Below are 90383 nucleotides of genomic sequence, written 5' to 3'. Positions count from 1 at the left end.
GGTCGTCACCGGTCGGATGGGGGCGCGGCCCCCCTCGTGGGGGGTGTGGATCACGGCGCTCGCACTGCTCGTCTCCGGGACTTCGGCGCCGCACCCGGCGCCCGGGCGGCGGCCCGCGCTCGCCGTGTCCGCCCAGACCGTGGCCGTGATCGGTCCGACGCTGGGCGGGGTGCTGATCGGCGCCGGCGGCTGGCACCTGGTGTTCACCGTCAACGTGCCGCTCTCCGCGGCCTGTCTGGTCCTCGGCGTGAAGTGGCTGCCGAGGACCGGCACCCCGGGGCGGCGCCAGGGCATGGACCTGCCCGGCATGGCGCTGTTCGCCGTCCTGCTGGTCTCGCTGATGCTGTTCCTGATGAGCCCGCGGCCCGGCCTGTGGTACCTGCCGGCGCTGACCGTGGCCGCCGCCGCGGCCTTCGCGGCCCGGGAGCTGCGGGCCCCCGCTCCGTTCGTCGACCTGCGGGTCCTCGGCGGCAACGTCCCGCTCGTCGTCACCTACGTGCGCCAGTTGCTCGCGTACACGACCGCGTACGCCTTCCTGTACGGCTACACGCAGTGGCTGGAGCAGGGCCGCGGCCTCAGCGCCTCCACGGCCGGGCTCGCGCTGCTCCCGCTGTCGGCGGCCGCACTCGTCACCGCCACGCTCACCGGCCGCCGGGAGGCGGTCCGCTCCAAGCTGGTGACCGGCTCCGTGCTCCAGATCGCCGGCTGCGCGGCCCTGCTGCTGGTCTCGGCCGGCAGTCCGGTCTGGCTGCTGCTCGCGGTCGGCGCGCTGCTCGGTGTACCGCAGGGCCTGCTCGGACTCGCCGCGCAGACGGCGCTGTACCGGCAGGCCGACCCGGAGCGGATCGGCTCGGCCGCCGGGCTGCTGCGCACCTTCATGTACCTCGGCGCGCTGGGTGCCTCCGCGGCCACCGCGGCGTTCTACCCGCACCGCGCCGACACGGGCGGGCTGCACGGCCTGGCCCTGTTCATGCTCGCCGGCTCCGTACTGCTGCTGGCGATCACCCTGCCGGACCGTTCGCTGGCCCGGCTCACCCCCCGACTCCCCCAAGCCCCCCGAAAGGCCTGATCCACCCCATGTCTTTGACCACGCTCGACCCGCGTACCGCCCTTGTCGTCATCGACCTGCAGCAGGGCATCGTGGCCATGCCCACCCAGCCGTACTCCGGTGCCGAGGTGGTGGCCCGCAGCGTCGAGCTCGCCGACGCCTTCCGCGCCCGGAACCTGCCCGTGGTCCTGGTCCGGGTGTCCTTCGCCGCCGACGGCGCCGACGCAGTCCCCGGCCGCACCGAGCGCCAGCCGCGCGGTCTCGCCTTCCCGCAGGGCTGGGACGTCGTCGTCGACGAGCTCTCGGGCCACGACGGCGACATCCGGGTCACCAAGCACAACTGGAGCGCCTTCCACGGCACCGCCCTGGACGACCAGCTGCGCCGCCGGGGCGTCACCCAGATCGTCCTGACCGGCGTCGCCACCAGCATCGGCGTGGAGTCCACCGCCCGTGACGCCTACGCGCACGGCTACCACGTGACCCTGGCCACCGACGCCATGGCCGACGCCGACCCCGAGGCGCACCGCGGCAGCGTGGAGCGGATCTTCCCGCGGCTGGGTGAATCCGGCAGCACGGCCGAGGTCCTGGAGCTGCTGGCCAAGACCCACGGCTGAGCGGGTCCTTTGACACCCTGCTGACCCTTCACGACCCGGTCTTGACCCAGGAGTGAGAAACCCCGTGGCCAAGACCGGGTTAGCATTCGGCCACACGTACGTGCCGTCCAGGAGAACGGACGGCCTATCCAGGGGGCTAGGAAGCCGGATGCCGGTCAAGGTCAGTGTTGTCGTCCCTGTTTACAACCCGGGGCCCTATATCGAGGACTGCATCGCCTCGGTGCTGCGGCAGTCGCTGCCGCGTGACGAGTACGAAGTGATCTTCGTGGACGACGGTTCCAGCGACGGCACACCGGCCCGGCTCGACGAGGTGGCCGCCGAGCACCCGCACATCCACGTCATCCACCAGGAGGCCTCCGGCTGGTCCGGCAAGCCGCGCAACGTCGGCATCGAGGCGTCCAAGGGCGAGTTCGTGATGTTCGTCGACAACGACGACTTCCTCGGCGACGAGGCCCTGGAGCGGATGTACGACTACGGCGTCGCGAACGAGGCCGACCTGATCATCGGCAAGATGGCCGGCAAGGGCCGTCCCGTTCCGGTGGAGCTGTTCCGCCGCAACCACCCGCGGGCCACCGTCGAGAACGCCCCGCTGATGGACAGCCTGACCCCGCACAAGATGCTGCGCAGGTCCTTCCTGGACCGCATCGGGCTGCGCTTCCCCGAGGGCCGCCGGCGCCTGGAGGACCATGTCTTCGTCGCCGAGGCGTACCTGCGCGCGTCGAACATCTCCGTGCTCAGCGACTACGTCTGCTACTACCACCTCAAGCGCGACGACGCCTCCAACGCCGGCTTCCAGCGCTTCGACCCGGTCGGCTACTTCGCCAACCTGCGGGAGGCGCTCGACGTCGTCGAGCGCTACACCGAGCCCGGCCCCAAGCGGGACAAGATGTTCCGCCGCTGGCTGCGCAGCGAGATGGGCGAGCGGCTGCGCGGCAACCGCTTCCTCAAGCTGCCGGACGACTACCGCCGGGAGCTCTTCGACGAGATCCACAAGGTGATCGCCGAGCGCATGGGCCCCTCCGTGTTCGCGCTGCTGGAGCCGGCCCACCGGGTGGTCACCGAGCTGGCCGGCGCCGGCCGCTACGAGGACGTGCTCGCGCTCGCCGAGTGGGAGGCGTCCATCGGCCCCTCGACGGCCCTGGAGAGCATCGCCTGGGAGGGCGGCGCGCTGAAGGTCGACTTCACGGCCGAGTACAGCGCGGACGGCGCGCCCAAGACCTATCCGGCGGACACCGCCGTGGTCCCGCTGGACGGCCCGCCCGAGACGGTGGCCGACGCCGTCGCGTGGCTGGAGGGCAGCACCGCCGCCCGTTTCGGGAAGGCCAACGTCGACCTGATGATGCGGGAGCGCGAGACCCACGCGCAGTTCTTCCAGCCGGTCGAGATCACCCGTGAGACGGTGCCCGTCGAGGGCGAACCCGGCCGGGTCCGGCTGGTGGTCAGGGCCACGGCCACCGTGGACCCGGCCACCGCCGCCAGCGGCACTCCGCTGCCGGCCGGCCTGTGGGACGCGTTCGTCCGGCTGACCATAGGCGGCTGGACCCGGGAGTACCGGCTCTTCCCGGCGTCCCGGGAGCCGTTCCCGGCGATGCCGTCGCCGGGCGTGGTCGGCGGCCTGCGGGTTCTGCCGTACTGGACGGTCAAGGACAACTTCGCGCTCGACGTCGACATGGCGGGCAAGCGGCTGGGCTTCGACGCGTTCACGCCCGAGGACTTCACCGTGGCGGGCGACCGGCTGCGCGGGGCACTGCCCTTCCACGTCGCCGGTGACGTCAAGGCGTCGGTACGGCTGACGGGACCGAAGCCCGCCGCCGAGGTGCTGGAGGTGCCGGCCACGCTCTCGCCCGCCGGGAGCGGCGGCGCGGTGCTCGACGCCCCGCTGCCGGTGCGCTCGCTCCAGGAAGGCGGCTGGCGGCTCGCGCTGTGCCTGGTCGCGGACGCGCCCGAGCCGCGCTTCTTCACGCTGCCGCTCGTCGTGCGCAACTCCCCCGAGGGCCTGAAGGTGGCCAAGCCGGCTCCGAAGAAGCCCGCGGCGGCGGCGCCCAAGCCCGCCGCCAAACCGAAGCCCAGGCCGAGCGCGGCGCGCCGCCTCGCCCGCAAGCTCCCGTTGCCGGTGCGCCGCGCACTGGTCAGGGCCCTGGGCAAGGGCAAGCCCGCACGACAGGAAGGCAAGTAGGAACCGTGCGACCGCTGGACATCGAAGGCGCCTGGGTCCAGGAGCCGAAGGTCTTTCCCGACGACCGGGGCAGCTTCCACGAGTGGTTCAGGGCCGGGGAGTTCCGTGAGGCTCTCGGCTACGACCTCGACCTGGCGCAGGCCAACTGCTCGGTCTCACGGCGGGGTGTGCTGCGCGGCATCCACTTCGCCGACGTGCCGCCGAGCCAGTCCAAGTACGTCAAGTGCGTGCGCGGGGCGGTGCTGGACGTCGTCGTGGACATCCGGGTGGGCTCCCCCACGTTCGGCCGCTGGGAGGCGGTCCGGCTGGACGAGGACAACCGGCACGCCGTGTTCCTCTCGGAGGGCCTCGGGCACGCGTTCATGGCGCTGACCGACGACGCCACCGTGGTGTACCTGTGCTCGGCCGGATACGCGCCGGGACGCGAGCACGGCATCGACCCGCTCGACCCGGAGCTGGGCATCGAGTGGCCCGAGGACGTCGAGCCGGTGCTGTCGGAGAAGGACGCCGAGGCGCCGTCCCTCGCCGAGGCCGCGGCGTCGGGGCTGCTGCCGTCGTACGCGGACTGCCTGGCGTACTACGAGCGGTTGCGGGCCTGAGCACGCCGAGGGGGGCCGAGCCGCGGCTCGGCCCCCCTCGGGCGGGCGGTGTCAGGACTTGGCGTACCGCTGTTTCAGCGCGCTGCGCTTGTTGCTGCCCTCGGCATTCCTGCCTTTTTCGATGATCACCAGGTTGTGGTAGAAGTGCATGCCGACGATATTGAGGTCGGTGTACGTGGGCTGATAGTTCTCGGTCACGAATTCTTCGTAATTCAGCCCGTCCGTCAGCCGCTTCAGCATCCCCATACTGGTGTGCGCCGCCTCGAGATCCTCGCTGCCCTGCCATTCGGGCCAGTACGACGACTGCGTGTCCTCGACGATGTAGATGCCACCGTCCTTGAGCCGGGGGAAGAGCGTGGCAAACGTCGTGAGCACATGCGGACTGCGGTGACTGCCGTCATCGATGATGACGTCCAGTTCACCGATCTTGTCGACGACGGCGTTCAGGGACGACGGATCGGACTGGTCTCCGATGAACGTCGTGATGCGGTCCTCGTCGACAAATGACTTGTCCTGGATGTCCATTCCGAAAATCTGCGCCTTCGGGAAGAACTGCTTCCACATGCGCAGTGAAGCACCACCCTGACCTGGCCTGTTGTACCCGCCGATGCCGATTTCCAGCAGATTGAACGAATCGTTCCTCAGGTGCCCGAGGTGGCGCTGGTAGTGCTGTGTGTAGCGGTGTATCCCCCACTTGTCCGTCTTGAAGTGCTGGGCGAGTTTGTTGAGATCCCCGGAGATCGCGTCGAGCCCGGTCGGCTTTGCCGGCCCGGCCGGCCGGGCGGACAGGCGCCGCTTCAGTCGTCGCAGGGCCCGCACATTCTTCTCACCCAGTACGGACTTCACGGTCGCTCGCATCGACATCGCGGGACAAATCCTTTCCCTATCCGACCCACAAGACATTCAAAGCATCATCGTAGTGATGAAGTCGGATCCACAAGTGGTGAACGCCACAGAGTACGGAAAGTCTGTCCGGCAGGCCCGGCATTGACGACTGTGGGGCACCCGAGGGTGCCCCACAGCTTTTACAGCGAGAGCTCCTTGCGCAGGAGCGGCAGCGCCTCGCGCAGCGCCGCCCGCCAGTCACGCGGCGGTTCCAGGCCCACCTCGGCCCACCGGTCGTGACCGAGGACGCTGTACGCGGGGCGGGGGGCCGGCCGGACGAACGCCGCACTCGTGGTGGGACGCACCCGCTCCGGGTCGGCGCCGAGCAGCCGGAACACCTCGCGGGCCAGCTCGCACCAGGTGGCCGCACCGGAGCCGGTGCCGTGGAAGACGCCGTGCGCGCGGGCGTCCCGCCCGAGGCGCGGGCCGAGGTCGGCGATCAGGGCGGCCAGGTCGGCACTCCAGGTGGGCTGGCCGCGCTGGTCGTCGACGACGTCGAGGGTGTCCCGGCGGGACTCGAGTTCGATCATCGTGCGCACGAAGTTCTTTCCGTGCGTTCCGTACAGCCAGGCCGTACGGACCACCGCGCTCGCACCCGGGAGCTCCGCGAGGACGGCTCGCTCGCCGACGAGCTTGGTGCGGCCGTAGGCGGTGCGCGGACCGGTGCGGTGGTCCTCCGGGTACGGCGTGGTGCGGGCCTCGCCGTCGAAGACGTAGTCCGTGGAGACGTGCACCAGGCGGGCGCCGTGCCGGGCGGCGGCGCGGGCCAGCAGGCGCGGGCCCTCGCCGTTGATCAGCAGGGCCCGCTCCTCGTCGGTCTCGGCGTCGTCGACGGCCGTGTACGCGGCGCAGTTCACCACCAGGTCGGGCCGGTGCCCGGCGAGTGCCGACTCCACCGAGTCGGCACTGGTGACATCGAGGTCGGCGCGGCCGAGGGCCACCACCTCGGCGTCCCGGCGGGTGAGTTCCTCGACCATGTCGTGGCCGAGCATTCCGCCCGCGCCGGCGACGAGCCACTTCATCGGTGCTTCTCCTGCTCCTTGCGGGATTCCAGGGCGGCGCGTTCCTTCAGCGGCTCCCACCAGTCCCGGTTGTCGCGGTACCAGGCGACGGTGGCGGCGAGGCCGGAGGTGAAGTCGTGCCCGGGGGTGTAGCCCAGCTCGTCGTGGATCTTGCTCCAGTCGACGGAGTAACGCTGGTCGTGGCCCTTGCGGTCGGCGACGCGGTCGACCCGGTCCCAGCCGGCCCCGCAGGCGTCCAGGAGCAGTCCGGTGAGTTCCTTGTTGCTCAGCTCGGTGCCGCCGCCGATGTTGTAGACCTCGCCGGCCCGGCCGCCGGTGCGGACCAGGTCGATGCCCTGGCAGTGGTCCTCGACGTGCAGCCAGTCACGGACGTTGCTGCCGTCGCCGTACAGGGGCACGTTCCTGCCGTCGAGGAGGTTGCTCACGAAGAGCGGGATGACCTTCTCGGGGAACTGGTGCGGCCCGTAGTTGTTGGAGCAGCGGGTGACGCGGACGTCCAGGCCGTGGGTGCGGTGGAAGGCCAGCGCGAGCAGGTCCGAGGAGGCCTTGGAGGCGGAGTACGGCGAGTTCGGCTGGAGCGGGTGGGTCTCGGGCCAGGAGCCGGTCTCGATGGAGCCGTAGACCTCGTCGGTGGAGACGTGCACGAACGGGCCGACGCCGTGGCGCAGGGCCGCGTCCAGCAGGGTCTGGGTGCCGACCACGTTGGTGCGGACGAACGCGCCGGCCCCGTCGATGGAGCGGTCCACGTGCGACTCGGCGGCGAAGTGCACCACCTGGTCGGCCTCGGCCATGAGCTTGTCGACCAGCTCGGCGTCGCAGATGTCGCCCTGCACGAAGGTCAGGCGCGGGTGCGCCTCGGGCAGGTTGGTGAGGGTGCCCGCGTAGGTGAGCTTGTCGAGCACGGTGATGTGCGGCGCGTCGGGGGCGCCTTCGGCGAGCAGGCCGCGGACGTACGTGGAGCCGATGAAGCCGGCGGCGCCGGTGACGAGGAGATTCATGAACGGATCTGCACCTTGCTGTGGTCTCCGAGGACGAGGCGGTGGGCGCTGGGGGTGCCGGCGGCGGGGGTCACCTCGACGTGCCGGCCGATCAGCGAGGACTCGATCCTGCCCACCCCGTCGATGGAGGAGTCCCGCAGCACTATGGAGAACTCCAGCTCGCTCTGGGTGATCCGGCAGTTCTCGGCGATCGACGTGAAGGGGCCCACGTAGGAGTCGCCGACGACGGTCCCGGCGCCGATCACGGCCGGACCGACGATCCGGGAGTTGGTGACGCTGGCGCCCGCCTCGACGACCACCCGGCCGACGATCTGGCTGGCCTCGTCGACCTCGCCGTCGATGCGCGGCTCCTGCGCCTCCAGGACGGTCCGGTTGACCTCCAGCATGTCGACGACGTTGCCGGTGTCCTTCCAGTAGCCCTTGATCACCGTGGAGCGCACGTCGGCGCGCTGGTCGATGAGGTGCTGGATGGCGTGGGTGATCTCCAGCTCGCCGCGCCAGGACGGCTTGATGGCGCGCACGGCGTCGTGGATGGCCGGCGTGAACAGGTAGACGCCGACCAGCGCGAGATCGCTCTTGGGCTCCTGCGGCTTCTCCTCCAGACCGACCACCTGGCCGTCGGCGTCGAGTTCGGCGACACCGAAGGCCCGCGGGTTGGGCACGTGGGTGAGGAGGATCTGCGCGTCGGGCCGGGTCTCGCGGAACTCGCCGACCAGGCCGCTGATGCCGCCGACGATGAAGTTGTCGCCGAGGTACATGACGAAGTCGTCGTCACCGAGGAAGTCCCGCGCGATCAGCACCGCGTGGGCCAGGCCCAGCGGACGCTCCTGGGGGATGTAGGTGACGTCGAGGCCGAACTTCGACCCGTCGCCGACCGCCTCCTCGATCTCGGCGGCGGTGTCGCCGACGATCATCCCGACCTGGGTGACGCCCGCCGCGGCGAGGGATTCGAGCCCGTAGAACAGCACGGGTTTGTTCGCCACCGGCACGAGCTGTTTCGCCGATGTGTGGGTGATCGGCCGAAGCCGTGTGCCGGCACCGCCGGAGAGCACCAAAGCCTTCATTCACTACACCTTATAGGTGAACATCTGGTTGAGACGTTCTTCTGTTTTCCTGCTGGGTTACGACAGTATGGCCTCGGTGCGGACGTCATGTGGCCACGAGACGCTCCGAAGTGGCATCTCGTCCGTTTTGTACCATGATTTCGGCGCACGTTCCGGAGCGGCTCAGGCGTCCTCCGGCCAGGCCGCCGCCCGCTCCACCTCCGCCTCGACCTCGGACCGCGGCCGGCCCTCGTCGCGGGCGAACTCGCTCACCGCGGTCAGTTCGTCACGGGCCAGGTCGCGCCAGGCGCGCAGGGCGGTCTCGTAGGTCTCGGACTGGGCGCCGCCGCCCGGATGCTGCAGGGCCGGCGGGCCGTAGGTGTCCCGCAGTTCCAGAACCTTGTCGTGGGCCGCGTCGGCCGCGCGGTGCTTCGCCACGAGTTCGTCGAAGGTGTGTGCCACATCAAGGACATTAGGGATGGTCGTCGCGCCCCGCCTCCCGAGACGGCCCGGTACCCGCCCAGGTGCCCTCAGTCCCCCGGCCGGTCCGGCGGGACGAGATCCGCCCACACCAGTTTGCCGCCGCTGACCGGCACGGTTCCCCAGGCCTCCGACACGGCCTCCACCAGCAGGATGCCGCGTCCGCCGGTGGCCTCCCAGCCGATGCTCGCGGGCTTGACCGGGCTGCGCGGCGAGGCGTCGGCGACGGCGATCCGCAGCCGGTGGTCGACCAGGGTCAGATCGAGCCGGACCGGGCCGTCGGTGTGGATCAGGGCGTTGGTGACGAGTTCGGAGACGACCAACAGGCACGTGTCCATGGCGTCGTCGGTGACGCCCCAGGAGCGCAGGGTGCGGCGGCTGAAGCGGCGGGCGTGCCGGGCCGCCTCCGGGACCCGCCACACCGTCCAGCTCTCCCGCAGCGGGCGCACGGCCATGCCGTCGTAACGCATCAGCAGCAGGGCGACGTCGTCGGTGCGGTTGGCGTTGCCGAGCAGGGCGTCCGCCACCACGCCGAGGTGGGAGGGGTCCGAGGCGCCGAGGTCGTGGGCGAAGCGCCGCATGCCGTCGTCGATGTCCGCGTCGGGGGACTCGACCAGGCCGTCGGTGGTGAGCGCCAGCAGGGTGCCGGGGCGCAGGCTGAGCTGGGTCATGGGGAAGTCGGCCCGGTCGAGCACGCCGAGCGGCGGACCTCCCTCGGTCCGGCAGACCTCGGTGGTGCCGTCCGGGTGACGCAGCACCGGCGGCAGATGTCCGGCACGCACGCACCAGGCGATGCCCGCCTCCATGTCGACGTCGACGTAGCAGCAGGTGGCGAAGAGGTCGCTCTCCATGTCCATGAGGAGCCGGTTGGCGTGCGAGACGACCACGTCGGGGGTGTGCCCCTCGGTCGCGTAGGCGCGCAGCGCGGTGCGCATCTGCCCCATCAGGGTGGCGGCCGCGGCGCTGTGGCCCTGGACGTCTCCGATGACGAGGGCGACATGGTTGTCGATCAGCGGAATCACGTCGTACCAGTCGCCGCCCACCTCCAGCCCCTGGGTGGTGGGCAGATAGCGGGCGACGGCGACCGCGCCGGGCAGCCGGGGCAGCCGGCGGGGCAGCAGGGCGCGCTGGAGCATACCGACGAGCTCGTGTTCGGCGTCGAAGGCGTGCGCGCGCATCAGCGCCTCGCCGGCGAGGCCGGCGGAGGCGGTGAGCAGGGCACGTTCGTCGGGACCGAAGTCGTGCGGACTGTCCCAGCCGATCAGGCAGGCGCCGGCCATCCGGCCGCCCGCGGGCAGCGGGAGGACGGCGAGTCCGCCGGGGCCGACCTCGGCGAGAGCCGGTTCCAGGGTGGTCGGGGCGGGCCAGATCCGGGGGCGGCCCTCCCGCAGGACGGCGGCAAGGGTGGGCATGGCGCGCACCGGCGCGTCGGGCCACTCGGTGCGCCACTCGCTGCGCCACAGCTCGGGCCAGGACTCCGCTTCGGGCGGGTCCAGGACGGTGACGACGAGGCGGTCGTTCTCCAGTTCGGCCAGGGCTATGCGGTCGGCCTTGAGGGGGCCGCGCAGGGCGGTGACGACGGCCTGACCGACGTCCTTGACCGTGCCGGCGGTGGCCAGCGCGGCGGCGAGCCGCTGCACCCGGGCCACGTCGGTGACCTCGGAGCGCAGCGTGGAGGCGTCGGCGACGGTGCCGGCCAGCCGGGCCGGACGCCCCTCGGCCGACGGCACCATGCGGCCGCGCAACCGCAGCCACTTGGGCGAGCCGGAGGGTTCGAGGATCCGGAACTCCAGCTCGCGGTCGCCGATGGACATGTGGTCGGCCTCGACGACGGACATCAGGGCGGGCACGTCCTCGGGCACGGTACGGCCCAGCAGTGTCTCGACCTTGCCGTCGAAGTCGTCCCGGCTCATGCCGAAGAGGCCGAGGATGGCGTCGCCGACCTCGATCCGGCCGGTGTCCATGGCGAGGCTGAACGCGTCGGCGGGCAGTTCGCCGGTGTCGGAGACGACGGGGACCGTGGCGGGCAGGGCGATCGCGGCGGCGACCAGTTCCAGGCAGGCGCGGTCCTCGAGGTCGAACCCGCCGTCGCGTTCGCCGACCACGACCAGGAGTCCGGCGCGGCCGGGCACCGGCAGGACCCCCAGCGAGAACTCCTGGGACGGGGTGCGCCGCGCGTCCGGGCAGTCGGCCAGTTCCTCGGGCCCGAGCCAGCGGGTGCGTCCGGTGCCGTGGGCCTCGGCGGCCGGGGACTGCCCCACCGCCGGGTAGGCGTCGCGCAGTCCGAAGAAGGTGCGGGGCAGTCCGGCGGACTCGGCGAGCCGCAGCACGGAGCCGTCGTCGCCCGGTGTGTACACCCCGGCGAACGCGGCGCCGGCGAGCACCAGCGCCAGTTCGAGGACGCGCCGGAGCCGGTCGGGTGCGCCGGGATCGCCCGTGAGCGTTTCGAGGGCGATTTCGGCGCGCTCCGTTCCGATTCCGCGAACCGCAGCGCCCTCACTGACCACGCCGCCATTACAGCGCTTATGGGGCGTCCGCGCAGCCCCTGTGACCGTTCCGTGGAGGCCGGGAGCCGGTTGCGCTCGAAAGGCACCGAACATGACTTGACCCGTGCGTTCCGCACGGCGACCTCGTGACAGACATGACTGTCCGCGACCGTGCGCCGCCTGCGAGTGTCGGGGCCGGGCCACGGAGGAGGCGGCGGATGGACAGGCGGTACGAGGTGTACGCGCTCGCCGACGGGCATTTCTACGAAACACCCGACCGGCTCGCAACCGGCGGGCCGCAGACGGAACCGCTGTTCACGACGGCGCGCCGCACGGTGCCGGAAGGCTGGCACGCGGCGCGTTCCGGGGACTGGCTGACCATGACGCCGGTGGGCCCTGACGGTGCGCCGCTGCCGTCGCCGGCCCAGGGCTGGAAGATCCACTCCTCGGCCACCCGGACGAACGCGGAGCGGATCGCCGCGATCGTGTGGGACTACTGCGTGCCGCGCCGCATCCCGTTCAAGTTCGTTCCCGGACCGCATCTGCTGCATCTGCGCAACGCCAAGTACGCGGGCCGCGACACCAGCGGCAAGTTCGTGACGGTCTACCCGGCCGACGAGGACCGGCTGGAGGAGGTGCTGCGCGAACTGGGCGCGCTCCTGGAGGGTTTCGAAGGGCCCTACATCCTGACCGACCTGCGCTGGCACGAGGGGCCGCTGTACGTCCGCTACGGCGCGTTCGCCCGCACGTACGTCGTCGACGAGCGCGGCGCGCTGGTGACGGCGGTGCGGGACGGCGGGGGCAGGCTGGTGCCGGACCGGCGGGCGCCCTCCTTCCAGGTGCCTGGGTGGGTGACGCTGCCAAAGTTCCTGCGCCCGCAGCTGGCGGCCCGGGACGCCACCACCGTGGGGGAGCTGCCCTACCGGATCGAGAAGGCGCTGCACTTCTCCAACGGCGGCGGGGTCTACACCGGGACCGACACCCGCAGCGGGCGGCGGGTGGTGCTCAAGGAGGGGCGGCCGCACGCGGGGCTCGCGGCCGACGGCGCCGACGCGGTGGCCCGGCTGGGCAGGGAGAAGGCCGCCCTGGAGGCGGCGGCCGGCACCGGGGTGGTGCCCGAGGTGCGGGACTGGTTCACGCTCGGCGGCCACCGGTTCCTGGTGATGGAGTTCCTGGAGGGCCGCCCGCTCAACGCCTTCTTCGCCGAACGGCATCCGCTGCTCACCCCGGACCCCGACCCGGAGGCGGTGCGCGCCTACACGCGGTGGGCGCTGCGCATCCACCGGAAGGTGACGGCGGCCGTCGAGGCGGTGCACGCGCGCGGGATCGTCTTCAACGACCTGCACGTCTTCAACATCATGGTGGGGCCCGACGAGGAATCGGTGTTCCTCATCGACTTCGAGGCCGCCGCGCCCGTCGCGGAGAACGGCCGTCAGACCGTGGCCCACCCGGGCTTCTTCGCCCCGCCGGACCGGAGGGGGGCCGAGGTCGACCGGTACGCACTCGCCTGTCTGCGGATCGCCCTGTTCCTGCCGGTCACCACCCTGTTCGTCGTCGACCGGGGCAAGGCGGCCCATCTCGCGGACGTGATCGCCGGACAGTTCCCGGACGTGCCGCGGGCCTTCCTTGACGAGGCGGTCGCCGAGATCACCCGGGGCGCCCCGGCCGCGCGGCCCGTCGTACCGGCGGACTGGCCGCACAGCAGGGACTCGATGGTCAAGGCGATCCTCGCGGCCGCCACCCCCGAGCGCGACGACCGGCTCTTCCCCGGTGACATCGCCCAGTTCGGCGACGGCGGCGGACTCGGCCTCGCGCACGGCGCGGCCGGCGTGCTGTACGCCCTGGACCGGGCCGGCGCCGAACGCTACGACGAGGGCGAGCGCTGGCTGCTCGACCACACGGCAGCGCCGCCGCCCGGCACCCCGCTCGGCCTGTACGACGGTCTCGCGGGCGTCGCCCACGTCCTGGACGGGCTCGGCCACCAACAGCGCGCCCTGGACCTCGTGGCCGGGATCCTCCGGGAGAACTGGCGCAACCTCTCCTCCGACCTGCACGGTGGCCTGGCCGGTCTCGGCCTGGTGCTCGACGCGCTCGCCGACTCGGCCGACGAGCCGGAACTGCGCGAGCGGGCCGCGGAGGCCGCCGAGATCCTCCTGCGACGGCTCGCCGAACCGCTCCCGGAGTCGCCCGGGCGGCGCGCCGGGCTGCTGCGCGGCGCGACCGGGCCCGCGCTGTTCCTGCTGCGGCGGTACGAACGGACCGGCGAGCCGGGCCTGTTGGCGGCGGCCGGCGAGGCGCTGCGCCGGGACCTGGACCGCTGCGTGGTGCACAAGGGCGGCGGTCTCGAGGTCGACGAGGGCTGGCGCACGCTCCCCTACCTCGGCGACGGCAGCGCGGGGATCGGGCTGGTCCTCGACGACTGGCTCGCCCACGGTACCGACCCGACCGGGGTCTTCGAGCGGGCCCGCGCTGCCGTGCGGACCGCCGCCACCGCACGCTTCTACGCCCAGCCGGGCCTCTTCCAGGGCCGCGCCGGGATGATCCTGTACCTCGCCCGCACCGGTGCCGACCCGGCGCGGCTCGCCGCCCAGGTCGACGGGCTCGGCTGGTTCGCGATGGCCTACCAGGGCCAACTCGCCTTCCCCGGGCACCAGATGATGCGGCTCTCCATGGACCTCGGTACCGGAACCGCCGGGTGCCTGCTGGCGCTGACCGCCGCCCTCGACGGCGACCGCGCCGCCCACCTGCCGTTCCTCCCGCCGCCACCGGCGGCCCCCGCACGCGGCTGCGCACACTGACGCAGCCGTGGCACAACCCCGTCCCCGACAACACCGCGAGGGACCGCTCGGTCCCCGGAAAGGACACCCGATGGCCCTTCTCGACCTGCAGACCCTGGAGTCCGAAGAGCGTCACGACGGCGGCGGCGCCAGCACCGTGAGCCTCCTGTCGTGCGTGTCGGCGGCGAGCGTCCTGCTCTGTCTCTGACCAGCACCACGAACCGGCTCCGGGCGGCCCTCTCCCGCGGGAGGGGGCCCGTCCGGGGCCTTCGTCCGAAGCCGTCACCCGAGGCGAGGCACCCGGCCTATGACAGCAGACGTCCAGGACGTTCCGTCCCCGCGAGACCTTTCCCGCGCCGCCCTGCGCCGGACCGGGGGGCCCGGTGCCGTCCTGTGCCTGGTGGGTACGGCCGGCACGGCGGCGGAGCTGCTGCTGCCCGCCGTACTGGGCCGGACCCTGGACCTGCTGCTGGCGGGTGACGCGGCGGCCGCCTGGATCGGCCGGTCCGCCGCCCTGGTGCTGCTGCTCGCCCTGCTGGACGCCGCCGCGAGCGTGCTCGCCGGAACCGTCGACGCACGGGCCACGGCCGGGCTGCGCCACGAGGTGACCGCGCATGTACTGGCCCTCGGGCCGCGCGCGCTGACCCGGTTCGGCGCCGGGGACCTGGTCGCCCGGCTGGTCGGGAACGCCGCACAGGCCGGCACCGGTCCCGCCGCACTCGCCGCGCTGCTGGCCGCGTTCGCCGGTCCGGTCGGGGGCGTGGTCGCGCTCGGCGTCGTCGACCCCTGGCTGGCGGCCGTCTTCCTGGCCGGGGCACCCGTACTCGCCCTGCTGCTGCGGGCGTTCACCCGGGACACCTCCGCGTGCGTGGCCGACTACCAGCGGGAGCAGGGCCGGATCGCGAGCGCGCTGGCGGAGGCGGTCGACGGCCGCCGGACCATCGCGGCGGCCGGCCTCCAGGACCGGGAGACGGCCCGGGTCCTGCGCCCGCTGCCCGGACTCGGGCGGGCCGGGCAGCGGATGTGGCGGGTGCAGGGCCGGGCCGCCGCACAGGCGGTCACCGTGGGCCCGCTGCTCCAGCTCGCCGTCGTCGCGGCGGCGGCCTCGCTGCTCCTGCGGCACCGGATCTCCGTCGGCGAGGTCCTCGCCGCGTCCCGCTACGCGGTCCTGGCGACCGGTGTCGGCGTCCTGGTCGGCCGGCTCGCCGCGCTCGGCCGGGCCCGCGCGTCCGCCCGGCGCCTCGCCGAGGTGACCGCGTGCCCCGCGCCCCCGCACGGCACCCGCCCGCTGCCACCGGGCCCCGGCCGCCTCGATCTGCGCGGGGTCGCGGCCCACCGGGGCGGCCGTCCCGTCCTCGACGGCGTCGACCTGACCGTTCCCGGGGGGAGCGTCCTCGCCGTCGTCGGCCGCTCGGGCACCGGCAAGTCGCTGCTGGCCGGGCTCGCGGGCCGCCTCACCGACCCGGACGCCGGAGAGGTCCTCCTCGACGGCGTTCCGCTGCCCGCACTCGCCCACGCCGAGCTGCGCCGGGCCGTCACCTACGCGTTCGCCCGCCCGGCCCTCCTCGGCACGACCGTGGGGGACACCATCGCCCTCGGCCTCACCGCCCCCTCCCCCGCCGAGGTCGCCTCCGCCGTCCGCCGGGCCCGGGCCGACGTCTATCTCCGCCGGCTGCCCGACGGCTGCGCGACCCGGCTCTCCGACGCCCCCCTCTCCGGCGGCGAGGCCCAGCGCCTGGGTCTGGCCCGGGCCTTCGCCCATCCCGGGCGGCTGCTGATCCTCGACGACGCCCTCTCCAGCCTGGACACGGTCACCGAACACCACATCACCGAGTCCCTGCTGGCCCCGGGCCACGGACCGACCCGGCTGATCGTGGCCCACCGGGCGGCGACGGCGGCCCGCGCGGACTCGGTGGCCTGGCTGGACGGTGGGCGGGTGCGGGCGGTGGGGAGACACGCGGAACTGTGGCGGGACCCCGAGTACCGGGCCGTGTTCGCGGCGCCCGTGACCGAGGGGGTGGCGCGGTGACCGGCCGGCTGCTCCAGGTGCGGCGGCCGGTCCTGGCGCGCCTCGTGTTCTGGTCGGTCCTGGAAGCCGGGCAGACCTTTCTCCTCGGGTACGCCCTGGCCCGCGCGCTGGATGCCGGGTTCCTGGCCGGGGACGCCCGGACCGGGCTGCGGTGGCTCGTGGCGGCCACGCTCGGTGTGGGGGTCGGGGCGCTCGGGACGCGCCGGGTGTACGGGGTGGTCGCCGACCTGGTGGAACCGGTGCGGGACCGGCTGGTGGCCGGGGTGGTGGCGCGCGGGGTGCGGGAGGGGGACCGCGGGGCGCTGTCGGGGCTGACCCAGCAGGTGGAGCTCGCCCGGGACACCCTCGCGGGGCTGGTGATGGTGTCCCGTTCGTTCGTGTTCACGGTCGTCGGCGCCCTCGCCGGGCTGTGTGCCCTCGCGCCGCCGCTGCTGCTGGTCGTCATCCCCCCGCTCGTCGCGGGCCTGGGCCTGTTCGCGGCGACGCTGCGCCCGCTGGCCCGGCGGCAGGAAGCCTTCCTGGTCGCCGACGAGGCCCTCGCGGGTGAGCTCGGCGAGGTGTGTCCGGGGCTGCGGGACGTCACGGCGGCGGGCGCCGAGGAGTACGTGGCCGGGCGCGTCGCGGAGCTGGTCGACGGCGAGTTCCGGGCCGCCCGGGCGCTGGCCCGGTGGAGCGTCGTCCGGGTGGCGGCCCTGGCGGTCGGCGGCCGGCTGCCGCTGGTGCTGCTGCTCGCCACCGCCCCCTGGCTGCTCACCCACGGTGTGACAGCGGGTGCCCTGGTCGGCGCGCTCGCCTATGTCACCCAGTCGCTGCTGCCCGCCCTGCAGAACCTCGTGCACGGCCTGGGCACCGGCGGAGCCCGCCTCACAGTGGTCCTGCGCAGACTCCGCCCGCCCACGGACTGCGAAGCCACCGGCCCCGAGAACTCCGGCCCACTCCGCCGACCCGCCGGTCCCACGAACTCCCGCACGCCCTCCGAGGTCCCCGACACCCGGAAGGCCGATGCACCGAACCCACCCGCCGGCACACCCCGCGACACCTCGAACACCGGCACACCCACCGAAACCCCCGGCACCCCGGAAGCCGATGCACCCGCCCCGTCCGCCGGTGCCCCCCGCGACACCGGCGCACCCGCCGGGACCCCCGACGGCCCGGAGCCCGGTGCGGCCGGCGGGGTCCGGCGCGGACCCGTGAGCGGTGCAGCAGCCGCTGTTTCCGGCGGACCCCGCCGGGACGTGCGCGGCCCCGTCCGCACGTCCCCGTCCGCCGGTCCCCCGGCACTGCGCTTCGAGGCGGTCACCTTCGCCTACGGTCCGGCGAGCACCCCCGTCCTCGACGGGCTCGACCTGTGCGTCGCGCGTGGCGGTCACCTCGCCGTGGTGGGGCCGAGCGGGATCGGCAAGTCGACGCTGACCTCGGTGGCCGCCGGCCTGCTGACCCCGTCCCGCGGCGAGATCCGGCTGTACGGCCACCCCGTGCCCGGGGTCCGGGCGGCAGCACTGCGGTCGCTGATCCCGCAGGAGGCCTACGTCCACACGGGCACGCTCGCCGAGAACCTCGGGCTGCTGCGCCCTGATCCCGTCCCCGAGCCGGAGCTGCTGACCGCCGCCGAGGCGGTCGGGCTCACCCCGCTCCTGGAGCGGTGCGGCGGCCCGGACTCCCCGGTGCGCCCGGCGGACCTGTCCGCGGGCGAGCGGCAGCTGATCGCGCTCACCCGTGCCTACCTGTCCCCCGCGCCGCTCGCCCTTCTCGACGAGGCCACCTGTCATCTGGACCCGGCGGCCGAGGCCCGTGCGGAGCGGGCCTTCGCCGCCCGGCCCGGCTCCGCCCTGGTGGTGGTCGCGCACCGGATCTCCTCCGCCGCGCGAGCCGAGCGGGTCCTCGTGATGGACGGCCCGCGCACCGCGTACGGCACCCACCAGGAGCTGCTGCGCACCTGTGCCCTCTACCAGGACCTGGTGGCGCCGGCACGGCCGCCGGCTCCCCGCTGAGCAGGGCTCAGAGCCACCCCTCGCCCTGGGAGATCCGGATCGCGTCGACGCGGTTGCGGGCGCCGGTCTTGCGGGTGATCGCCGCCATGTAGTTGCGGACCGTCCCGTGGGACAGGTGCAGGCTCCCCGCTATCTCCGCGATGGACGCCCCGCCCGCCGCCAGCTCCAGCACGCTCAGCTCCCGTCGGGTGAGCGGGATCTCGGCGGCCCTGAGGAAACCGAAGCCCAGCGAGTCGTCGATGAAACGTTCCCCCTCGGCGGCACGCCGGATCGCGCGCACCAGGCGTTCGGGCGCGCCCTCCTTGTCGACGTAACCCAGCGCCCCCGCTTCGACGGCCCGTTTCAGCAATCCGGGTCTGTTCGCACCGGCAAGCACGACCAGCCGCGGCAGTGTCGCGCCGGTACCCGCCGGACGCAGGTCGGCCAGCGGGGGCACCCCGTTGGTGCCGGAGCTTTCGAGGTCCGCCGCGCACACGTCGGGGCGGACCGCCCGGACCCGCCCCCGCGCGCTGTGCCACGGCGTGTCGTCCACGCGGAGCCCCGGTTCCCGGCGTAACCACTCCGCCAGGACCGACCTCACCAGACACGCGTCGTGCACCAGAAGTACCCGGATCACCGCCGCCCCCCTCAGCCGAACCTCGGCTCTTCGGTTCATGGTGTTGAACGCGTGCCCCATTCTTGGCGTCCACGACGGCTCGTGGGCGCGAAGTTCCGGCCATCCAGGCGCGCGGGGGCGCACGCCCGGCGCCCGGGTGCCGCCGCACGCTTCGGCTGCGGGGGAATGTGCCGGGGCGAACGGGGTAGGCCGAGGCGGCCCGCGACGGTGGGCCGGTGCCGCTCTCGCCGTGCGCCCGCCGCCGCCACGAGGGAGTCTTGACCCCGAGGACGCGACGCGCGGCCGGACGAGGAGGTGGTCGGGCGTGTCCGACAGAATGGGGGCCCCTCCCGCGCCGTCGACGCCCGGCCCGGAGGAGAGAGCGGCCGACGCGACCCGGTCCGGCCGGCCGCCGCTGCTGTCGTTCGCGTTGGCCTCGTTGCTGGAGGAGGTCCGGGCGCACTCCGGTGCGATCTATCTCCTCGCCGCCGATGAACCGGTCCTGGAGATGGCGGTGACGGCGGGTCTGCCCCGGGCCTTCGTGGCGCCCTGGGAGCGGGTCGGGCTGAGCACGCCGATCCCGGTGGCGGAGGCGGTGCGCGAGCGGCGCCTGGTGTGGGTGGGCGGCGAGGAGGACATGGCGCGCCGGTATCCGCGGATCGCGGTGGTGCTGCCCTATCCGTTCGCGCTGGCCGCGGTGCCCGTGGCGACGGCCGACACCGTGTACGGGGCGTTGTACGTGACCTGGCCGGGTTCGCATCCGACGGTGCTCTCCGACCGGGAACGGGCCGAACTGACCACGGCGGCCGACCGGCTGGCCAAGCGGCTGGCACGGATCTCCCGCCGACAGCGTCCGCTGCGGGCCGAGCCGGATCTGCTGGCGGCACCGCCGTCCGGGGTGGCCGGCACGCTGGGCACGGTGGAGGCGACCCGGATGGTGGCGCGGCTGCCGTACGGACTGGCCTCGCTCGATCTGCACGGGCGGGTCGCCTTCGCCAACGCGGCGGCGGCCGAGCTGCTCGGCGTCCAGGTCGGCGATCTCCTCGGCACCCAGCCGTGGGTGTCGGTGCCCTGGCTGAACGACCCGATGTACGAGGACCGTTACCGGGCGGCGCTGATCAGCCAGCACGTGACGTCGTTCGTGGCGTTGAAGCCGCCGGGCGACTGGCTGTCGTTCCGGATGTATCCGAGCACCACCGGGCTGACCACCCGGATCAGCCGGGCCCGGGCGGTCGCCGAGATGGTGGGCGCGCTGCCGCGCGCCGACGTGTCGCCCGGTTCCCGGCTCGTGACCATCTCCCAGGTGCTGAGCCTGGCCGGGGCGCTGACGGAGGCCGTGGGCGTCCAGGACGTGGTGCAGCTGGTGGCCGACGAGGTGGCCCCGGCCGTCGGCAGCCAGGCGCTGGTGATCCTCGGGTCCCGGGGCGGACGGCTGCACGTCCTCGGGCAGCGCGGGTACGACGACCCGCGGACCGTGGAGCGCTTCGACGGCCTGCCGCTGGCCGAACGGACGCCCGGCACCCATGTCCTGAACACCGGTGTGCCCGCCTTCTTCGAGTCGAAGGAGCAGTTGGAGCGGTTGTATCCGGGGCGGTACGAGACCCTGGACGGGTTCGCCGCCTGGGCGTATCTGCCGCTGATCGCGTCGGGCCGGCCGGTGGGCACCTGTGTCCTCGCCTACGCCGAGCCGCATGTCTTCCCGGCGGACGAGCGCGCCGTGCTGACCAGTCTCGGCGGGCTCATCGCGCAGGCGCTGGAGCGGGCGCTGCTCTACGACGCGAAGAACCAGCTGGCGCACGGGCTGCAGGCGGCTCTGCTGCCGCACTCGCTGGCTCCGCCGGCCGGTATCGAGGCTGCCGCGCGCTATCTGCCGGCCATGCACGGCATGGAGATCGGCGGCGACTTCTACGACCTGGTGCCGACCCGGCCGCTGGCGGCGGCGGTGATCGGGGACGTGCAGGGGCACAACGTGACGGCGGCCGGGCTGATGGGCCAGATCCGTACCGGTGTCCGGGCCTTCACGACCGTCGGCCAGGCACCGGAGGACGTGATGCGGAGCACCAACCGGCTGCTCATCGACTTCGGGGCTGATCTGTTCGCGAGCTGTCTGTATCTGCGGCTGGACCCGGAACGGGGTCGGGCGGTGATGGCCCGGGCCGGGCATCCGCCGCCGCTGCTGAGACGCCCGGACGGGCGGGTACGGGTGCTCGACCTGGCCGGCGGCCCGCTGCTCGGCATCGACGCGGAGGCGACGTACCCGACCACCGAGGTGTCGCTGGCGCCGGGCTCGGTGCTCGCCCTCTACACCGACGGGCTGGTCGAGTCGCCCGGGGTGGACATCGAGGACGCGCTGGTCGATCTGGGTGAGCTGCTCGCGGAGAACGGCGACCAGCCGCTGGACAGGCTCGCCGACACGCTCGTGCGACACAGTGCGGCGGCGCAGGAGCGTGTCGACGATGTCGCGGTGCTCTTGCTCAGAGCATGTCCCGACGGCTGACGTGTCCGGGGTGCGCCGCGGTCCGGCCCTCCCGCCGGAGGGCCGGACCGTCCGCCACCGGCCGAGGACGGTGCCAGGGCAGGCGGCGGGTCAGTGGGAGGACGAACCGTCGTCGGCCGACGAGCCGACGCCGGTGCCGGACTGGTCCCCGGTGCCGGTCCCGTCGCCGGCCGTCGCGGACGGGTCGGCGGCGCCGCCGATCTGGTCGCCGCCGGCCTGGTCGCCGGCCCCGGTCCCGTCGCCGGCCGTGGCGGACGGGTCGGCCGTGGCACCGGCGTCACCGGCGCCCGCGCCCGCGTCGCCGAGGGTCGCGCCGGTCGCCTGGAGGGCGGTGGTCACCGGCTGGAAGAAGGTCTCGCCGCCGGAGGTGCAGTCACCGCTGCCGCCGGAGGTCATGCCGACCGCGCCGCCGTCCTGGGTGAACAGCGAGCCGCCGCTGTCGCCGGCCTCGGCGCAGACGTCGGTCTGGATGAGACCGGTGACGGTGTCGACTCCGCCCGGGTCGGTCTCGCTCTGGAAGTTCACGGTGGCGTCGAGGCCGGTGACCTGACCGTCGTGCAGACCGGTGGTGGAGCCCATCCGGAACACGGTCTCGCCGACGGTGGCGTCGACGGCCTGATTGATGGCGACGGTCTGGCCGTTGCCTGTGTTGACCTCGCTCGGCGCGGCAGTGGCCGGGTCGTTGTACTTGACGAGCGAGAAGTCGCCCTCGCCGGGGAAGGTGGCCTGGTCCACGGTGGCGATCGGCGCACCGGTCTCGGAGTCGGACCAGTCCTTGGCCGCGACCCCGCAGTGACCGGCCGTCAGGAAGGCGGGGCTGCCGTCCGAGGCGGTCACGTTGAAGCCGAGGGAGCAGCGGACGGTGCCCTCGGCGACCTGGGAGAAGATCGCGTCGCCGCCGGAGACGAGGGGCTTGAAGGTGCCCGACGACTTCTTGAGGGTCGCCATGTCCGAGCCGAGGCCCTGCACGGTCGACTCCAGGGTGTCCCACTTGGTGCCGGTGACGGTGGAGTCGGCGGTGACCACGACCTTGTTGGTCTTCGGGTCGACGGCCCAGGCGGTGCCCGGGATGGTCGCCTTGGCCTTCAGGGTGCCGGCCACAGCGGCCAGTTCGGAGTTGCTGTTCTGCACCTGGCGGACGACCGCGCCGGCCTTCTCGGCCTGGACGACTACGTTGCTGTCGCCGTTGATGACGTTGACGACGAGTTGCTGCTTGCCGCCGTCGTAGTAGGAACCGGCGAAGGCCTGGCCGAGCACGTTCTGGAGCTGCGCGGCAAGATCCGAGGCGTCGCTCGCCGACTTGAGCGTCCTGGGAGCGGTGGCCGTGGCGCCGGAGGCGTTGTCCTGGGACGCGTTGGCCATCGGCAGCAGGAAGGCCGCGGCTCCGAGCGCCGCGACACCGCCCACCGCGATTGCGGCCTTGCGCTTCGGAATTCGCTTGTGACTCAAACTTCTCGACCTCCAAGGGACGGAGTGCCTGCCGTGTTCGGGCAGTCGTTCATGAGCGGCGCCTGGATGGCCATAGGTACGGGCGGGTCACACGGTGCGTTCAACTCCGGTTCCCGGCTTCCCTTGACCGACGGCGAATCGGCCACGCCGCGCGGGAGTCGGTGCGGTTGCGCGTGCGACGCCGCGGGCCCGGGAACAATCCCCCATATGACGATGACCGCCGCCGAAGCCGACAAGATCCTCTCCGCCGATTTCGCCCCCTGGGTGCTCGATCTCGGGTTGTCCGTCGAGGAGGTGGGCGACGACCGGGCCGTCCTGCGTCTGCCCTGGTCGGACCGGTTGTCCCGGGAGGGCGGGGGCCTGTCGGGCCAGGCGCTGATGGCGGCGGCGGACACCGCCACGGTGATCGCGGTCTCGGCGGCCCGGGGCGGTTTCGTGCCGATGACGACGGTGCAGCAGTCGACGTCGTTCCAGCGCGCGGTGACCGGTTCGGATGTCCTGATCGAGGCGGTGCTCACCAAACTCGGCCGCCGCATGGCCTTCGCCGACATCACGATGCGCGACGAGCGGTCGGGCTCGATCGCGGCCCGGGCGAGCACCGTCTACGCGCTCCTGGGGTGAGAACCCACGCCGCGGGCCGGCACGATCGGCAGTCGATCACTCACGTTCAGTAGTAATCACGTACCCGAGCCCTTGCTTCAGGGAATCTGCACATCCAATACCCAAGCGGGTCACGGGGAGCGGCGGATCTGCACAACCGCGCGCCCCCTGCCGCGCCTTTGGAGCGGAGTGCCGGATTCGCCGCCGGCAGGGCAAGCCGTAGGGCTGGGTCGAAGTCGTGCGGTCTGTGAAGGAGTCGCCGACAAGCCGTGCCCACGCCTGCACGGATAGAGCCCTGCGCGGCTCAAGTGCCCAGGTGAGGCGCGTGATTGATTGGAAGCGCGGACTGCGGCCGTGCTTTGATCCATGGCACCGCAAGGTCGCCTGGGTCTCCCGGAGACGGGCGCCCGGCGCCTGCGGTCGCGGCCATCCGTACCGTCCCCTCAGGGCCGTTGGGGGGCCGCTCTCCCCCTTGTGAATATCCATATGAAGGGAAGTTCCATCATGAACTCCACCCCCCAGGTTGAGACCGTCGAGATCTCCGACGCCGAGCTCGACAACGTCTCCGGCGGTCTGTCCGTGAACGCCCTCGGCACCGTCACCGGCCTGGTGGACGGCGTTGCCCCGGTTTCCGGCCTGCTCAACACCGCGGTCGGCACCGTCGAGGGTGTCACCGGCCTGAACACCCAGCCGGTCACCAACCTGGTCGCCGGTATCTGAGCGCACCACGTTGCCGCTGAGTCCCGGAGCCGTACCGCGGCCCCGGGGCTCTCGGGCGTTTCGGGACCCCCGAGACACCCCTTTCACCAGCATCTCTCCCACAGGTGAGGGAAAGTTCCGTGCAGTTCCGCCAACAGGCCCTCGCCAAGCTCCAGTCACCGGAGGAGCTCGATCTTCCGGTGCGTTTCGCCCGCCCGCAGGGCTGGCTCGCGCTGTCCGTCTCGGTCGTCGTGATGGCCGCCGCCTCGGTGTGGGCGGTGACCGGGTCGGTCTCCTCCACGGTGACCGCCGAGGCCATCCTCACCCACGGACAGGGCAGTTACATCCTGCAGAGCCCGGTCGCCGGGCAGGTCACGGCCGTCCTCGCCCGGCAGGGTGAACGGCTGCCGGCCGGCGCGCCCGTCCTCAAAGTACGCACCGACCAGGGTGACTCGGTGGTGCGCACGGTCGCCGCGGGCCGGATCAGCGCGCTCGCCGCCACCATCGGGCAGATCATCCAGACCGGGGCGGACGTCGCCGCCGTGGAGAAGATCGCGCACGCCTCGGACCCGCTCTACGCGACGGTCTACGTCCCCGCCGAGAACGCCTCGGCCATCCCCGCGAACGCCCCGGTCGACCTGACGGTGTCGTCGGTGTCGACCCAGGAGTACGGCGTGCTGCGCGGCCATGTGAAGTCGGTGGACCGCGCCGCCCAGTCGGCCCAGTCGATCTCCGCGTTCCTCGGCGACACCCAGCTCGGTGAGCAGTTCACCAGGAAGGGCCGCCCGGTGGCGGTCCTGGTCCGGCTGGACCCCTCGCGGAGGACGAAGAGCGGCTACAAGTGGTCCTCGGCGGACGGACCGCCGTTCGCACTCGACTCCATGACCCCGGCCTCGGGCGCGATCCGGCTGGCCGACCAGCACCCCGTCGATTGGCTGCTCCCGTGACCACCGCCCAGGAGACCCAGGAGACCCGCGGCCGCAGACGCGCCGCCCCGCCCAAGCGGCCGGTGCCCAAGGGCCGCGGCCGCACGGTCCGCACCCCGAGCGTGCTCCAGATGGAGGCCGTCGAGTGCGGTGCCGCCTCACTCGCCATGGTCCTCGGCCACTACGGCCGCCATGTCCCGCTGGAGGAGCTGCGGATCGCCTGCGGTGTCTCCCGCGACGGCTCGCGCGCCAGCAACCTGCTGAAGGCGGCGCGCGGTTACGGCCTCACGGCCAAGGGCATGCAGATGGACCTGGCCGCCCTCGCCGACGTGCAGGGGCCGGCCATCCTGTTCTGGGAGTTCAACCACTACGTCGTCTACGACGGCATGGGCCGCCGGTTCGGCCGCCGGGGCATCTACATCAACGACCCCGCCAAGGGGCGCCGTTTCGTGCCCATGGAGGAGTTCGACGGCAGCTTCACCGGGGTCGTACTGATCCTGGAGCCGGGCGACGGCTTCGAGCGGGGCGGCCGCAGGCCCGGTGTCCTCGGCGCGATGCCGGCCCGGCTGCGCGGCACCGCGGGCACCATGCCTGCGGCGGTGCTGGCCAGCCTGCTGCTGGTGGCCGTGGGCGCGGCGGTGCCCGCGCTCAGCCGCCAGTACATCGACATGTTCCTCATCGGCGGCCAGACCTCGCTGCTGGGCGTGCTGTTCGCCGCGATGGGCACCTGTGTGCTGCTCACCCTGGCGCTGACCTGGCTGCAGCAGGCGAACCTGCTGCACGGCCGGATCGTCTCCTCAACCCTGTCCAGCGCCCGCTTCCTGCGCCATCTGCTGCGGCTGCCGGTGACCTTCTTCTCCCAGCGCAGCCCGGCCGACCTGGTCCAGCGCCTGCAGTCCAACGACCAGGTCGCCGAGACCCTGGCCCGCGACCTCGCCGCGGCTGGTGTGGACGCGGTGGTCGTGGTCCTCTACGCGGTGCTCCTGTACACCTACGACGCGCAGCTCACCTTCCTCGGCATCGGCGTGGCCCTGCTGAACATCGTGGCGATGCGGTTCGTCGTACGGCTGCGCGCGACCCGGACGGCCAAGCTGCGCGCGGACAGCGCCCGGCTCACCAACACCTCGTACACCGGGCTCCAGTTGATCGAGACGATGAAGGCGACCGGCGGCGAGGACGGCTACTTCCGCAAGTGGGCCGGGCAGCACGCGAGCACGCTGGAGGAACAGCAGCGGCTCGGGGTGCCGAGCGCCTGGCTCGGGATGGTGGCGCCGACGCTCGCGACCCTCAACAGCGCACTGATCCTGTGGATCGGCGGGATGCGGGCGGTCGAGGGCGGTATCTCGGTCGGCCTCCTGGTCGCCTTCCAGTCCCTGGTCACCCGCTTCACCGCCCCGCTCACCCGCCTCAACGGCGTCGCGGGCCGGATCCAGGACTTCGCGGCCGACGTGGCCCGCCTGAAGGACGTGGAGAACTTCCAGGCCGATCCGGTCTACGCACGCCGCGGCGCCGGCGACTCCACCCGGCGGCTGCACGGCCATGTCGAGCTGGAGAACATCAGCTTCGGCTACAGCCCGCTCGACAAGCCCCTGCTCACCGGCTTCGACCTGACCGTCGGCCCCGGCCGGCAGGTGGCCCTGGTGGGCGGCTCGGGCAGCGGCAAGTCGACGGTCTCCCGGCTGATATCGGGCCTGTACACCCCCTGGGAGGGTGTGATCCGCATCGACGGGCAGCGCCTGGAGGACATCCCGCGCGGCGCCCTCGCGGCCTCCGTCTCCTTCGTCGACCAGGACGTCTTCCTCTTCGAGGGCTCGGTGCGCGACAACGTGGCGCTGTGGGACCCGTCGATCCCGGACGAGGCGGTGGTGGAGGCGCTGCGGGACGCGGCCCTGTACGACGTCGTGGCGCGCCGGCCCGGCGGTATCCACAGCAGGGTCGAGCAGGACGGCCGCAACTTCTCCGGCGGTCAGCGCCAGCGCCTGGAGATCGCGCGGGCGCTGGTGCGCGGACCGAGCATCCTCGTGCTCGACGAGGTGACCAGCGCGCTGGACGCCGAGACCGAGCTGACCGTCATGGACAACCTGCGCCGGCGCGGCTGCGCCTGTGTGGTGATCGCGCACCGGCTGAGCACGGTCCGCGACAGCGACGAGATCGTGGTCCTCCAGCACGGCACGATCGTGGAACGCGGGCGGCACGAGGCGTTGGTGGCACACGGCGGGGCGTACGCCGCGCTGGTCAGGGAGCGATGAGATGACGACCGCAGACGACGGTGACCTCGTTCTCGGGGCGCTCGGCGCGCTGGGCGCCCGGATCGACTGCACCGGCCTCAACCGGCTGGACCTCGAAGGGCCGCAGGTGCTGTGGCTGGTGGTCTCCGGCGCGCTGGACCTGTTCGCGGTGGACGCCGAACAGCAGGGCCAGTGGCACCATCTGGGCCGGCTGGAGGCAGGTGCCCTGCTGCTCGGTCCGGTCGCCGGTCCGCAGCACACCCTGGTGGCCCGCCCGTTGCGCGACTGCGTGGTCCACCGGATCGGCCTGCGCGAGCTCTACCAGCCCGCCTCCACCCAGACCTGGTCCTACGACGAGTACGGCACCCCCCAGTACGTGCCGCCGACCACCAGCCCCCTGGAGTACGCGCTGGCACTCGGCGTCGGCCGCGGCCTGTCCATCCTCTTCCAGGCCCCGATGGCCACCGGTGAACGGGCGGCGGCCCCCACCGACGACGACGTCTTCTGGATGCAGGTGCCGCCGGGCAGTGTGCAGTACGGCTCGCTGTACGGCGCGGAGGCCGCGGCCGACCTGCTGATGGACCCCGCCCTGTGGCAGAGCTTGGTCGACCAGCAGTACCGCCTGCTCACCACCCTGGACCGGTGGATCGAGCAGCTGGAGCACACCCACGAGACCCGCACCGCGGCCGGCATCAAGGCCGGTGAGGCGGTCCGCGCCCAGGCCGACCGGACGCTGCTGGCCTCCATAGGGAAGGGGGCCAAGGGGACGACCGCCGCCGACGCCGACGCGTCCTACGCGGCCTGCAGGCTCGTCGCGGAGGCGGCCGGCATCACCCTGGCCGAGCCCGCGCAGGGTGGGACCGAGAGCGACCGCATCGACCCGGTCGAACGGGTGGCCCTCGCCTCCCGGGTGCGCGTCCGGGCGGTCCGCCTGGACGGCCGCTGGTGGCGGGAGAACGTGGGACCGCTCGTCGGTCACCGTGCCCTGTCCGGTGCTCCGGTCGCGCTGCTGTGGCGGCGCGGCGGATATGTCGCCGTCCATCCGGCGACCGGCCGGGAGACGCCGATCGAGAAGGCGAACGCGGCGGAGTTCGAGCCGCGCGCGGTGATGTTCTACCGCCCGCTGCCCGACAGGGCGCTCACTCCCTTCGGTCTGCTCCGGTTCAGTCTGCGCGGCACCCGCGGGGACCTCGGCAGTCTGCTCCTCGCCGGGCTGGTGACGGTGGCGATCGGCTCCCTGGTGCCGATCGCCACCGGCAAGGTGCTGGGTGAGTACGTGCCGAAGGCGCAGACGAACCTGATCGTGCAGGTCTGTCTGGCGGTGATGATCAGCGCGGTGGTGGCGGCCGCCTTCACACTCCTGGAGAACCTGACCATCCTCCGCCTGGAGGGCCGGATCGAGGCCACCCTGCAGCCGGCCGTCTGGGACCGGCTGCTGCGGCTGCCGACGAAGTTCTTCACCCAGCGTTCGACCGGTGAGCTGGCCAGTGCGGCCATGGGCATCAGCGCGATCCGCCGGCTGCTGGCGGGCGTCGGCCCGGTGGTCGCCCAGTCGGTGACGGTCGGGGCGATGAACCTGGGCCTGCTGTTCTGGTACAGCGTCCCGATGGCGCTGGCGGCCCTTGCCATGCTGGTCGTCATCGCCTCGCTGTTCCTGGGGCTCGGGCTGTGGCAGGTGCGCTGGCAACGGCGGCTGGTGGTGCTCGGCAACAAGCTGAACAACCAGGCCTTCCAGACCCTGCGGGGGCTGCCCAAGCTGCGGGTCGCGGCGGCCGAGAACTACGCGTACGCGGCCTGGGCGGGCGAGTTCGCGCGCAGCCGTGAACTCCAGCAGAAGGTGGGCCGGATCAAGAACCTCACCACCGTGCTGGGTTCGGTGTACCTCCCGGTCTGCACCCTGCTGATGTTCATGCTGCTCGCGGGTCCGGCGAGGGGCGCCATGGACGCGGCGGCCTTCCTCACCTTCAACACGTCGGTGACGATGCTGCTCACCTCGGTCACCCAGCTGACCGGCTCCTTCGTGTCGGCGGTGGCCGCGCTGCCGCTGTTCGAGGAGATCAAGCCGGTCCTGGAGGCCGCGCCGGAGGTGCGGACCGCCAGCACCCGTCCCGGCCCGCTGTCCGGCGGCATCGAGGCCCGCCGGCTGTCCTTCCGGTACTCCGACGACGGTCCGCTCGTCCTCGACGACGTCTCCTTCGAGGTGCGGCCGGGCGAGTTCGTGGCGATCGTCGGGCCCAGCGGCTGCGGCAAGTCGACGCTGCTGCGGCTGCTGATCGGCTTCGACAAGCCGGTCTCCGGGAGCGTGCTGTACGACGGCCAGGACCTGGGCGCGCTCGACCGGTCCGCGGTGCGCCGGCAGTGCGGGGTGGTGCTCCAGCACGCGCAGCCCTTCACCGGCTCGATCCTGGACGTCATCTGCGGGACCGAGCCGTACACCCCCGAGGAGGCGATGGCGGCGGCCGAGATGGCGGGCCTCGCCGAGGACATCAAGCGGATGCCGATGGGGCTGCACACGATCGTCGCCGGGAGCGGCGCGGTCTCGGGCGGCCAGCGGCAGCGGCTGATGATCGCCCAGGCACTGATCCGGCGGCCCCGCATCCTCTTCTTCGACGAGGCCACCAGCGCCTTGGACAACGACACCCAGCGCACGGTCATCGAGTCGACCCGCAAGCTGAACGCCACCCGGATCGTGATCGCCCACCGGCTGTCGACGGTCATGGACGCGGACCGGGTGATCGTGATGGAGGACGGCAAGGTCGCCCAGCAGGGCCCGCCGGACCGGCTGCTCGCCGACACCGGAGGGCGGCTGCACGAGCTGGTGCGGCGGCAGCTGACGTGACCGGTCAGGCGTCGGGGCCGGGGATGGGGGCGCCGGAGGGGACCCCCGCGTCCAGATAGGCGTCGTAGAACTCCCGCCAGTCGGCGGCGTCCTCGGAGTGCGGACCGGCATGGCCCTCGCCGCGGGCCAGGGCGTCGAGGGCGAGCAGGCACACCTCCCAGCCGGCGCCGTTGCGGGCGGCCGCGTTCTGCTCGGCCAGCACCTGGGTCAGCGTGAACCGGGTGCGCTTCGCGTCCAGCGCCGCCAGGTCGAAGCGCACTTCGTCGCCGCCCCAGGTGAAGGAGAGGTGCCGCGGTTCGTCGAAGGCGAGCACCGTGCCGGTGGCGTTCGCCTGTCGGGGGTCGCCGCTGAACCGGACGGTGCCGCCGTCGCGGGGCTCGATGTCGAGACGCGAGGGGAACCAGCGGGCGGACTCGTCCGGGTCGTTCACGAACAGCCAGACGCGTTCGGCGGGGTGGTCGTAGGTACGGGTGAACCGGACGGCGAAGCGGCCGTCGTCGAGGGTGAGGCAGGTGCCGGTGAGTTCGGCGGCCATCGGGATCAGCCCTTCGAGGAGTGTGCGGTCGATTCCGTGTTCCCGCTGTGACCTGCGGGTAACGTCCTCGGCCAGGATCCCTGTCTTGCCCGTGCCGCGTGCCCGGCGCACTCTGGTGCCATGGGAGCTCAGGACGGCCCCACCCTCATCGCGTCCGTCCAGCGGGCCCTGCGCCTGCTGGAGGCGGTGAGCGCGCACGAGAACGGCGCGCCGGCGAAACAGCTGGCACGCCAGACCGAGCTGCCCCTGGCCACCGCCTACCATCTGCTGCGCACCCTGGTGCACGACGGGTACGTGCGGAAACTGGACGACGGCGGCTTCGTCCTGGGCGACAAGGTGGAGTCCCTGTATTCGACGGGGCACGCGCAGACGCTGCTCAGCCGTGTCCGTCCGGCGCTCGCCGCCCTGCGGGACGAGCTGGCCGCCGCCACCTACCTCACGTTCTACGAGGACGGTGAGATCCGGGTCGCCGAGATCGTGGACGGCCCGCGTACGCCTCGGGTCGACCTGTGGGTGGGGTTCGAGGACGCCGGACATGCCACCGCGCTGGGCAAGTCCGTGCTGCGCGAGCTGGACGCGGACGCCCGCCGGGACTACCTGTCCAGGCACCACCTCCCCGATCTGACACCGCGCACGATCACGAGTGTTCCGGAGCTGCTGCGCAGGATCGAGTCGTCCCCCTCGGCCCCGGCCGTCACGGACCTCGAGGAGTACGCGCTCGGCACGGTGTGCATCGCCGTCCCCGTCTACTGCGGGGAGACAGTCGGCTCGCTCGGGGTCTCCCTGCCGGTGGAACGGCAGGCCCAGTTGCACGGGATCCCGGCCAGCCTGCTCCCGGTCGCGAACCGGGTGAGCAGAAGCCTCTCGCTCACTATCTGAAATTCCGCTCCTTGTGGCAGCCCACGCCCAGCCCGTTTCCTAGATGAAACGGACATTCCGGGAATACATCTCCGAACAGGCGAGGACTGCGGACGAAACATGAGCCAGGCCCCCCATCACGACGGCGACCACGCGTCGACACGGCTGTTCGGGAACCGCACGGGACTCTCCCTGCTGCCGGTCCTGGTCGTCGCCGTCATCGGCCTCGTCGGCAACACCGGTGGAGAGGGGATGATCTGGCTGCCCCTGCTGGCGGTGGGACCCGCGCTGGCGGCCGCCACCAACCGACCGCGTGGTGTGATCTGCGTCGGGTTCCTCGCCGTCGCACTGAGCGTGACGCTCGGCACCGACCAGGACGTTCCGGCGGATGAGCTGGTCGCCGTCGTGTCCGCCCTGCTTGCCGTCACCGCGGCCAGCACCCTGGCCAGCGTGCTGCGCCGCCGACGGGAGCGCGTACTCGCCGACGTCCGCTCGGTCGCCGAAGCCGCCCAGCACGCGCTGCTCCAGCCCATTCCGCAGACCGTCGGTCCGTTCCAGGTGGCCGTGCGCTACAGCGCCGCGGCGGCGGAGGCCCGGATCGGCGGGGATCTCTACGCGCTGGTACCCACCCCGCACGGCATCAGGCTGATCGTCGGCGACGTGCGCGGCAAGGGACTGCCCGCCGTGGGGACCGCCGCTCTCGTCCTTGGGCTGTTCCGCGAGGCCGCCTACGACGAGCCCGACCTCCTGGCCGTGGTCAGCAGGATCGAACGCAGCCTCGCCCGCAATCTCGGACCGGACGACTTCGTCACCGCCGTCGTCGCCGGATGCCCCCGGTCGGGCCACCTGGAGGTCGTCAACTGCGGACACGCTCCGCCGCTGCTGATATCCGCCTCGGGCGAGGTCACGCCGGTGGACCCCGCTCATCCCGCGCCGCCGCTCGGGCTGCGGGCCTTTTCGGGCCAGGTGCCCGGCCTGCAGCGGCTGCCCTTCTCGGTGGGAGACCAGTTGCTGCTCTACACCGACGGGGTCACCGAGGCCCGCGATCACGCCCGCGAGTTCTATCCGCTCGCCGAGGGGGTGGCCCGCCACGTGTCCGACGACCCGGCGCACACGCTCACCGCGCTCCACGACGAGCTGCTGACCCATGTGGGCGGCCGGCTGCACGACGACGCCGCACTGCTCCTGCTCCGCAGGCAGCCCGCGCAGGGGCAGCCGGCCGTGGCGTCCGCGTCGGCGGTCGCGCTGTAGCGCCCGCCGCAGACCTGGTCTAGAGCCGTGCCCCGGGGACGATGTCGGCCCACCGGGTGATCCCGCCGGGGTGGACATGTATCCCGTGACGTGTCGCGAGGGCGTGGACGATCGTCTCGCCGCGGCCGTGTTCGTCCGGGTCGATCCCGGCGGGGCACCACCCCGAAGGGAGCGCGGGCCCCGCGTCGGACACCTCGATACGCAGGGCGCGAACACCGTCACCGGGTACCCAGGACAGCCGCAGCACGGCCGGGGGGCATGCGTGGATGATCGCGTTGGTCACCAGTTCGGACACCACGAGCAACGCGTCCTCGACGATCTCGGCGGACACGTTCCAGTCGGCGAGTGCGGCCGCCGCCCGTCGCCGCACGGTCGAGACGGCCCCGGCGACGGGCGGTACCGGACACACGTGTTCGTATACCGGCCGAAGGGGCGCCTTGAGTTGTACCGCCATGCTCTCTCCCGGTGGACTGCCTACCGGTACGGCGTGACATGTCTACGCATTCCGGTCTCATTGCAAGCTAGGGACTCAATCCAGGGCGGTCAATGAACAGCGGTCGCCATTACCGAACGCGGATCTTCCCGGCACGCCGGTGGCGGCCTCCCACACGTGAAGCGAAGCGTCCGTGACGGTAATAGGCTCGCCTCATGGCCGGCCCAGTCCAGTCGATCGAACGGGCGGCGGCGATTCTGCGCCTGCTCGCCGGTGGTCCCCGCCGACTGGGGCTCGGCGAGGTGGCGGCCTCGCTCGGGCTCGCCAAGGGTACGGCGCACGGCATCCTGCGTACGCTCCAGCACGTCGACTTCGTCGAGCAGGACGCGGCGACCGGGAAATACCAGCTCGGTGCCGCGCTGCTGCACCTCGGCACCAGTTATCTGGACGTCAACGAGCTGCGCTCCCGCTCCCTCAACTGGGCCGACGCCCTCGCCGCCCGCAGCGGGGAATCGGTGCGCCTGGGAACACCCCTGGAAGGCAGCGTGCTCGTCGTCCACCACGTGTTCCGGCCGGACGACACGTTCCAGACCCTGGACGTGGGCTCGCTGCTGCCCCTGCACGCCTCCTCGCTCGGCAAGGTACTGCTGGCCTACGGGACCGCGAGTGCCGAGCCCGGCCGGCAGCCGGAGCTGGAGGCGTACACCCGGCACACCCTGACCGACCGCGAGCGGCTGGCCCGCGCTCTCGTCGAGGCCCGGGAACTCGGCTGGGCCGCCGAGATCCAGGAGATGACCATGGGTGAGGCCGGACTCGCCGCGCCGATCCGCGGGCACGGCGGCCTCGTCGTCGGTGCCATCGGGCTGTCCGGGCCGGTCGAACGGATCTGCGATGGCCAGGGCCGGCCACGGCAGAGTCTGGTCACCCTGACCCGTGAGGCCGCACGGGCGATCTCCAGAGATCTGGGAGCCGCTCGCTGGTAGGCCCGGCCCACCGCCCCACCGACCCGTCGGAAGGCAGACCCGATCATGGCTGAACGGTACGTAATGTCCATCGATCAGGGCACCAACTCGACCCGATGTATCCTGTTCGACCACCGCGGACGGCTGGTCTCGGTCGCACAGAGGGAGCATCAGCAGCACTTCCCCAGGCCAGGCTGGGTCGAGCACGACGCGGTCGAGATCTGGCAGAACCTACGCCGTGTGGGGCCCGAGGCGCTGAACGGCGCGGGTGTCGACACGGGACAGATCGCCGCCATCGGCGTGGCCAACCAGCGCGAGACGACCGTGCTCTGGAACCGGCGGACCGGGGCCCCGCTCGGCCGGGCGATCGTCTGGCAGGACACCCGTACGGCGCCACTGGTGGAGGAGCTGACGCAGCGCCCCGGCGAGGAGTTCTTCCTGGAACGGTGCGGCCTGCCGCCGTCGACCTACTTCTCCGCGCTGCGTATCCGCTGGCTGTTCGACCACGTCAAGGGTCTGCGGCAGCGCGCCGCGGACGGCGAGGTGCTGTTCGGGACGATGGAGAGCTGGCTGATCTGGAACCTCACCGGAGGGGCGGACGGTGGCCTGCACCTCACCGACGTCACCAACGCCAGTCGCACGATGCTGATGAACATCCGCACGCTCACCTGGGACGACGAACTGCTCGCCTTCTTCGGGGTGCCCCGCGCGATGCTGCCCGAGATCAGGTCCTCCGCCGAGACCTACGGCGAGGCCCGCGCGCTCTTCCCGGGTGTCGCCGTCACCGCCACGCTCGGCGACCAGCAGGCCGCGCTCTTCGGTCAGACCTGCTTCTCCCCGGGCGAGGCGAAGTGCACGTACGGCACGGGCAGCTTCCTGCTGCTCAACACGGGCGCCGACATCGTGCGGTCCCATCACGGACTTCTCACCACCGTCGCCTACAAGATCGACGACCAGCCCCCGGCCTATGCCCTGGAAGGGTCGATCGCCGTCACGGGGGCACTCGTCCAGTGGTTCCGCGACCGCCTCGGCCTGATCAGCAGCGCTCCGGAGATCGAGACCCTGGCGCGGACGGTCGAGGACAACGGCGGCTGCTACATCGTCCCCGCCTTCTCCGGTCTGTTCGCACCGCACTGGCGCAGCGACGCACGCGGGGTCATCGTCGGACTCACCTCGTACATCACCAAGGGCCACCTGGCGCGCGCCGTCCTGGAGGCCACCGGCTGGCAGACACGTGAGGTCGTCGACGCCATGAACGCCGATTTCCCGGTCCCCCTGCAGCAGCTCAAGGTCGACGGGGGCATGACCGCGGACAACCTGCTCATGCAGTTCGTGGCGGACGTGCTCGACGTGCCCGTGGTGAGGCCCATGGTCGCCGAGACGGTCTCCCTCGGCGCGGCCTACGCGGCCGGGCTCGCCGCGGGCTACTGGCCGGACCTGGAGGTGCTGCGCCGCAACTGGCACCGGGCCGCGCAGTGGCTGCCCGACATGGATCCCGCACGGCGGGAGGCGGAGTACGCGGACTGGCTGCGGGCCGTGGAACGCTCCCTGGACTGGGTCCGACCGCGGTGAACCGTGGTGCTCAGTCGGTGCCGGGCTCCTCGTAGGGGATGCGGTTCAGGTGCAGGACCTCGCCCAGCGTGCCCCATTCGTCGCCGCCGAGTTTGGTGAGCGGACGCAGCAGCTCGCTGCTGGGACGGCCGTCGGCGAGGTAGCCCTCGTCCACCGCGGCATGGAGCACCCGGCCGAAGACCAGGGTGCAGTTCCCCATGCGCAGGGTGGTGTGCGACCGGCACTCCAGCACCACGTGGGCGGCCGCCACCCTGGGCGGGCGCACACACCTGCTGGTCTCGCGTTGGATGCCCGCGGTGTCGAACTCGCTGACCGAGCGGGGAAAGTCGACGGCGGTGGCGTTGATCAGCGACAGGAGCGGTTCGGACGAGAAGTTGACCACGAACTCCCCGGTGTCCTCGACGTTGCGCAGGGAGTCCTTCCTGCCGATCGAGGTGAACTGGACGATCGGGGGATCGGTGCTGGCGATGCTGAAGAAGGAGTGCGGGGCCAGGTTCTCGGTGCGGCCGTCCGGTGTCACCGTGGAGATCCAGGCGATCGGCCGCGGAATGACGACCGAGGTGAGGAACCGGTAGAAGTCCGCACTGCTCATCGCCTCAGGGGCGCACTCCACACGCATGCACCGAGTATCGAACCGGCAGGCGGGCGCGGGCCGCAGCCGGCCCGCGCGTGTCGCGCCGGAGGCGCCCCGTGCCTGCGGTTGCCATGATCGACTTGCGGTTCCAGCGAAACGTTGCCGTTTCGCTGGAAGTGGTCTACCCTCCATGTGTACGAAACCGTTTCGTTCGCAGACGGCCGGCGCCGTCGTACCGGACCGGTTTCCCGGAAATCCCGAACGACTTCCCTGGAGTGGTTCCCCCATGTCTGAGAAGACCCTGACCGACGACGTCCGCGTCGGTGCCACGGAGGCGCCGCCGGCCGACGCCTCCTCCAAGCGGTGGTGGATCCTCGCGGTCATCGCCGTCGCCCAGCTGATGGTGGTGCTCGACGCCACCATCGTGAACATAGCCCTGCCGTCCGCCCAGGCCGACCTCGGGTTCTCGGACGGCAACCGGCAGTGGATCGTCACCGCGTACGCCCTGAGCTTCGCCTCCCTGCTGCTGCTCGGCGGACGGATCGCCGACCTGTTCGGCCGCAAGACCGCCTTCCTGATCGGCGTCGTCGGCTTCGCCGCGGTGTCGGCGCTGGGCGGTGCCGCCAACGGCTTCGGGATGCTGGTCACCGCGCGCGCCCTGCAGGGTGCCTTCGGCGCGCTGCTCGCCCCGACCGCCCTCTCGCTGCTCAACACCACGTTCACGGACGCCCGTGAGCGGGCCCGCGCGTTCAGCGTCTACGGCGCCATCGCCGGTGCCGGCGGTGCGGTGGGCCTGCTGCTCGGCGGTGTCCTGACCGACACCTTCGACTGGCGCTCGACCCTCTACGTGAACGTCGTGATCGCCGTCGTCGCCTTCGCGGGCGGCATGGCGCTGCTGCACAACCACCGCGACGCCGGCAACTCCAAGCTGGACGTGCCGGGCACGGTCCTGGTCGCGGCCGGTCTGTTCTCGCTGGTCTACGGCTTCTCCAACGCCGAGACGCATGACTGGGGTTCGCCGCTGACCTGGGGCTTCCTGCTCGCCGGCGTCGTGCTGCTGGCGGCCTTCGCCTGGTGGCAGACCAAGGCCAGGTACCCGCTGCTGCCGCTGGGCATCCTGCTGGAGCGCAACCGGGCGGCCTCGTTCCTGGCCGTGCTGATCTCCGCGGGCGGCATGTTCGGCGTGTTCCTCTTCCTCACCTACTACCTGCAGCTGAACCTCGGCTTCAGCCCGACGAAGACCGGTCTGGCGTTCCTGCCGATGATCGGCGCCCTGATGGTGACCGCGCAGGTCGGCACCCAGGTCCTCGTACCGCGGATCGGCCCGAAGGCGGTCGTGCCGCTGGGCTTCGCGGTCTCCGCGGCCGGCATGGCCTGGCTGACCGGCATCGGCGTCGGCTCCAGCTACGTCAGCGCGGTGCTCCCGCAGCTGATCATCACCGGCCTCGGCCTCGGCCTGGTCATGCCGGCGTCCATGCAGCTGGCCACGGGCGGGGTGACGGCCGACGAGGCGGGTGTCGCCTCCGCGACGGTCAACGCCATGCAGCAGGTGGGCGGTTCGATCGGGACGGCACTGCTCAACACGCTCGCGGCGAGCGCGGCGACGGACTACCTGGCCGGGCGCGACGTCACCGACAAGCTGGTGCAGGCCCAGGCCACGATCGAGAGCTACACGACCGCGTTCTGGTGGTCGGCCGGCATGTTCGCGGCGGGCGCGGTGATCGCCTTCCTGCTGTTCCGCAGGGGTGCGCCGCAGCAGGACGCGGACGCGGCACCGGTCGTTCACATGTGAGGTGAGCGTCGCAGAGCCGCCGAAGACCGAGGGGTCGCCGTCAGCAGGGAGACGGCGGCCCTTCGCCGTTCCTCCAGCACTGCCAGTCAAGCGACTTGAGGGAAATTCACCGGGTCGGGTGAACTTGATCTTGCGTCGCCCGCATCAGGGGTGGCAGCCGCCTCCGGCGGGTACCAACCGGTCCCGTACGCGCCCTGCACCAGGGGGAGCAGAGATGACGCCGGAAGCGGACGAACCAGGCCTGCCCGCCGCCAACTCCTGTGCGCGGAGCCGCCGGTGCGGAAGGTATCTCGTCGTCGAGGTCTTCGGCGAGGTGGACATCGCCACCGCGGAGCTGCTCGCCGAGCATCTGCTCGCGGCCACCGCCGGGGCCGAGCCGGATGTGCTCGTCGATCTGCGGCGGCTGGAGTTTCTCGACTGCTCGGGACTGCGGGTGCTGTGCCGGGCCGAGGCGCGGGCCGCGGAGCGGGGCGGCCGGCTGCGGCTGGTGTGCGCGGGGCCCCGCGTTCCGCGGCTGCTCAGGGCCTCGGGCCTGCTGGGGCGGTTCCCGCCGCTCCCCGGGCTTCCCCGGGACGGGAGCTCCGGGGAGCGGCGGTGATGCCGGGGGTCGGCGGGCAGCCCCACACTGCCCGCCGACCCCCGGTGCGAGATCGCAGGTTCCCCGTCCCAGGGGCCGCACTCCCCAGTTGCGGACCTGTTCCGGCAGTCACGAGGACCGTGCGATCCCGGGCTCAGAAGGAGAAGACGCTGACGCCGTAGGCGTCCCTCATGCACTGGTTGCCGAAAGTGCGTTCATAGGAGACGCGCTTGCCCTGCCAGACACCCTCGACCGTGACCACGACGGGGTCGTAGAGCTTGGTACACCACACGTCGGTTCTGGGCGCCAGGGCGTCGAAGTCGCCGCCGGCGCGGGTCAGTTCGGCGCAGGCCTGGGCGGCCGCCGGGTGGGTGCCGGACGCCGCGGGGGCGCAGTTGAGGGTGACGGCGCGTTCGGGCGTGGCGGTGGCCGCCTCCGTGCCGTGGCCGGTGGTGAGCACCAGGGCCGAGGGCGCGTACAGCGAGCTCGGGGCGGCGACGGCGGCTCCGGTCAGGGGTCCGCAGACGGCGGCGGCCGTGAGGCCGAGAGTCGCTGCCCAGCGCGCGGTGGTTCGCATTGTGTGCATCCTTCCGCTCGATTCGACGGGTGCCGTCCACGGCCCGGTGGGTGCCGGGGCGGCGGGCGCCACTCTGCCGAGTCCTCCGTCGAAACACACATCGAACCCATGGGTTTCAGTAACATTGCGTATTGAATCAGTGGCGTGAAGTCACGGAGTTCCTGCGCGTCGACCGCCCAACGGTGCGGTTCTTGATCGCTCGAAACGGCCGTATGGCCTGTTCTCACCGCCTCGTTAATCGTCCTGAAACATTCCGCTTCCGCCGTCGGCGGACTTCTCCGCGAGCCCTTGCCTTCGCGGCATGACGGAGTAATCGTCATTACATGATTACTCAGGAGCAACGCGAGAAGGTGCGCGGCTGGTTCGCCGGCCGGCTGCCCGACGGCCTGTTCGAGGAACTGGTCGAGGTGACGGTCGACCGCGAGGAGGTCACCGTCGTCGGGCGCATCCCCGGGCCCAGGACGGCCGAGGGCGTCTCGGACGCCGAGCGGGAGGCCGCCGTGGAAGGCCGGATCCAGGAGTTCCGGGAGCGCACGCGGGAGACCCGGATCGAGGTGGCCCGGGAGGCCGAGCACCAGTTCCGCCGCAAGGTGTCCTGGGGCGTGGAGTGCTCCGGACAGCGCGCCCTGTTCACGCATGTGGCCGCGCCGGTGATGACCCGGTTGCGCCAGCCCGAACGCCAGGTGCTGGACACGCTGATCGCCGGGGGCGTGGCCCGCAGCCGCAGCGAGGCCCTGGCCTGGTGCGTGCGACTGGTCCAGAGGCACACCAACGACTGGCTGACCGGACTCCGCGACTCGCTGGAGCATGTCGAACGGGTCCGGGCCCAGGGGCCCGACACCGATCAGCCCCGAGACCGCCCGGCACCGCAGTGACCGCCGGACCGGCCCGGCACCTCGGGTGAAGCACCCAGGCCGTGTCCGCAAAGTCCTGTCGTCCGCTCGTGATCAATACACCTAGCTAGTTGCCGGAGAGTTCCGCCGGCTGGGCCGAAGGCCCTCCGGTTCCGGCGATGGAGAAGGAGCCCGAGCTCTGCGTCGGGGCCGACGGGTCCGTCAGCCAGTGCTGGGCGCTGGAGCGGTCACGGACCTTCACGACGACGTCGGCGCCCTGGTCGGCGCCGGCCGTGGCGAGGGCGAGGGTCCGGTCCCAGCGGGGCAGCAACTCACCCTGGGCGGTGAGGTCGTAGCGCACGTCCGCACCGCGTTCGGTACCGGCGTCCGCGCAGGTGCCGAGGATGACCACCCCGCCGTCCGCGTGCGAGTCCAGGCACAGTCCGCGGTCCGCCACGCTGCGCAGCTCGCCGTCGCTCTCGTACGCCCACTCCTGGGTCGAGGACGAGGAGCACACCGCCAGGACGACGCCCGCACCGGCCTTCGGCGCGCCGTTGATGTCCAGGCACAGCTGGGCGGCGACGTTGCGCAGCCGGGTCTCGTGGGCGGCGGCGGGCAGCCCGGCGGCCGTACCGGTGGTGGGCGTCGCGTCGGGGTCCGAGTCGCCCGGCACCAGGCCGGCGGAGGCCACGGCGTCGCTGCCGTCACCGCCGCCCGACAGCGCGCTGACGGCGAGGACGGAGGCCAGCAGGCCCGCCCCGGCGACGCCGACACTGGTCAGCAGTGTCTTCGACGACCAGGACCCCGGCGGACGGCGCACCGGCACGGTGATGCGGGCCAGGATCCGGTTCCGTGCCGTCACCCGGCGGCGCCCCCCTCCGGAGCGCCGGGAGCCCGACCGGGTACGGGGCTCGCCCTCGCCGCTCCTGCGTCCCGGCCGCGAGTCGAGGTAGCGGCGGGCCCCCCAGCCGAGCACCGCTTCGACGAGCAGCGCCCCCAGGCCGCCCTCGACCTGGCCGAGTTGTTCGGCGGCGGCCCGGCAGTACGGGCACTCCGCGAGATGCGCCTGGACATCCGGCAGCAGTGCGCCGCCCCGGCGCAGCGGAACGTCCAGCAGCCGGTTGTAGTAGCGGCACTCCTGGGACGGCGCGAGTTCGCGGTGGGCGCGGACACAGCCCTCCCGGAATTTCTCCCGGGCGTCTTCGAGCGCGGCCTCCGCGGTTGCCGTGTCCATGCCCAACAGACCGGCCGGTACGGATATCGGTTCCGCCTCGACCTCGACGTGCCACAACAGACTCTGGGCGAGCAGGGGAAGGCCCAGGAATGAACGCTCCGCGAGGGTACGGTTTTCCGGTGTCATGGACTTCGTGGCGCGCATACCACGCCCACCGGCCGGTTTCCCGAGGTCCGGAAGAACCTCTGATATTCGGTCCTCGGCGGACCAGTTGGCGACCGTGTCACGGACGGAGACCAGCAGCCGGGGCCGGAGCGCGTCGGCGGTCTCCCCCAGCGCCACCCGGTCCAGCACCTGGTGGAACGCGGCGGCCGCGACCATGTGGGCGACGGGCCCGGAGACTGCCAGACAGATGACCGCGTATTCCTGCACCGGACGCCAGTGCCGGGCCATGAGCAGCGCGGCGGACCGGGAGGCCTCGATGTCGGATCCGGCGCGCAGCGGGGCGGCGAGGGACTCGTCGGACTCCCCGGCACCACCTCCCGGCGGCGGATAAGGGGGGCGAGGCGGGTGGGGGGTGGGCACTGAGCGGATTCCTTTGGTGCGGTGGTGCGTACCTCTTCGGTGCGCGTACGGCGAGCGGGAATTGACCGGTATGGCGTCGGTCGCGTTCCCCAACTGCGGAATAGTTCCTGGCCATTACCCCCCGCGGGGATGTTTCACCCTCGCACAAGTCTCACACAAGCAACAAGGCGCCTGTACGACATCGACGGCATTGACAGAATGTCAGAAAGGCGGCCGTGGCCATTGTCCTGTCACGGCCGTATTCACTTTTACGCACACCCCGTGTGAACGGTGCGTCCACTCCGGCCCCTCGCACACGCTCCCGGCCCACCCGTGCGGGTGGTCCACTGGTCGCCGGCCTCCTCGTACGGCCCCGCACGGAACGGCGGCTCTTCCGTGCGAAACAGGTCGCCGGCCCCGTTCCTTCCGCCCGCGGCCGGCGACCCCCGAGGCGCCGGAGGCGGCCCGACCCGCAGGTCCGGGTGGGTCAGAACTGCCAGGAACGGAGCCGGTCCGCCGCCGCGTAGACGTCGGCCTTGCCGTCGGTCAGGTCGCGGGCGAGATCGACGAGGGCCCCATAGGGCGGGTCGATGCCGACGCCGCTGACGAACATGTAGGCCACGGCGGTCGCGCAGGCGAACCGGGCGTTGGCCGAGGGCAGCGGCTTGAGCAGGGCGAGGGTGTGCAGCAGGGCGGCGGCCCGCCAGGCCGGGTCGGAGTCGACCCCGAGCCGGGGCGGGTCGACGCGGTGCCGGGCGACGGCGGCGACCAGTGCGGAGAAGTCGTCGACGGTGGGCTGGTCCGGCAGCACCTCCTCATGGCGCTGCAGGAGCCAGGGCACGTCGATGTGGATGACCGGCGGCATGGCTCAGGCGGCCTCGCCCCTCGCGGGCGGCTCGTCATCGGGGAACGCGGCCGCGAACTCGGCGGCGTGCGCGGCGAAGAACCGGCGGAACTCCTCCGCCCCCTCCTGCAGCGCCCGGTGCCGGGCGATGTCGGCGGCGGCCGCCTCACGGACGAGGGCCTTCATGGACGTCCCGCGCTCCTTGGCGATCTGCCGCAGATCCTCTAGCTCGCGGTCGCTGAACTCCACGTTGAGAGCTGGCATGTCCTTCACGGTACCGCGCGGGTACTCACTCGTAAATATCCGCAGGTCGGGGCGGAATCCCGCGGTACCTACGGGCGCGGCTCGCCGGTCAGGCGTACGAGCCGCGCCCGGCGGCGTCAGATGTCGAGCCTGCTGATCCGCAGCGCCCCCGCGGACTGTCCCGGGTGGGCGCTGGTCAGGGTCAGCCGGAGCCGGGAGCCGGCGGTGCGGGAGAAGGTGATCACGGTCGGGGTGTCCGACGAGGTGGCCCAGTCCACCGCCGTACCCTCCACCGCGCGGTAGGCCCTGCCGTCCCAGACCGCCACCTCGACCGAGGCGGGCAGCGCATGGGTCGCGTCCACGGTGAAGGAGACCTCCGCCCGGTCGAAGGTGCGGTTGCGTCCGAAGTCGACCGACACCCAGTCCTCGGTGCGGGCACCGCTGAACGCGGGCAGCAGGGCGGTGGCCGACTTGGCGAAGGCGTTGGACCAGCCGGTGGCCGGGTCGCCGTCGAGCATGGCGGCCGGGAGGGTGTCCGGCCGGCCCGAGTAGCTGGCGTCCGGGTGCGGATGGACCGGCGGCGCCGGACGGTCCGGGCCGAAGTCGGGGGCCGGGGTGCGGACCGCGACGCGGGCGCGCGTGGTGCGGACGGTGGCGGTGTCCCCGCGCAGGCCGTCCGCCCGTGCGCTCACCTTGAGCGCACCCGGCTCCGTACCCGCGCGGACGACGGCGAGCGCCTTGCCGTGGAAGGCGGTCCGGGTGCTGGCCTGGTAGCGCTCGGCGCTCTCCTCGCGGCCGTTGTCGAGCCCGGCGAGCGAGCCGCCGGAGACGGCGAAGGAGAGGAGGTGCGCGGCGTCGGGCACCACCACGCCGTGCGCGTCGACGATCTCGGCGGTCACGAAGACCAGTGACCGACCGTCGGCGGCGAGGGACCCGCGGTCGGCGGTGAGGCGCACGGCGTGCGGGGTGCCGGCGGTGCGCAGGACGTCGGTCGCCACCACCTTGCCGTCGCGCCGGGCCACCGCCTTCAACTCCCCCGGCCGGTAGGGCACGTCCCAGGTCAGGTGGAGTCTGCCCGCGCTGCCGTTCGGGCTGGTGTAACTGCCGGGGTAGGGGCCGGTGGTGAAGGTCTTGTCGTCACCGGTGGCCTCGGTGGTCTCCAGGTAGGTACGGCCGTCCGTCGTCGTCTTGGTGTCGAACCTCCGCACCCCCAGCGACTTCCCGTTCAGGAACAGCTCGACGTCGGCCACGTTGGCGTACGCCCACACCTCGACCGTGTCCCCCGGCTCGTGGTTCCAGGTCATCGGCAGCAGGTGCACCATGGGCTCGCGCACCCACTGGCTGCGGAAGAGGTGGTACATGTCCTTCGGGAAGCCGGCCGTGTCGACCGCCCCGAAGAAGGACGCCTTGACCGGGAACACGTTGTACGGGGTCGGCTCGCCGATGTAGTCGATGCCCGACCAGAGGAACTGGCCGGCGAACCACTTCCGGTCCCGGTCCTTCTTGTGGCCGTACTCGCCGCTCATCGTCCAGGAGGCCAGGTTGTTGTCGTACGACGAGGTCGCGCGGCGGCCGGGGGTGTGGTTCTCACCCGTGTTGAGGTGCTCCGGCTCCTGGTACGCGCCGCGGGTGGAGGTCTCCGAGGAGGACTCGGACTCGAACAGGAACAGGTGCGGGTAGGCCGCGTGCAGCGCGTCCACGGACTTGGCGGTGTTGTAGTTGAGGCCGAGTCCGTCGAGCTTGGCGAGCATCAGGTCGGCGGCGGAGCCCGGCTTCGGCACGCTGCGGTACTTGTCGGAGCCGATGACCAGCGGGCGGGTGTCGTCGGCGGCCCTGACGGCGGCGATGATCCGGTCGGCCATGGCGAGGCCCGCGGTGGAGGTGGAGTCGGGGATCTCGTTGCCGATGGACCACAGCACGACGGCGGGCGAGTTACGGGCCGCGAGGACCATCTCGGTGGCGTCGCTCTCGCACCACTCGTCGAAGAACCGGCCGTAGTCGTAGGTGGTCTTGCCGGTCCGCCAGCAGTCGAAGGCCTCCACCATCATCACGATGCCGAGTTCCTCGCAGACCTCGATCATCTGCGGCGAGGGCGGGTTGTGGGAGGTGCGGAAGGCGTTGACGCCCATCGACTTCATGATGGTCATCTGCCGGCGCACCGCGTCGGCGCTGATCGCGGCGCCGAGGGCACCCTGGTCGTGGTGGAGGTCGACACCCTTGATCTTGACGGGCACGCCGTTGAGGGAGAAGCCCTCGTCCGGGTCGAAGCGGCAGTCGCGGATGCCGAAGACCGTGCGGTAGCTGTCGGTGGTGGTGCCGCCGACCCGGAGTTCGGTGTGCAGGGTGTAGCGGTGCGGAGCCTCGAAGGACCACAGTCTCGGCGCCGCGACAGCCAGTTCATGGGTCTCGGTGGCCTCACCGGTGACGGTGGCCGTGGAGGACGTACGGGCGGCCGTACGGCCGTCGGGGCCGACGATCCGGGAGACCACCGTGACGTCCGCGCCCGTCCCGGACTCGTCGACGACGGTGGTCCGCACCCGCACCACGGCCCGCTCCGCGGTGATGTCCGGTGTGGTGACGTACGTCCCCCAGCGCGCCACGTGCACGGGGTCGGTCACCACCAGCCGGGCCTCGCGGTAGATGCCGCTGCCCGAGTACCAGCGGCTGCTGGGCAGCTGGTTCTGCACCTTGACCGCGAGCACGTTCTCCGTGGCGCCGTCGGTGTGCAGCAGTCCGGTGAGGTCGAGGGCGAAGCCGGTGTAGCCGTACGGGTGCCGGCCGACCTGGGTGCCGTTGCAGTAGACGTACGAGTCCATGTAGACGCCGTCGAACTCCACCGAGATCCGCTTGCCCGCCCAGCCGGGCGGCAGGGTGAAGGCCAGCCGGTACCAGCCGAGGCCGCCCGGGAAGAAGCCGGTGCCGCTGGTGGTGCCGTGCTCGGTGGTGGGGGTCTGCTCGATGCTCCAGTCGTGCGGTACCGCGACCCGGCGCCAGGCCGAGTCGTCGTACCCGGGGTCGGCGGCGTCGGCGTAGGCGCCGGTCGGGTCGGTGATCCCGCCCGGGTCGACCAGCGCGAACCGCCAGCCGTCCCGCAGGGCGAGCGTGCGGCGGCCGGTGACCTGCGTGGCCGTATCCGCCGCCGGGACCGCCCAGGCTCCCGGGGCGCCCAGCAGGGCGCCGGCCGTCGGGGCTGCCGTGGCGGCTGCCAGAAGCGATCTGCGTGTGACTGTCATGGTGCGGCTCTCCCTCATCAGGGCCCAGAACTACTCACAACTGATCGTGGCCAAACAGAATCTGACGCCGTGCCACGTGCGGCGGTCAAGGGTCCGGAAGCGGTCGGCCCCGGATTTCGTCCCGTCGACCGGCCCTTGTCCGGCTCCCCGGACGGATCCGGTCCCGGCCGACCGGCCGCCGGCGCCTGCCGGTCACGGGTGGGTCCGACGCACTAGGCTGAACACCTGTGGTGCACCTGTTGACGGAGAGTGTGCGCTTGGGAGTGGCGAGATGAGCCGGGTCTATCCCTTCGACGATGCGGCGACGGCCCGGGCCGTCATCGACGAGGACGGCACACTGGCCGAGTGGAACGAGGGCGCGCGACGGCTCCTCGGCCACCCGGCCGACGAGGTCGTGGGCCGGCCCGCGGCGCTGCTGCTGGCCGGGGTCCCCCCGCCGGTGCCCGTCGGCGACCGCTGGGACGGCACTCTCGAACTCCGGCACCGGGACGGCCGTACCGTCCCGGTCTGGCTGGTCGCCCACCACCGCACGGCACACGACGAGCGTGCCGGGCGCTGGCTGGTCTTCTCCCCGGTGCCGGGCGACGTTCCGGCCGCCCTGGACGATCCGCTGGCCACGGCCGCGCTGATCCAGTCGCCGTGCGCGATCGCGGTCTACGACGAGCGGCTGCGGCTGCGCCGGGTGAACGACGCGATGGCCGAGGTCATCGGGCTGCCCGAGGAGCGGATCAAGGGGCTCAGGATCACCGAGATCAGCGGCAAACCGCAGAGCGAGGAGCTGGAGCAGGACATGCTCCAGGTGCTGGCCACGGGCCGCCCGCTGGACGTACAGAGCTACCTGCGTACCGGCGGCGAGAAACGGACACACGCCTGGCTGGCCCGGATGGCGCCGGTCACCGACGCCGCGGGGCGGGTGCAGGGGGTGAGCCTGGCCGCACACGACATCACCGAGAACTACCTGGCCAGGAAACGGCTCCAGCTGGTCAACGAGGCGAGCGTGCGCATCGGCACCACCCTGGACGTCAGCCGTACGGCCCAGGAGCTGGCGGACGTCTGTGTACCGGCCCTGGCCGATTTCGTCACCGTCGACCTGCTCGACCCGCCGGAGAACGGCGCCGACCTCCCGACCCGGCTGAACGCTCCGGTCACCCTCCGCCGTATCGCGCACCAGTCCGTGCTGCCCGACGTCCCCGAGGCGGTGCTCAAACCCGGTCACAACGAGTCCTACCCGGCCTCCTCCCCGCAGGCGGACTCGCTGACCGCCGGGCACACCATCGTGGCCCAGGTGGCGTCCGGTGAGATGACGCAGTGGCTGACCTGGCACGGGCCGCGCGCGGAGCGGGTGCGCGAGTTCGGCATCCACTCCTCGATGGCGGTGCCGATCCAGGCGCGCGGCACGACGCTGGGGGTCGCCGTGCTGACCCGGCACCGGCGGCCCGACCCGTTCGGCCCGGACGACGTGCTGCTGGCCGAGGAGATCACGGCCCGGGCGGCCGTCTGCATCGACAACGCCCGCCGCTACTCCCGCGAGCGCGAGACCGCGTTGGCCCTGCAGCGCAGCCTGCTGCCGCGGACACTGCCGCACACCGCCGCCCTGCAGGCCGCCTCCCGCTACCTGCCGGCCGCCCGGGCCGGGGTGGGCGGCGACTGGTTCGACGTGATCCCGCTGTCCGGGCTGCGGGTCGCCATGGTCGTCGGGGACGTCGTGGGCCACGGTGTGCAGGCCTCGGCGACCATGGGCCGGCTGCGCACCGCGGTACGCACCCTGGCCGACATCGACCTGGCCCCGGACGAGCTGCTCACCCACCTGGACGACCTGGTGGTCCGGCTGTCGGAGGAGCTGGGCGGCGAGGGCAGCCCGGGCGAGCTCGGCGCGACCTGCCTGTACGCCGTCTACGACCCGGTGTCCCGGCACTGCGCCATGGCCCGCGCCGGTCATCCGCCGCCCGTCGTGCTGCGCCCCGGTCACCGCCTGCACGAGGTGGACCTGCCCGCCGGTCCCCCGCTGGGCCTGGGCGGGCTGCCGTTCGAGTCCACCGAGATCGAGCTGCCCGAGGGCACCGTGCTGGCCATGTTCACGGACGGCCTGCTCACCTCCCAGCAGCGTGACCCGGACGCCGGACGCCGGCTCCTCCACGAGGCGCTGGCGGCCTACAGCGACTCGCTGGACGAGACCTGCGACCGGATCCTGCACGCTCTGCTGCCGTCGGGCGGCGCGGCCGACGACGTGGCCCTGCTGCTGGCCCGTACCCAGGGCCTGCCGCCGTCCCGGGTGGCGACCTGGGACGTGCCCGCCGACCCCGCCCTGGTCGCGCCGATCCGCAAGCAGGTGGTGGAGCAGCTGGAGGTGTGGGACCTGACCATGGCCGCCTTCACGGCGGAGCTGGTGGTCAGTGAACTGGTCACCAACGCCATCCGCTACGGCGCCCGCCCCATCCGGCTCCGCCTGATCCACGACACGACCAGGCTGATCTGCGAGGTCTCCGACACCAGCCACACCGCGCCGCACCTGCGCCGGGCCAAGACCTGGGACGAGGGCGGCCGGGGCCTGCTGCTGGTGGCGCAGCTGACCGAGCGCTGGGGCACCCGGCACAACGGTGAGGGCAAGACGATCTGGGCCGAGCTGTCGCTGTTCCCGCAGGAGGTCGCCTAGCGGCGGTCGCGGGCCTGGTCAGTCATGGCGTTGTGCTTCCTTTCGCACCGGCTGGGTGGGGATCATCGTCGTGAGCGGGGCGGCCGGGCGGGCGGTGTCGCCCGGCGCTCCCTCGAAGCGGCTCGCGAACGGGTACTTCCGGTCCAGGAAGGCGTGGATCGCGGCCTGTGCGGCCCCTCTGGTCTCCGGGGGCGTCTCCACGTCGTTGAGGCAGAAGAAGTCGACGTCCTCGCCGGCCGTCAGACGGGCCAGGCGGCGGCGCATGTCCGGGGTGCCCAGCTGGACGTAGCGGAAGCGGTAGTCGGCGGGGACGGCCCGGCCGGTGGCCATCGCCCAGTGGTGGTGGAGCGTGGACGCGGGTGCCACGTCGGAGGTGGCACGGAAGCGCGAGTAGGTGGTCCGTTCGAGTTCCTCGATCCCGAGGCTCTCCATCTCCCGCATGACCGAGAGCAGTTGGGGGTGCGGGGTGTGCAGCGACTTGTGCGTGATCTGTCTGCCGTGGAAGCGCCTGATCACCTCACGGGCGTTCTTGCCGGCGGAGTTCGGGGCCGGTTCGAGCGGGTGCGGGTCACCGACTCCGAGTTTCAGGGGGGAGAGCGGGATCCGGGCGATGCCGTTGCCGTGGAAGAAGTGGCCGGGTCCTACCGGGCGGTTGATGAAGACGTCGTCGTTGAAGTAGAGGTAGTGCTCCGACAGCCCGGGGATGTGGTGCAGACGGCTTTCTATCGCATGGGAGTTGAAGACGGGGAGCGCGTCGGCCGGGAGGATGTCCCGGTGGTCGATCACCGTCAGACCCTCCGCGTCCGCGTCCAGCCAGGCGGGGATCTGGGAGTCGGTCACGAGGTAGACGCGCCGGACGAACCCGGCGTACATCTCCAGTGAGCGCAGTGCGTACTTCAGTTCGTCATGGCTGGTGTAGCGGGAGGCGCCGGTCTCGCGCGGAGCGATGACGTTGTCGGAGAGTTCCTGATGGGCGCGGCGCTTCGCGGCCATCGCCGGGTCGTCCCCGTCGACCCAGGTGTACACGGCGTCCACGGGGAACAGCACCTCGTCGATGCCCGGCTCGGCGAAGGTCGGGACGGTACGGCCGCGGCCGGCCGCGGGCCGCCGCGCGGTCACCGGCAGCACCTCCGCCACGGCGTTGCGGCGCGGGGCGACGAGCGCCGGGCCGAAGACGTCCGGCAGCCTGCTGCCGGGCACGGTGAGCCAGACGGGGTCGGCGGCGGTACCCGGGGCGCCGCCCGCGACGGTGCCGAGGTCACGGCCATGGCGCCAGAACTCGATCTCGCATCCCGTCTCGAGGCCGCTGAGCACCTGGCCGGCCGGGCCGAGGCGCACCACACCGGTGCGGAGCACCGGGGCCCGCCGCACGGCCCGCGGCAGCCTGTCGTCGGCCCACAGCACCGCGGTGGTCAGGGTGCCGTCCGGTCCGACGGCACCGACGTACCCGGCGGTGCCCGCGAAGCGCTGGGCGGCCCGGGCGAGGACCGCGCCCCGGTACGACTCCTCGACGCCCACTACCTGTCCCGGCGCACCGTGCCCGTGCTCGGAGGGAACCAGGAAGTACGGGACGCGCAGCCCTTCCAGCAGGGTGCAGACGCGTTCGAGATCGGCTTCGAAGGCGTCCGAGGCGGTGTACGCGGCGACCGTACGGCCGTACAGCCGCGCCGGTCCCAGGGTGATCCCCCGGGTTCCGGGCACGGCGGCCCGCAGGCGTCGTCGGGCCCGGGTCGCGCGCAGCGCCCAGAGCCTCGCCGACAGCCAGGCCCACAGGCGCGTCAGAAGGCTCCCGGCGGCCCGCAGGCCGGCGGGCGCACTGAAGCGGTGACGGATGTCCATGCCCCCCGGTCCCCCGTCAGTCCTGCTTCTCGAAGGGGCTCGCGAAGGGGAAGTAGTCCTCCAGGAACTCGCTCATCCGGACTCCGACCCGCTCCCGTTCCTCGGGCGCCACGTCGACGTCGTTGAGGCAGAAGAAGTCGAAGCGGCGGTTGCGGCGCAGATCGGCCAGCCGGGCCTCCGCGTCGGGGCGGCTGATGTTGACGTACCGGAAGCCGAACCGGCCCGGCACGCCGCGGCCGGTCATCAGGGCGTACTGGTAGAGCAGCGGGGCCGTCAGGGCGATGTCCTGCGGCGACCGGAAGCGGGACGCCGTGGTGCGGCGGATGTCCTCGGGGAAGAGCTCCTCCAGGGCCTGCAGTGTCTCCCGTTGCTGCGGCAGCGGGGTGTGCATGAAGTTGTTCGTGGTCATCCGCCCGAACTTCTCCAGCAGCAGCCGGCGGACGTTCTTGCTGGCGGAGTTGGTGGCCGTCTCCTCGGCGTGCGGCTTGCCGACGCCGATCTTGAGCGGGGACACCGGGATCTTCATCAGACCGCTGCCGTGGAAGAAGTGCTCCGCGGTGACCCGGCGGCCGACGAACACGTCGTCGTTGAAGTAGAGGTAGTGGTCCGACAGGCCGGGGATGTGGTGCAGCCGGGTCTCGATCGCGTGCGAGTTGAACACCGGCAGGACGTCCGCCGGGAAGATGTCGCGGTGGTCGACGACCGTGATCCCCGCGGCGCTGTCGTCGAGCCAGTGCGGCTTCTGGCCGTCGGTCACGACGTAGATGTGGCGGACGAAGTCGGCGTACATGGCGAGCGAGCGCAGCGAGTACTTCAGCTCGTCGTGGCTCGTGTAGCGGGAGGCGTTGGTCTCCTTGTCCAGGATCTCGGCGGTGCCGCGCTCCTGGTACCGGGCGCGCTTGGCGCGCATCTGGGGCTCCTCGCCGTCCACCCAGGTGTATACGACGTCGACGGGGAAGGTGACGTCGTGCACGGTCGGCTGGGTGAGCGCGACGAAGCTCGGCAGTTCCCGGTCGCCGATCCGCACCACGGCCGGCTTCTGCTCGGACGCCGGCAAAACGTCCGTGATGCCGTTGTTCCGCGGTGCGACGAGGGACTCCGCGAAGATGTCCTCGGACGCCTGCGGCTGGACCGCGGCCAGCCGCCGCGGGCCCTTGTCGGAGGCGAGGAGTTCCGCCCCGTCCTCCCAGAACTCGACGTCGCAGGCGAGCTCCGGGCCCGCGAGCAGCTGTCCCGCGGGGCCCAGGTGGTTCTCCCCGATGCGCAGGACCGGCGCCGTGCGCAGCGCGGCGGGCAGGGCGCCGTCCATGAACAGGGCGGGGTGCTTGAGCTTCCCGCCGGGCAGCGGCCTGCCGATGAACACCGCCGTGCCCGCGTTCCGCGCCTCCAGTGCGACGAGGAAACGCTCCCGGTCGAGGGCGTTCACGCCGAGGGTGTGGCGGGTGCGCGAGGCCGGCACCAGGAAGTAGGGGATGCCTTCCTGCTCCAGCACGGCGAGGACCAGGCCGAGGTTGGCGGCGGCCGCCTCGGCGGCGGTGAACCGGGTCACGACCCGCCCGTAGAGCTGCTGTCCGCGCACCGCCACCGGGCGGAGCACCGGGTCCGTGACCGCTGCCCTGCGGCGGCGGCGCAGGGTCCGCAGCTCCCACACCTTCTCGGCGGCCTTCCGCTCGACTCGCGGTCGTACCCGTCGGGCAAAGGAACGCACCGTCACGTTCTGAGCTCCTCTACATCAACCTCAACACACCCTTGCGTTAACCAGACGGACACCTGACGCGAATGGTTGTAGAAGATTTCTCAGAAAATTAAGGAAGGACCGAACCTGGACACAACCAGCTCATACCTGCGTGTGGTAAGGGTCACCTCCTCATGAGGTGCCCGTCAGGACGACCAGCTGCCGGGTCGCCCGGGTCATCGCGACGTAGCGGTCGACGGCGCCCTCGACGCCGGTGCCGAAGTCCTCCGGGTCGACGAGGACGACCAGGTCGAACTCGAGCCCCTTGGACAGCCCGGGGGTGAGCGACCGGACCCGGGGTGTCCCGGTGAAGGCCGGGTCACCGATCACACAGGCGATGCCCTCCGTGTGCGCGGCTAGCCAGCCGTCGAGGATCGCGGTCAGCCGGCCGACGGATCCGTGGACGACGGGCAGGCCGCTGCCGCGGATCGAGATCGGCACGTTGGCGTCCGGGAGCGCGGCCCGGATGACCGGCTCGGCCTCCGCCATGATCTCTTCCGGTGTGCGGTAGTTGATGCTGAGCGAGGCCAGGGTGATCCGGCCGAATCCGACCCGTTCCAGGCGTTCCCGCCACGATTCCGCGAATCCGTTCCTGGCCTGGGCGCGGTCCCCGACGATGGTGAAGCTCCGGGACGGACAGCGCAGCAGCAGCATCTGCCATTCGGCGTCGGTCAGCTCCTGTGCCTCGTCGACCACGATGTGGGCGAACGGACCGGCCAGCAGGTCCGGGGCGACGGCGGGCAGCTCGGACTCGTCGACCAGGCTCACCTCGGCGTCCTCGCCGCGCAGCATCCGCACCAGGCCCTCGCCGTCGTCCCCGTCGGCGCCGGAGTCGACGGCGGCCCCGATCAGGTTGTCGACGACCTGTGTCATCCGTTCGCGCTGGGCGGCGAGCGCGGCCTCCTGCCGCTGCCCGCGCCGGGCCGCCGCCGGGTCACCGAGCCGCTGCCGGGCCGCGTCCAGGAGCGGCAGGTCGGACACGGTCCAGGCCTGGGCGTCGGCGCGCTGGAGCAGGCGGACCTGGTCACGGTCGAGCCAGGGGGCGCACAACCGCAGATAGGCGGGCACCGACCACAGGTCGCCGACCAGGTCGGTGGCCTCCAGCAGCGGCCAGGCCCCGTTCACGGCGTCGGTCAGCTCCCGGTCCTGCTGGAGCGACCTGCGGAACCGCTCCGGCGGGACGTCGTCGCCGGTGTGCCTGTCCAGCAGGATGGTCGTGAGTTCCTCCCAGATCTGCTCACGGCCCTCGTTGTGCGGGGTGCCCGGACCCGGTGCCCGGAACGCGTCGGCCCAGTCGTCGGCGCTCAGCCACAGGTCACCCCAGTCGGTGGCGACCGTCATGCCCTCGGCGGGCGGCTCCTCGTAGAAGCGGACGGCCGTCTCGACCGCCCGCACCAGGTCGGCGGACGCCTTCAGCCGGGCCACCTCCGGGTCGGCCTCGGGCACCGCCGCGGCCCCCTCGTCGACGAGGTCGGCCAGGACGCAGGTCTGCACGCCCTCCTCGCCGAGGCTGGGCAGCACGTCGGAGACGTAGTCCAGGTAGGGCCGGTGCGGGCCCACGAAGAGCACCCCGCCCCGCCGGTGCCCGAGGCGCGGGTCGGAGTACAGCAGGTGCGCGGTGCGGTGCAGGGCGACGACGGTCTTGCCGGTGCCCGGGCCGCCGTCGACGACGAGGGCGCCCCTGGATCCCGCGCGGATGATGGCGTCCTGGTCGGCCTGGATGGTGGCGAGCACGTCCCGCATCCGCTCCGACCGGTCGGCGCCGAGACTCGCGATGAAGGCGGACTGGTCGTCGAGCGCGGCGTGCCGCTCGAGTCCGTCGTCGGTGAAGACCTCGTCCCAGTAGTCGCTGATCCGGCCGTCGGTCCAGCGGTATCTGCGGCGGCTGCGCAGCCCCATCGGGCCGGCGTGGGTGGCCGCGAAGAACGGCTCGGCCGCGGGTGACCGCCAGTCGAGCAGCAGCCTGCGGCCCGCGCTGTCGGTGAGGCCCAGCCGCCCGATGTAGGCGGGCTCGGGGGCGTCCGCGCCCACGATGCGCCCCAGGCACAGATCGAGCCCGAAACGGCGCAGGGTGCGCAGCCGCCCGGTCAGCCGGTGGACCTCGATGTCCCGGTCCATCGCGGCCCGGCCGGTGCCGCCGGGGGCCTTGAGTTCGGCGTCGAGGCGCTCGGAAAGGTCGGCGATCGTCTCCTCCAGGCAGCGCGCGATCGCCGCGAAGTGCCGCTCGTCGTCGGCGATCAGGGCCGGATCGGCCTTTGCGGAGAGGTGGTCGGGGAGGTCGAAGGCGCGGGTGGTCAGGGGGTTCACTTCATCAGCTCCGTTGGGGTGCCCGGTGCGGCGACGGGCCCGGGCGGTGGTGGCGGGCGCGGGTGCGAGCGGCTCGGCTTCCGGACGGTTCACGCGGAGACGGGCGGAGGTTCCCAGCCGGTCCGGTCTGTCCCGTCGGTCCCGTCGAGCAGGAGGCGCGCGGCCACCGTCGCGCCGTCGGTACGGACCTCACCGGCCACGGCGGCCGCCCGGGCCCGGGTCCCGGGGGTGAGGGCGGTCGCCAGCGCTGCGGAGAGGGAGTCGGTGGTCGGGGCCGGGCCCTCGTGCGCCGCGCCGATACCGAGTTCGGCCACCCGGGCGGCCCAGTGCGGCTGGTCCACGATCTGGGGGACGATCACCTGGGGCACGCCGGCCAGCGCGGCGGTCGTCGTGGTGCCCGCGCCGCCGTGGTGGACGACGGCGGCCACGCGCCGGAACAGCGCCTGGTGGTTGACCTCGCCGACCGCCAGGCAGTCGTCCCGGCCGTCGATCGGGGCGAGGTCGGCCCAGCCCCGCCCGACGAGCACCCGGCGGCCCCGGGCGCGCACCGCCTCGACGGCCACCCGGGCGGCGTCCGGCGCGCCGCGCATCGCCATGCTGCCGAAACCGACGTACACCGGTGGCTCGCCCGCCGCCAGGAAGGCCACCAGCGCGTCAGGAAGGGGGCGCTCGTCCGGCAGCAGCCACGCTCCGGTCTGTACCAGGTCGAAGTCCGTCAGGTCCTGCCACGGTCCGAGGACCGGGTCCGCGGCCAGCCACGGCCGGCCGGTGAGGACGTGGTCACGGACGTCGTCCACCGGGGGCAGTCCGATCGCCGCCCGACGGGTGTTCAGGGCCTCGCCGTACAGCGCGTCCACCCGCTGGGCGTCCACCTTCCACAGCGTCCGCAGGTCGGCGCCGGGCGGGGCCGGGCGTCCCGGGCGGCCGGCCGGCGGGAAGTACGGGGACGGCATCCCGAACGGGTGGGGGCACGCGAAGACGTACCCGGTCCCCAGTCTCTCGGTCACGGACCGTACGCCGGCCGGCAGCAGGCCGGTCGCCACCACCACGTCACACCCCTCGGCCGCCGCCGCGACCGCGTCGAAGTGCGCGGCGACCAGGTCGGCGGCGAGCCGGAACGCGTCCGACGGCTGCGGATCCGGCCGCGTCACCACCGAGCGCACCGACGGACCGAACGGCACGTGCGGCACGCCCGCCCGGGCCAGCAGCTGAGCGAACTCCTGGTCCGGCGGGGCGCACACCCGTACCTCGGCGCCCAGTCCGCGCAGCGCCAGTCCCAGTCCCGCCAGGGGTTCGACGTCCCCGCGCGACCCATATCCCATCAACAACACACGCACCTGGTGAATCCCCCAAAAACCGCTGGTTCTCGCTTCGGCCTGCGATTTTGCGGGACGAGGGGGGCCTTGCCGCAAGCCCCCCTGTGCGCTATAAGTTGAGAGTGGCGAGGAGAGGATGAACTCCTTGCCCTATTTTTTTGCCCGGCCCGGCCCGGCCCGTCACGGCGCAGCCGCCGTTCTGGTCACGTCGCGCTCAGCCAGGGCCGGACCTGCTTGCGCGCCTCGTGCAGCCGTGACTTCAGCGTCCCAAGCGGAATCCCCACCCGTTCGGCGACCTCGGCGTAGTCCAGCTGGCAGATGTCCCGGTAGACCAGCGGAGCGACCAGCTGCGGATGCTCCCGCTCCAGCCGGTCCAGCGCCTCGAGGAGATCGATCCGGGAACCGGCGATCACGCTGGTGGTGCGCGGGTCCACGTGCTCGGCCGGTTCGATGGTCGCCGGCTGCTCGGCCGACCGGCGCTTGAGGTCCCGGTACTTCTGCCGGGAACAGTTGGCGACGACCGTGTACAGCCAGGTGCTGAAGCGGCTGCGGCCCTCGAAGGTGGAGATCTTCCGGGAGATCTGCAGCAGCACGTCCTGGGCCGCCTCCTCGGCGTCCTCCCGGCACGGCAGGAACCGTCCGCAACGTCGGACGACGTCGGGCCGGACCTCGGTCAGCAGCTGGTTCAGGGCCAGCTGGTCGCCCGCGGCGGCCCGCCGGGCGAGGTCTTCGGTCAGCGCGGCGTCCGGCACGGGAGGTCCCCCTCGAAGTCGATCTCAGGGCAGGCATGATAGTCGTATGCAACCCCTGGAGCGGATCGGCCGCTATCGCCTCGAACGGCGCCTGGGCACCGGTGCCTTCGGGACGGTCTGGCTCGCCCACGACGACCAGTTGGACGCCTCGGTGGCGGTGAAGGTGCTCGCCGACAACTGGTCCCACCGTCTCGACATCCACGACCGCTTCCTGTCCGAGGCGCGGCTGCTGCGCCGGGCCGACTCGAAGCGGGTGGTGCAGGTCTACGACATCGGTGAGCTTCCGGACGGGCGGCCGTACTTCGTGATGGAGTACGCCGACGCCGGCACCCTCGCCGATCTGCTCGGAGCCGGTCCGCTGCCGGTCCCCGACGCGCTGCTGCTGACCGCGCTGGCGGCCCGCGGCGCGGCGGACCTGCACGGGGCCGGGATCGTGCACCGGGACATCAAGCCGACCAATGTGCTGCTGCGCACCGCGCAGGACGGCACCCGGCGGGTGCTGCTGGCCGACCTCGGACTGGCGAAGAGCCTGGCACAGGCGTCGGGGCTGACGCTGGCCGCGGGTTCCGCGGGCTATCAGCCGCCGGAACAGGCCGAACCGGGCGAGGGCATCGACGCCCGGGCCGACGTGTACGCGCTGGGCGCGGTCGGCTACGAGCTGGTCACCGGGACGGTGCCGGGGGCGCCCGGGAAGGTGGTGCGGCCGGAGCGGCTGCGGCCCGGCCTCGGGGACGACGTCCAGCGGGCGCTGATGCGGGCCCTGGAGCCGGACCGGCAGCGGCGCTGGCCGTCCGCGCAGGCCTTCGCGGACGAACTGGACCGGCTGGCGGCGGCCGCGGCGGCCCGCCGGCCACGGCGCCTGGACGGCGTCCGCCGACGGCTCAACGCCATCACGCTGACGGTGGCCGCGGTCCTCACGGCCGGGGGTACGGCCCTCGCGGTCACGCTGGTCGACCGGCACGGCTCGGCGGGCGACGAGACGAAGGTCACCGACTCCACCGGGCGGGTGGTGGCGCAGGTGCCGTCCGGGTGGGCGGGCGAGCTGCGCGACTCCGGCTGGAATCCCCGGGCGCTCGGGCTCGCCGCGGGGCACGAGCCCGGCCTCGAGGTCGCCGACGACGTGTCCGAGTGGCAGGACCTGACCACGGCGGTGAACGGCGTCTTCATCGGCGTGAGCGAGCACGGCGACGTCACGGCCAGGGTGAACGCCCTGTCCCACGGGCAGTGCCACTACGACGGCAGCCGCGCCTTCACCAGCACCCTCTGGAAGGGCCGGGTCCGCACCTGGAGCGGCTGTTCCGGCGCGGGCGGCTCGATCCAGGAGGCGGCTCTCGCCCCGGCCGACGGGGACGACCAGCCCCAGGTGTACGTACAGGTACGGCAGAAGGGAGCGGCGGACGACACGGCCACCGACGGCATACTCCGGTCGATCCGGGTCACCTGACCCGACGAATCACGGCGTGCCCCCGAACTTTTCGGCCGTTTCTCGCATCGGATGGGAGTGACGGCGCACGGAGCGCCTCGGGCACGCCTCGCAGCGTGCCGCGAACATCCAGGAAGGTGGAGAGACATGGCGCACACGTCCCAGTCCTGGCGGCGCGGGGCGGCCCTGCTCGCGAGCACGGTCGCCGCCCTGGGCCTCCTGACCGCCTGCGGCAACGACAGCCCCGGCAAGTCGCCGGAGTCCGTCTCGGGCACGGCCGCGCCCGCGACCGGCGACTCGGCGGGTTCGAGCGCCTCGGACAGCGGCTCCGCGCCGTCGGGCGCGGGATCCTCGTCGGCGTCCCCGGGCACCGGCTCGTCGACGGGCGGCGGTTCCTCGGCCGGTGGTGGCACGACGACCGCCGGCACCGCGTCCGGCAGCCGCTGCCGCACCTCCGAGCTGACCGCCTCGGTGGGCGGCAACGACCCGGGGGCCGGTCAGGAGAACTTCCCGATCGTCTTCACCAACAAGTCGGACCGCACCTGCACCGTCCGCGGCTTCCCGGGCGCCGCCTTCGTGAACGCCGCCGGCACCCAGCTCGGTGCCGATCCGCAGCGGGAGTCGGGCAGTACGCCCACGACGGTCACCCTCAAGCCCGGCCAGAGCGCCTGGGCGGGGCTGACCTTCTCCAACCCGGAGATCAGCGGCGCCAAGACGGCGGCCCCGGCCGCGCTGAAGGTCACCCCGCCGGACGAGCGGGACGCGTTGAAGGTCACCTGGAAGGGCGGCACGGTCCCGGTGTCCGGGAACTCCTCCTCGGTACGGCTGACCGTACTCAGCGCCGGTACCGGTGCCTGACCTGCTGCGACACCGGCCGCCCGGGGCCTGATCCCCGGCACCCGGACCCCGCTGCCCACCCCCCGGGCAGCGGGGTTCGTCATGTCCGGGCCACGACTGTCACAGGCGTGCTACACGCGCTCCCGGCGCCGATCTTTTCCGCCGGGCCGCCCATCGAACCCGTCGACCACACAGGAAGCGGGCCCCGCGAGGGCCCGGACGACGGAATCGGGGACGGACATGAGCGGCATCTCCCGCAGGCGGATCCTGACGGCGGGCGCGACGGCGGGCGCCCTCGGCGCACTGGGCGCGGTGTCGGGCTGCTCCAGGGGCGAATGGTCGGTGGACGGCGGCGGTTCCGCCGCGGCCGGCGGCAGCGGCAGCGCCGCGGCGGCCAGGCCGCTGAAGCTCATCGGGGACGGTTCCACCGCCGACACCGGTGCCCAGCCCCATCAGCCGAAGGCGGCACGCCTGGCGGCCGGCGCCAAGCCGCCGCAGTTCGTGGTGTTCTCCTGGGACGGCGCCGGCGAGCTCAGCAACCAGCTGTTCTCCCGGTTCCGCAAGGTGGCCGCCGGCCACGGCGCGAAGATGACGTTCTTCCTGTCCGGCATCTACACGCTGCCCGAGGCCAAGAAGGACCTCTACCGACCGCCGCAGCACGAGGTGGGTGCCTCGGCGATCGGCTACCTCTCCGACCGGCACATCCACAACACGCTCCAGCAGGTGCGCGCCGCCTGGCTGGAGGGCCACGAGATCGGCACCCACTTCAACGGGCACTTCTGCGGCAGCGACGGCGTGCGCAACTGGTCCCCCGCCGAATGGCGCAGCGAGATCGACCAGGCGGTCGGCTTCGTCACCAGGTGGAAGACCAACACCGGCTTCACCGACCTGGAGCCGCTGCCCTTCGACTACCGCAAGGAGCTCATCGGCGGCCGCACCCCGTGCCTGGAGGGCCAGGCCAACCTGCTGCCCACGGCGGCCGCGCTGGGCTGGAAGTACGACGCCAGCTCCCCCGGCGGCCTGCAGATCTGGCCGGGCAAGGTGCAGGGCAACCGCATCTGGGACTTCCCCCTGCAGTCCATACCGTTCTCCGGGCACTCCTTCCAGGTCCTGTCGATGGACTACAACATGATGTTCAACCAGTCGGGCGGCAACCCGCTGGGCGACAAGTCCCAGTACGACGCCTGGCGCACCCAGGCCCGCGACACCTACCTCGCGGGCTTCGAGCGCGCGTACACCACCAACCGGGCGCCGTTCTTCATCGGCAACCACTTCGAGCGCTGGAACGGCGGCATCTACATGGACGCCGTCGAGGAGGCGATCGGCAAGATGGCCGAGTACGACGACGTGCGCTTCGTCTCCTTCAAGCAGCTGGTGGCATGGCTGGAGGCGCAGGACCCGGCGGTGCTGCGGACGCTGCGCACACTGAACCCCGGCCAGGAACCGGCCGGCGGATGGGCTGATTTCCTGGGCCCGGCGGGTACCCCATCCTCGTAACCGGGCCCGTCTGCTTACATGGGCGGCCCGCACTTGATCACGCTCCGAGGGACGCGCCCTGAACACCCCGCTCGCCGAGACCCTGTCCGTCCTCCTGCTCGCCGCCGTCCTCGCCTGGGCCGTGATCCGGCCCCGCGGCATGCCGGAGGCGGTGCTCGCGGTACCCGCGGCGGGGGTGGTGATCGCCACCGGGGCGATCTCGCTGGACCACGCCCGGCAGGAGGCCGAACGGCTCGGGCCCGTCGTCGGTTTCCTCGCCGCCGTCCTGGTGCTCGCCCACTTCTGTGACGTGGAGGGACTGTTCCAGGCCTGCGGGGCGTGGATGGCCCGCTGGTCGGGCGGGCGGCCGGTGCGGCTGCTGACCGCGGTGTTCGCGCTGGCCTCGGTGATCACCGCCGTGCTGAGCCTGGACGCGACGGTGGTACTGCTGACGCCCGTGGTGTTCGCGACCGCGGCCCGGTCCGGGGTGCGGGCCAAACCGCACGTCTACGCGTGCACGCATCTGTCGAACACCGCCTCGCTGCTGCTGCCGGTGTCCAATCTGACGAACCTGCTGGCGTTCGCGGCGAGCGGGCTGAGCTTCACCCGGTTCGCCGCGCTGATGGTGCTGCCCTGGCTGGTGGCGATCGGCGCCGAGTACCTGGTGTTCCGGCGGTTCTTCGCCCGGGACCTGTCCTCGGCGGCCCCGGGCGCGCGGGACACCGGCGAGCCGCCCCGGCTGCCGCTGTTCGCGGTGGTGACGGTGGCCTGCACGCTCGCCGGGTTCGTGGTCACCTCCGCGTTCGGGATCGACCCCGCCTGGGCCGCGTTCGCCGGCGCGCTGGTGCTGGCCGGGCGGGCGCTGGTACGGCGGCGGGCGAGCGCGCTGTCCGTGGTGACGGCCGCCGCGCCCGCGTTCCTGGCATTCGTGCTCGCGCTCGGGATCGTGGTGCGGGCGGTCGTCGACAACGGGCTGTCCGACGCGCTCGGGCAGGTGCTGCCGGGCGGGACGGGGCTGCCGGCGCTGCTCGGCGTCGCCGCGCTGGCCGCCGTACTGGCGAACATCGTCAACAACCTGCCCGCGGTGCTCGTGCTGCTGCCGCTTGCCGCGCAGACCGGCCCCGCCGCGGTGCTGGCGGTGCTGCTCGGGGTGAACATCGGTCCGAACCTCACCTACGCCGGTTCGCTGGCGACGCTGTTGTGGCGCAGGATCGTGCACCAGCACGATCACGGGGTGGACCTCGGCGAGTTCACCCGGCTGGGCCTGCTCGCCGTGCCGACCGCGCTGGCCGGCGCGGTGGTGGCACTGTGGGGGGCGCTCCAGGTGGTCGGGATCTAGGCGGGAGGCCATGGACATGCGGGTGATCGTCTGGCTGGTCGAGGGGACCTGGCCCGCCTGTGTGGACGCGGCGCGCGGGTGTGCGCGGGACGCGTCCGAGGTGGTGCTGCTGCACGTGACCGAGCCCGGGGTGGCCGGGCTGGCACACGGCGCCTTCGCGGGGCTGCTGGGCCGGGCGGGTTCGGAACCGGACCCGGAGCGCCGGCTGGTGGAACTCGGCGGCACGTCGGCGGCGGAGCTGCTGGACGCCGCCGAGGCCCGGCTGGGGCGGCCGTGCACCCGGCTGGAGCGGACCGGCCGCGTCGAGCGGGAGGTGGTGGCCGCCGCCGAGGGGGCCGGCCTGCTGATCGTCGCCCGGGACGGCGACCGGTCCCGGCTGGGGCCGCACAGCCTGGGCAAGGCGGTGCGGTTCGCCGTCGATCACGCGCCCTGTCCGGTGCTGCTGGTGTGGCCGGAGGGGGCGCCGGACCTGACCACGATGCCGCCCACGCCCCCGCACCGCCCCTGAGCCGGTACCGGCTCAGCGGCCGTGACGGGCACCGCCACCTCCGCCGCCGTAGCCGCCGCCGTAGCCCCAGCCGCCGCCGTTCCGGTCACCGCCGTAGCAGTAGCCCGGGTACTCCTCGCACGGGTTGTAACCGGAGGCGCTGCTCGACGGCGTGGGCTGCGCGGTCGTCCGTGCCGCCGACGGGGTGGGCGTCGGTGCGGGGGGCGTCGCGGCCCTGGCCGTGGCGGTGGCCGACGAGGACGGGCTCGGCGCCGGCGTGGCCTCGGCGTCCCAGTTGACGACCTGCATCTGCAGGTCGGGCTGGGAGGTGTCCATCACCCAGCGCTGGGAGGCGACGTTCGCCCGGGTCTTGACCACCAGGGAGCCGCCGCCGTCGGTGGCGGCCGGCGCGAGCGCCAGATCCTGGTCCCAGCGGGGCACCAGCGCGCCCTGGAGGGTGAAGTCGTAGCGGATGCTCCGGCCGCCGGTGCCGGAGGCGGCCGAGCAGGGGGCGAGCTGGACGGCGTAGCCGAGGTGGGAGTCGAGGCACAGGCCGGGGTCGGCGCCGTTGCGCAGCAGCCCGTCGTTCTCGTACGTCCACTGCTGGCCGGCGGCCGAGGAGCACTCGGCGAGTTCGGCCTCGGCTCCCTTGGCGGGCTTCTTGCCGACCAGGCCGATGCACAGTCCGGACGCGATGTTGTGCAGGCGGCCGCGCAGGGTGCCCTGGGTGGTCTGACTGGTGCCGATCCAGGACGGCCCCGAGCTGGCGGTGCCGGTACCGGGCGTGGCGGAGGGCTTGCCGGCGGCCGCGGGACCGGAGTCGTCGCCGGAGCCGAGCACCGACCACAGCACCAGCGGCAGCACGACCAGCCCGCTCACCGTGCCCACGGCCACGGAGAGGTTGCGGCGGCGCACCCGTCGGGCTGCCCGCTGCCTGGCCCGGCGGGAGAGGGCGGGATGCACCACCAGGTCCTTGCCCGGGGCCTCCTCGGGCGGCCCGAAGGCCTCGCCGCCCGCGAGGCGGCCGCCGGGTGCGGTCTCCGGCTCGGCGGGCGGCTCGGTGCGGCCGGCCCGTGACTCCACGTAGGCACGGGCGCCCCAGCCGAGGACGGCCTCGGCCAGGGCGAGGCCGAGGCTGCTGCCGCCGTTGAACTGCTGGAGCTGGTCGGCGGTGTACCGGCAGTGGGTGCAGCCGCCGAGGTGCTGCTGGAGGTCCCGGTCGATGTCGACGCCCCCGCGCCGGAAGGTCACGTCGATCATCCGGACGTACCGCTGGCACTCGTCCTCGTGGGCGAGTTCGCGGTGCACCTGGAGGCACTCCTCGCGCAGCCGCTCGCGGGCCCGGCGCAGTTCGATCCGCGTGTCCTGCTCGTCGAGGCCCAGCAGCGCGGCGGGGATCGACAGCGGTTCCGACTCGACCTCGGCGTGCCAGAGCACGGCGCGCGAGGACTGCGTCAGCCGCTGGAAGGCGTGGGAGAGCAGCCGGCGGTTCGTGGGCGGGAGCAGCCGGGAGGCGGCCCGCTCCCCCTTGCCGACGCGCAGTTCGGGGTGCAGGCGTTCGCCGCGGCCGTCGTTGTCCCATTCGGCCGCGATGCGGCGGACGGTGACGAGCAGTTGGGGGCGCCAGGCGGCGGTGGGGCCGGCCTGGCGCAGGGACTCGCCGAAAAGCCGGGTGAATGCGGCGGTGGTGAGCATTCCCGCGCCGCGGGGCCCGTCGGTGCACAGCCGGGCGTAGGCGAAGGCCGCTTCCCAGTGCCGGTCGAGAAGTTCACCGACGGGGTGCAGTGCGGGGGTGGCGCCCGTCCATTGCTTGAGCTCGGCGCTGAGCTGCTCGTCGGTGACGTCGAACGGCCGGTCGGGGGTAGGGGAATTCCCCAGGCCTGCGTCATTCACGGCGGCATTCCTTCCAGACGCAACACGTGATGCGGTCCATACCAATTGGTATGTGACCGGTATGCGACCCCGCCGGCTTCATGGCCGGATGGGCTGTTGGGGGTTCGGGGCTCGGACGTCCGCCGTCAGCAGCTCTTTTGAAGCGTGGGGGGCGTACGGGAGCGGCCTCGCGCATGCGGGGAATGGAATTGTCCGCATGCCGACAGGGCACACCTTTGCACAGGCCAGCGCGACAGAACAAGGGATCCCGTGGTTTTGCGGATTGGCCGCAGCCCGGGTTAATTTGACCTCTCGTCAATGAGTGCGTCCGCGCATTGTCGTTGTATCGACATCGTAATTGACGCGAGGATTCGGGCGCGGCCGCTCCGTCATCCGCACCAACCATTGAACCGTCTTCCGACCTGCGCGATCCGCCCGGCGGGCGGCGTCCGGAAACCAATGGCCGCGGGCATTAGGGGCGTTCACCGGAACGGTAGGCGCCGGGTGGGACACCGTATCTTTCTCGGAAAACCCGGTTGAAGTGGAACGGGCTGGGAAATCCGGACGCGGCCGCGACCCGCCCGACGGTCAGGTCGGTGCTCTCCAGCAGCCGGGCGGCGTGTCACAGCCGCGCCTCGCGCGGCGCGCGCATCGGGGGCAGGCCCGTCTCCCGGGTGAAGAGGTGGGCGAACCGGGACGGCGAGAGCGCGACCTGCGCGGCGAGCGAGTCGACGGTGTGCGCAGCGCCCGGGTCGGCGGCGATCAGCTCCGAGGCACGGCGCACCCGCCCGTCCCCGGCGTCCGGCCCCGGAGCCGCGCGGTGTGCGCCGGCCGTCGCGAGCAGCACCACCTCCTCCAGCGCGCACAGGGCGAGTTCGCGTGCCGCGCTGCCGTACGCGACGGCGACGGGCGGTTCGCCGGGCACCGCGGCGGGCGGCGCGCCGCAGCCGGTCCAGCGGGAGTCGGCCGGCAGCCGGTGGAACGCGGTCTCGATCCTGGCGTGCGTGTCCTGCGCAGCCCCGACGGCGAACACGCCGTCGCCCACGGCGCACGGCCCCAGCCACTGCGCCCAGCCCGGGCGGGCCTGGCAGTGCGTCCACCACAAGCGCCAGCGGCGCGCGCCGGGCCCGACCGTGTAGTGGTGCGGCACGCCTGGCGCGAGGACGACCAGGTGGCCGGGGCGGGCCCAGGCCTGTGCGGTCCCCTGCCGGAGCAGGCCGAGCCCGTCCGTGGTCCAGGTGAACAGCCAACTGGCCGACCCCTCGGGCCGGTTGACCCGGTAACCGGGGCCCTGGTCGTAGTGGCCGGTGACGACCGTGCCCGGCGGCGGAGCCGGGACAGCGGTCCCGGGCAATTTCCTCAGCGGTCATGGACATCCTCTCCACGGACGTGTCGGCCTAGCGTGACAGGCCCAGAGCACCGGACCGAGGAGCGCGGGCATGACCGTCACGGGCATCGGCACCACCATGGCGCGGCAGTTCGAGGACGACGGGTTCGCCGTCGTACGCGGGTTGTTCGGGTACGACGAGATCGACCGGTTGTGTGCGGAGTTCGCGGCGCTGCACGCGGCGGGGCGGCCCGTGCCGGGCCACTTCCGGCCGGGGCCGACGGCGGATCCGCTGCACCGGTACCCCCGCGTGACGCAGCCGCACGAGATCAGCGCGCTCGCCCGGCGGTTCCTGCTGGACGCGCGGCTGCGGGTGATCCTGGAGGGGTTGTTCGGGGAGGAGGTGCTGGCCGCACAGAGCATGTTCTGCTTCAAGCCGCCGGGGGCCCGGGGGCAGGCGCTGCACCAGGACAACTTCTATCTGCGGGTGGAGCCGGGGACCTGCGTCGCGGCGTGGGTCGCCTGCGAGGAGATCGGCCGGGAGAACGGCGGTCTCGAAGTGGTGCCGGGACGCATCGGATGGAGCTGTTCTGCCCGGAGGAGTCCGACGCGGAGCTGTCGTTCGCGCGGGAGTACGTGGCACCGCCAACGGGGCTGGTGGCGGTGCCGGTCGACATGGGGCCGGGGGACGTGCTGTTCTTCAACCGGAGTCTGGTGCACGGGTCACAGCCGAACCGCTCCGCCGCGCGGTTCCGGCGGTCGTTCATCGGGCATTACGTGGGGCGGTCGGCGGCGCGGATCGGTTCGTACTACCGGACGTTGACCATGAGCGGGGAACGCGTTGCGCTGCCGGCGAGCGCGGGCGCCGGCCCCTGCGGGACCGAACGGCCGTGACGGGGCCCGCGCCCCTGGCGTGCGGTACGTCTCAGTGGCCGGAGATCGGATGGGGGCCGTACGGCTGCTCCAGCTCTTCGAGTTCCTTGTCGCTGAGTGCCAACTCCACTGCGGCGACCGCGTCCTCGATGTGCCGGGGCTTGGACGCGCCGATGATCGGGGCCGTCACCGGGTTCTGGTGGAGGAGCCAGGAGAGGGCCACCTGGGCCCGGGGGACGCCCCGGTCGCCTGCGATGCGGGTGACCGCCTCGACGATCGCGCGGTCGCCCTCCTGGTAGAGGCGGTTGCCGAAGTTGTCGGTGGCGCTGCGCTCGGTGACCGTGCCCCAGTCGCGGGTGAGGCGGCCCCGGGCCAGCGGGCTCCACGGCAGTACGCCGACGCCCTGGTCCACGCAGAGCGGCAGCATCTCGCGCTCCTCCTCGCGGTAGAGGAGGTTGTAGTGGTTCTGCATGGAGACGAACGCGGTCCAGCCGTGCCGCTCGGCCGTGTACTGGGCCTTGGAGAACTCCCAGGCGTACATCGAACTCGCCCCGATGTACCGGGCCTTGCCCGCCTTGACGACGTCGTGCAACGCCTCCATCGTCTCCTCGATCGGCGTCTCGTGGTCGAAGCGGTGGATCTGGTAGAGGTCGACGTAGTCGGTGCCGAGCCGGCTGAGGCTGTGGTCGATCTCCGTGAGGATCGCCTTGCGGGACAGACCGCCGCCGTTGGGCCCGGGGCGCATCCGGCCGTGCACCTTGGTGGCGAGGACGATCTCGTCGCGCCGGGCGAAGTCGCGCAGCGCCTTGCCGACGATCTCCTCGCTGGTGCCGTCCGAGTAGACGTTGGCGGTGTCGAAGAAGTTGATGCCCGTCTCCAGCGCCTGCCGGATCAGCGGGCGGGACGCCTCCTCGTCGAGGGTCCACTCGTGGGTGCCACGGTCGGGCAGGCCGTAGGTCATGCAGCCGAGGCAGATCCGGGACACGTCCAGACCGGTCCGGCCGAGCTTCACGTACTCCATCGTTGTCTCCCGCCGTCGAGATCACGTCGTACAGAGCCGAGCCTACGTCGGGCGGGCGGCCGGTCCCGTGCGGCGGCGGCGGTAATCGGACGCGTCAGCCGTGCTCCAGCAGGTCGAGCGCCCGTTCCCAGGCGAACTCGGGGCGCCGGCCGTCCGCTTCGGCCCCGCCGGTGTGCGGGTCGCCGAAGCGGACGCCCAGCCCGCGCAGCCGGGTGACGCTCTCCCGGTAGGCGGGGTGGGCGGCCAGCGCGTCGGCGACACACGGCAGAACGGCTGTCGGGACGCCGAGCCCCAGGGCCTCGCAGAGGGTGCCGACGGCAAGGGTGTCGGCGAGCCCGGCGGCCCACTTGTTGACGGTGTTGAAGGTGGCGGGAGCGACGGCCACCGCGTCCGGCGCCGGAAAGGGGCGCGGGTCGCGGGGGCGGCGCCAGGCCGACCGGACGGGTCGGCCGGTGCGCGTCTCGGCGTCGGCGGTGTCGAAGAAGCCGTTCATGGCGACCGGCGTGGCGATGACCCCGACCTCCCAGCCGCGTTCCTGCGCCGCGGTGATCAGCCTGCCGACGTCCGCGGCGACACCGGCCCCGCAGACGACCAGGTAGAGGAAGGGCTTCGAGGACGCGTCGGTCATCCGGGAACCCTACGCGAGCGCTACCGGAGCGGGAACGACCGGCCCCGCTCGGACTCCGGGCGTGGACCGTGGATACGGCGGTCGCCCTCCTCGATCCGGACGTCGTTGATGCTGGCCTCGCGCCGGGTCATCAGGCCGTGCCCGTCGAACTCCCAGAGTTCGTTGCCGTAGGACCGCCACCACTGGCCGGCCGCGTCGTGGCACTCGTACTGGAAGCGGACGGCGATGCGGTCGCCGTCGAAGGCCCACAGGTCCTTGCGGAGCGCGTAGTCGAGTTCCCGGTCCCACTTGGCGGTGAGGAACTCGACGATCTCGGCCCGGCCGGTGACGAAGGTGTCCCGGTTGCGCCAGAGCGAGTCCTCGGAGTACGCGAGCGCCACGCGCTGCGGATCGCGGGTGTTCCAGGCGTCCTCGGCGGCCTGGACCTTCTGGAGCGCGGTCTCGTGGGTGAAGGGCGGCAGGGGCGGACGGTCGGCCATGGGTCTCCTCCTCAAGCGGAGAACGAACGTTCTCCGGGTCGCTGCTAACGTATGAGAACGCACGTTCTCACGTCAAGGAGCCATCAGCAGTGGTCATGGACAGCGCGGTCGCGCGGGAGCAGGCCCTGGACGCCGCCGAGCGGCTGTTCTACGGCCGTGGGGTGCAGTCCGTCGGCATGGACGACATACGCGGCGCCTCCGGGGTCTCCCTCAAACGGCTCTACCAGCTCTTCCCCGCCAAGGAACAGCTCGTGGTGGCCTATCTGGAGCGCCGGGACCTGCGCTGGCGGCGACTGCTCGCCGCGCATGTCGAACGGGAGCCTGACCTCAGGGAGCGGCTGCTCGCCGTCTTCGACTGGCTGGCGGGGTGGTTCGGCGAGGCGGACTTCCGGGGGTGCGCGTGGATCAACGCGTACGGCGAGCTGGGGGCCACCTCCGAGGGGGTGGTGGCCCAGGTACGGGACCACAAGCAGGCCTTCCGGGACTATCTCGGGTGCCTGGTGGCGGACGCGGGACTGGACGCCGCGCTCACCGGGCCGCTGTTCCTGCTGGCCGAGGGGGCGATGGTGACCGCGGGCATCACCGGCACCACGCGCCCGGCCACCGAGGCACGCGAAGCGGCCCGGGAGCTCCTGCGCGACCGCTGAGGCCAGGCACGGAGCGCGCCCGCCGAGCCCGGAGCGCCGAAGGCCCGTCCCGGGCCCGGGCGACCGATGCGACGCCGCCGCCTCCCCGCCGCCCAGACGCAGCAGCACCCCGGCCCCGGGCAACCGGGCCACACCCGGAAACAGCCCCTCCCGACGGACGCCCGGGAACCGCCGCGCGACCCGTGAGGTCAGGCCGGGGCATGTGCTGAGAGCGCGGCCCGGGCGAGGGCGCGGCGGCCGCCGCCCGGCCGGGCGGGGCCGTACGACGTCGACGCGGGTCAGCTCGGCGGCGACCGGGTACAGGCGCTCCCGGGGGCCGCCGAGGGCACGGTACTGGTGCGCCGGCGCTGGTCGAGGGCCGGCCTGGTGGTCGCCCCGCTCGGACGGCTCCGGTACGTCCTGCGGGTCACCGTCGAGGGCGACCGGGTGGCCGTCTGCCAGGTGATCGCCGATCGGGCGCGGCGCGCGGTCCGGAGCCGGCGGTGCTCGAGGCACCGCCGGCCGCCGGCTAGCCCGTCGGTTCCTTGACGGTGATGGCGTGCACCGGGCAGGCCCGGGCCGCCTCCTTGACCAGCGGGTCGCCGCCGCCGTCCGCCATTCCGGGGAGCAGGGTGCTGAAGCCGTCGTCGTCCTGGGTGAAGACGTTCGGGGCCGTCATGGCGCACTGGCCGGCTCCGATACAGACGTCCGTGTCGATGTCGATGTGCATGGCAGGAGCCTCTTACCAGGTCACGGGGAGTTCCAGCATCCCCTGGATCGTGTCGCCGGGTTTGAAGGGAATCTTCTCCGGCGGCGCGGCCAGCCGCAGGTCCGGAAGCCGCTCCCACAGGGTGCGCAGGGCGATCTCCAGCTCGGTGCGGGCCAGGTTCTGGCCCAGGCACTGGTGGATGCCGAAGCCGAAGGCAACGTGGTGGCGGGCCGGGCGGTGCCAGTCGATGGTGTCGGGGTCGTCGTACACGGACTCGTCGCGGTTGATGACCGAGGTCGCGAAGAGCACGCCGTCGCCTTTGCGGATGGTGGAGCCGGCCACCTCGATGTCCTCCAGGGCGACGCGCAGCAGCCCGTCGGCGATGGACAGCATCCGCATCAGTTCCTCGACTGCGGCGGGCACCAGCGCGGGGTCGGCGCGCAGTTCGGCGAGCCGCTCGGGCTGCTGGAGGAGGGTGAAGGTACCCAGCGAGATCATGTTGGCCGTGGTCTCGTGCCCGGCGACCAGCAGGATGAGGGCGAGTGAGACGACCTCGGCGCGGTTCAGGTCGCCCTCGCGGAGCCGCTCGTGGACGAGATCGTCCAGGACGCCTTCGCCGGGCGCCTCGTCCCGGCTCTTGCGGTCGGCCAGGTCGCCCAGATAGGCCTCCAGCCGGTCGCGCGCGTCCAGGGAGTCCGCGGCCGCCGGACCGCGCAGCAGCCGCCGGGACTGTGCTTCGAAGAACTCGTGGTCGGCGTAGGGCACACCGAGCAGGTCACAGATGACCATGGACGGCACGGGCAGGGCGAAGGCGCTCACCAGGTCGGCCGGCGGCCCCTGGGCGATCATCCGGTCCAGCAGGCCGTCGACGATCCGCTGGATGGCCGGCCGCATCTCGGTCGCCCGTTTCAGGGTGAAGTCCGGGATCAGCATCCTGCGCTGGGTCTGGTGCTCGGGGTCGTCGAGGCCGAGCAGGGCGACCTGGCGGCGCTCTCGGACCGCCGCGAACCGGGCGTTCGGCATCGGGAAGTCGTCCCGTCGGCGGTCGCTGGAGAGCCGGGGGTCGGCGAGCAGCGCCCGGGCCGTGCCGTGGCCGGTGACCGCCCACGCGGTGCGGCCGTCGTAGAGGGTGACCCGGGACAGCGGGGTCCCGTCGCGCAGCGGGTCGTAGCCGGTGGGCGGGTGGTAGGGGCAGGTGCGGTCCTGCGGCCAGGCCACAGGGTCGGCCGGGTGGGCCGGAACAGTGGGTTCCGTCAGGTCCGTCAGTTCGTTCATGGAAGACCTCGCAGACGAATGTCGTACGTCGTGCCGATCTTCATTAGATGCTCGGGGCATCTATGGGACGACCGCAAGTTCGGCCAGATCGGTGAACCGGGTGATCTGGCCGAACCCCACGTGGTCGGGGGACGATTCCACGCCGAAAACGGCTTGCCGGCAGGACGAGGCGGACCACAGGATCTGCGCATGAACACTCCTGACGCCGTGGTGCCGCTGACCTTCGCGACCGTCGCCCGGGGGCGGGTCCAGCAGCAGCCGAGGCGCCCCTGGAGGCCCGAGCCCGCACGCCCGTGACGGCCGCGCTCGTCGCCGGCCTGCTCGCCGGCTACGGGATCGCCGTCCCGGTCGGCGCGGTCGGCACATATCTAGTGTCCCTCACAGCCCGCACTTCGCTGCGGACCGGCGCCTGCGCCGCGCTCGGTGTCGCGAGCGCCGACGGCCTGTACGCCCTGCTCGCCGCGGTCGGCGGGGCCGCGCTGGCGACCGCGCTGCTGCCGGTGCTCGGGCCGCTGCGCCTGGTCTCGGCCCTGGTGCTGGTGGGGCTCGCGGTACGCGGTGCGACGGGGGCGCTGCGCCAGTACCGGGAGCGGCGTCTTTCCACCCGGGCCGAGCGGCCGGTACCCGGTCCCGCACGGGCGTATCTCGGCCTGCTCGGGATCACTCTGCTCAACCCCACGACGGTGATCTACTTCGCGGCGCTGGTGGTCGGCTCCCGTTCCGCCGAGCCGGTGCGGCCGCTGGAGCAGGGCGTCTTCGTCCTCGCGGCCTTCGCCGCTTCCGCGAGCTGGCAGCTGCTGCTGGCGGGCGGCGGCGCGCTGCTCGGCCGGGGCCTGACCGGCCACCGGGGACGCCTGGTCACGGCGCTGCTGTCGAGCTGCGTGATGCTGGGGCTGGCGGCCCGGATGGTGCTGTCGCCGGGCTGAGACCGCCGGGACCCGGTCAGGGCGCGAAGGCGCCGGCGACGGCGAGGCTGTCCTCGTGGACGTGGTGCCGTACGACGAGGCCGTCCCGGACGGTGAGGTGCAGGGCGGATCTGGCGTGATACGGGCGTCCGGTGGGGCGCGCGGTCTGCCGGATCTCGCCGCGCACCACCGCGTCGTCGCCGTCGACCAGCACCCGCTCGACCCGGGTGTCCGCCCGCTCGGGTGCGCGGTGCGCGGCCAGATCGCGGTAGTGGGCGGCGGCTCCGGCGCGGCCGGTGCGGCAGGTGATCCAGGGGGTGTCCCGGCGGTCGTGCTCGTGCCGCGGCCGGTTCAAACAGCCGCCAGTCGGCGTCCTCGGCGTACAGCTCGGCGATCCGCTCGGGGGCGCCGGCGGCGATCCGCCGGAGAAGTTCCGCCACGACGGTACGGGTGCGGGACATCGGCCTGACCTGCCTCGGGTGTTCGGCCGGACGGGGTGTGTCCACGACTGTGCCCGCGTCGTGCGGTACGTGCGATTACCCGTGAGGTAAGGAGGGCCCGGTGTCGTACGGATGATCCGGGGCACTCCCGGTGTTGAATCATGGCGTCAGTCTTGGAAGCGACGAGGGGACGGACCTCAATGCCTCTTGAGGGCGAGTACGAGCCCAGCCCGGCGGCCTGGGTACGCGAGCAGGTCGAGCTGTACGAGAGCTCAGGCGGGACGAAGGGCACGACCCTGATGGACACCGGGATGCCCGTCATCCTGCTGACCACCCTGGGGGTGAAGAGCGGGAAGATCCGCAAGACGCCGCTGATGCGCGTGGAGCACGGCGGGAAGTACGCGGTGGTCGCCTCGCAGGGCGGTGCGCCGAAGAATCCGGTCTGGTACTACAACGTAAAGTCGCAGCCGCTCGTCGAGCTCCAGGACGGGCCGGTCAAGCAGGACATGACCGCCCGTGAGATCACCGGAGCGGAGAAGGCCGAGTGGTGGGAGCGGGCGGTCGCCGCGTATCCGCCCTACGCCGACTACCAGAAGAAGACCGACCGGGAGATCCCGGTGTTCGTGCTGGAGCCGCACCAGGGGAACTGACGGTTCCGGGAATCCTTTCCGGCCGGGGAACGTCGGAATTTAGAAAAATCTGTTTCCCGCAGGCATGAGCCGGCACCCGCCAGGGCAGCCGGAAGTCAGGCCCCGCCGCGTTCCCCCGTCGCGGCGGGGCTTTCCCGTGCCTCCTGCGCCGAGCGGTCGGTCACGTCCAGGAAGATCTGGTCGGTCTCGCCGAACTCCTCGTCCAGGGACCGCTTGATGCGCACCAGGACCTCCTCGACCTCCTCGCTGTCCAGGCCCGGCACCAGGTCGATCCGGGCCGCGACCAGGGTCGCGTCGAGCCCCAGCTTCATCGTGAACAGCGCTTCCACGCTGTCGATCTCGGGCTCCTCCGCCAGCCGCTCACGGATCCTGCCGCTCAGCTCGGGGTCCGCGGCCTCCCCGATCAGCTGGGCGCGGGCGTCGGCGCCCAGCCGGTAGGCCACGTACACCAGCAGGACGCCGATGGCCAGGGAGGCGGAGGCCTCCCACGCGACCTGTCCGGTGACCATGTGCAACGCCATGCCGGCCATCGCGAGAAGCACCCCGAGCACCGCGGTGCCGTCCTCGGCGACGACCGTGCGCAGCGCCGGATCCCGCAGGCCCCGGTCCTCCCGGCGGGCCTGGTGCAGTGCCCGGACCAGCGAGGCGCCCTCGGCGAGCAGGGCGACGCCCAGCACGATCAGGCCCGCCACATAGCCGCTGAGCTTCTCGTCGGCGCCGTTGCGCAGCGCCTCGACGCCCTGGAAGACGGAGAAGCAGCCGCCCATGACGAAGATCCCGACGGCCGCGAGCAGGGACCAGAAGAACCGCTCCTTGCCGTAGCCGAAGGGGTGGCGTTCGTCGGGCGGGCGGCGGCTGCGGCGCAGGGCGGCCAGCAGGAACACCTCGTTGAGGCTGTCGGCGACGGAGTGCGCGGCCTCGGAGAGCAGTGCGGGCGACCCGGCGACGATTCCGCCGACGGCCTTGGCGGCGGCGATCACCAGATTGGCGGCGAGCGCCACGAACACGGTCAGCCGTGTCCCGCGGTCGGCGTGCGACCGGTCCGGCTGCCCTTGCGGTTGTCGTTGCGACGAAGTCCCACTCACCTCGGCCGACTGCCCCGGCCCGGGCTGATCACACGTGCGGGAGCTGCGAATCGGGGAACATCGGGAGACACGGCGCATCAGGCACGTAAGGGAGGCAGCATGAGTGGTGACGGCAGCAACACCTCGCTCGGGCACAAGGCGTTCTCACGGTCCCCCAGTCACTTCGCGGACCGGATCACGGCGGACGGGCGGGACGGCTGGCCGGTGGCGGCCGGGCGTTACCGCCTGGTGGTCAGCCGCGCCTGTCCGTGGGCGAGCCGGGCACTGGTGTCACGGCGCCTGCTCGGCCTGGAGGACGCCCTGTCGCTGGCCGTCACCGACCCGGTCCAGGACGACCGGAGCTGGCGCTTCACCCTCGACCCCGACGACCGGGACCCGGTACTCGGCATCCGGTTCCTCAGCGAGGCCTACGACCGCCGGGAGACCGGCTACCCGGGCGGGGTGAGCGTGCCCGCGGTCGTGGACGTACCGAGCGGGCGGCTGGTCACCAACGACTACCAGCAGCTGACCCTGGACCTGGCCACCGAGTGGACGGCACTGCACCGGGAGGGGGCGCCGGACCTGTACCCGGCCGCGCGCCGGGACGAGATCGACACGGTGATGGCCGAGGTCTACGAGGACGTCAACAACGGTGTCTACCGGGCCGGGTTCGCGCACGAGCAGAAGGTGTACGAGGACGCGTGCACGGCCGTGTTCCGGCGGCTCGGCCTGCTCGCCGAGCGGCTGGCGGGGCAGCGCTACCTGGTCGGGGACACGATCACGGAGGCCGACATCCGGCTCTTCACCACACTGGTGCGGTTCGACGCGGTCTATCACGGCCACTTCAAGTGCAACCGCTGGAAGGTGGCCGAGAACCCGGTGCTGTGGGCGTACGTGAGGGACCTCTACCAGACGCCGGGATTCGGTGACACCGTCGACTTCGACCACATCAAGCGGCACTACTACCAGGTGCACACCGGCATCAACCCCACCCGTATCGTTCCCCTCGGCCCGGATCTCGCCGGGTGGCTGACGCCCCATCACCGGGAGCAGCTGGGCGGCCGGCCCTTCGGGGACGGGACACCGCCCGGTCCGGTGCCGACGGCCGAGCAGGTCGCGGACGCGGGGCGGCCCTGACAACGCGGAGGCAGGCATGGCCAAGCGCAGGAAGAAACCGAAGCTCCCTCTCGTCTACGCGCCGCTCGGCTCTCTGCTGAGCTGGGCCGGCGGCGCGCTGGGCGCACTGGTCTTCCGCCGGACCTGGATGGCACTGCGCGGCGAGGAGGACGCGCCCGACGCCCTGGACCGGGAGCGCGGCTGGGGCGAGGTGCTGCTGGCCGCGGCCCTCCAGGGCGCCGTCTTCGCGGTGGTGCGCAGCGCCGTGGACCGCACCGGCGCCACCGCCATAGAACGCTCCACGGGAGCATGGCCGGCGACCCGCAGGGGCGGCCGGGACTGAGCGGTCTCAGCCCAGCTTCGGCGCCACCGGCGGCAGCAGGCGCAGGGTGAAGGAGTGTCCGGCCGGGTCCGCGTACCCACGTTCCTCGTAGGGCCCGGCCGGCTCCTTGGTGTCGATCGGGCGTCCGCCGAGGCCGACCACCCGCAGCTCGGCCTCGTCGAGGTCCTCGACCAGGAAGTCGAGGTGGGCCTGGAGCGAGTTCTCGGGCCGCGGCCAGCTGGGCGGGGTCGCGGTGACGTCGCGCCGGAAGGCGATCCTGAAGCCGCCGCGGGTACGGATCTCGACCAGGTTGGCCGATGTCTCGCCGTCCTCGGCGTCCAGCAACTCCCGGTAGAACACTGCGAGTTTCTCGGGCTCGGCGCAGTCGAGCACCACGACGGCCGCGTTCACCAATGCCATGCTTCCTCCCTGGACAGGTCCTTGGAGTGCGGATGTCCCCGGCCGCCGGATTCAGTCCCGCAGACGCGTCCGGATCAGGCGGGCCTCGGCCTCCGCCAGGAGCAGGTCCAGGGCGGCCGGGTAGGAGCTGTCCCCCATCGGGGCCACGAGGTGGCGGGCGGTGGCCGCGATGTTCGGGTGGGTGGCGGCGGGCAGCCGGGCGTAGGTCGCCCGCCACACGTCCGCCTCGGCCTCACGGGCGGGCTCGGGCAGGGCGGTGTTGGCGGAGTCGAGGGCGCTGTAGGCGAGGGCCTGGTCGACGAAGGCGTGGTGGACCCGGACCGCCTCCGCGTCCGGGAAACCGGCGCCGCGCAGCACCCCGAGTATGGTCTCGACGGCCTGGATCTCGTACGCCCGTCCGGTCACCCGGTGTGCGCTGAGCACCGCCGCCCGGGGATGGGCGAGAGCACCCGCGTGCATGCGCAGGCCCAGGTCGCGCAGGGTACGGCCGATCAGCTCGTCGGCGACGGCCGGCATCAGGTCGTCGGTGTGCCGGAAGTAGCGGTAGAGGGCACGGACGCCGACGCACCCCGGCTGCTCACGACCCCCAACTGAGGAACAGGAACGATGTACGCAGATCTGCTCTTCACCGGCGGCCCCGTCCTCACCCCCGAGGGCCCGGCGGACACCGCCGTCGCCGTCACCGGCGAACGCATCACCGCCGTCGGCCCCGCCGCGGGACTGCGGGAGCTGACCGGACCTCGCACCGAGGTGGTCGATCTCGCCGGCCGGCTGCTGCTGCCCGGATTCCAGGACGCCCATGTACATCCGGTGCCGGCCGGCCTGGAGCTGAGCCAGTGCGACCTGACGGGACGGCGGACCGCCGCGGAGTCCGTGGCCGCCGTACGCGCCTATGCGAAGGCGCATCCGGAGCGGGTGTGGATCCTCGGTGGCGGCTGGTCCATGGAGGCCTTCGAGGGCGGTACCCCGAACCGGGAGCTGCTGGACTCCGTCGTACCGGACCGGCCGGTGTACCTGCCGAACCGGGACCATCACGGGGCCTGGGTCAACAGCCGGGCCCTGGAGCTGGCCGGGATCGACCGTGACACGCCCGACCCGGCCGACGGGCGGATCGAGCGGGACGCGTCCGGCGTGCCGAGCGGCACGCTCCAGGAGGGGGCGATGCGGCTGGTCGGCCGGCTCGCGCCGGCCGCCACCCCCGCGGACCGGCTCGCGGCTCTGCTGCACGCCCAGCGGTACCTGCACGCGCTGGGCATCACCGCCTGGCAGGACGCGTTGGTCGGGGACTTCCTCGGCATGGACGATCCGGCGCAGGCGTACCTGACGGCGGCCCGGGACGGTTCGCTGACCGCGCGGGTGGTGGGCGCGCTGTGGTGGGACCGGGCACGCGGTGCCGAGCAGATCCCGGAACTCGTGCAGAAGCGGGCGGCGTTGAGCCATGGGCGGTTCCGGGCGGGCACGGTGAAGCTGATGCTGGACGGGGTCGCCGAGAACGGCACGGCCGCCCTGCTCGACCCGTACCTCGACAAGTGCGGCTGCGCCACGGCCAACCGCGGCAAGAGCTTCATCGACCCGGAGCAACTGCCGAAGTACGTCACGGAGCTGGACGCCCTGGGCTTCCAGTGCCATTTCCACGCGCTGGGTGACCGGGCCGTACGGGACGCGCTGGACGCCGTGGCGGCGGCGCGGGCCGTCAACGGCCCCAGCGACACCCGGCCCCATCTGGCGCATCTCCAGGTCGTGCACCCCGCCGACGTACCGCGCTTCGCACGGCTCGGCGCGACCGCGAACATCCAGGCGCTGTGGGCCGCGCACGAGCCGCAGATGGACGAGCTGACGATCCCCTTCCTGGGTCCGGAACGGGCCGGCCGGCAGTACCCGTTCGGGTCGCTGCTGCGCTCCGGGGCGCGGCTCGCGGCCGGCAGCGACTGGCCGGTGAGCAGCCCGGACCCGGTCCAGGGCATCCATGTCGCGGTGAACCGGGTCGAGCCCGGCGGCGACGCGCCGGTGTTCCTGGCCGGGGAGCGGCTCGGGCTCCGGGACGCGATCACGGCGTACACGGCCGGATCGGCGTACGTGAACCACCTCGACGACACCGGCCGGGTGGCGGCCGGGGCGCTCGCGGACCTGGTGGTCCTGGACCGCGACCCGTTCGCCGGGGACCCCGAGGACATCGCGGACGCGCGCGTGACGCACACCTACGTGGGAGGCGCTCGGGTGTACTCGGCTCAGGGGGACTGAGCGGCGGCGGCCCGGGGGTCGAACTCGACCGGCAGGCTGTCCAGCCGGGACTCCCACGTGGAGGCGGTCGAGGTGAGTTCCTCGGCCGCGACCGCGAGCCGGAGCCCGGGCAGCCGGTGCAGCAGGACGTGCACGGCCGTCTCGACGATGCCCTGGCCGATGTTCTGTCCCGGGCATTCGTGCGGTCCGGCGCCGAACGCCAGATGGGCGTGGTTGCCGGCCACGGAGACCCCGGGGTCCGGGCGTATCAGCGGGTCCGCGTTGCCGGCCGCGAGGCCGGGCAGCAGCAGATCGCCCTCCTTGACCGGGCACTCGCCGAGTTCCAGGTCGCTGGTGGCGAACCGGCCCGGCAGGACGGCGAACGGCGGGGAGTTCCACATCACCTCCTCCAGCACCGAGGTGATGTCGAGTTCACCGCTGACCAGCCCGGAGTGCAGCCCGGGGTCGGTGAGGACCGCCTCCAGCACCCTGGCCAGCAGATTGCTGGTCGTGGTGTGGGCGGTGACCAGCACCGACCGCAGAAGCTGGACACTCTCGTCCTCGCCGAGCCGCGCGTGGTGGGCGATCAGCCCGGTGGCGAAGTCGGCGCCGGGCTCCGCCCGCTTGCGGGTGGCGAGTTCGGCGAGGACGGCCACGATCCTCTCGTTGTGCGCGAGGGCGTCCGCGCCGCCTGCGACGACCTCGGCGCTGGACTCGGCGAGGGTGCGTCCCTCGCTCTCGGCGAGCCCGAAGACGCGGGTGAGCACCAGCATCGGCAGGTACGCGGCGAAGTCAGCGACCAGGTCGGCCCGGCCGGCGTCCGCGAAGGCGTCGATCTGCTTGCCGGCGAAGTGCGTGACGTGACGGCGGATCCCCCGCCCGGCCACCGCCGCCAGGTTGTCGGTGACCGCGGCGCGCAGTCTGCGGTGCGGTCCGCCGTCCTGGGAGACGCAGTCGGCGTGCCCGCCCACCATCTGCATCAGCGGCGAGTCCTGCGCTACCCGGCCCTCCCGCCGGTCCCGCCAGACCCGGGAGTCGCGGGCGAACTGGAGCGGGTTCTCCAGCACCCGCCGGTTCTCCCGGTACCCGAGCACCAGCCAGGCGGGCACGTCGCCCTCCAGCAGGACCGGGGCCACGGCGCCGTACCGTGCGCGCAGCCGCTCGTGGACGGCGAGCGGGTCCATGGCCGCGTCGGGTCCGTAGAGTCTGGTGACGCCGGTGCCGTGGGCGGCCGGGCAGCCTCCGGCGGCCTCCGGATCGGGCGGCGGTGTGGTCATCGGGGCTCCAGGGCGACGGGCGGACGGTCCCGCAGGTACTCGACGAGCGCGACGAGCACATCACGGCTGGAGGCGCGGTCACGGGCGTCGAAGGCCACGACCGGGATGTGCGGGGCGACGTCGAGAGCGTCCCGGATCTCCTCGACGGGGTGTTCCCTGGAGTCAGGGAACATGTTCAGGGCGACGACGAAGGGCACGTCCTGCCGCTCCATCTCCTCGATCGCCCGGAAGCTGGACGACAGCCGGCGCGTGTCCACCAGCACGACCGCACCGAGCGCGCCCTTGAACAGGCCGTTCCACAGGAACCAGAACCGCTCCTGGCCGGGCGTGCCGAACAGGTACAGCACCAGGCTCTCGTTGAGGCTGATCTTGCCGAAGTCGAGGCTGACGGTGGTCTCGGCCTTGTCCGCGACGCCGACGAGCGGGTCCACGCCGGCGCTGGCCCGGGTGAGGGTCTCCTCGGTGGTGAGGGGCCGGATGTCGCTGACGGAGCCGACCATGGTGGTCTTCCCGGTGCCGAACCCGCCGGCGATCATCACCTTGACCGAGCGGGTCCCCCCGGTGCCGGGGTCACCGGGCCGCTCAAATCCCTTCCAGTCCATTGAGTACCTCCTGGAGCAGCGCGAGGTCGGGCCCGCGTCCGGCGTGGTGGGCCGGGATGGGGTCGCGGGCTTCGATCCGTCCCGCCTCCAGCAGATCGGACAGCAGCACCGCGACGATGTTGAAGGGCAGTCCGAGATGGGCACTCAGCTCGGCCACCGACAGCGGTCGACGGCAGCGCCGGAGTATCTCCTCGTGCTCGTACTGCATCCCCGGGGCGGGGGCGGTGCGGGACACGACGAGCGTCGCCACGTCGATGCCGGAGGCCGGCCCGCCCGGTCCGCTGCGTCCTCCCGTGAGGACGTAATAGCGTTCGAGTCCGTGGGGGTCCTCCCTGCCCGAAGGGGGCCGAGGGCTCGGGGGAGGGTCCGCCGGCCGGCCGGGTGCGCTCATCCAGAGTGCTCATCCAGGCGCCGAGAGGTGCCGAGCAGCTCGCCCATCCGGCGGGACACGTCCCTCATCTGGTGCCCGAGCAGCCCCTGGTCGAGGCCTTCCCGGGCAAGGACCCCGAGATACGTCTCCACACCGGCCCGTACGACGAAGAGATGACCGCCGTCGACCTCGATCATCGCCAGCCGCAGCTGCCCCGCGTACCGGGGGAACTGCTCGGCCACCGGCTGGGCCAGTGCCTGCAGTCCGGCCACCACGGCCGCGAAGCGGTCCACGTCGTCGGGGTCGTCGGCGCCGAAGGAGGTGATGGCCTTGCCGTCGCTGGAGGCCACCAGCGCGAAGCGGATCTCCGGAATGCTCTCCACCAGATCGCGGAGCGCCCAGCTCACGTCGGTTCCCTGTTGCGTCATGCGGACCAGTCGCTCTCTTCAGTGCGGTGCCCGGCGGGACCGCGTCCGGCGGCGTCATCGGCGCCGGACGGGGTCGTGGGCGCCGCTGCTACGTCTTGTTCTCCGGCCGGCTCCACCTCGCCGTCCGTCCGCTCGTCCGCCCCGGGCGCGCGGCCCGCGGCGGCGAAGGCGGCCAGACCGGCGAAGGACTCCTCCGACGGGACCGCGGTGAACGCGGTGACCTCCGCGCGGGCGGGGCGCGCCTCGGACCGCTCCTCCTCCGTACGGAGCCGGGGGCGCCGCCGGGGCAGTCCGCCCGGGGTGGTGTCAGGGGTCTCGCCGGACTCCGGCCGGCCGTCCGTCTCGGCCGCGCCCGGGGCGTGCGCCCGGTCCGGGGCGGCGCCGGCGGAGGCCGCCGCCGCGGGGGTCCGGGCGACGGGCAGCGGGCCGAAGTACTTGTGCGGGACCACGACGACCACGGAGGTACCGAGCCACGGCGAGTCCGCGAAGGTGACCCGGATGCCGTAGCGGCGGGCGAGGATGCCGACGACCCGCAGGCCGATGGTGGCGTCCTCGGAGATGCCGCCGATGCCCGGTCCGGCCCCGGTGCCCGCCAGGGTCTGCTCGGCCTCGCGCTTCTTCTCCTCGCTCAGGCCCTTGCCGGAGTCCTGGATCTCGATGCCGACACCGTTCGTCACCGCTTTGCCGGAGACGACGACCCGTTCGGTGAGCGGCGAGTAGCGGGCCGCGTTGTCCAGGAGGTGGGCGAAGATCAGCGTGAGATGGTCCACCAGGCCGCCGTCGACGCCGAGTTCGGGCAGGTGCCGGACCTCGACGCGGTGGAAGTCCTTGATCCGGCCGACGCCGCCGCGGACCACGCTGAGCAGGCGCTGGGGCTCCTGCCACTGGCGGCCGGGGCGGTCCGAGCCGCCGAGCACGCCGATGCTGGCGGCGAGCGAGTCGGCGGGGCCGAGCTCCTGGTCGAGCTCCATGAGACCGCGCGCCACGGCGGGCAGCCGGCCGTGCTCGCCCTGCATCTCGTGCAGCCGGCCGCGCAGTTTGCTGGTCAGGACGTGGATGCGGTTGCCGATGCTGATCACGGCCTGCTCGGCGGACGTGGAGCGGTTGAACTCCTCCTCCACGCCGATCAGCGAGGTGCGCAGAATGCGGCGCAGGTCGGCCTGGAGCTCCTTGTCGACCCTCGCGCACTGCTCGGTCGCCGGCAGCAGGTCGTCGACGGCCTCGCCGTCGCGCAGCCGCCTCAGCGCCTCGGGCAACTGCTCCTCGGCGAGCCGGGAGATCGCGGCCCGCTCGTGGGAGAGCTGCTCCTGCCAGACCTCGGCCTGGTCGGCGAGCTGCGCCTCGGCGGACTCGACCTGGGCGACCAGCCGCTCCTCGTAGGCCCGTGTCTGCTCGGCCAGTTGAACGTCGTAGTGGGCGGTCCGCTCACCGAGCCGGGACTCGAAGGCCGACGCCTGCTCACGGAGCTGCGCGTCGAACGCGGCCGACTGTTCGGTCAGCTGGTCCTCCAGCGCGGCGCGCTCGGCGGAGAACTTCCGCTCCAGGCCCACGACATGCTGCTGCCACTGCTGCGCCTGCTGGGCCTGCGCATCGCGGTACGCCCCCTCGGCTCGGCGCAGCCGGCCCTGCGAACGGATCAGCAGCCGTACGCACACGGAGCTCGCCGCGGTGGCCGCAGCGCCGGCGACGGCCGCGGTGACGTGCTCGGAGCTCATGAAGGTGGCAGTGACCGTGCCTCCGCCCAGGGCGAGCGGCATCAGCCACCAGCCGTACCAGGCGACAGGGACCCGTGCCGCCGGCCGCGAAGTGGCGAGTTCCATCTGCATCCTTCTGAGCAACACGATCGAACAACAGCGAACAGGGGGCATTGCGCGATGACCGCGGCCACGAGTGCGCGCCGCGGGACGGGCCTCACGACGGAGGCGCGTCAACTCGCTGCGACGCACGGAGCCTATCGGGTTTGAACCCGAAAGGATCAACCTCGACGAGTAGAGGAAGTGAGGGTTCGGTCACTCTCCGCCAGTTGACGACAAAGCAACAAATACCCATACCGGCGCGAGAATTGCTGGTCATCTGTCCAGCTACAGTGGACACCTGTCCAAGAAATGGGGAGGATCCGCGATCATGGAGATCCTGGCGAACGTGCTGGTCGGCCTGATAGCCGCGCTGCACGTGTACATCCTGATGATGGAGATGTTCCTGTGGCAGAAGGGGCCGGGAATGCGCTTCCACGGTTTCGACGCGGAACTGGCCCGGCGCACCGCACCGCTGGCCGCCAACCAGGGCCTGTACAACGGGTTCCTGGCGGCCGGGCTGGTGTGGGGGCTGGTGGCGGCCGACCCGACGGGCTTCCGGGCCCGGCTGTTCTTCCTGTCCTGCGTGGTGGTCGCGGGGGTGTACGGCGCGGTCACCGCCAACCGGCGGATCCTGTTCGCGCAGGCGCTGCCCGGCGCCCTCGCCCTGGCCGCCGTCCTCGCCGCCCGGTGACCGGCCCGGTGCCCCGCCCCGCGGCCGGGGACCCACGGGCCGCCCGGACCCGGGCGCGGCTGCGGGCGGCCCTGCTGGCGGAGTGCGCCGAACGGCCGCTGGCCGAGGTGGGGGTGGCCGCACTGACCCGCCGTGCCGGGGTTGGCCGGGCCACTTTCTACGTCCACTACGACGGCCTGGAGGCGCTGGCGGTCGACGCCTGCGCGGACGTGGTGCGGGACGCCGTGGACGCGCTGCACGCCTGGCGGGGCCGGCCGGATCCGGTGCACGCGCCACCGGCCCTGCGGGACTTCTTCGCGGGGCTGGTTCCGCGCGCGGCCCTGTACCGGGAGCTGCTCACACCGGGCGGCGGCGGCCCGCTGGGCCGGGTGCTGCACCGGGACCTGCGGGCCCGCAGCCTGGCCGAGCGCGAGCTGGCCGGCGCGGCCGACGCCCCGCTGGTCGCCTCGGCGGTGGCCGCCACCTTCGCCGGGGTACTGGCGGACTGGCTGCACGGCCTGCTGGACACCGGCCCCGACGACGTGGCCGACCAGGTCTGGCAACTGGTGGTCGCCCTGCACATGAGCCGCTGAGAGGTCCGGCGGCGGGGGTGCACCGACGCCAGGGCTGGCACGATTCCATCGAAGGTTGGCCATCGTGCCATTTCCCGGCCGGGCGGGTTCCGGCAGGCTGGGTCACCATGAGCAATGTGAACACGATGCGCGCGGTCAGTCAGGACGTCCTCGGCGGCCCCGAGGTCCTGAAGGTGGTCGAGGCGGCCCGGCCGCGGCCGCGCCCCAACGAGGTGCTGGTCCGGGTGCGGGCCGCCGGACTCAACCCGACCGACTGGAAGCACCGCGAGAACGGCGGCTTCCTCGGCGACCCGCCGTTCGTCCTCGGCTGGGACGTCTCCGGCACGGTCGAGGAGACCGGGATCGGCGTGGCCGCCTTCAAGCCGGGCGACGAGGTCTTCGGCATGGTGCCCTACCCGTTCGGCCACGGGACCCACGCCGAGTACGCGATCGTCCCCGCCCGTGCCCTGGTGCGAAAGCCGGCCGGGATCGACCACGTCCAGGCGGGCGCGCTGCCCCTGGTGTCGCTGACGGCCTGGCAGGCCCTGGTGGAGAACGCCGACATCCAGCCCGGTCAGCGGGTGCTGGTCCACGCGGCGGCCGGCGGGGTCGGCCATGTGGCGGTGCAGATCGCCAAGGCCCGCGGCGCGTACGTGATCGGCACGGCGAGCGCCGCCAAGCACGACTTCCTGCGCGAGATCGGCGTGGACGAGCCGGTGGACTACCGGTCCGTCGACGTCACGGAGACGGTACGGGACGCCGACGTCGTGCTCGACACGCTCGGCGGGGACACCTCGGTGGCCTCGCTGCGGGTGCTGCGGCCGGGCGGGATCCTGGTGTCGATCCTGCCGGTGGGCTCCGCGGAGCTGTACGAGGAGGCCGAGCGGCTCGGGGTGCGGGCGGTGCGGATGCTGGTGGACGCCGACCGCGCCGGGATGCGGGCGGTCGCCGACCTGGTGGAGCGGGGGCAGCTGCGCGCCACCGTCGCCGGGACCTTCCCGCTGACCGACGCCGCCAAGGCGCACGAGGTGGGCGGCACCGGCCGGACCACGGGGAAGCTGGTCCTGGTGGTGGACTGACCCCCGAGGGCTCAAGAGCCGGATGATGGGCACGGGCATGATGATCATGCCCGTGCCCATCTCTGCGATCGGGCGGGTGCGGTCGGCGGGAGGGGCGGGCGCTCCGCTCGGCGTGGCCCGGCACGCGCTTTCTCGGCGGGGTGGCAGCGCTCCCACGTGCCCGTTCGCCGACTGTCGCGCACGCCACAGAAAATGACGCACCAAACCAGCAGACATATGTCAATCGAACATGCTCAAATTCCCTCCATCGAGGGTAACTTGCAAGGCGGGTAACGGAATTGGACCGGCTGGGGTGGGAGGTGATGACGTCGTGCGCCAGGAACCCCGACCGGACACCGGGACGCTCACCCGGCACCTGCGCATCCGCCAGGACCGCGGATGCACGGTGCTGGAGTTCCGGGGCGAGATCGACATCGCGGCGGCGACCGAGATGGCGCCCTATCTGGACCGGGTGACCGCCCGGGAGAGCACCCGGGTGGTGATCGACCTGCTGCCCGTCGAGTTCTTCGACTGCTCCGGGCTGCGGCTGCTGTACCGGGCACGCGGCCGGGTGCTGGAGCGCGGTGGACAGCTCCAGCTGGTGTGCGCGCACCCGCTGACCCTGCGGGTGCTGAGGGTGACGGGACTGTCGCAGCTGCTGCCGCCACTGGCGACGCTGGACGCGGCCCTCGGCCGGCCCGAGGCCACGTCCGGTACGTTGTGACGCCGTCCGAGGCCGGCCCGGGTGAGGACTACTTGAGAATGCCGGTCACCTGACCGGCGCCGACCGTCCGTCCGCCCTCGCGGATCGCGAACTTCAGCCCCTCCTCCATCGCGACCGGCTGGATCAGCTGGACGCGCACCGTGGTGTTGTCGCCCGGCATCACCATCTCGGTACCCGGCGGCAGCGTGACGACCCCGGTCACGTCGGTGGTGCGGAAGTAGAACTGGGGCCGGTAGTTCTGGAAGAACGGGGTGTGCCGGCCGCCCTCGTCCTTGGAGAGGATGTACGCCCGGGCCTCGAACTCCGTGTGCGGGGTGACCGATCCGGGCCGGATGACGACCTGGCCCCGCTCTACGTCGTCCCGCTTGACCCCGCGCAGCAGCAGACCGACGTTCTCCCCCGCCCGGCCCTCGTCGAGCAGCTTGCGGAACATCTCCACGCCGGTGACGGTGGTCCTGGTCCTCTGCGGGTGGATGCCGATGATCTCGACCTCGCTGTTGACCCGCAGCACGCCGCGTTCGATCCGGCCGGTGACGACCGTGCCCCGGCCGGTGATGGTGAAGACGTCCTCGATCGGCATCAGGAACGGCCGGTCCACGTCCCGCACCGGCTCGGGCACGAACTCGTCCACGGCGTCGAGGAGTTCGAGCAGCGCTGTGGTCCATCGCGGGTCGCCCTCCAGGGCCTTGAGCGCGGAGACCCGGACGACCGGGACGTCGTCGCCGGGGAACTCGTACGCGGTGAGCAGCTCGCGCACCTCGAGCTCCACCAGCTCCAGGATCTCCTCGTCGTCGACCATGTCGGTCTTGTTGAGCGCGACGACGATGTACGGCACGCCCACCTGCCGGGCCAGCAGGACGTGCTCCTTGGTCTGCGGCATCGGCCCGTCGGTGGCCGCGACCACCAGGATCGCCCCGTCCATCTGGGCGGCCCCGGTGATCATGTTCTTGATGTAGTCGGCGTGCCCCGGGCAGTCGACGTGGGCGTAGTGCCGCCGCTCGGTCTGGTACTCGACGTGCGCGATGGAGATGGTGATGCCGCGCTGCCGTTCCTCCGGTGCCTTGTCGATCTGGTCGAACGGGGTGAACGGATTGAGCTGGGGGAACTTGTCGTGCAGCACCTTGGTGACGGCCGCGGTGAGGGTCGTCTTGCCGTGGTCGATGTGCCCGATGGTGCCGATGTTCACATGGGGTTTCGTCCGCTCGAACCTGGCCTTCGCCACTGGGGCCTCCCGTCCGCCTCGGTACGCCGAGCGCGGGTCAGCGCTTGAACTCCTCCTTCCTGTCTAGACGTTGCGCGGCTCGTCGAACAGGGCGCTCACGGACTCACCGTTGTGAATACGGCGTACGGCCTCGGCCAGGGCCGGGGCGATGGACAGGATCCGCAGTTTGTCGGTGTGCTCCTCGAAGGGCACCGGCACGGTGTTGGTGCAGACGATCTCCAGCACGTCGGGCTGCTCGCTCAGCCGCTTGAGCGCCCCGGCCGCGAACAGCCCGTGCGTGCACGCGATCCGGATCGACCGGGGCGGCCCCAACTCCCGCAGCCGCTCCAGCAGTTCGATCACCGTACTGCCCTTGGCGATCTCGTCGTCGAGCACGATGACGTCCCGGTCGGCCACGTCTCCGATGACGGAGCTGATGATCACCCGGTCGTCGGCGAACCGCTGCTTGGCCCCCGCCGCCACCTGGGCGCCGATCAGCCGGGCGAAGGCCGCGGCCTCCTTGGCGTTGCCGAGGTCGGGCGAGACGACGGTGGTGCGCGACAGGTCGTAGCGCCGGAAGTGCACGGCCAGCTCCCGCAGGGCGTGCAGATGGTCGACAGGCACCGAGAAGAAGCCGTGCACCTGCGGGGCGTGCAGGGTCATGGCCAGAACCCGGCTCGCACCGGCGGCCACCAGCAGGTCGGCGACGAGGCGGCCGCCGAGCGAGATGCGCGGGGCGTCCTTCTTGTCCGAGCGGGCGTAGGAGTAGTGCGGCATGACGACGGTGATCCGGCCGGCGGAGGCACCCCGGGCCGCGTCGCACATCAGCAACAGCTCCACCAGGTGTTCCTGCACCGGCCGGACCAGGGGCTGGATCAGGAAGACGTCCCGCTCCCGGCAGTTCGCCTGGAGCTGTACCTCCAGACAGTCGTTGGCGAACCGGCTGACCCGCGTCGGACTGAGCGGCACCCCGAGGTGCGCGCAGACCTCCTCGGCCAGCTCGGGATGGGCACTGCCGCTGAAGACGGCGATGTCGCGCACGATCCGCTCCTCGCATGATCAATACGGGCTACGTGCTCATGCTACGGACCGTCGCGCTCTCACCACGGAACGGGTGTGCCGTCCCAGGAGAAGAACCCGCCGCTCGGCCCGTCGTCGGGCAGCAGCGCCAGCCGTACGGCGCCGCGCGCGGCCTCGGCCGGATCGCCGCCTCCCCCGGCCGCCCCGGGGACCAGGTCGGTGGCCCGCCGCCCCGGGGCCAGGGCGTTCACCTTGATGCCGTCCCCGGCCAGCTCCTGGGCGTAGAACACGGTCAACGCGTTGAGCGCGGCCTTCGAGGAGCGGTAGGCGGCGGACCGGGGGCTGCCGTGCGCGAACTGCGGATTGGGCCCGGTGCTCCAGGTGAGGGACGCCGTGCCGCTGGAGACGTTCACGACGCGTGGGTGGGCGGAGCGGCGCAGCGCGGGCAGGAAGGCGTTGGTGACCGCGACGACGCCGAAGACGTTCGTCTCGTAGGTGCGCCGGAGATCCTCGACGCCGGTCCCGGCGGGCGGACCCGTGACCGGCTGGACGCCGGCGTTGTTGACCAGGACGTCCAGGCGGCCGACGCGGGCGGCGGCGCGCTCGATGCTGCCGGGATCGGTGACGTCGAGGACCAGGAGCCGCGCGTCGCCACCGATCTCGGCCACGGCCCGCTCACCGTGCTCGATGTCCCGCGACCCCACGAGGACGCCGAAGCCCGCCTCGGCGAGAAGCCGGGCGACATGGAAGCCGATGCCCTTGTTGGCACCGGTGACGAGTGCTGTGCGATCGTTCATGACGGCCACGTTTCCCCGGCCGGGTCCGCCCTGCCAGGGACCGTCCGTACCAGGCAGCACCGGGAGGGCAGTGGTACGGCGAGGACCAGGCAGGAACTGGCCCGCTTCCTGCGGGAGCGCCGGGCGGCGCTGCGTCCGCGGACGGTGGGGCTCGCGCCGGGCACCGGTGCGCGCCGTACTCCCGGCCTGCGCCGCGAGGAGGTCGCGGCGCAGGCCCATGTGTCCGCGACTGCTACACCCGTCTGGAGCAGGCTCGCGGGCCCAGCCCTTCCTTTCGCGTCCTGGACGCCCGCTGATGGTCCGGACCGTCCTGGTTCACCAGCCCGTCGGCGTCGCTCAGCAGGTTCGGTACGGCGAGCAGCGGCGGGGCGTCCTCGGCGTTCAGGGAGCTGCGGTCGAAGCGCTGGTCCATGAGCACCTGACGGACGTCGTGGTATCGGGTCACGAGCCGCACCGGGGTGCCGGCCGCCAGTGTCCCGAGCCGGGGCGGGCCGGACTCGGGACACGTCGTGCGGTGCATCGGACAAAGGGGCCGAGAGGTGCTGTCTGCGGTCATCCGGGGCTCCTGGCACGCCGACGGCAGGTCACTCCACGCTGAAGCGTGTATCAGTCGTGCGTCAGCTGTCTCAATCGGCCAACAACGCGGTCTGGCAGGGCGTTCGGCGGGCATTGGTGTCGTTGGAAAGGAGGACCGTCACATGGCGAGTTCCACCAAGGAGAGCAAGGAGACCTCCGAGAAGGAGACTCCGGTCAAGGCCCGGCCCCGGCGCATGCCCGGTTGGGCGAAGCTGTTCACCGCGTTCGTGCTGGTGCTCGTGGTGCTGTTCGCCGGGATCAAGCTGGCGGTGCTACCGGGCATCAAGGATCTGTTCGGCACGGAGACCCGGGACAACACGGGCCCCACGCTGCTGAAGTCGATCCAGGACATGAGCCGTTACGACGCGGCGTCGGGCAACTTCCAGGTCGTCGTGGACCTGGAGAAGGACGCCAAGTACCTGCCGAGCGCGATCCGCGGCACCCGCACCCTGTACGTCGGGGCGGGCAACGTCGACTCCTACGTCGACCTCGGGAGGATCGGCGAGAAGGACGTGAAGGTCAACGACGACCGTACCGAGGCCACCATCCGGCTGCCGCACGCGCAGCTGGGCAAGGCCACCCTGGACGCCGACCACTCCTATGCCGTCTCCAAGCAGCGAGGTCTGCTGGACCGGCTCGGAGACCTGTTCTCGGACAACCCCAACAGCGAGCAGGCGGTGCAGAAGCTGGCCGTGAAGCACATCTCGGACGCGGCCAGGACCAGTGGTCTGACCACCCGGGCCGAGACCAACACCACCGACATGCTGGAGGGGCTGCTGCACTCCCTCGGCTTCACGGAGGTGCACGTGTCCTACGGCACGGTCTGACCGGAACCGGGTGATCAGCCGCCCAGCACGCCCGGGAGGGCCAGCGCCCCGAGCGCCGCGGCGCCGACCAGCAGCCAGGCCACGTAGTCCCCGACGTGCCCGGACTGCAGGCGGCGCAGCGGCAGCGCCCGGCCCCGGACCGCCAGCAGGCCGGGGCGGGTGACCGCGAGGGCGGCCACAGCGACGGCCAGGAGCGTGGAGAGGCAGCCCAGCAGGACCCCGGGGGGGGGGCAGGGGGAGGGCCCCCGGGGGCGTGTCCCCTTTCACGGGGTTGGGCAGGGCGCCGGGGAGGAAGGGGAGAGACCCACCGCAAAGGAGGCAGCCAAAAAAGGGGGGGGGGAACCGGGTCTC

76 protein-coding genes and 6 pseudogenes are annotated in these 90383 nt (G+C 72.4%); 40 read left to right on the top strand and 42 right to left on the bottom strand.

Annotation, left to right across the window (positions count from 1 at the left end):
- From ACZ4O3_RS22450 to rfbC, 4 genes are all read left to right on the top strand, one after another.
- Positions 1 to 1069 (top strand): MFS transporter (locus ACZ4O3_RS22450; protein ID WP_467723836.1); only part of this gene is annotated, 1069 nt, incomplete at its 5' end.
- Positions 1070 to 1077: 8 nt separating this feature from the next.
- Positions 1078 to 1662, top strand: coding sequence for an isochorismatase family protein (locus tag ACZ4O3_RS22445; RefSeq protein WP_362731863.1), 585 nt, complete (start codon positions 1078 to 1080; stop codon positions 1660 to 1662).
- Positions 1663 to 1810: 148 nt separating this feature from the next.
- Positions 1811 to 3838 carry a glycosyltransferase family 2 protein gene (locus ACZ4O3_RS22440; RefSeq protein ID WP_467723834.1) on the top strand — a complete coding sequence of 676 codons (2028 nt, stop codon included), beginning with the start codon at positions 1811 to 1813 and terminating at the stop codon, positions 3836 to 3838.
- A 5-nt stretch (positions 3839 to 3843) separates the two neighbouring features.
- Positions 3844 to 4437, top strand: a complete 594-nt coding sequence (gene rfbC, locus ACZ4O3_RS22435; RefSeq protein ID WP_467723833.1) for a dTDP-4-dehydrorhamnose 3,5-epimerase — start codon at positions 3844 to 3846, stop codon at positions 4435 to 4437.
- Positions 4438 to 4488: 51 nt separating this feature from the next.
- Here rfbC and ACZ4O3_RS22430 read toward each other — a convergent pair whose 3' ends face one another.
- From ACZ4O3_RS22430 to ACZ4O3_RS22405, 6 genes are all read right to left on the bottom strand, one after another.
- Positions 4489 to 5301 (bottom strand): class I SAM-dependent methyltransferase, encoded by an 813-nt coding sequence (locus tag ACZ4O3_RS22430; protein ID WP_467723831.1) that lies wholly within the window; start codon positions 5299 to 5301, stop codon positions 4489 to 4491.
- 161 nt (positions 5302 to 5462) lie between these two features.
- Complete coding sequence (gene rfbD, locus ACZ4O3_RS22425; RefSeq protein WP_384989049.1) at positions 5463 to 6344, bottom strand: dTDP-4-dehydrorhamnose reductase; 882 nt, start codon at positions 6342 to 6344, stop codon at positions 5463 to 5465.
- On the bottom strand, positions 6341 to 7342 hold the full coding sequence (gene rfbB / locus ACZ4O3_RS22420) for a dTDP-glucose 4,6-dehydratase (protein ID WP_467723830.1): 1002 nt from the start codon (positions 7340 to 7342) through the stop codon (positions 6341 to 6343). Before rfbB ends, rfbD begins: the two co-directional genes overlap by 4 nt.
- A complete protein-coding gene (locus ACZ4O3_RS22415) occupies positions 7339 to 8406 on the bottom strand; it encodes a glucose-1-phosphate thymidylyltransferase (protein ID WP_362728303.1) in 1068 nt (355 codons plus the stop codon). Before ACZ4O3_RS22415 ends, rfbB begins: the two co-directional genes overlap by 4 nt.
- Positions 8407 to 8568: 162 nt before the next feature.
- On the bottom strand, positions 8569 to 8847 hold the full coding sequence (locus ACZ4O3_RS22410) for a hypothetical protein (RefSeq protein ID WP_384989047.1): 279 nt from the start codon (positions 8845 to 8847) through the stop codon (positions 8569 to 8571).
- A gap of 68 nt (positions 8848 to 8915) precedes the next feature.
- The gene (locus ACZ4O3_RS22405; protein ID WP_467723827.1) at positions 8916 to 11372 is read right to left on the bottom strand and encodes a SpoIIE family protein phosphatase; all 2457 of its coding nucleotides are present in this window, start codon (positions 11370 to 11372) and stop codon (positions 8916 to 8918) included.
- 197 nt (positions 11373 to 11569) lie between these two features.
- Here ACZ4O3_RS22405 and lanKC point away from each other — a divergent pair, with 197 nt between their 5' ends.
- The 4 genes from lanKC to ACZ4O3_RS22385 all read left to right on the top strand — a co-directional run bounded on the left by lanKC (position 11570) and on the right by ACZ4O3_RS22385 (position 18148).
- Positions 11570 to 14149: a class III lanthionine synthetase LanKC gene (gene lanKC / locus ACZ4O3_RS22400; RefSeq protein WP_467723826.1), complete on the top strand. Its 2580-nt coding sequence runs from the start codon at positions 11570 to 11572 to the stop codon at positions 14147 to 14149.
- A gap of 70 nt (positions 14150 to 14219) precedes the next feature.
- Positions 14220 to 14336: a SapB/AmfS family lanthipeptide gene (locus ACZ4O3_RS22395; RefSeq protein ID WP_351696969.1), complete on the top strand. Its 117-nt coding sequence runs from the start codon at positions 14220 to 14222 to the stop codon at positions 14334 to 14336.
- 99 nt (positions 14337 to 14435) lie between these two features.
- Positions 14436 to 16157: an ATP-binding cassette domain-containing protein gene (locus ACZ4O3_RS22390; RefSeq protein WP_467723824.1), complete on the top strand. Its 1722-nt coding sequence runs from the start codon at positions 14436 to 14438 to the stop codon at positions 16155 to 16157.
- Complete coding sequence (locus ACZ4O3_RS22385) at positions 16154 to 18148, top strand: ATP-binding cassette domain-containing protein (RefSeq protein WP_467723822.1); 1995 nt, start codon at positions 16154 to 16156, stop codon at positions 18146 to 18148. The genes ACZ4O3_RS22390 and ACZ4O3_RS22385 overlap by 4 nt, the downstream gene beginning before the upstream one ends.
- A 7-nt stretch (positions 18149 to 18155) precedes the next feature.
- Here ACZ4O3_RS22385 and ACZ4O3_RS22380 read toward each other — a convergent pair whose 3' ends face one another.
- Positions 18156 to 18764 carry a LuxR C-terminal-related transcriptional regulator gene (locus ACZ4O3_RS22380; protein WP_467723821.1) on the bottom strand — a complete coding sequence of 203 codons (609 nt, stop codon included), beginning with the start codon at positions 18762 to 18764 and terminating at the stop codon, positions 18156 to 18158.
- A 316-nt stretch (positions 18765 to 19080) separates the two neighbouring features.
- Here ACZ4O3_RS22380 and ACZ4O3_RS22375 point away from each other — a divergent pair, with 316 nt between their 5' ends.
- The gene (locus tag ACZ4O3_RS22375; protein ID WP_467724054.1) at positions 19081 to 21240 is read left to right on the top strand and encodes a SpoIIE family protein phosphatase; all 2160 of its coding nucleotides are present in this window, start codon (positions 19081 to 19083) and stop codon (positions 21238 to 21240) included.
- A gap of 90 nt (positions 21241 to 21330) precedes the next feature.
- Here the strand turns inward: ACZ4O3_RS22375 and ACZ4O3_RS22370 are convergent, their stop codons facing one another.
- Entirely contained in the window at positions 21331 to 22689 is a 1359-nt protein-coding gene (locus ACZ4O3_RS22370; RefSeq protein WP_467723819.1) for a S1 family peptidase, read from the bottom strand.
- A 207-nt stretch (positions 22690 to 22896) separates the two neighbouring features.
- Between ACZ4O3_RS22370 and ACZ4O3_RS22365 the strand changes: the two genes are divergently transcribed.
- The 5 genes from ACZ4O3_RS22365 (at position 22897) to ACZ4O3_RS22345 (ending at position 29981) form a co-directional block, all read left to right on the top strand.
- Positions 22897 to 23310 carry a PaaI family thioesterase gene (locus ACZ4O3_RS22365; RefSeq protein WP_362715889.1) on the top strand — a complete coding sequence of 138 codons (414 nt, stop codon included), beginning with the start codon at positions 22897 to 22899 and terminating at the stop codon, positions 23308 to 23310.
- 483 nt (positions 23311 to 23793) lie between these two features.
- Positions 23794 to 24009, top strand: a complete 216-nt coding sequence (locus ACZ4O3_RS22360) for a type A2 lantipeptide (protein WP_362715887.1) — start codon at positions 23794 to 23796, stop codon at positions 24007 to 24009.
- A 119-nt stretch (positions 24010 to 24128) separates the two neighbouring features.
- On the top strand, positions 24129 to 24935 hold the full coding sequence (locus ACZ4O3_RS22355) for an HlyD family efflux transporter periplasmic adaptor subunit (RefSeq protein ID WP_362715884.1): 807 nt from the start codon (positions 24129 to 24131) through the stop codon (positions 24933 to 24935).
- Positions 24936 to 24997: 62 nt separating this feature from the next.
- Entirely contained in the window at positions 24998 to 27163 is a 2166-nt protein-coding gene (locus tag ACZ4O3_RS22350; RefSeq protein WP_467724052.1) for an NHLP family bacteriocin export ABC transporter peptidase/permease/ATPase subunit, read from the top strand.
- A gap of 1 nt (position 27164) precedes the next feature.
- Positions 27165 to 29981, top strand: a complete 2817-nt coding sequence (locus tag ACZ4O3_RS22345) for an NHLP bacteriocin export ABC transporter permease/ATPase subunit (protein ID WP_467723817.1) — start codon at positions 27165 to 27167, stop codon at positions 29979 to 29981.
- Between the two features lie 4 nt (positions 29982 to 29985).
- Here the strand turns inward: ACZ4O3_RS22345 and ACZ4O3_RS22340 are convergent, their stop codons facing one another.
- Positions 29986 to 30516, bottom strand: coding sequence for an SRPBCC family protein (locus ACZ4O3_RS22340; protein WP_384989038.1), 531 nt, complete (start codon positions 30514 to 30516; stop codon positions 29986 to 29988).
- Between the two features lie 120 nt (positions 30517 to 30636).
- Between ACZ4O3_RS22340 and ACZ4O3_RS22335 the strand changes: the two genes are divergently transcribed.
- Positions 30637 to 31395 (top strand): IclR family transcriptional regulator, encoded by a 759-nt coding sequence (locus ACZ4O3_RS22335; RefSeq protein ID WP_467723815.1) that lies wholly within the window; start codon positions 30637 to 30639, stop codon positions 31393 to 31395.
- Between the two features lie 99 nt (positions 31396 to 31494).
- Entirely contained in the window at positions 31495 to 32625 is a 1131-nt protein-coding gene (locus tag ACZ4O3_RS22330; protein WP_467723814.1) for a PP2C family protein-serine/threonine phosphatase, read from the top strand.
- Between the two features lie 19 nt (positions 32626 to 32644).
- On the opposite strand, the gene ACZ4O3_RS22325 is transcribed toward ACZ4O3_RS22330, so the two are convergent.
- A complete protein-coding gene (locus ACZ4O3_RS22325) occupies positions 32645 to 33079 on the bottom strand; it encodes an ATP-binding protein (protein ID WP_467723812.1) in 435 nt (144 codons plus the stop codon).
- 194 nt (positions 33080 to 33273) lie between these two features.
- Here ACZ4O3_RS22325 and ACZ4O3_RS22320 point away from each other — a divergent pair, with 194 nt between their 5' ends.
- Positions 33274 to 34041 (top strand): IclR family transcriptional regulator, encoded by a 768-nt coding sequence (locus tag ACZ4O3_RS22320; protein WP_362715868.1) that lies wholly within the window; start codon positions 33274 to 33276, stop codon positions 34039 to 34041.
- 45 nt (positions 34042 to 34086) lie between these two features.
- Positions 34087 to 35592 (top strand): glycerol kinase GlpK, encoded by a 1506-nt coding sequence (glpK, locus tag ACZ4O3_RS22315; protein ID WP_362715865.1) that lies wholly within the window; start codon positions 34087 to 34089, stop codon positions 35590 to 35592.
- A 10-nt stretch (positions 35593 to 35602) separates the two neighbouring features.
- Here the strand turns inward: glpK and ACZ4O3_RS22310 are convergent, their stop codons facing one another.
- A complete protein-coding gene (locus tag ACZ4O3_RS22310) occupies positions 35603 to 36211 on the bottom strand; it encodes a flavin reductase family protein (RefSeq protein WP_384989033.1) in 609 nt (202 codons plus the stop codon).
- A 241-nt stretch (positions 36212 to 36452) separates the two neighbouring features.
- Here ACZ4O3_RS22310 and ACZ4O3_RS22305 point away from each other — a divergent pair, with 241 nt between their 5' ends.
- Together ACZ4O3_RS22305 and ACZ4O3_RS22300 are read left to right on the top strand one after the other, a co-directional pair.
- A complete protein-coding gene (locus ACZ4O3_RS22305) occupies positions 36453 to 37958 on the top strand; it encodes an MFS transporter (protein WP_467723809.1) in 1506 nt (501 codons plus the stop codon).
- A 214-nt stretch (positions 37959 to 38172) separates the two neighbouring features.
- Positions 38173 to 38556: an STAS domain-containing protein gene (locus ACZ4O3_RS22300; protein WP_467723808.1), complete on the top strand. Its 384-nt coding sequence runs from the start codon at positions 38173 to 38175 to the stop codon at positions 38554 to 38556.
- 133 nt (positions 38557 to 38689) lie between these two features.
- Here ACZ4O3_RS22300 and ACZ4O3_RS22295 read toward each other — a convergent pair whose 3' ends face one another.
- Positions 38690 to 39112, bottom strand: a complete 423-nt coding sequence (locus tag ACZ4O3_RS22295; RefSeq protein WP_385001154.1) for a subtilase-type protease inhibitor — start codon at positions 39110 to 39112, stop codon at positions 38690 to 38692.
- A 323-nt stretch (positions 39113 to 39435) separates the two neighbouring features.
- On the opposite strand from ACZ4O3_RS22295, the gene ACZ4O3_RS22290 reads away from it, so the two are divergent.
- Positions 39436 to 39987: a hypothetical protein gene (locus ACZ4O3_RS22290; protein ID WP_467723806.1), complete on the top strand. Its 552-nt coding sequence runs from the start codon at positions 39436 to 39438 to the stop codon at positions 39985 to 39987.
- Positions 39988 to 40072: 85 nt separating this feature from the next.
- Here ACZ4O3_RS22290 and ACZ4O3_RS22285 read toward each other — a convergent pair whose 3' ends face one another.
- The 4 genes from ACZ4O3_RS22285 to ACZ4O3_RS22270 form a co-directional block, all read right to left on the bottom strand.
- Positions 40073 to 41704, bottom strand: a complete 1632-nt coding sequence (locus tag ACZ4O3_RS22285) for an RICIN domain-containing protein (protein WP_467723804.1) — start codon at positions 41702 to 41704, stop codon at positions 40073 to 40075.
- Between the two features lie 466 nt (positions 41705 to 42170).
- Positions 42171 to 42548, bottom strand: a complete 378-nt coding sequence (locus ACZ4O3_RS22280) for a toxin Doc (protein ID WP_467723802.1) — start codon at positions 42546 to 42548, stop codon at positions 42171 to 42173.
- Positions 42549 to 42551: 3 nt separating this feature from the next.
- Positions 42552 to 42791, bottom strand: coding sequence for a hypothetical protein (locus ACZ4O3_RS22275; protein ID WP_385001142.1), 240 nt, complete (start codon positions 42789 to 42791; stop codon positions 42552 to 42554).
- 116 nt (positions 42792 to 42907) lie between these two features.
- A complete protein-coding gene (locus ACZ4O3_RS22270; RefSeq protein WP_467723800.1) occupies positions 42908 to 46003 on the bottom strand; it encodes a glycoside hydrolase family 2 TIM barrel-domain containing protein in 3096 nt (1031 codons plus the stop codon).
- Between the two features lie 271 nt (positions 46004 to 46274).
- On the opposite strand from ACZ4O3_RS22270, the gene ACZ4O3_RS22265 reads away from it, so the two are divergent.
- On the top strand, positions 46275 to 48656 hold the full coding sequence (locus ACZ4O3_RS22265) for a SpoIIE family protein phosphatase (protein WP_467723798.1): 2382 nt from the start codon (positions 46275 to 46277) through the stop codon (positions 48654 to 48656).
- 18 nt (positions 48657 to 48674) lie between these two features.
- On the opposite strand, the gene ACZ4O3_RS22260 is transcribed toward ACZ4O3_RS22265, so the two are convergent.
- The 5 genes from ACZ4O3_RS22260 to ACZ4O3_RS22240 all read right to left on the bottom strand — a co-directional run bounded on the left by ACZ4O3_RS22260 (position 48675) and on the right by ACZ4O3_RS22240 (position 56605).
- Complete coding sequence (locus tag ACZ4O3_RS22260) at positions 48675 to 50495, bottom strand: stealth family protein (RefSeq protein WP_467723797.1); 1821 nt, start codon at positions 50493 to 50495, stop codon at positions 48675 to 48677.
- 16 nt (positions 50496 to 50511) lie between these two features.
- Positions 50512 to 52209, bottom strand: a complete 1698-nt coding sequence (locus ACZ4O3_RS22255; protein ID WP_467723795.1) for a stealth family protein — start codon at positions 52207 to 52209, stop codon at positions 50512 to 50514.
- 153 nt (positions 52210 to 52362) lie between these two features.
- A complete protein-coding gene (helR, locus tag ACZ4O3_RS22250) occupies positions 52363 to 54537 on the bottom strand; it encodes an RNA polymerase recycling motor ATPase HelR (RefSeq protein WP_467723793.1) in 2175 nt (724 codons plus the stop codon).
- 89 nt (positions 54538 to 54626) lie between these two features.
- Positions 54627 to 55859: a glycosyltransferase gene (locus ACZ4O3_RS22245; RefSeq protein ID WP_467723792.1), complete on the bottom strand. Its 1233-nt coding sequence runs from the start codon at positions 55857 to 55859 to the stop codon at positions 54627 to 54629.
- 197 nt (positions 55860 to 56056) lie between these two features.
- Complete coding sequence (locus ACZ4O3_RS22240; RefSeq protein ID WP_362732774.1) at positions 56057 to 56605, bottom strand: RNA polymerase sigma factor; 549 nt, start codon at positions 56603 to 56605, stop codon at positions 56057 to 56059.
- A gap of 46 nt (positions 56606 to 56651) precedes the next feature.
- On the opposite strand from ACZ4O3_RS22240, the gene ACZ4O3_RS22235 reads away from it, so the two are divergent.
- From ACZ4O3_RS22235 to ACZ4O3_RS22215, 5 genes are all read left to right on the top strand, one after another.
- Positions 56652 to 58049 carry a serine/threonine-protein kinase gene (locus tag ACZ4O3_RS22235; RefSeq protein ID WP_467723790.1) on the top strand — a complete coding sequence of 466 codons (1398 nt, stop codon included), beginning with the start codon at positions 56652 to 56654 and terminating at the stop codon, positions 58047 to 58049.
- A 126-nt stretch (positions 58050 to 58175) separates the two neighbouring features.
- Positions 58176 to 58886: a DUF4232 domain-containing protein gene (locus ACZ4O3_RS22230; protein ID WP_467723788.1), complete on the top strand. Its 711-nt coding sequence runs from the start codon at positions 58176 to 58178 to the stop codon at positions 58884 to 58886.
- A gap of 219 nt (positions 58887 to 59105) precedes the next feature.
- Positions 59106 to 60362 carry a polysaccharide deacetylase family protein gene (locus tag ACZ4O3_RS22225; RefSeq protein WP_467723786.1) on the top strand — a complete coding sequence of 419 codons (1257 nt, stop codon included), beginning with the start codon at positions 59106 to 59108 and terminating at the stop codon, positions 60360 to 60362.
- Between the two features lie 58 nt (positions 60363 to 60420).
- Positions 60421 to 61680, top strand: coding sequence for an arsenic transporter (locus tag ACZ4O3_RS22220; protein WP_467724050.1), 1260 nt, complete (start codon positions 60421 to 60423; stop codon positions 61678 to 61680).
- Between the two features lie 16 nt (positions 61681 to 61696).
- Positions 61697 to 62188: a universal stress protein gene (locus ACZ4O3_RS22215; RefSeq protein ID WP_467723785.1), complete on the top strand. Its 492-nt coding sequence runs from the start codon at positions 61697 to 61699 to the stop codon at positions 62186 to 62188.
- Positions 62189 to 62200: 12 nt separating this feature from the next.
- On the opposite strand, the gene ACZ4O3_RS22210 is transcribed toward ACZ4O3_RS22215, so the two are convergent.
- Together ACZ4O3_RS22210 and ACZ4O3_RS22205 are read right to left on the bottom strand one after the other, a co-directional pair.
- A complete protein-coding gene (locus tag ACZ4O3_RS22210; RefSeq protein WP_467723783.1) occupies positions 62201 to 64060 on the bottom strand; it encodes an RICIN domain-containing protein in 1860 nt (619 codons plus the stop codon).
- 451 nt (positions 64061 to 64511) lie between these two features.
- Positions 64512 to 65393, bottom strand: a pseudogene (locus ACZ4O3_RS22205) (helix-turn-helix domain-containing protein).
- Positions 65394 to 65478: 85 nt separating this feature from the next.
- Here ACZ4O3_RS22205 and ACZ4O3_RS22200 point away from each other — a divergent pair.
- A pseudogene (locus ACZ4O3_RS22200) lies at positions 65479 to 66260 on the top strand (phytanoyl-CoA dioxygenase family protein).
- Positions 66261 to 66291: 31 nt separating this feature from the next.
- On the opposite strand, the gene ACZ4O3_RS22195 reads toward ACZ4O3_RS22200, so the two are convergent.
- From ACZ4O3_RS22195 to ACZ4O3_RS22185, 3 genes are all read right to left on the bottom strand, one after another.
- Positions 66292 to 67260: an aldo/keto reductase gene (locus tag ACZ4O3_RS22195; protein ID WP_362728538.1), complete on the bottom strand. Its 969-nt coding sequence runs from the start codon at positions 67258 to 67260 to the stop codon at positions 66292 to 66294.
- A gap of 94 nt (positions 67261 to 67354) precedes the next feature.
- Positions 67355 to 67888, bottom strand: a complete 534-nt coding sequence (locus ACZ4O3_RS22190) for a flavoprotein (protein WP_467723781.1) — start codon at positions 67886 to 67888, stop codon at positions 67355 to 67357.
- A 20-nt stretch (positions 67889 to 67908) separates the two neighbouring features.
- Complete coding sequence (locus ACZ4O3_RS22185; protein WP_362728534.1) at positions 67909 to 68367, bottom strand: nuclear transport factor 2 family protein; 459 nt, start codon at positions 68365 to 68367, stop codon at positions 67909 to 67911.
- Between the two features lie 95 nt (positions 68368 to 68462).
- On the opposite strand from ACZ4O3_RS22185, the gene ACZ4O3_RS22180 reads away from it, so the two are divergent.
- Positions 68463 to 69014, top strand: coding sequence for a TetR/AcrR family transcriptional regulator (locus ACZ4O3_RS22180; protein ID WP_467724048.1), 552 nt, complete (start codon positions 68463 to 68465; stop codon positions 69012 to 69014).
- 508 nt (positions 69015 to 69522) lie between these two features.
- Here the strand turns inward: ACZ4O3_RS22180 and ACZ4O3_RS22175 are convergent.
- Both ACZ4O3_RS22175 and ACZ4O3_RS22170 read right to left on the bottom strand, forming a co-directional pair.
- On the bottom strand, positions 69523 to 69723 hold the full coding sequence (locus ACZ4O3_RS22175; protein WP_362732144.1) for a ferredoxin: 201 nt from the start codon (positions 69721 to 69723) through the stop codon (positions 69523 to 69525).
- Positions 69724 to 69735: 12 nt separating this feature from the next.
- Positions 69736 to 70977, bottom strand: a complete 1242-nt coding sequence (locus ACZ4O3_RS22170; RefSeq protein WP_467723779.1) for a cytochrome P450 — start codon at positions 70975 to 70977, stop codon at positions 69736 to 69738.
- A gap of 293 nt (positions 70978 to 71270) precedes the next feature.
- On the opposite strand from ACZ4O3_RS22170, the gene ACZ4O3_RS22165 reads away from it, so the two are divergent.
- Complete coding sequence (locus tag ACZ4O3_RS22165) at positions 71271 to 71903, top strand: LysE family transporter (protein ID WP_385001093.1); 633 nt, start codon at positions 71271 to 71273, stop codon at positions 71901 to 71903.
- Positions 71904 to 71919: 16 nt separating this feature from the next.
- On the opposite strand, the pseudogene ACZ4O3_RS22160 reads toward ACZ4O3_RS22165, so the two are convergent.
- Positions 71920 to 72343, bottom strand: a pseudogene (locus tag ACZ4O3_RS22160) (nuclear transport factor 2 family protein).
- 179 nt (positions 72344 to 72522) lie between these two features.
- Here ACZ4O3_RS22160 and ACZ4O3_RS22155 point away from each other — a divergent pair.
- On the top strand, positions 72523 to 72972 hold the full coding sequence (locus ACZ4O3_RS22155) for a nitroreductase family deazaflavin-dependent oxidoreductase (protein WP_467723776.1): 450 nt from the start codon (positions 72523 to 72525) through the stop codon (positions 72970 to 72972).
- Between the two features lie 95 nt (positions 72973 to 73067).
- On the opposite strand, the gene ACZ4O3_RS22150 is transcribed toward ACZ4O3_RS22155, so the two are convergent.
- The gene (locus ACZ4O3_RS22150) at positions 73068 to 74135 is read right to left on the bottom strand and encodes a cation diffusion facilitator family transporter (RefSeq protein ID WP_385001085.1); all 1068 of its coding nucleotides are present in this window, start codon (positions 74133 to 74135) and stop codon (positions 73068 to 73070) included.
- Between the two features lie 21 nt (positions 74136 to 74156).
- Between ACZ4O3_RS22150 and ACZ4O3_RS22145 the strand changes: the two genes are divergently transcribed.
- Positions 74157 to 75173 (top strand): glutathione S-transferase family protein, encoded by a 1017-nt coding sequence (locus ACZ4O3_RS22145; protein WP_467723774.1) that lies wholly within the window; start codon positions 74157 to 74159, stop codon positions 75171 to 75173.
- Positions 75174 to 75189: 16 nt separating this feature from the next.
- The gene (locus ACZ4O3_RS22140) at positions 75190 to 75495 is read left to right on the top strand and encodes a DUF4235 domain-containing protein (protein WP_362724225.1); all 306 of its coding nucleotides are present in this window, start codon (positions 75190 to 75192) and stop codon (positions 75493 to 75495) included.
- A gap of 6 nt (positions 75496 to 75501) precedes the next feature.
- On the opposite strand, the gene ACZ4O3_RS22135 is transcribed toward ACZ4O3_RS22140, so the two are convergent.
- On the bottom strand, positions 75502 to 75894 hold the full coding sequence (locus ACZ4O3_RS22135; RefSeq protein ID WP_362724222.1) for a VOC family protein: 393 nt from the start codon (positions 75892 to 75894) through the stop codon (positions 75502 to 75504).
- Positions 75895 to 75945: 51 nt separating this feature from the next.
- A pseudogene (locus ACZ4O3_RS22130) lies at positions 75946 to 76446 on the bottom strand (TetR/AcrR family transcriptional regulator C-terminal domain-containing protein); the annotation flags it as partial.
- Between the two features lie 54 nt (positions 76447 to 76500).
- Here ACZ4O3_RS22130 and ACZ4O3_RS22125 point away from each other — a divergent pair.
- Complete coding sequence (locus tag ACZ4O3_RS22125) at positions 76501 to 78135, top strand: amidohydrolase (RefSeq protein WP_467723771.1); 1635 nt, start codon at positions 76501 to 76503, stop codon at positions 78133 to 78135.
- Here the strand turns inward: ACZ4O3_RS22125 and ACZ4O3_RS22120 are convergent.
- Genes ACZ4O3_RS22120 through ACZ4O3_RS22100 form a run of 5 tightly spaced genes read right to left on the bottom strand, consistent with a single transcriptional unit; the run spans position 78123 to position 82611 of the window.
- A complete protein-coding gene (locus tag ACZ4O3_RS22120) occupies positions 78123 to 79391 on the bottom strand; it encodes a cytochrome P450 family protein (RefSeq protein WP_467723770.1) in 1269 nt (422 codons plus the stop codon). The two genes, ACZ4O3_RS22125 and ACZ4O3_RS22120, sit on opposite strands and share 13 nt — an antisense overlap.
- Entirely contained in the window at positions 79388 to 79993 is a 606-nt protein-coding gene (locus tag ACZ4O3_RS22115; RefSeq protein WP_362732173.1) for a GTP-binding protein, read from the bottom strand. Before ACZ4O3_RS22115 ends, ACZ4O3_RS22120 begins: the two co-directional genes overlap by 4 nt.
- Positions 79974 to 80384, bottom strand: coding sequence for a DUF742 domain-containing protein (locus ACZ4O3_RS22110; RefSeq protein ID WP_362732175.1), 411 nt, complete (start codon positions 80382 to 80384; stop codon positions 79974 to 79976). Before ACZ4O3_RS22110 ends, ACZ4O3_RS22115 begins: the two co-directional genes overlap by 20 nt.
- On the bottom strand, positions 80381 to 80791 hold the full coding sequence (locus ACZ4O3_RS22105; protein ID WP_362732177.1) for a roadblock/LC7 domain-containing protein: 411 nt from the start codon (positions 80789 to 80791) through the stop codon (positions 80381 to 80383). Before ACZ4O3_RS22105 ends, ACZ4O3_RS22110 begins: the two co-directional genes overlap by 4 nt.
- Positions 80788 to 82611, bottom strand: a complete 1824-nt coding sequence (locus tag ACZ4O3_RS22100) for an ATP-binding protein (protein WP_467723768.1) — start codon at positions 82609 to 82611, stop codon at positions 80788 to 80790. The genes ACZ4O3_RS22105 and ACZ4O3_RS22100 overlap by 4 nt, the downstream gene beginning before the upstream one ends.
- A gap of 304 nt (positions 82612 to 82915) precedes the next feature.
- Here ACZ4O3_RS22100 and ACZ4O3_RS22095 point away from each other — a divergent pair, with 304 nt between their 5' ends.
- The 4 genes from ACZ4O3_RS22095 to ACZ4O3_RS22080 all read left to right on the top strand — a co-directional run bounded on the left by ACZ4O3_RS22095 (position 82916) and on the right by ACZ4O3_RS22080 (position 85611).
- Positions 82916 to 83278, top strand: a complete 363-nt coding sequence (locus ACZ4O3_RS22095; RefSeq protein ID WP_467723766.1) for a DUF1304 domain-containing protein — start codon at positions 82916 to 82918, stop codon at positions 83276 to 83278.
- An 8-nt stretch (positions 83279 to 83286) separates the two neighbouring features.
- Positions 83287 to 83850 carry a TetR/AcrR family transcriptional regulator gene (locus ACZ4O3_RS22090; RefSeq protein WP_467723764.1) on the top strand — a complete coding sequence of 188 codons (564 nt, stop codon included), beginning with the start codon at positions 83287 to 83289 and terminating at the stop codon, positions 83848 to 83850.
- 107 nt (positions 83851 to 83957) lie between these two features.
- The gene (locus tag ACZ4O3_RS22085) at positions 83958 to 84908 is read left to right on the top strand and encodes an NADP-dependent oxidoreductase (protein ID WP_467723762.1); all 951 of its coding nucleotides are present in this window, start codon (positions 83958 to 83960) and stop codon (positions 84906 to 84908) included.
- A gap of 310 nt (positions 84909 to 85218) precedes the next feature.
- On the top strand, positions 85219 to 85611 hold the full coding sequence (locus ACZ4O3_RS22080; RefSeq protein WP_362727431.1) for an anti-sigma factor antagonist: 393 nt from the start codon (positions 85219 to 85221) through the stop codon (positions 85609 to 85611).
- Positions 85612 to 85639: 28 nt separating this feature from the next.
- Here the strand turns inward: ACZ4O3_RS22080 and tuf are convergent, their stop codons facing one another.
- From tuf to ACZ4O3_RS22065, 3 genes are all read right to left on the bottom strand, one after another.
- The gene (gene tuf, locus ACZ4O3_RS22075) at positions 85640 to 86833 is read right to left on the bottom strand and encodes an elongation factor Tu (RefSeq protein ID WP_362727433.1); all 1194 of its coding nucleotides are present in this window, start codon (positions 86831 to 86833) and stop codon (positions 85640 to 85642) included.
- A gap of 63 nt (positions 86834 to 86896) precedes the next feature.
- Complete coding sequence (locus ACZ4O3_RS22070) at positions 86897 to 87853, bottom strand: ribose-phosphate diphosphokinase (RefSeq protein WP_362727435.1); 957 nt, start codon at positions 87851 to 87853, stop codon at positions 86897 to 86899.
- Positions 87854 to 87912: 59 nt separating this feature from the next.
- Positions 87913 to 88629, bottom strand: coding sequence for an SDR family oxidoreductase (locus tag ACZ4O3_RS22065; protein WP_467723759.1), 717 nt, complete (start codon positions 88627 to 88629; stop codon positions 87913 to 87915).
- A gap of 30 nt (positions 88630 to 88659) precedes the next feature.
- On the opposite strand from ACZ4O3_RS22065, the pseudogene ACZ4O3_RS22060 reads away from it, so the two are divergent.
- A pseudogene (locus ACZ4O3_RS22060) lies at positions 88660 to 88919 on the top strand (helix-turn-helix domain-containing protein); the annotation flags it as partial.
- On the opposite strand, the gene ACZ4O3_RS22055 reads toward ACZ4O3_RS22060, so the two are convergent.
- The gene (locus ACZ4O3_RS22055; RefSeq protein ID WP_467723757.1) at positions 88862 to 89185 is read right to left on the bottom strand and encodes a hypothetical protein; all 324 of its coding nucleotides are present in this window, start codon (positions 89183 to 89185) and stop codon (positions 88862 to 88864) included. The pseudogene ACZ4O3_RS22060 and the gene ACZ4O3_RS22055 sit on opposite strands and share 58 nt — an antisense overlap.
- 214 nt (positions 89186 to 89399) lie before the next feature.
- Here ACZ4O3_RS22055 and ACZ4O3_RS22050 point away from each other — a divergent pair, with 214 nt between their 5' ends.
- A complete protein-coding gene (locus ACZ4O3_RS22050) occupies positions 89400 to 90032 on the top strand; it encodes a DUF4230 domain-containing protein (protein ID WP_467724047.1) in 633 nt (210 codons plus the stop codon).
- Between the two features lie 14 nt (positions 90033 to 90046).
- On the opposite strand, the pseudogene ACZ4O3_RS22045 reads toward ACZ4O3_RS22050, so the two are convergent.
- Positions 90047 to 90259: pseudogene (locus tag ACZ4O3_RS22045) on the bottom strand (complex I subunit 5 family protein); the annotation flags it as partial.
- Positions 90260 to 90383 lie beyond the last annotated feature (124 nt).

This window comes from Streptomyces sp. NPDC026515, assembly GCF_055567595.1.
This window is presented reverse-complemented; position numbering and strand designations above follow the sequence as displayed.

Excerpts from the sequence above, each read along its gene's own strand:
- ACZ4O3_RS22395 (WP_351696969.1), top strand. The coding sequence starts at position 14,220 with ATGGCCCTTCTCGACCTGCAGACCCTGGAGTCCGAAGAGCGTCACGAC.
- ACZ4O3_RS22300 (WP_467723808.1), top strand. The coding sequence starts at position 38,173 with ATGACGCCGGAAGCGGACGAACCAGGCCTGCCCGCCGCCAACTCCTGT.
- ACZ4O3_RS22415 (WP_362728303.1), bottom strand. The coding sequence starts at position 8,406 with ATGAAGGCTTTGGTGCTCTCCGGCGGTGCCGGCACACGGCTTCGGCCG.
- ACZ4O3_RS22065 (WP_467723759.1), bottom strand. The coding sequence starts at position 88,629 with ATGAACGATCGCACAGCACTCGTCACCGGTGCCAACAAGGGCATCGGC.
- ACZ4O3_RS22365 (WP_362715889.1), top strand. The coding sequence starts at position 22,897 with ATGACGATGACCGCCGCCGAAGCCGACAAGATCCTCTCCGCCGATTTC.
- ACZ4O3_RS22390 (WP_467723824.1), top strand. The coding sequence starts at position 14,436 with ATGACAGCAGACGTCCAGGACGTTCCGTCCCCGCGAGACCTTTCCCGC.
- ACZ4O3_RS22055 (WP_467723757.1), bottom strand. The coding sequence starts at position 89,185 with ATGACCGCAGACAGCACCTCTCGGCCCCTTTGTCCGATGCACCGCACG.
- ACZ4O3_RS22155 (WP_467723776.1), top strand. The coding sequence starts at position 72,523 with ATGCCTCTTGAGGGCGAGTACGAGCCCAGCCCGGCGGCCTGGGTACGC.
- ACZ4O3_RS22245 (WP_467723792.1), bottom strand. The coding sequence starts at position 55,859 with ATGGGATATGGGTCGCGCGGGGACGTCGAACCCCTGGCGGGACTGGGA.
- ACZ4O3_RS22275 (WP_385001142.1), bottom strand. The coding sequence starts at position 42,791 with ATGCCAGCTCTCAACGTGGAGTTCAGCGACCGCGAGCTAGAGGATCTG.
- ACZ4O3_RS22440 (WP_467723834.1), top strand. The coding sequence starts at position 1,811 with ATGCCGGTCAAGGTCAGTGTTGTCGTCCCTGTTTACAACCCGGGGCCC.
- ACZ4O3_RS22190 (WP_467723781.1), bottom strand. The coding sequence starts at position 67,888 with ATGACCGACGCGTCCTCGAAGCCCTTCCTCTACCTGGTCGTCTGCGGG.
- ACZ4O3_RS22175 (WP_362732144.1), bottom strand. The coding sequence starts at position 69,723 with ATGCACATCGACATCGACACGGACGTCTGTATCGGAGCCGGCCAGTGC.
- ACZ4O3_RS22185 (WP_362728534.1), bottom strand. The coding sequence starts at position 68,367 with ATGGCCGACCGTCCGCCCCTGCCGCCCTTCACCCACGAGACCGCGCTC.
- ACZ4O3_RS22290 (WP_467723806.1), top strand. The coding sequence starts at position 39,436 with ATGATTACTCAGGAGCAACGCGAGAAGGTGCGCGGCTGGTTCGCCGGC.
- ACZ4O3_RS22270 (WP_467723800.1), bottom strand. The coding sequence starts at position 46,003 with ATGACAGTCACACGCAGATCGCTTCTGGCAGCCGCCACGGCAGCCCCG.
- ACZ4O3_RS22330 (WP_467723814.1), top strand. The coding sequence starts at position 31,495 with ATGAGCCAGGCCCCCCATCACGACGGCGACCACGCGTCGACACGGCTG.
- rfbD (WP_384989049.1), bottom strand. The coding sequence starts at position 6,344 with ATGAAGTGGCTCGTCGCCGGCGCGGGCGGAATGCTCGGCCACGACATG.
- rfbB (WP_467723830.1), bottom strand. The coding sequence starts at position 7,342 with ATGAATCTCCTCGTCACCGGCGCCGCCGGCTTCATCGGCTCCACGTAC.
- ACZ4O3_RS22445 (WP_362731863.1), top strand. The coding sequence starts at position 1,078 with ATGTCTTTGACCACGCTCGACCCGCGTACCGCCCTTGTCGTCATCGAC.
- ACZ4O3_RS22125 (WP_467723771.1), top strand. The coding sequence starts at position 76,501 with ATGTACGCAGATCTGCTCTTCACCGGCGGCCCCGTCCTCACCCCCGAG.
- ACZ4O3_RS22115 (WP_362732173.1), bottom strand. The coding sequence starts at position 79,993 with ATGGACTGGAAGGGATTTGAGCGGCCCGGTGACCCCGGCACCGGGGGG.
- ACZ4O3_RS22145 (WP_467723774.1), top strand. The coding sequence starts at position 74,157 with ATGAGTGGTGACGGCAGCAACACCTCGCTCGGGCACAAGGCGTTCTCA.
- ACZ4O3_RS22170 (WP_467723779.1), bottom strand. The coding sequence starts at position 70,977 with ATGAACGAACTGACGGACCTGACGGAACCCACTGTTCCGGCCCACCCG.
- ACZ4O3_RS22225 (WP_467723786.1), top strand. The coding sequence starts at position 59,106 with ATGAGCGGCATCTCCCGCAGGCGGATCCTGACGGCGGGCGCGACGGCG.
- ACZ4O3_RS22375 (WP_467724054.1), top strand. The coding sequence starts at position 19,081 with ATGGGGGCCCCTCCCGCGCCGTCGACGCCCGGCCCGGAGGAGAGAGCG.
- ACZ4O3_RS22100 (WP_467723768.1), bottom strand. The coding sequence starts at position 82,611 with ATGGAACTCGCCACTTCGCGGCCGGCGGCACGGGTCCCTGTCGCCTGG.
- ACZ4O3_RS22120 (WP_467723770.1), bottom strand. The coding sequence starts at position 79,391 with ATGACCACACCGCCGCCCGATCCGGAGGCCGCCGGAGGCTGCCCGGCC.
- ACZ4O3_RS22105 (WP_362732177.1), bottom strand. The coding sequence starts at position 80,791 with ATGACGCAACAGGGAACCGACGTGAGCTGGGCGCTCCGCGATCTGGTG.
- ACZ4O3_RS22110 (WP_362732175.1), bottom strand. The coding sequence starts at position 80,384 with ATGAGCGCACCCGGCCGGCCGGCGGACCCTCCCCCGAGCCCTCGGCCC.
- ACZ4O3_RS22295 (WP_385001154.1), bottom strand. The coding sequence starts at position 39,112 with ATGCGAACCACCGCGCGCTGGGCAGCGACTCTCGGCCTCACGGCCGCC.
- ACZ4O3_RS22135 (WP_362724222.1), bottom strand. The coding sequence starts at position 75,894 with ATGGCATTGGTGAACGCGGCCGTCGTGGTGCTCGACTGCGCCGAGCCC.
- ACZ4O3_RS22320 (WP_362715868.1), top strand. The coding sequence starts at position 33,274 with ATGGCCGGCCCAGTCCAGTCGATCGAACGGGCGGCGGCGATTCTGCGC.
- ACZ4O3_RS22050 (WP_467724047.1), top strand. The coding sequence starts at position 89,400 with ATGCCCGGTTGGGCGAAGCTGTTCACCGCGTTCGTGCTGGTGCTCGTG.
- ACZ4O3_RS22360 (WP_362715887.1), top strand. The coding sequence starts at position 23,794 with ATGAACTCCACCCCCCAGGTTGAGACCGTCGAGATCTCCGACGCCGAG.
- ACZ4O3_RS22230 (WP_467723788.1), top strand. The coding sequence starts at position 58,176 with ATGGCGCACACGTCCCAGTCCTGGCGGCGCGGGGCGGCCCTGCTCGCG.
- lanKC (WP_467723826.1), top strand. The coding sequence starts at position 11,570 with ATGGACAGGCGGTACGAGGTGTACGCGCTCGCCGACGGGCATTTCTAC.
- ACZ4O3_RS22325 (WP_467723812.1), bottom strand. The coding sequence starts at position 33,079 with ATGGCGGTACAACTCAAGGCGCCCCTTCGGCCGGTATACGAACACGTG.
- ACZ4O3_RS22215 (WP_467723785.1), top strand. The coding sequence starts at position 61,697 with ATGCGGGTGATCGTCTGGCTGGTCGAGGGGACCTGGCCCGCCTGTGTG.
- ACZ4O3_RS22305 (WP_467723809.1), top strand. The coding sequence starts at position 36,453 with ATGTCTGAGAAGACCCTGACCGACGACGTCCGCGTCGGTGCCACGGAG.
- ACZ4O3_RS22180 (WP_467724048.1), top strand. The coding sequence starts at position 68,463 with ATGGACAGCGCGGTCGCGCGGGAGCAGGCCCTGGACGCCGCCGAGCGG.
- ACZ4O3_RS22095 (WP_467723766.1), top strand. The coding sequence starts at position 82,916 with ATGGAGATCCTGGCGAACGTGCTGGTCGGCCTGATAGCCGCGCTGCAC.
- ACZ4O3_RS22310 (WP_384989033.1), bottom strand. The coding sequence starts at position 36,211 with ATGCGTGTGGAGTGCGCCCCTGAGGCGATGAGCAGTGCGGACTTCTAC.
- ACZ4O3_RS22340 (WP_384989038.1), bottom strand. The coding sequence starts at position 30,516 with ATGGCCGCCGAACTCACCGGCACCTGCCTCACCCTCGACGACGGCCGC.
- ACZ4O3_RS22335 (WP_467723815.1), top strand. The coding sequence starts at position 30,637 with ATGGGAGCTCAGGACGGCCCCACCCTCATCGCGTCCGTCCAGCGGGCC.
- ACZ4O3_RS22345 (WP_467723817.1), top strand. The coding sequence starts at position 27,165 with ATGACGACCGCAGACGACGGTGACCTCGTTCTCGGGGCGCTCGGCGCG.
- ACZ4O3_RS22265 (WP_467723798.1), top strand. The coding sequence starts at position 46,275 with ATGAGCCGGGTCTATCCCTTCGACGATGCGGCGACGGCCCGGGCCGTC.
- ACZ4O3_RS22235 (WP_467723790.1), top strand. The coding sequence starts at position 56,652 with ATGCAACCCCTGGAGCGGATCGGCCGCTATCGCCTCGAACGGCGCCTG.
- ACZ4O3_RS22140 (WP_362724225.1), top strand. The coding sequence starts at position 75,190 with ATGGCCAAGCGCAGGAAGAAACCGAAGCTCCCTCTCGTCTACGCGCCG.
- ACZ4O3_RS22150 (WP_385001085.1), bottom strand. The coding sequence starts at position 74,135 with ATGCGCCGTGTCTCCCGATGTTCCCCGATTCGCAGCTCCCGCACGTGT.
- ACZ4O3_RS22195 (WP_362728538.1), bottom strand. The coding sequence starts at position 67,260 with ATGGAGTACGTGAAGCTCGGCCGGACCGGTCTGGACGTGTCCCGGATC.
- ACZ4O3_RS22260 (WP_467723797.1), bottom strand. The coding sequence starts at position 50,495 with ATGGACATCCGTCACCGCTTCAGTGCGCCCGCCGGCCTGCGGGCCGCC.
- glpK (WP_362715865.1), top strand. The coding sequence starts at position 34,087 with ATGGCTGAACGGTACGTAATGTCCATCGATCAGGGCACCAACTCGACC.
- ACZ4O3_RS22430 (WP_467723831.1), bottom strand. The coding sequence starts at position 5,301 with ATGTCGATGCGAGCGACCGTGAAGTCCGTACTGGGTGAGAAGAATGTG.
- ACZ4O3_RS22085 (WP_467723762.1), top strand. The coding sequence starts at position 83,958 with ATGAGCAATGTGAACACGATGCGCGCGGTCAGTCAGGACGTCCTCGGC.
- ACZ4O3_RS22280 (WP_467723802.1), bottom strand. The coding sequence starts at position 42,548 with ATGCCGCCGGTCATCCACATCGACGTGCCCTGGCTCCTGCAGCGCCAT.